At 70.0% G+C, this 114442-nt stretch carries 96 protein-coding genes, 3 tRNA genes, 9 pseudogenes and 1 riboswitch (1 of these 109 cut by a window edge); of the genes and pseudogenes, 56 read left to right on the top strand and 52 right to left on the bottom strand.

The window, feature by feature from the left end:
• Positions 1 to 376, top strand: the final stretch of a protein-coding gene (locus tag NLX86_RS08300; protein ID WP_254370928.1) for a CCA tRNA nucleotidyltransferase. Its footprint begins 1109 nt before the window's first position; only the last 376 of its 1485 coding nucleotides appear in the window; the start codon falls outside the window, past its left edge; its stop codon occupies positions 374 to 376.
• Between the two features lie 79 nt (positions 377 to 455).
• Here NLX86_RS08300 and NLX86_RS08295 read toward each other — a convergent pair whose 3' ends face one another.
• The 3 genes from NLX86_RS08295 to NLX86_RS08285 form a co-directional block, all read right to left on the bottom strand.
• Complete coding sequence (locus NLX86_RS08295) at positions 456 to 1718, bottom strand: MFS transporter (protein WP_254370927.1); 1263 nt, start codon at positions 1716 to 1718, stop codon at positions 456 to 458.
• A gap of 108 nt (positions 1719 to 1826) precedes the next feature.
• Positions 1827 to 2909, bottom strand: a complete 1083-nt coding sequence (locus tag NLX86_RS08290) for an inositol-3-phosphate synthase (protein ID WP_254370926.1) — start codon at positions 2907 to 2909, stop codon at positions 1827 to 1829.
• A gap of 50 nt (positions 2910 to 2959) precedes the next feature.
• Positions 2960 to 3679, bottom strand: coding sequence for a PadR family transcriptional regulator (locus NLX86_RS08285; protein ID WP_254370925.1), 720 nt, complete (start codon positions 3677 to 3679; stop codon positions 2960 to 2962).
• Between the two features lie 357 nt (positions 3680 to 4036).
• Here NLX86_RS08285 and NLX86_RS08280 point away from each other — a divergent pair, with 357 nt between their 5' ends.
• Both NLX86_RS08280 and NLX86_RS08275 read left to right on the top strand, forming a co-directional pair.
• Positions 4037 to 6706, top strand: coding sequence for a transglycosylase domain-containing protein (locus NLX86_RS08280; protein WP_254370924.1), 2670 nt, complete (start codon positions 4037 to 4039; stop codon positions 6704 to 6706).
• A gap of 92 nt (positions 6707 to 6798) precedes the next feature.
• Positions 6799 to 8262, top strand: coding sequence for a glycosyltransferase family 87 protein (locus tag NLX86_RS08275; RefSeq protein ID WP_254370923.1), 1464 nt, complete (start codon positions 6799 to 6801; stop codon positions 8260 to 8262).
• 64 nt (positions 8263 to 8326) lie between these two features.
• Here the strand turns inward: NLX86_RS08275 and NLX86_RS08270 are convergent, their stop codons facing one another.
• The 3 genes from NLX86_RS08270 to NLX86_RS08260 all read right to left on the bottom strand — a co-directional run bounded on the left by NLX86_RS08270 (position 8327) and on the right by NLX86_RS08260 (position 10985).
• Positions 8327 to 9358: an alanine racemase gene (locus NLX86_RS08270; protein WP_254370922.1), complete on the bottom strand. Its 1032-nt coding sequence runs from the start codon at positions 9356 to 9358 to the stop codon at positions 8327 to 8329.
• A 73-nt stretch (positions 9359 to 9431) separates the two neighbouring features.
• On the bottom strand, positions 9432 to 10550 hold the full coding sequence (locus NLX86_RS08265; RefSeq protein ID WP_254370921.1) for a peptidoglycan bridge formation glycyltransferase FemA/FemB family protein: 1119 nt from the start codon (positions 10548 to 10550) through the stop codon (positions 9432 to 9434).
• Between the two features lie 120 nt (positions 10551 to 10670).
• The gene (locus NLX86_RS08260) at positions 10671 to 10985 is read right to left on the bottom strand and encodes a hypothetical protein (protein ID WP_254370920.1); all 315 of its coding nucleotides are present in this window, start codon (positions 10983 to 10985) and stop codon (positions 10671 to 10673) included.
• 284 nt (positions 10986 to 11269) lie between these two features.
• Between NLX86_RS08260 and rpsF the strand changes: the two genes are divergently transcribed.
• The 4 genes from rpsF (at position 11270) to rplI (ending at position 12981) form a co-directional block, all read left to right on the top strand.
• Positions 11270 to 11560 (top strand): 30S ribosomal protein S6, encoded by a 291-nt coding sequence (gene rpsF / locus NLX86_RS08255; RefSeq protein ID WP_004950685.1) that lies wholly within the window; start codon positions 11270 to 11272, stop codon positions 11558 to 11560.
• Between the two features lie 77 nt (positions 11561 to 11637).
• Positions 11638 to 12237, top strand: coding sequence for a single-stranded DNA-binding protein (locus tag NLX86_RS08250; protein WP_254370919.1), 600 nt, complete (start codon positions 11638 to 11640; stop codon positions 12235 to 12237).
• A 42-nt stretch (positions 12238 to 12279) separates the two neighbouring features.
• Positions 12280 to 12516 (top strand): 30S ribosomal protein S18, encoded by a 237-nt coding sequence (gene rpsR, locus NLX86_RS08245; protein ID WP_003967857.1) that lies wholly within the window; start codon positions 12280 to 12282, stop codon positions 12514 to 12516.
• Positions 12517 to 12534: 18 nt separating this feature from the next.
• Positions 12535 to 12981: a 50S ribosomal protein L9 gene (rplI, locus tag NLX86_RS08240; RefSeq protein WP_254370918.1), complete on the top strand. Its 447-nt coding sequence runs from the start codon at positions 12535 to 12537 to the stop codon at positions 12979 to 12981.
• A gap of 121 nt (positions 12982 to 13102) precedes the next feature.
• Here rplI and NLX86_RS08235 read toward each other — a convergent pair whose 3' ends face one another.
• Positions 13103 to 14440: an MATE family efflux transporter gene (locus tag NLX86_RS08235; RefSeq protein ID WP_254370917.1), complete on the bottom strand. Its 1338-nt coding sequence runs from the start codon at positions 14438 to 14440 to the stop codon at positions 13103 to 13105.
• Positions 14441 to 14898: 458 nt separating this feature from the next.
• On the opposite strand from NLX86_RS08235, the gene dnaB reads away from it, so the two are divergent.
• Complete coding sequence (gene dnaB / locus NLX86_RS08230; RefSeq protein WP_254370916.1) at positions 14899 to 16377, top strand: replicative DNA helicase; 1479 nt, start codon at positions 14899 to 14901, stop codon at positions 16375 to 16377.
• A gap of 106 nt (positions 16378 to 16483) precedes the next feature.
• Here dnaB and NLX86_RS08225 read toward each other — a convergent pair whose 3' ends face one another.
• Positions 16484 to 17050, bottom strand: coding sequence for a dihydrofolate reductase family protein (locus NLX86_RS08225; RefSeq protein ID WP_254370915.1), 567 nt, complete (start codon positions 17048 to 17050; stop codon positions 16484 to 16486).
• 386 nt (positions 17051 to 17436) lie between these two features.
• On the opposite strand from NLX86_RS08225, the gene NLX86_RS08220 reads away from it, so the two are divergent.
• Positions 17437 to 18828 (top strand): IS1380 family transposase, encoded by a 1392-nt coding sequence (locus NLX86_RS08220; RefSeq protein WP_254370969.1) that lies wholly within the window; start codon positions 17437 to 17439, stop codon positions 18826 to 18828.
• Between the two features lie 263 nt (positions 18829 to 19091).
• On the opposite strand, the gene NLX86_RS08215 is transcribed toward NLX86_RS08220, so the two are convergent.
• Positions 19092 to 20066, bottom strand: a complete 975-nt coding sequence (locus NLX86_RS08215) for a YafY family protein (protein WP_254370914.1) — start codon at positions 20064 to 20066, stop codon at positions 19092 to 19094.
• Positions 20067 to 20202: 136 nt separating this feature from the next.
• Here NLX86_RS08215 and NLX86_RS08210 point away from each other — a divergent pair, with 136 nt between their 5' ends.
• The 5 genes from NLX86_RS08210 to NLX86_RS08190 all read left to right on the top strand — a co-directional run bounded on the left by NLX86_RS08210 (position 20203) and on the right by NLX86_RS08190 (position 23168).
• On the top strand, positions 20203 to 20598 hold the full coding sequence (locus NLX86_RS08210; protein ID WP_175255905.1) for a RidA family protein: 396 nt from the start codon (positions 20203 to 20205) through the stop codon (positions 20596 to 20598).
• 80 nt (positions 20599 to 20678) lie between these two features.
• A complete protein-coding gene (locus NLX86_RS08205) occupies positions 20679 to 21155 on the top strand; it encodes a DUF488 domain-containing protein (protein WP_254370913.1) in 477 nt (158 codons plus the stop codon).
• On the top strand, positions 21155 to 21526 hold the full coding sequence (locus tag NLX86_RS08200) for a DUF4186 domain-containing protein (protein ID WP_254370968.1): 372 nt from the start codon (positions 21155 to 21157) through the stop codon (positions 21524 to 21526). The genes NLX86_RS08205 and NLX86_RS08200 overlap by 1 nt, the downstream gene beginning before the upstream one ends.
• Positions 21527 to 21833: 307 nt before the next feature.
• Positions 21834 to 22642, top strand: a protein-coding gene (locus NLX86_RS08195) for an IS5 family transposase (protein WP_374213847.1) whose coding sequence is annotated in 2 segments (ribosomal slippage) — positions 21834 to 22179 and positions 22179 to 22642 — 810 coding nt in all. Because the reading frame shifts where the segments join, the coding sequence is not laid out codon by codon here.
• Positions 22643 to 22934: 292 nt separating this feature from the next.
• Positions 22935 to 23168, top strand: a complete 234-nt coding sequence (locus NLX86_RS08190; RefSeq protein WP_254370911.1) for a hypothetical protein — start codon at positions 22935 to 22937, stop codon at positions 23166 to 23168.
• Between the two features lie 416 nt (positions 23169 to 23584).
• Here the strand turns inward: NLX86_RS08190 and NLX86_RS08185 are convergent.
• The 3 pseudogenes from NLX86_RS08185 to NLX86_RS08175 form a co-directional block, all read right to left on the bottom strand.
• A pseudogene (locus NLX86_RS08185) lies at positions 23585 to 23741 on the bottom strand (glycosyltransferase); the annotation flags it as partial.
• A gap of 6 nt (positions 23742 to 23747) precedes the next feature.
• Positions 23748 to 25893, bottom strand: a pseudogene (gene helR, locus NLX86_RS08180) (RNA polymerase recycling motor ATPase HelR).
• 190 nt (positions 25894 to 26083) lie between these two features.
• Positions 26084 to 26521: pseudogene (locus NLX86_RS08175) on the bottom strand (glycosyltransferase); the annotation flags it as partial.
• 283 nt (positions 26522 to 26804) lie between these two features.
• On the opposite strand from NLX86_RS08175, the gene NLX86_RS08170 reads away from it, so the two are divergent.
• Positions 26805 to 28187 carry a serine hydrolase gene (locus NLX86_RS08170; RefSeq protein ID WP_254370910.1) on the top strand — a complete coding sequence of 461 codons (1383 nt, stop codon included), beginning with the start codon at positions 26805 to 26807 and terminating at the stop codon, positions 28185 to 28187.
• A 63-nt stretch (positions 28188 to 28250) separates the two neighbouring features.
• Here NLX86_RS08170 and NLX86_RS08165 read toward each other — a convergent pair whose 3' ends face one another.
• The 5 genes and pseudogenes from NLX86_RS08165 to NLX86_RS08145 form a co-directional block, all read right to left on the bottom strand.
• On the bottom strand, positions 28251 to 29288 hold the full coding sequence (locus NLX86_RS08165; protein WP_254370909.1) for a restriction endonuclease: 1038 nt from the start codon (positions 29286 to 29288) through the stop codon (positions 28251 to 28253).
• A 146-nt stretch (positions 29289 to 29434) separates the two neighbouring features.
• Positions 29435 to 29798 (bottom strand): annotated as a pseudogene (locus tag NLX86_RS08160) (DNA glycosylase AlkZ-like family protein); the annotation flags it as partial.
• A 34-nt stretch (positions 29799 to 29832) separates the two neighbouring features.
• Entirely contained in the window at positions 29833 to 30057 is a 225-nt protein-coding gene (locus NLX86_RS08155) for a hypothetical protein (protein WP_254370908.1), read from the bottom strand.
• A gap of 45 nt (positions 30058 to 30102) precedes the next feature.
• Positions 30103 to 30564, bottom strand: a complete 462-nt coding sequence (locus tag NLX86_RS08150; protein ID WP_254370907.1) for a GNAT family N-acetyltransferase — start codon at positions 30562 to 30564, stop codon at positions 30103 to 30105.
• Positions 30565 to 30599: 35 nt separating this feature from the next.
• The gene (locus NLX86_RS08145) at positions 30600 to 31079 is read right to left on the bottom strand and encodes a MarR family winged helix-turn-helix transcriptional regulator (protein WP_254370967.1); all 480 of its coding nucleotides are present in this window, start codon (positions 31077 to 31079) and stop codon (positions 30600 to 30602) included.
• Positions 31080 to 31748: 669 nt separating this feature from the next.
• Here NLX86_RS08145 and NLX86_RS08140 point away from each other — a divergent pair.
• Complete coding sequence (locus NLX86_RS08140; protein WP_254370906.1) at positions 31749 to 33170, top strand: globin domain-containing protein; 1422 nt, start codon at positions 31749 to 31751, stop codon at positions 33168 to 33170.
• A 36-nt stretch (positions 33171 to 33206) separates the two neighbouring features.
• Here NLX86_RS08140 and NLX86_RS08135 read toward each other — a convergent pair whose 3' ends face one another.
• The 4 genes from NLX86_RS08135 to NLX86_RS08120 form a co-directional block, all read right to left on the bottom strand.
• Positions 33207 to 33686 (bottom strand): NUDIX domain-containing protein, encoded by a 480-nt coding sequence (locus NLX86_RS08135; RefSeq protein WP_254370905.1) that lies wholly within the window; start codon positions 33684 to 33686, stop codon positions 33207 to 33209.
• Positions 33687 to 33748: 62 nt separating this feature from the next.
• Entirely contained in the window at positions 33749 to 34645 is an 897-nt protein-coding gene (locus NLX86_RS08130) for a LysR family transcriptional regulator (RefSeq protein ID WP_254370904.1), read from the bottom strand.
• 205 nt (positions 34646 to 34850) lie between these two features.
• Positions 34851 to 36035 carry a cystathionine gamma-lyase gene (locus NLX86_RS08125; RefSeq protein ID WP_254370903.1) on the bottom strand — a complete coding sequence of 395 codons (1185 nt, stop codon included), beginning with the start codon at positions 36033 to 36035 and terminating at the stop codon, positions 34851 to 34853.
• A 4-nt stretch (positions 36036 to 36039) separates the two neighbouring features.
• Positions 36040 to 36420, bottom strand: a complete 381-nt coding sequence (locus NLX86_RS08120; protein ID WP_254370902.1) for a phage holin family protein — start codon at positions 36418 to 36420, stop codon at positions 36040 to 36042.
• Between the two features lie 103 nt (positions 36421 to 36523).
• Between NLX86_RS08120 and NLX86_RS08115 the strand changes: the two genes are divergently transcribed.
• The 3 genes and pseudogenes from NLX86_RS08115 (at position 36524) to NLX86_RS08105 (ending at position 37969) form a co-directional block, all read left to right on the top strand.
• Positions 36524 to 36841 carry a cupin domain-containing protein gene (locus NLX86_RS08115; RefSeq protein ID WP_254370901.1) on the top strand — a complete coding sequence of 106 codons (318 nt, stop codon included), beginning with the start codon at positions 36524 to 36526 and terminating at the stop codon, positions 36839 to 36841.
• A 123-nt stretch (positions 36842 to 36964) separates the two neighbouring features.
• Positions 36965 to 37183: a DUF5326 family protein gene (locus NLX86_RS08110; RefSeq protein ID WP_254370900.1), complete on the top strand. Its 219-nt coding sequence runs from the start codon at positions 36965 to 36967 to the stop codon at positions 37181 to 37183.
• A gap of 296 nt (positions 37184 to 37479) precedes the next feature.
• Positions 37480 to 37969: pseudogene (locus NLX86_RS08105) on the top strand (SsgA family sporulation/cell division regulator).
• 17 nt (positions 37970 to 37986) lie between these two features.
• Here the strand turns inward: NLX86_RS08105 and NLX86_RS08100 are convergent.
• Positions 37987 to 39345 carry a YibE/F family protein gene (locus NLX86_RS08100; protein ID WP_254370899.1) on the bottom strand — a complete coding sequence of 453 codons (1359 nt, stop codon included), beginning with the start codon at positions 39343 to 39345 and terminating at the stop codon, positions 37987 to 37989.
• Between the two features lie 73 nt (positions 39346 to 39418).
• Positions 39419 to 39532: riboswitch (TPP riboswitch) on the top strand.
• On the opposite strand from NLX86_RS08100, the gene thiC reads away from it, so the two are divergent.
• Positions 39525 to 41291: a phosphomethylpyrimidine synthase ThiC gene (gene thiC / locus NLX86_RS08095; protein WP_254370898.1), complete on the top strand. Its 1767-nt coding sequence runs from the start codon at positions 39525 to 39527 to the stop codon at positions 41289 to 41291. It overlaps the preceding riboswitch by 8 nt.
• A 177-nt stretch (positions 41292 to 41468) precedes the next feature.
• Positions 41469 to 42296, top strand: coding sequence for a hypothetical protein (locus NLX86_RS34365; RefSeq protein ID WP_302061062.1), 828 nt, complete (start codon positions 41469 to 41471; stop codon positions 42294 to 42296).
• 76 nt (positions 42297 to 42372) lie between these two features.
• On the opposite strand, the gene NLX86_RS08085 is transcribed toward NLX86_RS34365, so the two are convergent.
• The 3 genes from NLX86_RS08085 to NLX86_RS08075 form a co-directional block, all read right to left on the bottom strand.
• Positions 42373 to 43215, bottom strand: a complete 843-nt coding sequence (locus NLX86_RS08085; RefSeq protein WP_254370897.1) for a hypothetical protein — start codon at positions 43213 to 43215, stop codon at positions 42373 to 42375.
• Between the two features lie 182 nt (positions 43216 to 43397).
• Entirely contained in the window at positions 43398 to 44549 is a 1152-nt protein-coding gene (locus tag NLX86_RS08080; protein ID WP_254370966.1) for a metallophosphoesterase, read from the bottom strand.
• 167 nt (positions 44550 to 44716) lie between these two features.
• Complete coding sequence (locus tag NLX86_RS08075) at positions 44717 to 45829, bottom strand: LacI family DNA-binding transcriptional regulator (protein WP_254370896.1); 1113 nt, start codon at positions 45827 to 45829, stop codon at positions 44717 to 44719.
• Between the two features lie 352 nt (positions 45830 to 46181).
• On the opposite strand from NLX86_RS08075, the gene hisC reads away from it, so the two are divergent.
• Complete coding sequence (gene hisC, locus NLX86_RS08070; protein ID WP_254370895.1) at positions 46182 to 47261, top strand: histidinol-phosphate transaminase; 1080 nt, start codon at positions 46182 to 46184, stop codon at positions 47259 to 47261.
• Between the two features lie 14 nt (positions 47262 to 47275).
• On the opposite strand, the gene NLX86_RS08065 is transcribed toward hisC, so the two are convergent.
• Positions 47276 to 47647, bottom strand: coding sequence for a cyclophilin-like fold protein (locus NLX86_RS08065; protein WP_254370894.1), 372 nt, complete (start codon positions 47645 to 47647; stop codon positions 47276 to 47278).
• A 188-nt stretch (positions 47648 to 47835) separates the two neighbouring features.
• On the opposite strand from NLX86_RS08065, the gene NLX86_RS08060 reads away from it, so the two are divergent.
• The 4 genes and pseudogenes from NLX86_RS08060 to NLX86_RS08045 all read left to right on the top strand — a co-directional run.
• On the top strand, positions 47836 to 49344 hold the full coding sequence (locus NLX86_RS08060; protein ID WP_254370893.1) for a cytochrome ubiquinol oxidase subunit I: 1509 nt from the start codon (positions 47836 to 47838) through the stop codon (positions 49342 to 49344).
• Between the two features lie 19 nt (positions 49345 to 49363).
• Entirely contained in the window at positions 49364 to 50365 is a 1002-nt protein-coding gene (gene cydB, locus NLX86_RS08055) for a cytochrome d ubiquinol oxidase subunit II (RefSeq protein WP_254370892.1), read from the top strand.
• A 15-nt stretch (positions 50366 to 50380) separates the two neighbouring features.
• Positions 50381 to 53896, top strand: coding sequence for a thiol reductant ABC exporter subunit CydD (gene cydD, locus NLX86_RS08050; RefSeq protein WP_254370891.1), 3516 nt, complete (start codon positions 50381 to 50383; stop codon positions 53894 to 53896).
• Between the two features lie 159 nt (positions 53897 to 54055).
• Positions 54056 to 54547, top strand: a pseudogene (locus NLX86_RS08045) (M23 family metallopeptidase); the annotation flags it as partial.
• Here the strand turns inward: NLX86_RS08045 and NLX86_RS08040 are convergent.
• The gene (locus NLX86_RS08040) at positions 54544 to 55398 is read right to left on the bottom strand and encodes an HAD hydrolase family protein (RefSeq protein ID WP_254370890.1); all 855 of its coding nucleotides are present in this window, start codon (positions 55396 to 55398) and stop codon (positions 54544 to 54546) included. The pseudogene NLX86_RS08045 and the gene NLX86_RS08040 overlap by 4 nt on opposite strands.
• Before the next feature lie 289 nt (positions 55399 to 55687).
• Between NLX86_RS08040 and NLX86_RS08035 the strand changes: the two genes are divergently transcribed.
• The 6 genes and pseudogenes from NLX86_RS08035 to NLX86_RS08010 all read left to right on the top strand — a co-directional run bounded on the left by NLX86_RS08035 (position 55688) and on the right by NLX86_RS08010 (position 63851).
• Positions 55688 to 55945: a hypothetical protein gene (locus NLX86_RS08035; protein WP_254370889.1), complete on the top strand. Its 258-nt coding sequence runs from the start codon at positions 55688 to 55690 to the stop codon at positions 55943 to 55945.
• A pseudogene (locus tag NLX86_RS08030) lies at positions 55908 to 56264 on the top strand (HSP90 family protein); the annotation flags it as partial. The gene NLX86_RS08035 and the pseudogene NLX86_RS08030, both read left to right, overlap by 38 nt.
• A gap of 3056 nt (positions 56265 to 59320) precedes the next feature.
• Entirely contained in the window at positions 59321 to 60232 is a 912-nt protein-coding gene (locus NLX86_RS08025; RefSeq protein ID WP_374213850.1) for an LLM class flavin-dependent oxidoreductase, read from the top strand.
• 286 nt (positions 60233 to 60518) lie between these two features.
• A pseudogene (locus NLX86_RS08020) lies at positions 60519 to 61522 on the top strand (glycosyltransferase family 2 protein).
• On the top strand, positions 61519 to 62916 hold the full coding sequence (locus tag NLX86_RS08015) for an alpha-2,8-polysialyltransferase family protein (protein WP_254370888.1): 1398 nt from the start codon (positions 61519 to 61521) through the stop codon (positions 62914 to 62916). The pseudogene NLX86_RS08020 and the gene NLX86_RS08015 overlap by 4 nt, the downstream one beginning before the upstream one ends.
• Positions 62913 to 63851 carry a class I SAM-dependent methyltransferase gene (locus tag NLX86_RS08010; RefSeq protein ID WP_254370887.1) on the top strand — a complete coding sequence of 313 codons (939 nt, stop codon included), beginning with the start codon at positions 62913 to 62915 and terminating at the stop codon, positions 63849 to 63851. Before NLX86_RS08015 ends, NLX86_RS08010 begins: the two co-directional genes overlap by 4 nt.
• Positions 63852 to 63934: 83 nt before the next feature.
• Here NLX86_RS08010 and NLX86_RS08005 read toward each other — a convergent pair whose 3' ends face one another.
• A complete protein-coding gene (locus tag NLX86_RS08005) occupies positions 63935 to 65899 on the bottom strand; it encodes a YncE family protein (RefSeq protein ID WP_254370886.1) in 1965 nt (654 codons plus the stop codon).
• A gap of 162 nt (positions 65900 to 66061) precedes the next feature.
• Positions 66062 to 66604: an RNA 2'-phosphotransferase gene (locus tag NLX86_RS08000; protein ID WP_254370885.1), complete on the bottom strand. Its 543-nt coding sequence runs from the start codon at positions 66602 to 66604 to the stop codon at positions 66062 to 66064.
• 118 nt (positions 66605 to 66722) lie between these two features.
• Here NLX86_RS08000 and NLX86_RS07995 point away from each other — a divergent pair, with 118 nt between their 5' ends.
• Positions 66723 to 67463, top strand: a complete 741-nt coding sequence (locus tag NLX86_RS07995; protein ID WP_254370884.1) for an aquaporin — start codon at positions 66723 to 66725, stop codon at positions 67461 to 67463.
• Positions 67464 to 67485: 22 nt separating this feature from the next.
• Here the strand turns inward: NLX86_RS07995 and NLX86_RS07990 are convergent, their stop codons facing one another.
• Genes NLX86_RS07990 through NLX86_RS07975 form a run of 4 tightly spaced genes read right to left on the bottom strand, consistent with a single transcriptional unit; the run spans position 67486 to position 72032 of the window.
• Positions 67486 to 68457, bottom strand: a complete 972-nt coding sequence (locus NLX86_RS07990) for a MerR family transcriptional regulator (protein ID WP_254370883.1) — start codon at positions 68455 to 68457, stop codon at positions 67486 to 67488.
• A 19-nt stretch (positions 68458 to 68476) separates the two neighbouring features.
• On the bottom strand, positions 68477 to 69418 hold the full coding sequence (locus tag NLX86_RS07985; RefSeq protein ID WP_254370882.1) for a metal-dependent hydrolase: 942 nt from the start codon (positions 69416 to 69418) through the stop codon (positions 68477 to 68479).
• Entirely contained in the window at positions 69415 to 71190 is a 1776-nt protein-coding gene (locus NLX86_RS07980; protein WP_254370881.1) for an SDR family oxidoreductase, read from the bottom strand. Before NLX86_RS07980 ends, NLX86_RS07985 begins: the two co-directional genes overlap by 4 nt.
• The gene (locus NLX86_RS07975; protein ID WP_254370880.1) at positions 71187 to 72032 is read right to left on the bottom strand and encodes a M24 family metallopeptidase; all 846 of its coding nucleotides are present in this window, start codon (positions 72030 to 72032) and stop codon (positions 71187 to 71189) included. The genes NLX86_RS07980 and NLX86_RS07975 overlap by 4 nt, the downstream gene beginning before the upstream one ends.
• Positions 72033 to 72261: 229 nt before the next feature.
• Here NLX86_RS07975 and NLX86_RS07970 point away from each other — a divergent pair, with 229 nt between their 5' ends.
• From NLX86_RS07970 to NLX86_RS07955, 4 genes are all read left to right on the top strand, one after another.
• Positions 72262 to 73242, top strand: a complete 981-nt coding sequence (locus NLX86_RS07970; protein WP_254370964.1) for an ABC transporter ATP-binding protein — start codon at positions 72262 to 72264, stop codon at positions 73240 to 73242.
• On the top strand, positions 73239 to 74123 hold the full coding sequence (locus NLX86_RS07965) for an ABC transporter permease (RefSeq protein ID WP_254370879.1): 885 nt from the start codon (positions 73239 to 73241) through the stop codon (positions 74121 to 74123). The genes NLX86_RS07970 and NLX86_RS07965 overlap by 4 nt, the downstream gene beginning before the upstream one ends.
• The gene (locus NLX86_RS07960) at positions 74120 to 75031 is read left to right on the top strand and encodes an ABC transporter ATP-binding protein (RefSeq protein ID WP_254370878.1); all 912 of its coding nucleotides are present in this window, start codon (positions 74120 to 74122) and stop codon (positions 75029 to 75031) included. Before NLX86_RS07965 ends, NLX86_RS07960 begins: the two co-directional genes overlap by 4 nt.
• A gap of 225 nt (positions 75032 to 75256) precedes the next feature.
• The gene (locus NLX86_RS07955) at positions 75257 to 75976 is read left to right on the top strand and encodes an ABC transporter permease subunit (protein ID WP_254370877.1); all 720 of its coding nucleotides are present in this window, start codon (positions 75257 to 75259) and stop codon (positions 75974 to 75976) included.
• Here NLX86_RS07955 and NLX86_RS07950 read toward each other — a convergent pair.
• From NLX86_RS07950 to NLX86_RS07905, 10 genes are all read right to left on the bottom strand, one after another.
• Positions 75954 to 76325 (bottom strand): DUF488 domain-containing protein, encoded by a 372-nt coding sequence (locus NLX86_RS07950; RefSeq protein WP_254370876.1) that lies wholly within the window; start codon positions 76323 to 76325, stop codon positions 75954 to 75956. The genes NLX86_RS07955 and NLX86_RS07950 overlap by 23 nt on opposite strands.
• Positions 76326 to 76789: 464 nt before the next feature.
• Complete coding sequence (locus NLX86_RS07945; protein ID WP_254370875.1) at positions 76790 to 77632, bottom strand: HAD family hydrolase; 843 nt, start codon at positions 77630 to 77632, stop codon at positions 76790 to 76792.
• Positions 77629 to 78906: a serine--tRNA ligase gene (gene serS / locus NLX86_RS07940; protein ID WP_254370874.1), complete on the bottom strand. Its 1278-nt coding sequence runs from the start codon at positions 78904 to 78906 to the stop codon at positions 77629 to 77631. Before serS ends, NLX86_RS07945 begins: the two co-directional genes overlap by 4 nt.
• Positions 78907 to 79328: 422 nt before the next feature.
• Complete coding sequence (gene pheA / locus NLX86_RS07935; RefSeq protein WP_254370873.1) at positions 79329 to 80261, bottom strand: prephenate dehydratase; 933 nt, start codon at positions 80259 to 80261, stop codon at positions 79329 to 79331.
• 121 nt (positions 80262 to 80382) lie between these two features.
• Positions 80383 to 81636 (bottom strand): iron uptake transporter deferrochelatase/peroxidase subunit, encoded by a 1254-nt coding sequence (efeB, locus tag NLX86_RS07930; protein WP_254370872.1) that lies wholly within the window; start codon positions 81634 to 81636, stop codon positions 80383 to 80385.
• A gap of 5 nt (positions 81637 to 81641) precedes the next feature.
• The gene (locus tag NLX86_RS07925; protein WP_254370871.1) at positions 81642 to 83615 is read right to left on the bottom strand and encodes a copper resistance CopC/CopD family protein; all 1974 of its coding nucleotides are present in this window, start codon (positions 83613 to 83615) and stop codon (positions 81642 to 81644) included.
• A gap of 14 nt (positions 83616 to 83629) precedes the next feature.
• Positions 83630 to 84088, bottom strand: coding sequence for a copper chaperone PCu(A)C (locus tag NLX86_RS07920; protein WP_254370870.1), 459 nt, complete (start codon positions 84086 to 84088; stop codon positions 83630 to 83632).
• Positions 84085 to 84738 carry an SCO family protein gene (locus tag NLX86_RS07915; protein WP_254370869.1) on the bottom strand — a complete coding sequence of 218 codons (654 nt, stop codon included), beginning with the start codon at positions 84736 to 84738 and terminating at the stop codon, positions 84085 to 84087. The genes NLX86_RS07920 and NLX86_RS07915 overlap by 4 nt, the downstream gene beginning before the upstream one ends.
• A gap of 35 nt (positions 84739 to 84773) precedes the next feature.
• A complete protein-coding gene (locus NLX86_RS07910) occupies positions 84774 to 85535 on the bottom strand; it encodes a YcnI family protein (protein ID WP_254370868.1) in 762 nt (253 codons plus the stop codon).
• A gap of 91 nt (positions 85536 to 85626) precedes the next feature.
• Positions 85627 to 86481 (bottom strand): hypothetical protein, encoded by an 855-nt coding sequence (locus NLX86_RS07905; RefSeq protein WP_254370867.1) that lies wholly within the window; start codon positions 86479 to 86481, stop codon positions 85627 to 85629.
• Positions 86482 to 86718: 237 nt separating this feature from the next.
• On the opposite strand from NLX86_RS07905, the gene NLX86_RS07900 reads away from it, so the two are divergent.
• Entirely contained in the window at positions 86719 to 87171 is a 453-nt protein-coding gene (locus NLX86_RS07900; protein WP_254370866.1) for an ATP-binding protein, read from the top strand.
• A gap of 32 nt (positions 87172 to 87203) precedes the next feature.
• On the opposite strand, the gene NLX86_RS07895 is transcribed toward NLX86_RS07900, so the two are convergent.
• Both NLX86_RS07895 and NLX86_RS07890 read right to left on the bottom strand, forming a co-directional pair.
• On the bottom strand, positions 87204 to 88685 hold the full coding sequence (locus NLX86_RS07895; protein WP_254370865.1) for an aminopeptidase P family protein: 1482 nt from the start codon (positions 88683 to 88685) through the stop codon (positions 87204 to 87206).
• A 78-nt stretch (positions 88686 to 88763) separates the two neighbouring features.
• On the bottom strand, positions 88764 to 90254 hold the full coding sequence (locus NLX86_RS07890; protein WP_254370864.1) for a PP2C family protein-serine/threonine phosphatase: 1491 nt from the start codon (positions 90252 to 90254) through the stop codon (positions 88764 to 88766).
• A gap of 535 nt (positions 90255 to 90789) precedes the next feature.
• Between NLX86_RS07890 and NLX86_RS07885 the strand changes: the two genes are divergently transcribed.
• Both NLX86_RS07885 and NLX86_RS07880 read left to right on the top strand, forming a co-directional pair.
• Positions 90790 to 91464 carry a bifunctional DNA primase/polymerase gene (locus tag NLX86_RS07885; protein ID WP_254370863.1) on the top strand — a complete coding sequence of 225 codons (675 nt, stop codon included), beginning with the start codon at positions 90790 to 90792 and terminating at the stop codon, positions 91462 to 91464.
• 124 nt (positions 91465 to 91588) lie between these two features.
• A complete protein-coding gene (locus NLX86_RS07880; RefSeq protein ID WP_308409556.1) occupies positions 91589 to 92176 on the top strand; it encodes a hypothetical protein in 588 nt (195 codons plus the stop codon).
• Between the two features lie 181 nt (positions 92177 to 92357).
• On the opposite strand, the gene NLX86_RS07875 is transcribed toward NLX86_RS07880, so the two are convergent.
• From NLX86_RS07875 to NLX86_RS07865, 3 genes are all read right to left on the bottom strand, one after another.
• Complete coding sequence (locus NLX86_RS07875; RefSeq protein WP_254370862.1) at positions 92358 to 93344, bottom strand: DUF5926 family protein; 987 nt, start codon at positions 93342 to 93344, stop codon at positions 92358 to 92360.
• A gap of 219 nt (positions 93345 to 93563) precedes the next feature.
• Positions 93564 to 94166, bottom strand: coding sequence for an ATP-binding protein (locus tag NLX86_RS07870; protein WP_254370861.1), 603 nt, complete (start codon positions 94164 to 94166; stop codon positions 93564 to 93566).
• Between the two features lie 53 nt (positions 94167 to 94219).
• The gene (locus tag NLX86_RS07865) at positions 94220 to 95023 is read right to left on the bottom strand and encodes a glycerophosphodiester phosphodiesterase (protein WP_254370860.1); all 804 of its coding nucleotides are present in this window, start codon (positions 95021 to 95023) and stop codon (positions 94220 to 94222) included.
• Between the two features lie 207 nt (positions 95024 to 95230).
• On the opposite strand from NLX86_RS07865, the gene NLX86_RS07860 reads away from it, so the two are divergent.
• The 3 genes from NLX86_RS07860 to NLX86_RS07850 all read left to right on the top strand — a co-directional run bounded on the left by NLX86_RS07860 (position 95231) and on the right by NLX86_RS07850 (position 97274).
• On the top strand, positions 95231 to 96682 hold the full coding sequence (locus NLX86_RS07860) for a S1C family serine protease (protein ID WP_254370859.1): 1452 nt from the start codon (positions 95231 to 95233) through the stop codon (positions 96680 to 96682).
• Positions 96683 to 96724: 42 nt separating this feature from the next.
• Positions 96725 to 96809, top strand: a tRNA-Ser gene (locus NLX86_RS07855).
• Between the two features lie 81 nt (positions 96810 to 96890).
• Positions 96891 to 97274, top strand: coding sequence for a hypothetical protein (locus NLX86_RS07850; protein ID WP_254370858.1), 384 nt, complete (start codon positions 96891 to 96893; stop codon positions 97272 to 97274).
• A gap of 10 nt (positions 97275 to 97284) precedes the next feature.
• On the opposite strand, the gene NLX86_RS07845 is transcribed toward NLX86_RS07850, so the two are convergent.
• Positions 97285 to 98091 (bottom strand): MBL fold metallo-hydrolase, encoded by an 807-nt coding sequence (locus NLX86_RS07845; RefSeq protein WP_254370857.1) that lies wholly within the window; start codon positions 98089 to 98091, stop codon positions 97285 to 97287.
• A gap of 281 nt (positions 98092 to 98372) precedes the next feature.
• On the opposite strand from NLX86_RS07845, the gene NLX86_RS07840 reads away from it, so the two are divergent.
• Positions 98373 to 98714, top strand: coding sequence for a DUF6344 domain-containing protein (locus NLX86_RS07840; RefSeq protein ID WP_254370856.1), 342 nt, complete (start codon positions 98373 to 98375; stop codon positions 98712 to 98714).
• Positions 98715 to 98792: 78 nt separating this feature from the next.
• Here the strand turns inward: NLX86_RS07840 and NLX86_RS07835 are convergent, their stop codons facing one another.
• A complete protein-coding gene (locus tag NLX86_RS07835) occupies positions 98793 to 99680 on the bottom strand; it encodes a bifunctional DNA primase/polymerase (protein WP_254370855.1) in 888 nt (295 codons plus the stop codon).
• A gap of 336 nt (positions 99681 to 100016) precedes the next feature.
• Here NLX86_RS07835 and NLX86_RS07830 point away from each other — a divergent pair, with 336 nt between their 5' ends.
• The 8 genes and pseudogenes from NLX86_RS07830 (at position 100017) to NLX86_RS07795 (ending at position 107448) form a co-directional block, all read left to right on the top strand.
• Complete coding sequence (locus NLX86_RS07830; protein ID WP_254370854.1) at positions 100017 to 100331, top strand: hypothetical protein; 315 nt, start codon at positions 100017 to 100019, stop codon at positions 100329 to 100331.
• A gap of 163 nt (positions 100332 to 100494) precedes the next feature.
• Positions 100495 to 101223: pseudogene (locus NLX86_RS07825) on the top strand (acyl-CoA dehydrogenase family protein); the annotation flags it as partial.
• 40 nt (positions 101224 to 101263) lie between these two features.
• Positions 101264 to 102196, top strand: a complete 933-nt coding sequence (locus tag NLX86_RS07820) for a bifunctional MaoC family dehydratase N-terminal/OB-fold nucleic acid binding domain-containing protein (RefSeq protein WP_374213846.1) — start codon at positions 101264 to 101266, stop codon at positions 102194 to 102196.
• A gap of 1 nt (position 102197) precedes the next feature.
• Entirely contained in the window at positions 102198 to 103286 is a 1089-nt protein-coding gene (locus NLX86_RS07815; RefSeq protein WP_254370852.1) for an acyl-CoA dehydrogenase family protein, read from the top strand.
• Complete coding sequence (locus NLX86_RS07810; protein WP_254370851.1) at positions 103273 to 103680, top strand: MaoC family dehydratase; 408 nt, start codon at positions 103273 to 103275, stop codon at positions 103678 to 103680. The genes NLX86_RS07815 and NLX86_RS07810 overlap by 14 nt, the downstream gene beginning before the upstream one ends.
• Positions 103677 to 104843, top strand: coding sequence for a lipid-transfer protein (locus tag NLX86_RS07805; protein ID WP_254370850.1), 1167 nt, complete (start codon positions 103677 to 103679; stop codon positions 104841 to 104843). The genes NLX86_RS07810 and NLX86_RS07805 overlap by 4 nt, the downstream gene beginning before the upstream one ends.
• A gap of 267 nt (positions 104844 to 105110) precedes the next feature.
• Entirely contained in the window at positions 105111 to 105656 is a 546-nt protein-coding gene (locus NLX86_RS07800) for a SigE family RNA polymerase sigma factor (protein ID WP_254370849.1), read from the top strand.
• A gap of 142 nt (positions 105657 to 105798) precedes the next feature.
• Positions 105799 to 107448, top strand: a complete 1650-nt coding sequence (locus NLX86_RS07795) for a long-chain fatty acid--CoA ligase (RefSeq protein WP_254370848.1) — start codon at positions 105799 to 105801, stop codon at positions 107446 to 107448.
• A gap of 159 nt (positions 107449 to 107607) precedes the next feature.
• On the opposite strand, the gene NLX86_RS07790 is transcribed toward NLX86_RS07795, so the two are convergent.
• Positions 107608 to 111768 carry a PAS domain-containing protein gene (locus tag NLX86_RS07790; RefSeq protein WP_254370847.1) on the bottom strand — a complete coding sequence of 1387 codons (4161 nt, stop codon included), beginning with the start codon at positions 111766 to 111768 and terminating at the stop codon, positions 107608 to 107610.
• Positions 111769 to 111936: 168 nt separating this feature from the next.
• Positions 111937 to 112380 (bottom strand): SSI family serine proteinase inhibitor, encoded by a 444-nt coding sequence (locus NLX86_RS07785; RefSeq protein WP_254370846.1) that lies wholly within the window; start codon positions 112378 to 112380, stop codon positions 111937 to 111939.
• Between the two features lie 195 nt (positions 112381 to 112575).
• Between NLX86_RS07785 and NLX86_RS07780 the strand changes: the two genes are divergently transcribed.
• The 4 genes from NLX86_RS07780 to NLX86_RS07765 all read left to right on the top strand — a co-directional run bounded on the left by NLX86_RS07780 (position 112576) and on the right by NLX86_RS07765 (position 114369).
• A tRNA-Ser gene (locus NLX86_RS07780) sits at positions 112576 to 112666 on the top strand.
• A gap of 218 nt (positions 112667 to 112884) precedes the next feature.
• Positions 112885 to 112957 (top strand) — tRNA-Arg (locus tag NLX86_RS07775).
• A 64-nt stretch (positions 112958 to 113021) separates the two neighbouring features.
• Complete coding sequence (locus NLX86_RS07770; RefSeq protein WP_254370845.1) at positions 113022 to 113492, top strand: hypothetical protein; 471 nt, start codon at positions 113022 to 113024, stop codon at positions 113490 to 113492.
• On the top strand, positions 113485 to 114369 hold the full coding sequence (locus NLX86_RS07765) for a DUF2797 domain-containing protein (protein WP_254370844.1): 885 nt from the start codon (positions 113485 to 113487) through the stop codon (positions 114367 to 114369). The genes NLX86_RS07770 and NLX86_RS07765 overlap by 8 nt, the downstream gene beginning before the upstream one ends.
• The last annotated feature ends 73 nt before the right edge of the window (positions 114370 to 114442 follow it).

Here is a 114442-nt window from a genome sequence, read left to right as displayed (position 1 = left end):
CCACGGCTACGGGACCGGGGAGTGGACCGACTCCGCCGTCCGACGCTACGTACGTGATGCGGGCCCCCTGCTGGAGCGCCTGCACAAGCTGACCCGCTCGGACTGCACGACACGCAATAAGCGCAAGGCGAGCGCCCTGTCCCGCGCCTACGACGGCCTTGAGGAGCGCATTGCGCAGCTCCAGGAGCAGGAGGAGCTGGACGCGATCCGCCCGGACCTCGACGGCAACGAGATCATGGAGGTCCTCGGAGTCGGCCCCGGCCCGGTGATCGGCAAGGCTTACAAGTTCCTGCTGGAGCTCCGTCTGGAGAACGGCCCCATGGAACGAGACGCGGCGATCACGTCACTCAAGGAGTGGTGGGCCGCACAGGCCTGAGCCATGTTTCACGTGAAACATGGCGCGGACCGAGGGGCGATGTTTCACGTGAAACATCGCCCCTTTCCGCTGTCCCGCCCTATCGCTTCACTGGGCGCGCCATCGCCGCGGCCACCACGGCGTAGAGCACGGCGACCGATACGACCAGGGGAGCCGACCGGCCATCCGCCGGCAGCATCAGCGCAGCCACCCCGGCGGCGCCGACGAATGCCACGTTGAACAGCATGTCGTAGATCGAGAAGACCCGCCCGCGGAAGGCATCGTCCACCGAGGACTGCACCACCGTGTCCGTGGCGATCTTCGCTCCCTGGGTGATCAGCCCGAGGACGAAAGCCGCGATCATTATGGGCACCGGCGTGAACGGCAGACCGAGGGCCGGTTCCAGTACGGCAGCCGAAGCGGCGCAGGCCGCGATCCACCCGTACTCGCCCAACCGGCTCACCGCCCACGGTGTCACCACCGCCGCCGCGAAGAAGCCCGCCCCCGAAAGGGCGAGGGCCAAGCCGAGCAGGGCCAGGCCGTCCGACTCCCGCTCCGTCCATGCGTAGCGGGACAGCATCAGCACCATCACGGTCAGCGACCCGTAGCAGAACCGCAGGAGGGTCATGGCGGCCAGCGCCCGGGCCGCCGTCCGCCGCTCCGCCAGATGGCGCAGTCCTCCGGCCAGTCCACGAGCAGTCATGGCCACGGCTTCGGTCACGCTGGGACGGACGGCATCGGGTTCGAGATCCGGCCCCAGCAGGCCCGGGGCGATACGCAGGGAGGCAAGCGCCGCAGAGAGATAGAGGCACGCGCCCAGCACGACGACGGCCGCGTCGGAGTCGGCGCCCAGCAGCCGCACGGCGAACGCGAGCCCCCCGCCGGCGGTCGCCGCAAGTGTGCCTGCGGTCGGGGAGACCGAATTGGCCATCACCAGCCGGTCGGCATCGACGACGCGCGGCAAAGAGGCCGACAGGCCCGCCAGGACGAAGCGATTGACGGCGGTGACGGACAGCGCCGAGACATAGAACAGCCAGTCAGAGACGGAGGCGAGGATCAGCAGCGCCGTCACGCACGCCAGGGCCGCCCGCAGCAGATTCCCGTAGAGAAAGACCTGCCGGCGCCGCCAGCGGTCCAGCAGCACGCCGGCGAACGGGCCGACCACCGAGTACGGCAGAAGCAGCACGGCCATGGCCGAGGCGATGGCAGCGGGCGATGTCTGCCTCTCCGGGGAGAACACGACGTACGTGGCAAGGGCCACCTGGTACACGCCGTCTGCCGACTGGGAGAGCAGTCGTACCGCGAGCAGGCGGCGGAAATTTCTCAGGCGCAGGAGTACGCGCAGATCACGTACGACAGGCATGTGCGCAAGGGTCACATACGAGGAGGGTCCCCGGGCACATTGCCCGGGGACCCTCCTCGGCACGCTCGCGGAAGCGCCCTGTCGTACCGGCGCGCCGCGCTGTGTGTATTAGCGCTCTACTTCCCCAGCGATGAACTTCTCGACGTTCTCACGCGCCTCGTCGTCGAAGTACTGGACCGGCGGGGACTTCATGAAGTACGAGGACGCCGAGAGGATCGGGCCGCCGATACCGCGGTCCTTGGCGATCTTCGCGGCGCGCAGCGCGTCGATGATGACACCCGCGGAGTTCGGGGAGTCCCAGACCTCGAGCTTGTACTCCAGGTTCAGCGGGACATCACCGAACGCGCGGCCCTCAAGACGCACGTACGCCCACTTGCGGTCGTCCAGCCACGCCACGTAGTCCGACGGGCCGATGTGGACGTTGTTCTCGCCCATGTCGCGGTCGGGGATCTGCGAGGTGACGGCCTGGGTCTTCGAGATCTTCTTGGACTCGAGGCGGTCGCGCTCGAGCATGTTCTTGAAGTCCATGTTGCCGCCGACGTTCAGCTGCATGGTGCGCTCGAGGAGCACACCGCGGTCCTCGAAGAGCTTCGCCATCACACGGTGCGTGATGGTGGCGCCCACCTGGGACTTGATGTCGTCACCGACGATCGGCACGCCGGCCTCGGTGAACTTGTCCGCCCACTCCTTCGTGCCGGCGATGAAGACCGGAAGAGCGTTGACGAATGCGACCTTGGCGTCGATGGCGCACTGTGCGTAGAACTTCGCCGCGTCCTCGGAACCGACGGGCAGGTAGCAGACCAGAACGTCGACGTCGCGGTCCTTGAGGACCTGGACGACGTCGACCGGCGCCTCCGCGGACTCCTCGATGGTCTGGCGGTAGTACTTGCCCAGGCCGTCGAGCGTGTGGCCACGCTGGACGGTGACGCCGTTGCTGGGCACGTCGCAGATCTTGATGGTGTTGTTCTCGCTGGCCCCGATGGCGTCCGAGAGGTCGAGGCCGACCTTCTTCGCATCGACGTCGAAGGCGGCCACGAACTCGACGTCCCGCACGTGGTAGTCGCCGAACTGGACGTGCATGAGCCCCGGCACCTTGGCCGCCGGGTCGGCGTCCTTGTAGTACTCGACGCCCTGCACCAGCGAGGCGGCGCAGTTGCCCACGCCGACGATGGCTACGCGAACCGAACCCATTGGCGGTTGCTCCCTGTGTGTACTCGACGAAGCCCTGCGGGTGCAGAGCCTCACTTGGCGGTGTCGTCGGACGGATCCGGCGGGGTTGGGGATCCGGGGAGTGTCCCCCCGGAGGCCACCGCACCCCCGTGCCGGGGCAGACCGCCCGTCTCTCCTGATGTGTTGTCCTGCTGGGCAGAGCCGGCGCCGCTGCCGGGTCGTCGCTGATCCCGGCCGGCCCGCTCGCTCTCGATGAGCTCGTTCAGCCAGCGCACTTCGCGCTCCACGGACTCCATGCCGTGCCGCTGCAGCTCAAGCGTGTAGTCGTCGAGGCGCTCACGGGTACGGGCCAGGGAGGCGCGCATCTTCTCAAGACGCTCCTCGAGCCGGCTCCGGCGGCCCTCGAGCACCCTCATCCGCACCTCCCGCTCGGTCTGCCCGAAGAAGGCGAAGCGGGCGGCGAAATGCTCGTCCTCCCAGGCGTCCGGGCCGGTGTGCGAGAGCAGCTCCTCGAAGTGCTCTTTGCCTTCGGCCGTCAGCCGATAGACGATCTTGGCGCGCCGCCCTGCAAGGGATGCGGCGAGCGCATCCTCCGGCGCACTGCCCGGTTCCTCGATCAACCAGCCGTTGGCGACCAGCGTCTTGAGGCAGGGGTAGAGCGTCCCGTAACTGAACGCGCGGAACACTCCCAGCGAGGTGTTCAGCCGTTTACGCAGCTCATAGCCGTGCATCGGGGACTCACGCAGCAGACCGAGTACGGCGAATTCGAGGATGCCGGAGCGTCTGCTCACTCTTCGCCTCCTCCGTCGTCCTGGCCCCGTATGCCGAGCTGATGTATCGACTCGATACATCCAGACGATAGAACGGGTGGCCTCCTGCGACAAGAGAGACCACCGTGACCGGCATCACATCATCAATTCGTGGCAGGCAAGTTGCCTGATTTGGGGTGAACTTCGGCACTGGATGGGTTTTGACCGTGCGTAGTCTGTGCGGCATGCAGACCACCGGGAACCATGTGACGCCGGGGGGCGTCCCCGCCCTGGGGGCAGTGCGGACGAGCCCGTTCCAGGACTGGTCCGCACTTCGGGGGGACCGGAATTCAACTGCCGCTTCCAGGCGATCGCGCCTGCCCGAGGAGTAGTCGTTCGATGAGCGAGCACCGTCGCAAACCGCCGCAGCCGCAGGGCGGCGGACGTGCCGCGGCCAGGCAAGCCGCGCAGCAGCCGCCTTCTGGCCGCCGCGGGGCGACCGGCCGGGACGTCCCCGCCGGATCGCCCTCTGGCTCTTACGAGCCGGAGCGCCCCTACGGCGGCCGCGCCGAGGCCCGGCGCGCTGCCCAGCGAAGCACCGGCGGCCGCAGACGCGCCCCCGAAGGCGGTGGCGGTCACGGCGGCCATGGCGGCGGAGGCCGCCGCGGCGGTGGCGGCCAGGAAAGCGGCCACGGCCGCGGCAACCCCCGCCCGAAGAAGCGATTCATCGACTACCCGCGCTCTGACAAGTACGGGTGGGGCCGCTGGGTCCCGTCGTGGCGGCTGGTCGGCGGCACATGCCTTGGTTTCTTCGCGCTCCTGATGGCGGGTACCGGCATCGCACTGGCGATGGTCGGGAAGCCGGACCCACAGAAGGCCGCCCAGGCGCAGAACAACGTCTTCTACTGGGACGACGACACCCAGATGGCCGCGACAGGCGGCGACCAAAATCGCCAGATCGTGCCCATTCACAAGATCCCGCAGACGATGCAGGACGCGGTGATCGCCGCGGAGAACGCCTCCTTCGAAACGGACAAGGGCGTCGACCCCATGGGCATCGGCCGGGCCGTCTTCAACATGGCCATGGGCGGCTCCACACAGGGCGGATCGACGATCACCCAGCAGTACGTGAAGAACACGTACCTCGAGCAGGACCAGACGATGAAGCGCAAGATCACCGAGCTCTTCATCTCGATAAAGCTCGGTGCCACCGAGGAGAAGGACGTCATCCTCGCCGGCTATCTGAACACCGCCTACTACGGCCGCGACGCCTACGGAATCCAGGCAGCGGCCCAGGCGTACTTCAAGACGGACAGCGAAGACCTCAACCCGTCCCAGAGCGCGTTCCTCGCCGCCTTGCTCAAGGGCCCCAACCTCTACAACCCGGACGGCGGCATCGGCCCCGGCGCCACTGCCGAGGAGAACACGAAGCGCGCCAAACTACGCTGGGCATGGGTCCTCGACCGTGAGGTCGAGGTCGGACGTATGGATCGGGCGGAACGGGCCAAGCACACGGTCTTCCCGAAGCTCGTCGACTCCGCGCAGGCCAGGTCACTGGCCGGCCAGACGGGCTATCTCGTCGAGACCGCCAAGAAGTACGTCATGAACAAGACGGGCAAGACGCCCGAGGAACTCGACCGCGGCGGCTACCGGATCTACACCACCTTCAACCAGAAGAGGGTCAACGCGCTCAGCGCATCGGTCGAGAAGACCCGCAAGGAATTCCTCGACGAGAAGAAGCGCCCCGACAAGGACAAGCACGTCCAGTTCGGCGCCGCCTCCGTCGACCCCGAGACTGGCAAGATCGTCGCGCTCTACGGCGGCAAGGGCTGGGACCAGAACCACTTCACCAACAACGCCGACACCTCCGGCGTCCCCGTAGGCTCCACCTGGAAGCCGTACGTACTCGCCGCAGCGATGGAGTACGGCACCCCGAACTCCGGCGGCGACGGGCTTTCACCGGACAGCAAGTACAACGGCAATGACCTCGCCGTCATCACCCGCAACGGCCAGCCCCTCATGAACAACAAGGGCCAGCCGTTCAGGCAGAAGAACGAAAGCCCGACGCCCTACGGGTACGTCACCCTCACCGAGGCGATGGAGAAGTCCATCAACACCCCCTTCGCCCAGCTCGGCATGGACGTCGGCCTGGACAAGGTACGCAGCGTCGCGAAGGCCACCGGCATCCGCGAGGAGTCGATGGACCCCAACGACAACGCCTCCTTCTCTCTCGGTACCTCCACCCCCAGCGCCATCCGTATGGCCGACTCGTACGCGACCTTCGCCAACTCCGGCACCCACTACGAGCCGTACTCCGTCACCAAGGTCGTCAAGGACGGCAAGGAGCTGGACGGATTCAAGGCACCCGAGGAGGAGTCGGCGATGGACAACACCGTCGCCGACAACATCACCAAGGTCCTCGAGAACGTCGTCCAGAACGGCACCGGAAAGAAGGCCAAGGAGCTGGGGCGCCCGGCGGCCGGCAAGACCGGCACCACCGACAAGAACAAGTCGGCCTGGTTCGTCGGCTACACCCCGCAGCTCTCGACCGCCGTCACCCTGTTCCGCACGGACCCGGAGGACAAGAAGCTCCTCTCCATGAACGGCACAGGCGGCGTACCGTCCATCCACGGTGGTGACATCCCCGCCGAGGTGTGGACCAACTACATGAAGGAAGCGCTGAAGGGCCAGCCCGTCAAGGACTTCCCCGAGGCCGAGGACATCGGGTCGAAGGCCGACGCGGACGGCGCCCCGACCCCCACTCCGACGCCGTCCGGCACCCCCTCCGAGGAGCCGGACGACAAGCCGTCCGAGTCGGTGCCTCCGCCGTCTCCGTCGAACAGCCCCGGGCCGACCGAGTCCTGCGGCCCCTTCGACTGGGACTGTGAGGAAACCGGCGGCACCGACGCCGGCACCACCACCGGCACCGACGCGGGAACCACAACCGGGACCACCGGCGGAGCATCGCCCTCACCCTCCACGCCCACCGGAGGCAACGGCAACGGAAACGGCGGCAACGGAAACGGCAACAGCAGCACCGGCGGCTTCTTCGGCGGACCGGGCGGCTAGCCACCGGCAACAACGGAACACGGCACGAGGGCCGTCGCGGCAGCCGCGACGGCCCTCGCGCCATGCCCAGGCCCGTACGGCAGGATGAGCCCATGACGAGCGTGCACGAGGACCGACCCGTACTGCCCACACAGCAGGACGACGTGGCCGCGGCCGGCAGCGAGCTGATCGGCGGACCGACCGGCCGCTACGCGGCGCTCGGCAGAGGCCCGCTGACCCCCGTCCGCGTCATCGTCCTGGTCGCCCTCGGCATGTTCGCCCTCGGCATGGCACAGAAAGCGCCCTGCTACGACTGGGCCTGGTTCAAAGGGGCAACGTCCCAGTACACCCATGCCTGCTACTCCGACATCCCACACCTCTACGTCGGGCGCGGATTCGCCGACAACCTCCTGCCCTACTTCGACCGGCTGCCCGGCGACATGCAGTACCTCGAATACCCCGTACTGACCGGCCTGTTCATGGAGGCGGCCTCCTGGCTCACCCCGCAGGGCGGCTCCATGGAACACCGCGAACAGGTCTACTGGATGGTCAACGCGGGCATGCTGATGGTCTGCGCCGCCGTCATCGCCGTCTGCGTGGCCCGCACCCACCGCCGACGCCCCTGGGACGCACTGCTCGTCGCCCTCGCCCCGGCCTTCGCCCTCACCGCCACCATCAACTGGGACCTCCTCGCGGTCTCCCTGACCGCGGCGGCGATGCTCATGTGGTCGCGCGCCAGGCCCCTCGCGTTCGGCATCCTCATCGGCCTCGCGACCGCGGCCAAGCTCTACCCCGCACTGCTCCTCGGGCCGCTGTTCGTCCTGTGCTGGCGCGCCGGGAAGTGGCGCGAACTCGCAGCCGCCGCACTCGGCGCCACCGGCGCCTGGCTGGCCGTCAACCTGCCCGTCATGTACTTCGCCCCCGAGGGCTGGAAGAAGTTCTACACCTTCAGCCAGGAACGCCCCGTCGACTTCGGCTCCCTCTGGCTGATCATCTCCCAGCGCACCGGCAACCCCCTCGACAACGCCAACACCTACGCCACCCTCCTCACCCTCATCCTGTGCGCAGGCATCGGCGCACTCGCCCTCACCGCACCGCGCCGGCCCCGCTTCGCACAGCTGGCCTTCCTGGTCGTCGCCGTCTTCATCCTCACCAACAAGGTCTACTCACCGCAGTACGTGCTGTGGCTCATCCCCCTCGCAGCCCTCGCCCGGCCACGCTGGCGGGACTTCCTGATCTGGCAGGCCTGCGAAGTCATGTACTTCCTCGGCATCTGGATGTACCTGGCGTACACCGGCAGCGGAGACAAACACCAGGGCCTCCCCACCGAGGGCTACCAACTCGCCATCGCCGTCCACCTGCTGGGAACCCTGTACCTGTGCGCCGTCGTCGTACGGGACGTACTCATGCCGGAACGGGACGTCGTACGCACCGACGGCTCCGACGACCCCTCCGGCGGCGTCCTCGACGGCGCACCCGACGTCTTCGTCCTCGGCGAGGCCGCCCGCCCAGCACGGCACGCCGCCCACCTCCAGGCCCATCCCCGGGTCGAATGGGGCACGACCGTACGCGAATAGCGAACGGGGCCCGGGCCGCACCAGAACGGTGCGGCCCGGGCCCCTCTTCACGCCCGCATGACGATCAGCGGTCGACCACCCGGTCGAACTGCGTCGTCGTATGCCGCAGATGAGCCACCAGCTCCTCGCCCACCTTCGGCTCCGGCGCATCCGCCGGCACGAACAGAATCGACACCTGCATGTGCGGCGGCTCCGCGAACCAGCGCTGCTTGCCCGCCCACACGAACGGCGACAGATTCCGGTTCACCGTCGCCAGACCCGCACGCGCCACACCCTTGGCACGCGGCATGACCCCGTGCAGCGCCTTCGGAGCCTCCAGGCCCACCCCGTGCGACGTACCGCCCGCCACCACGACCAGCCAGCCGTCCGAAGCCACCTTCTGCTGCCGGTAGCCGAAACGGTCCCCCTTGGAGACCCGCGTCACATCAAGCACCGCGCCCCGGTACTCCGTCGCATCATGGTCACCCAGCCACAGCCGCGTACCGATCCGAGCCCGGAACCGCGTCTGCGGGAACTGCTGCTGCAGCCGCCCCAGCTCCTGCGCCCGCAGATGACTCACGAACATCGTGTGCAACGGCAGCCGGGCCGCACGCAGCCGGTCCATCCACCCGATGACCTCCTCCACCGCGTCGGAGCCGTCCGTACGGTCCAGCGGCAGATGCAGGGCGAAACCCTCCAGCCGTACATCCTCGATCGCGGCGTGCAACTGCCCCAGCTCATGCTCGGCGATACCGTGCCGCTTCATCGAACTCATGCACTCGATGACGACACGTGCGCCCACCAGGCCGTGAACACCGTCCACCGACGAAACCGAACGGATCACCCGGTCCGGCAACGGCACCGGCTCCTCACCCCGCCGGAACGGCGTCAGAACCAGCAGATCACCGCTGAACCAGTCCTTGATACGGGCGGCCTCGTACGTCGTCCCCACCGCCAGAACGTCGGAGCCGAACCGCGTCGCCTCCTCCGCCAGCCGCTCATGACCGAAGCCGTAGCCGTTGCCCTTGCAGACCGGCACTATCCCCGGGAACTGTTCGATCACATGCTTCTGGTGCGCCCGCCAGCGCGCGGTGTCGACGTAGAGCGTGAGCGCCATGGCCGGTCCGGAACCTTTCTCGTGGCTGCGGTGTATCAGAGGTATGAACGGTAGCTACGGGGAGTCAACCGGATCAGCGGCGGGACATGTAGATGTCGAGCGCCTTGTGAAGCAGCTTGTTCAGCGGGAAGTCCCACTCACCTACGTACTCCACCGCCTCACCACCCGTGCCGACCTTGAACTGGATCAGGCCGAACAGGTGATCGGTCTCGTCGAGCGAGTCACTGATGCCGCGCAGGTCATACACGCTCGCGCCCAACGCGTACGCATCACGCAGCATCCGCCACTGCATCGCGTTCGACGGCCGCACCTCGCGCTTGTGGTTCGCCGACGCCCCGTACGAGTACCAGACATGGTGGCCTACCGTCAGCATCGTCGCAGCCGCCAGCGGCTCGCCGTCATGCTTCGCGATGTACAGGCGCATCCGGTTCGGATCCTCGGAGTTCAGGGCCGTCCACTGGCGCTGGAAGTAGCTCAGCGGCCGCGGCCGGAACCGGTCGCGCTCCGCCGTGACCTCGTACAACTGCTGCCACACCGGCAGATCGTCGTAACCGCCCTGGACGACCTCGACGCCGGCCTTCTCCGCCTTCTTGATGTTGCGCCGCCACAGCTGGTTGAAGCCCTTCAGGACGTCATCCAGCGAACGGTTCGCCAGCGGCACCTGGAAGACGTACCGCGGCTGCACATCACCGAACCCGGCCCCGCCGTCCTCGCCCTGCTGCCAGCCCATCCTGCGCAGCTTGTCCGAAACCTCGAACGCCCGCGGCTCAATGTGCGAGGCCTCGACATCCCGCAGACGCTTCACATCCGGATCCTGGATCCCCGACTTGATCGCCGCCGCGTTCCAGCGCCGGATCACCACCGGCGGACCCATCTTCACCGTGAACGCACCCTGCTGCTTCAAATGCGCCAGCATCGGCTGCAGCCACTCGTCAAGATTCGGCGCGTACCAGTTGATGACCGGCCCCTCCGGCAAGTACGCCAAATAGCGCTTCACCTTGGGCAGCTGGCGGTACAACACCAGGGCCACACCGACCAGTTCACCGGACTTGTCGAACCAGCCAAGGTTCTCCGAGCGCCATTCGTTCTTCACGTCGGCCCATGCCGGGACCTGACAGTGGCTAGCCGAGGACAGGCTCTGGATAAAAGCCAGATGCTGCTCTCGGCTGATGGTCCTCAAGGACAGGCTCATGCGGGGCGCTCCTCCGGCGGACTTCGCTGGGTATGGCGCGAAGCCTACTGCGACAAGGGCGCAACCCCACTGGGGGACGGCCCACCGACCGCCGGCCCCCGAACCGCCGCCCGGAACCCGCTACCCGAGCACCCCGCCGAAAAGGCCACCGTGAGCCATACCGAGGAAGAAGCCCACCGCGGACGCCCCAAGGCCCACTATCAGCGCGAAGCGCTCACGCGTCGTCACCGAGATGAACTGCCCGTACGCACCCGTGAGGATCCCGATCAGCCCCGCCCACGAACTCAGCAGATGGAGGTTGTGGAACATCGCAGTGACGAAAGCCACCGCACCCAGCACCACCGTCACCGCCACCAGGGTGTCCTGGAGCGGATGAGGTTTGCCGTCGGTCGCGAGCAGAGAAACGGAGGAGTTTCGTCGCATTGCCTGTGCCATGAGGCACCTCCTGGCCGGAAACGGGGCGGTGCACCGGGGCCTCCGCACGAGACGGAGGACATAGCACCGCGCACACCCGCTGTGTACAGATTGTGTCCCCTGGCCGCCGGATTTCAACCGGAAGGCGGTGAGCAGGTAGTCTGTACGGTCTGCACCGGTGTCTGCCCAGGTCACACCCAGTCCCCCCGGGATTGTCAGTGGCGGCGGATACCGTTGCTTACGCATCACGACCCTCCTGCCACGGAACGACCGTGGCCGCTGAGTCCAAAGGAGGTGGGTTCCACATGCGTCACTACGAGGTGATGGTCATCCTCGACCCCGATCTCGAGGAGCGCGCTGTCTCCCCGCTGATCGAGAACTTCCTCTCCGTAGTCCGTGAGGGCAACGGAAAGGTTGAGAAGGTCGACACCTGGGGCCGTCGTCGTCTCGCTTACGAGATCAAGAAGAAGCCCGAGGGCATCTACTCGGTCATCGACCTGCAGGCCGAGCCTGCGGTCGTCAAGGAGCTCGACCGCCAGATGAACCTGAACGAGTCGGTCCTCCGGACCAAGGTCCTCCGTCCCGAGACCCACTGAGCCCCACAGCTCAGAGGTAATCGGGTTCGAGTAGCAGCACAAGCAGCCAGCAGCAATCCCCGCCGAGAGGTTCACCCATGGCAGGCGAGACCGTCATCACGGTCGTCGGCAATCTCGTCGACGACCCCGAGCTGCGCTTCACCCCGTCCGGTGCGGCAGTCGCGAAGTTCCGTGTCGCGTCCACTCCCCGCATCTTCGACAAGCAGACCAATGAGTGGAAGGACGGCGAAGGCCTGTTCCTGACCTGCTCGGTCTGGCGTCAGGCGGCGGAGAACGTCGCGGAGTCGCTCCAGCGAGGCATGCGCGTCGTCGTGCAGGGCCGGCTGAAGCAGCGGTCCTACGAGGACCGTGACGGCGTCAAGCGCACGGTCTACGAGCTGGACGTCGAGGAAGTCGGCCCCAGCCTCAAGAACGCCACGGCCAAGGTGACCAAGACCACCGGTCGAGGCGGCCAGGGCGGATACGGCGGCGGTGGTGGCGGCCAACAAGGCGGCGGCAACTGGGGCGGAGCCCCCAGCGGCGGCCAGCAGAGCGGCGGCGGTGCACCCGCCGACGACCCCTGGGCCACCAGCGCCCCGGCCGGCGGCGGCCAGCAGCAGGGCGGGGGCAGCTGGGGCGGAAGCTCCGGCGGCTCCGGCGGCTCCGGCGGCGGCTACTCGGACGAGCCGCCCTTCTAGGGCAGCCCGTACCCCACTTCTTGATCACACAGGAGAAACACCATGGCGAAGCCGCCTGTGCGCAAGCCTAAGAAGAAGGTCTGCGCATTCTGCAAGGACAAGACCCAGTACGTGGACTACAAGGACACGAACATGCTGCGGAAGTTCATTTCCGACCGCGGCAAGATCCGTGCCCGCCGCGTCACCGGCAACTGCACGCAGCACCAGCGTGACGTCGCCACGGCTGTCAAGAACAGCCGTGAGATGGCGCTGCTGCCCTACACGTCCACCGCGCGATAAGGGAAGGGTGACCGAAACATGAAGATCATCCTCACCCACGAGGTGTCCGGCCTCGGCACCGCCGGCGACGTCGTAGACGTCAAGGACGGCTACGCTCGCAACTACCTGGTCCCGCGCGGTTTCGCGATCCGCTGGACCAAGGGTGGCGAGAAGGACGTCGAGCAGATCCGGCGTGCCCGCAAGATCCACGAGATCGCGACCATCGAGCAGGCCAACGAGATCAAGGCCAAGCTCGAAGGCGTGAAGGTCCGCCTGGCCACCCGCTCGGGTGACGCCGGCCGCCTCTTCGGTTCCGTCACCCCGGCCGACGTCGCCTCGGCGATCAAGGCCGCCGGTGGCCCCGAGGTCGACAAGCGCCGCATCGAACTGGGCGCCCCGATCAAGACCCTGGGCTCGCACCAGATCTCCGTGCGCCTGCACGCCGAGGTTGCCGCGAAGCTTGGCATCGAGGTCGTCGCCGCGTAAGCGCTGCACTCCCAAACAGAGCGCAGGAAGGGCCGCACCCCCAAGGGGTGCGGCCCTTCGCCGTCTCACGTGAAACAACCCGAACCGGATGTTTCACGTGAAACGCACCCGCAATCCACACTCAGTGCGTCGCACCCGTCACCACCCAACGACCCGACCGCACACGCACCTGAAGCGTCACCATACGAACCACCATCATCAACGTCATCGCCCACCACAACGCCGTCAGCCCGCCCCCCAGCACCGGAACCAACAGCGCCACCGGCGCGAACACAACCAACGTCACCAACATCGCCCACGCCAGATACGGACCGTCCCCCGCACCCATCAACACCCCGTCCAGCACAAACACAATCCCCGACACCGGCTGGGAAACAGCCACCACCAGCAACGCCGGCAACAGCACGTCCCGCACCGCCGGATCACCCGTGAACAAGGGAATGAACAGCGGCCGCGACACCACCACCAGCACACCCAGCACCACACCCGCCGCCACACCCCACTGCACCATGCGACGGCACGCCTCCCGCGCACCCGCAGCGTCACCCGCCCCCAGATAACGGCCGATGATCGCCTGCCCCGCAATCGCGATCGCGTCCAGCGCGAAAGCCAGCAGACTCCACAGCGCCAGAATCACCTGATGCGCGGCAACCTCGGCATCACCCAGCCGGGCGGCCACCGCCGTCGCAATCATCAACACGGCCCGCAGCGACAACGTACGCACCAACAACGGCGCCCCGGCCTGAGCACAGGCCCTGATACCCGCTGCATCGGGCCGCAGCGAAGCACCGTGCACACGCGCACCCCGCACCACCACCACCAGATACACCGCGGCCATCGCGCACTGAGCCATCACCGTGCCCCAGGCGGAACCGGCGATCCCGAGACCCGCGCCGTACACAAGACCCACATTCAGCGCTGCGTTGGCGGCGAACCCGCCCACAGCCACATACAGAGGAGTCCTCGTGTCCTGCAGACCACGAAGCACACCCGTGGCAGCCAGCACGACCAGCATCGCCGGAATCCCCAGCGCGGAGATCCGCAGATACGTGACCGCATACGGAGCCGCTGTATCGGAGGCTCCGAGCAACCCGATCAGCCAAGGTGCCGTCGGCAGCACCACCGCCACCACCACCGCACCGAGCAGCAGCGCAAGCCAAACACCGTCCATCCCCTGCCGGATGGCGGCCTGGAGGTCACCCGCACCCACCCGCCTGGCCACGGCAGCCGTGGTCGCGTAGGCGAGGAACACGAAGACACTGACAGCGGTCATCAGCAGCGCCGCCGCGATGCCGAGACCGGCGAGTTGAGGAGTCCCCAGATGACCCACGACGGCACTGTCGACCATCACGAACAGCGGCTCGGCGACGAGCGCGCCGAAGGCAGGAACGGCGAGAGCGATGATCTCGCGGTCGTGGCGTCGGCGGACAGCCTTCGGTGTCGCGGGGGCCTGTGTCATGGGTGCAATCTAATCTTCCACAGGTAAGAGATGCAATCCACTATTGATCCTTACCTTGGCGCTGACCGGGGGCTCTCTCCTGCGCCGTTTGCGGCGATCTTGGCCCGGGCGCAAAAGTTTTTCTCCCCCACAGTCAGTGGACGGCGAAACCCCAGGTCAGACGGGTGCGGGTGGAGGCGGTATGAGTTTGTCCACAGTGCTGTCCCCCGGTCCGTGCACAGGTTCCGTGGAGTTACCCACAAGCAATGCAGTCTCGTCCACATGGCCTGTGGATAACCAGATTGGCTGACGGTGCCTGCGGGCCTACCGTTGTCCGGCGCCTGCCTCCTGTTTTGGCTCCCGTTACCTGCCGCACTCGACGCGCCGGAAGCGGAATCGGGCGCCTCAAATGTCAGAGCTGTGCCGTAGGAAAGAGTGGCACGGCGAGGTCCGCGCGGCGGACGGGAGGAGGTGGCCCGGTGAGCATTCCCGAGCCCATGGACGACCCCTGGACCGACGCTGGTCCGGGCGATCGTCTGCCCGTCTCCCGCCCGCGCCGCGGTGAAGGCACGCGCCGCGAGGACCAGCACGAGCGGGGCCGGGACGGTGGGGCGTGGGAGGGCGGCGGGGCCGCGTTCGAGCGCGTACCGCCGCAGGATCTGGATGCGGAGCAGTCCGTCCTGGGCGGCATGCTGCTGTCGAAGGACGCCATCGCGGATGTTGTCGAGGTCCTCAAGGGCAATGACTTCTACCGGCCCGCCCATGAGACGGTTTTCCAGGCGATTCTCGACCTGTACGCGAAGGGCGAGCCGGCCGACCCGATCACAGTGGGCGCGGAGCTCACCAAGCGCGGCGAGATCACGAGAGTCGGCGGCGCTTCGTATCTGCACACGTTGGTGCAGTCGGTGCCGACCGCGGCGAATGCGGAGTACTACGCGGAGATCGTCCATGAGCGGGCGGTGCTGCGGCGGCTGGTCGAGGCCGGTACGAAGATCACGCAGATGGGATACGCGGCGGACGGGGACGTCGACGAGATCGTCAACTCCGCGCAGGCCGAGATCTATGCGGTGACCGAGCAGCGGACGTCCGAGGACTACCTGCCGCTGGGCGACATCATGGAGGGCGCTCTCGACGAGATCGAGGCGATCGGTTCACGCAGCGGTCAGATGTCGGGTGTGCCGACGGGTTTCACGGATCTGGATTCGCTGACGAACGGTCTGCATCCGGGCCAGATGATCGTCATTGCGGCGCGTCCGGCGATGGGTAAGTCGACGCTGGCCCTGGACTTCGCGCGCGCCTGTTCGATCAAGGCCAATCTGCCGAGCGTGATCTTCTCGCTTGAGATGGGGCGTAATGAGATCGCGATGCGGCTCTTGTCGGCTGAGGCGCGGGTGGCGCTGCACCACATGCGGTCGGGTTCGATGACGGACGAGGACTGGACGCGACTGGCGCGGCGGATGCCGGATGTGTCGGCGGCGCCGCTCTATATCGATGATTCGCCGAACCTGTCGATGATGGAGATCAGGGCGAAGTGCCGTCGGCTGAAGCAGCGCAGTGATCTGCAGTTGGTGGTGATCGACTATCTGCAGCTGATGCAGTCGGGTGGTGCGAGGCGCCCTGAGAGCCGGCAGCAGGAGGTCTCGGACATGTCGCGAAACCTGAAGCTGCTCGCGAAGGAACTCGAGGTTCCGGTGATCGCGCTGTCGCAGCTGAACCGTGGGCCGGAGCAGCGTACGGACAAGAAGCCGATGGTGTCGGACCTGCGTGAGTCGGGTTCGATCGAGCAGGACGCCGACATGGTGATCCTGTTGCACCGTGAGGATGCGTACGAGAAGGAGTCGCCGCGCGCGGGTGAGGCGGATCTGATCGTGGCGAAACACCGTAATGGTCCGACGGCGACGATCACCGTGGCGTTCCAGGGCCACTATTCGCGTTTTGTGGACATGGCTCAGACCTGAGCCCGGATCCTGTAGGGTCTCGCGGCTGATGTCGTAATCTCACGGGCCGTGTCGTACCGATGTCGTATACGACATCACCGTGAGACTAGCGCGTGGGTGCTGCTGCTCAGCGCCTCGTCTCGTACCTGGTCAGGACCACGCCGCCGGGAAACGTCCGCGTCTCCACCAGGTTCAGGTTCACCCAGCTGTCCAGCGCGGTGAAGAACGGCGTGCCGCTGCCCACCAGGACCGGATAGGCGGCGATCGCGTACTCGTCGATCAGCCCGGCGCGCATGGCCGCCCCGGCGAGCGTTGCGCCGCCGATGTTCATTGGGCCGCCGTCCCCGGCCTTGAGCCGGGTGATCTCGGCGATCGCGTCGCCGGTGACCAGGCGGGTGTTCCAGTCGACCTTGTCGATCGTCGAGGAGAACACCACCTTCGGCGTGTCCCGCCAGTTCCGCGCGAACTCGATCTCCGCCGGGGTGGCGTTGGGCTGCTGGTCGCCGGTTGGCCAGTAGGAGCTCATCGTCTCCCACAGCTTGCGCCCATACAGCGACAGGCCACTCGCCTGCTCGTGGTCGAGCCACCACTGGAACAGCTCGTCGCTCGGCGGTCCGCTCCAGCCGATGTCGTCGCCGGCCGCGGCGATGTAGCCGTCCAGGGTCAGGTTCATGCCGTAGATCAGTTTCCGCATGGCGCAGCCTTCCGTCCGTGGGTGTCCGGCGTATAGACCAGCGCGGCGCGGGAAACTCATCGGTGCGCGATCTGGGCTCGCCGGTAGTCCTCGTGCTCGGGGCTCAGCGTGGTGTACTCGGCCGACTCGGGCAAGCCGCCTGATCTCGACCTCGCCCTCGCGAGGAAATGCCACGGATTTGAGACTGATCATGGGTGACAAGGCCGTGAGACAGCCAAGAACGCCCAGGTCACGCAAGATCGACATGTCACGAGCGGCGAGACCCTACAGATCCACCGGTTGTTTTCCGGCGGTGACGTTGCCGGGAACGAGGAAGTGCCCTGTGACCTGCGATGATGGGAGTTCTCTAGGCTTCCAGCATGCACGACCACGAGGGCACTTCCGAGATGCAATCTTCCCATGCCGCGGCGAAGGTCTCCGCACGGTTCGGGGATCCGAATCTGGTCGCGTACGGCGGGCTCGCGCCGCTGGTGCGCCTGGGCGAGCGGTGTGGGCTGCCGGGCCTGATCGGCGAGCTGGTAAGGCTGCCGGCCTCGAAGAACGGCACCGGTTCCTTCCCGGCCGCCAAGTCGATGGCGCTGATCGCCGGTATGGCGGCGGGCGCGGACAGCATCGACGACATGGACCGGCTGCGGCACGGTGCGATGAGCCGCCTGTTCGCCGGGGTGCGGGCGCCCTCGACGCTGGGCAGCTTCCTGCGTTCCTTCACCCACGGGCACGTGAAGCAGCTGGCCGCCGTCGCCCGCCGGTTCCTGCCCCGGCTGGCCGCTCACACCCCGCTGCTGCCTGGTGCGGGAACGGTTGCCTACCTGGACCTGGACGACACCATCAAACCGGTCCACGGCTACGCCAAGCAGGGCGTGGGCTACGGATACAACAAGGTCAAGGGCCTGAACGCGCTTATCGCGACCCTGTCCACGCCGCTGGCCGCCCCGGTGATCGCCGCAACGCGGCTGCGCAAGGGCAGCGTGAACTCGGTCCGCGGAGCCGGGTCGTTCGCCGCCGAGGCGATCCGCACCGCCCGCGCATCCGGCGCTTCGGGGATGCTGATCGTGCCGGCGGACTCGGCCTACTGCGCCGCCGAGGTGATCGCCGCCTGCCGGGCGCTGGGCGCCCGCTTCTCGGTCACGGTGCGGATGAACGCCTCCGTCAAGCAGGCCATCGCCGCCATCGACGAGACGGCCTGGACGCCGATCAAGTACCCCAAGGCGGTGTGGGACAGCGAGGAGGAACGCTGGATATCGGATGCCGAGATCGCTGAGATCGAATACACCGCTTTCACCTCGAAACCGAAGAAGCAGCAGGTCACCGCCCGTCTCGTCGTGCGTCGTGTGAAACGGCTCAACCCGGCGGCGGTACCCGAGGGCCAGGGCGAGCTGTTCACCACCTGGCGCTACCACGCCGCGTTCACCGACTCGGCGCTGCCGCTCATCGACGCCGAGCGTGACCACCGGCGGCACGCGATCGTGGAACAAGTGATCTGCGAGCTGAAGAACGGACCGTTCGCGCACGCCCCCTCGGGCAGCTTCCAGGCGAACGCGGCCTGGCTCGCGATGGCCGCCCTCGCCTTCAACCTGACCCGCGCCTGCGGGACGCTCGCCGGCACCTTCCACGCCCGCGCGACGGGCGCGACCATCCGCGATCACCTGATCAACGCGCTTGCCCGGCTGGCCCGTTCGGCCCGGCGGCTCACCCTGCACCTGCCCGAACGCCGGCCCTGGCACGACGCCTTCGAGGCCCTGTTCACCACCGTGCACACCCCGCCCCAACCGGCCTGACCTGCCCGAATCCGACCGGCCTGCCAGGGCCCGAGAGCTGTGAACATGTGGAAGAGCTGGGCAGACCAGCGGCCACCCCATGCCCGCTGCCAGACGCATCGCCCCGATCATCGAAAACGATCACTCACGAAGTCGGCCGGTGGATCCGGGCTGAGACGAGGCGACGAACCAAAGGTCAGCGCTTTGCCAGGGGACATCCGAAACGCGAACTACACAACTCATTCCGAAACGATCAGTTAGCCAAATGAGATGGCTTCTCACTCTCAGGATGAGTCTCCGTAGCGGGTGGCAATCGCGGCGGCGCGGTTGCGTAGGGAGGTGCGCAACGACTGCGGGGCCAGGGCTTCCGCGTCCGGGCTGAGCTGCCACAGCGCCCATTCGGCGTGTCGTGAATCTTGGAAGGTCACCTCCAGCCGCAGCCAGCCGTCTGCGTCGGGTTCTTCTGCGCGGACGGCCAGCGCGGTATCCAGCAGGTCCTCCCGCCGCGCCGGGTTCACCCGTACCCGCACGGTGATGTGGTCGCCGCCGGAGAGAAACTGCGCGGAGCGTTCCCGCCAGATCCGGTCCAGATCGACCCGGTTTGGTCGCTGTGCAGTTTCGGGGAGTTCCTCGGCGGCCAACACCCGCGACAGCCGGTAGGTGCGGTCCACGCCAGATCTCGTGGCCAGCAAGTAGCCCCGGTCGCGTACGGTGACCAGGCCGATCGGGTCCACCGTGCGCCACTGTGGTGTCTGGCCTGTGGCCGCGTAGTGGATGCGCAGCTTGCGTCCGGCGAGCACCGCGCGCCGGACCTCGATCATTGTTGTGTCGGGTACCTCCTCAGTGACCAGCCGACGTGAGAGCAGGTCGGTCTCCGGGTCGACGAGAAATCGCTGGGCCGCGTCGCTCGCGGTGGCCCGGTGGCTTTCGGGCAGCGCGTCGACCACCTTCCGCATGGCCGAAGCGAGCGCCGAGCCGAGGCCCAATACCCGCTCGCCGCGCCCCGATCCGGCGGTCAGCAAGGCAAGGGCCTCGTCGTGGTTCAGACCGGTGAGCTCGGTCCGGAAACCGGGCGACAACGCGAAACCGCCGTGCCGGCCGCGTTCGGCGTAGACCGGGACGCCGGCCGCGGACAGCGCCTCGATGTCGCGCAGCACGGTGCGGGTGGATACCTCCAGCTCGCGGGCCAGCGTGTCCGCAGTCAGCCGACCGCGCTGACGCAGCAGCAGCACCAGCGAGACCAACCGGTCGGCGCGCATACGAGAACTTTATCGGAATACATGACTAAGGATGTCGTGATTTGTTGCGAGGCTCGTTAACACGACGTCGAAGCCGGCGGCTACCGAGCCGATGGACGTACGTACTCCCAATGAATCGAATGGAGCTGACGTGGCAATGGAACGAACGGCGGTCAACCCGGTGACGTGGTCGGTGGAGATGGGATTTAACCAGGGTGAGGTCGTCTCCGGGCACACCCGGACCCTGTACATCTCGGGGCAGACCGCGATGAGCGGCGACGGCAAGCCCCAGCATGACGGTGACATGGCGGCGCAGTTGGCGCTGAGTATCGACAACCTGGAGGCCGTGCTCGGCGAGGCCGGCATGTCTCTCGCGAACCTCGTCCGGCTCAACGTCTACACGACCGACGTCGATCTGCTTTTCCAGCACTACGGCGTGCTGGCGGCGCGGTTGGGCGCCGCCGGGGTGGCGCCGACCACCACGATGCTCGGGGTGACGCGGCTGGCGATCCCCGGACAGATGGTCGAGCTTGAGGGGACCGCCGTCGCGTGATGCGACCTCGCCGCCTCTGCTACCGGTGCCGGTTGAACCGGCACGAGTAGCAGGCAGATGGGTGATTTCCGGTGCTCAGAATGGTGACAATCGGCGTCTATGGCCTCCACGGCGAGTCGTTCCTGCAACGACTGCGGCACGCAGACGTCCGCCTGCTGCTCGACGTACGTCAGCGCCGCGGTGTCCGCGGACCCGAGTACGCCTGGGCGAACTCACTCCGGCTGCGGGCGGCTCTCGCCCATGCCCGGATCGCCTACGAGCACCATCTCGAGCTCGCCCCAACCACCGAGCTACGCCAGCTCCAGTACGCCGAGGACGATCGCCAAGGGGTCGGCAAGCGCTCGCGCCGCGAGCTCGCTACCGAGTACACGCGCCGCTGCACCGCCGAAATCCTCGACAGCGCCGACCTCACGCCGGTCGTGTCGGCGCTGTCGAGTGGTGGGGTCGCAGCGCTGTTCTGTGTCGAGCGCGACCCAGAGGCTTGCCACCGCTCGTTGATCGCCCAGCGATTGGCCGAGCAACACCGCGTCACGATCGATCATCTGCGCCCGTGGTGATGGACGAGTTGGATGCCAGGCTGCACCGGATCGGGCAGCACCACTTCCGCGCAAAGTTTCGGCTACGTGGCCGGGACCGTGCGGTGGTCGACCTGCGCGGCATCACAACCGTGCGCAGACACGCCGAGGAGTTGGTCGAGCGCAGGCTGGCCCCGGCCGAACCGCGCAACGACGGCCGTCAGACGCCCTACCGCGGGCATCCCGTGTTCGTCGCGCAGCACGCCACCGCGACGTGCTGCCGCACCTGCCTGGAGCGCTGGCACGGCATCCCCGCCGGGCGTGCGCTCGACGACGCCGAGCAAGGCTACGTCGTGGAAGCGGTCTGCCGATGGATCGTAGGGCAGTACGCTCCCCACCGCCCGCCGCCGTGACCGGATCGAGGCGCCGCTACGGGGCCAACTTCGGGCTTTCGCTGAGATTGATCTTGTAGGCGACACGCGGTATCCAGGTGCGCGAATGTGCCTGCTCAAGGCTCTGTGCCCATGTTGGCGTCCACGCACCACGATCAGTGCGGTCAGCCCGCGCTGTAGTCAGGTAGGCGAGGAGAAATGTCGGTGGTGCCGCATAGGTCGCAACCACGTCTCGCGAACGCCGCGGGGCGCTACTAACTGATCATTTCGGAATGAGTTGGGTGCAGGGGGCTTGGCGGTTGAGGTTGCCGACGGCAGAGTTCTGCGGGTGTCGGATGATCTTGTGCCTGATGAGCTGTGGGAACGTGTCGCTCCGCTGCTGCCGCCCCGTCTACCGCGGCGCCGGCGATACCCGGGGCGGTTGCCGGTGGACGACCGGGCTGCCCTGCGGGGGATCGTCTACGTCTTGCGCAAGGGTGTGAGCTGGGCAGATGTGCCGACGGAGCGTGTCGGCTGCAGCGGAGTGACGGCATGGTGGCGCCTGCGGGACTGGACTGAAGCAGGCGTCTGGCCCCGCCTGCACGCGGCCCTTCTGACGGAGCTGCGGCGGGCCGGCCTTGTGGACCTGGACGACGCGGCGGTCGACGGCTCACACGTGAGGGCCTTGAAAGGGAGGCTCACACCGGACCTTCGCCGGTTGACCGCGCCCGGCCCGGCTCCAAGCACCACCTGATCACCGACCGGCACGGAACGCCTCTCGCCGTCTTGCTGACCAGCGGCAACCGTCACGATGTCACCCAGCTCATGCCGCTGCTGGACGCCATACCCCGCATTCGCGGCCGCCGGAGCAGGCCACGCCACCGGCCCGGGCGGCTGTTCGCCGACCGCGGATACGGCTACGACAAGTACCGTCGGCTTCTACGTGCACGGGGCATCACACCGAAGATCGCCCGCAAAGGCACAGCCCACGGCTCCGGCCTGGGGAAGACCCGGTGGGTCGTCGAGCGGACCTTCGCCTGGCTCCACCAGTTCAAGCGACTGCGGATCCGCTACGAGATACGAGCCGACCTCCACCTGGGGCTCCTCCAACTCGCCTGCAGCATCATCTGCTTGCGACGCCTCCGCACCTCATTCTGAAACGATCAGTTAGCCGTCCGCGGGGCGGCAGTGGGTGGTGAGGCGAAACAGGGCGAGGGTGAGTCAGCGGTCGGCGCGCCGGTAAATCCGATCGCAGTCAAGTAGACGAGCCGCGCCCCATCCCCCGCAGCCGGCATGGGACAAGATCGTGAGACGAATCGCCCCTGTCCCCTAATAAGACAGTGCAAGAACGCCCAGGTCATCAATTGGGAATAGGCATTCCGAGTTGGAGCCTAAAGCGGCTGTGGGATCCCGAATCCCGTGTCGGAATCCGCGCCGCGATGAACGGCGGATGGCCCTGCGGCTCTCCCGCGAACAGCGAGCCGTCGAGATCCCCGAAGATGCCACCACCGTGGACACTCTGCCGTCGGTCGCCCACGTGCTGTCCCGGCCGGCACAGACCGAGCCCCCGACAGCCGAAGCCGTCCCAAAAGTGGAAGAAGGCGATGACGACGGGGACAGCCTCGAAGAGCTGGACGAGGAAATCGACTTCTACGCAACGGCCTTGAAGGACATCGATGACTGACCGGAAGCTTTCCGAGGATAGTCTCCACGCCAAACTGGACCACCTGACCCTGTCCCGCAAGAAGGCCTCCGACGCCTGGTGGATGGTCCGTCGCGGCCCCGCCCCGACCACCTCACACGCCGTCAGCTGTCCCTTCTGGGCATAAGGCCAGCGCCGACTACGACCGGCGCCGGCGCAAGTGGCACGCGAACCTCGGGCTGCTGCGAACCCCGCAGATGGACGCCCTACACGAGGACCTGTGGGACATCGTCGACAGCAACGAGCAGGACGGCGACAAGGTCAAAGGCAGCATCGCCATTGACGCCTTCCCCGGCCTGGGCAAGACCACGGCCGCCCTCGCCTTCGCTGAACGGCTCCACCGACGTGTGACCGAGGAGGAGGGCGAGCACACCGACCAGGGGCACGAGCGGTGCGTGGGAGACGAGTGCGCGGCGGCCCTGCGCGCGGATCGCCTCGATGGCCACCCGGGCGATGTCCTTCGGGACGCTCCCGCTGTCGAAGCCCACGTACACCGGTGGTGCACCGGCGTCCCAGGAACGACACCAACTCGGCCGGGGGTGGGCGTTCGTCCGGCCGACGTCAGGAGCTCGTGAGGATGACGAGTTGCTGGGTCGCTCGGGTCATCGCGACATAGCGGTCGACCGCTCCTTCGACCCTTGCCGAACGCCTCTGGGTCGATGAGGACGACCATGTCGAACTCGAGCCCCTTCGACAGCTCCGGGGTCAGCGACCGGACGCGGGACGTCGTCCGGAATGTGGGATCGCCGATGACGCAGGCGATCCCGTCGGCATGTGCGGCAAGCCAGGTGTCGAGGATCGAGCTCAGATCCGAAGCAGATCCGTGTACGACGGGGACGTCGCTGCTGCGGATGGAGGTCGGCACGTTGGCGTCCGGGAGCACGGCCCGGATGACCGGCTCGGCTTCCGCCATGATTTCTTCCGGCGTCCGGTAGTTGATGCTCAGGGAGGCCAGGTTGATCCGGTCGAGCCCGATCCGCTCGAGCCGCTCCTGCCACGACTCCGTGAACCCGTGCCTGGCCTGGGCACGATCCCCGACGATGGTGAAGCTCCGGGACGGGCACCGGAGCAGCAGCATTTGCCACTCTGCGTCGGTCAGTTCCTGTGCCTCGTCCACGACGATGTGCGCGAACGGGCCAGCGAGCAGGTCCGGTTCGGTGCTGGGCGGTGCGGTCTCGTCGACCAGGGTGTCCCTTATGTCCTGTCCGCGCAGCATCGTCACCGCACCTTCACCGTCGTCATCGGCCTCAAGCAGGGCGTCGACGACCTTGGCCACGTGCTCGCGTTCGGCGGCGACAGCGGCGTTGTGCCGACGCTTACGTCGCGACGCCTCCGGGTCGCCGAGCCGCTGCCGTGCTGCGTCCAGGAGCGGCAGGTCGGACACCGTCCAGGCCTGGGCGTCCCCGCGCTGCAGCTGCGACACGTCATCGGGGCTGAGCCAGGGAGCGCACTTCCGCAGGTAGGCGGGTACCGACCACAGGTCTCCGACGAGGTCAGCCGCTTCGATCAGCGGCCACGCGCGGTTGAAGGTCGTGAGCAGTTCCCTGTTCTGCAGCAGCGACTTGCGGAGCAGGCCGCCCGAGGCGTCGTCGTCGTGCTTGTCCACCAGGATTGTGAGCAGCTCCTCCCAGATCTGGTCGCGCGCCTCGTTGTGCGGAGTACCGGGTTCTGCTGCTTCGAACGCCACGGCCCAATCGTCGGCGCTCAGCCAGATGTCGGACCAGTGGGCCGTGATCGTCATCCCCTTGGTGGGCGGCTCCTCGTAGAACCTGACGGCCGTCTCGATCGCCTTCACCAGGTTCGCGGACGACTTCAGGAGGGCCACATTCGGGTCGGGCTCGATCGCTGCTGCGGCTCCCTCGGCGACGAGGTCCCGAAGGGTGCAGGTCTGCACGCCCTCCTCTCCGAGGCTGGGGAGGACGTCGGCGACGTAGGCCAGGTAGGGCTGGTGCGGACCGACGAACAGCACGCCGCCCCGACGGTGACCGAGGCGAGGGTCGGAGTAGAGGAGGTAGGCAGAGCGGTGCAGAGCGACGACGGTCTTCCCCGTACCCGGACCGCCGTCGACGACGAGAGCGCCGCGGGATCCCGCGCGGATGACGGCGTCCTGGTCGGCCTGGATTGTGGCGAGCACGTCTCGTATCCGGGTCGACCGGTTGCTGCCCAGGCTGGCGATGAAGGCGGACTGGTCGTCGAGCGCGGCGTGCCCGACAAACCCGTCCGAGGTGAACACCTCGTCCCAGTAGTCGCTGATCCGGCCGCGGGTCCAGCGATACCTGCGGCGGCTTGCCAGACCCATCGGGTTGGCGTGGGTGGCTCCGAAGAATGGCTCGGCCGCGGGGGAGCGCCAGTCGAGCAGCAGCCGACGACCCGCGCTGTCCGTGAGGCCAAGTCGTCCGACGTACATGGGCTCGGGGTTGTCTGCGCTGACCATGTGTCCGAGGCACAGGTCCAAACCGAAGCGACGCAGTGCGCGCAGGCGAGCGGTCAGCCGGTGGATCTCCATGTCCCGGTCCATCGCCTGCTGGCCTATGCCGCCGGGCGCCTTGCGCTCGGCATCGAGGCGGTCGGACAGGTCGGCGATCGACTGCCCGAGGCACTCCGCGATGGCCGCGAAGTGCTGCTCATCGCCGGCGATCAGCGTCGGGTCGGCCTTGGGGGAGAGGTGGTCGGGAAGATCAAACGCGCTGGTAGTCAGGGGGTTCACGTCATCAGCTCCGATCTGAGGTCGCTTGCAGCCATTGCGCGCAGCAAGGCGTCTGGACCGGCGTGACGAACCTGGTGGCCATGACGAGCAACGCTCCGCCTGACGGGGACCCCGTGGCCGTTGTCGGTTCAGGTCGCCAGGGTTTGTAGGTTCTCGTGTTCTGGGTCCTGGCTCGATGATCCCGTGTGGTTCACGCGGACATTGGCGGCCTTTCTCGGCTGATCGCGTCGAGCAGTAGCGTCGCTGCCACCGTCGTCCCGTCGGTGCGGATCGTGCCGGCCACGGCGGTCGCTCGTGCGCGGGTCTCGGGGGTCAGGGCCGTCTTGAGCGCGGCTGACAGGGACTCGGTGGTCGGAGTCGGACCGTCGTGTGCCGTGCCGATGCCCAGGTCGGCCACCCGGCCCGCCCAGTACGGCTGGTCCACGAACTGGGGTACCACCACCTGGGGCGCGCCGGCCCGGGTGGCCGTCGTCGTCGTGCCCGCGCCGCCGTGGTGCACGACGGCGGCCACCCGGCCGAACAGTGCCTGATGGTTGACCTCGCCGACGACGAAGCAGTCGTTCCCGTCGTCGATCAGGGCCAGGTCGGCCCAGCCGTGCGAGGCGAGTACGCGGCGGCCCTGCGCGCGGCTCGAACGTCGTCGAGAGCGCCGCCCTTCTCATGGAGTTCATCGCCGCGCCGCACGAGCGCTGGGCAGAGCCCGCCAAACGCATGCACGACACCGAGATGCGGGCGACGACACCTCTTAAGAAAACGACAAGTGCCACGGGATTACGGCACCGACACGGTGCTGGAACGGCACGTGAAACCACAGGTCACAGAATCTGACGCTGATTCAGGTTAGGGAAACCTACAGCGGCGCAGTGGCGAAATGGTTCGACTGCGGGGCCCTGCGGAGATAGAGGTGTGTCATGACATCTGCGCTTGAAGAGCTTCTTCCCGGTACGCGCCGGGCTTTGTTGCACCGCATCGCCACCGCTCAGGCGGAGGGCCGGGCTCCGTCGGTCGTCGCGGCGGTGGTGCGTGGTGGACGGACCGTCTGGACGGGTTCGCGTACCTCGGTGGAGGGGCACGGGCCGGACGCGAATGTGCAGTACCGCATCGGGTCGATCACCAAGACCTTCACGGCTGTGCTGGTGCTGCGGCTGCGTGACGAGGGGCTGCTGAGCCTGGGGGATCCGCTGGAGAAGCATCTGCCGGGCACGGGGGTGGGGGAGGTGACCATCGGTCAGTTGCTGGGGCACACCGCCGGGCTGGCGGCGGAGACGCCCGGGCCGTGGTGGGAGCGGACGTCCGGCGCGCTGCGGCCGGAGCTGGGCGATGTGCTGGGTGAGCGGCCGGTTCTTCATCCGGCAGGGGGCAAGTTCCACTACTCCAATCCCGGTTACACGCTGCTCGGTTCGCTGGTCGAGGCGCTGCGCGGGGCGCCGTGGGAGGAGGTGCTGCGGCGCGAGGTGCTGGAGCCGCTCGGTCTGCGGCGTACGACGGCGCAGCCGGAGGCTCCTCATGCCGGTGGGTGGGCGGTGCATCCGTGGGCGGATGTGATGCTGCCCGAGCCTTTGGAGGATCTGGGGCTGATGTCGCCGGCCGGGCAGCTGTGGTCCACGGCGGGTGATCTGGCGCGGTTCGCGGTGTTCCTGGCCGGGGGTGACGAGCGGGTGCTTGGCGCGGAGTCGGTGCGGGAGATGCGTACGCCGTCGGGGCCGCCGGAGTCGGGTGCGATGGAGGCGGTATACGGGCTGGGCTTGCAGGTTTCGGGCGTCGGGGGCAGGACGCTGGTGGGGCACAGTGGTTCGCTGCCGGGGTTCGTGGCGGGGCTGTGGGTGAGCGAGGCGGACGATGTGGCGGCGGTGACGCTGGCCAACTGCACGTCGGGGCTGCCGGCGTCGGCGGTGGCGGCTGATCTCGTACGGATCGTGGCGGAGGCGGAGCCGCGTATTCCGGAGTCATGGCGGCCGATGCCCGAAGTGGACAAGGGACTGCTGGAGTTGACCGGCGCCTGGTACTGGGGGACTGCGGCGTACGGATTGCGGCTGTCCGCGGACGGGGGGCTGGAGCTGGGACCGCTGGTGGGCGGCGGCGGCCGGAGTGCACGGTTCCGGGCGAGCGGCGACGGTTCCTGGACCGGCCTCGACGGCTATTACGCGGGCGAGACGCTGCGGGCGGTTCGGGGCGAGGATGGCGCCGTGAGCCATCTCGACCTGGGGTCGTTCGCGTTTACGCGGGAGCCGTACGAGAAGGGGGCGCCGGTCCCTGGTGGTGTCGATCCGCAGGGGTGGCGGGGTTCGCGCTAGAGTGCCGCCGGGCCCGAAGCCGCAACTTGGATTTGCGACTTCGGGCCCTATGCGTGCGGTTGCCTATCGCAGGACTTGCAGCTTTGTACCGCTGTTCCAGGCTTCCAGTAGGCCGCGGTGTACGGCGGTCACGTCGTGGCGCGTGGCCAGCAGCAGTGCATCGCGGGTGAAGGGGCAGGTGGCGACCAGCAGGGCGATGTCGGCCTTGTAGTCGAGCTTGGCCATGCCGATGAACTGCTGGACGTCGCCGCTGGTGATGGTGCCGCTCGGATTGCGCGACTTGCACTGGACGACGACCCGGCGGCCGTCGGGTGTGTACGCGACGATGTCGGCGCCGGTGTCGCCGTGGCCGCCGGTGACGGCGACCCGGTCGCAGCCGTCGCGGCGGCAGAGCCAGGCGATGTGCTGCTCGAACTGACGCGGGTTCATGGCATCGAGGGCGGCCATGGACCCGGCGGCCTCACGCTCGCGCAGGACGCGCTGGAGGCGGGTGATCTCTTCTTCGTGCGCCTCGAGCTGGGTGCGCTGATCGCTGTCGTTCTGGATGGCGATGTTGAGGAGGGGGACGACGGTCCGGCTGATGGTCGTGCGGACGATCTCCTCGACGTGGTGGACGGTAGCGGTGCCGGCGTGCTGGGCCATGTACTCGGCGATGCGCTCGTCGAGCCACTCGGCGAGCCTGTGGACAAAGTTGTCCACAGGCTCGGAGCGGCGGTTCTCCTCGACGTCGAGAAGATGGGTACGCACCTGACGTGCGACGATGCTGTCGCGGAGGAGCATGGCGACGTTGAGGACCGTCCTCCGAGTGAAGAGCGCAGCGTTTCTTGCGCGACTGCCCACGGAACTGACCGCCTTCAAGACAGTCAGTTCTTCACCGGTTGCGAGCCGGTATCCGTTGGACTCCAGCTCCTCTCGGTGGTCGGTCACCATGTTGTGGATCACTGCTTCAGCGACCTCGAAGTATGTGGCGACCATCTGGGTCGTCACATGCAGCCCATCCGGCAGCAGTGACAGTGCCTTGACTTTGTCGAGCACTTCGGTTCGTGCCACCACGCTCTCGCGCAGCGTCCGGGATTCGAGCAATGCGCCTTCTTGCATCATGTGTTGCCTCCTCGGCCCGTAGGCCTGGACAGGGGGGCGGGCTTCGGACATACGCCCTGCCCCGGTGCCAGGGGCAACGAGGTAAATCCGACAAAGATACGGTTTGTTGTAGAGATTCCGTATTTTTCTGCGAAGCTGTCCGAGTGCTACCTCGCGACCAGCTCCCGCTCCAGAGGTGTCCGGAACCGTGGGGTGATCCGGGCTTCGCCCACCCACTCCGCCAGGCGAGCCGCCTCCGCTTCGATCGCCGCGGTGGCGTCGCTGCCCGGGTCGGTCAGCAGCTGCCAGACCACCTCGCCGTCTGCGCGCTGGGCCCAGCCGCCCACGATCTGGCCGTTCCACCACACCGTGGGGCCGATATTGCCCGGCGCGGTCGAAGAGTGTGCCGCGGTGCTCCGGGGGGAGGTGGAAGCCGCGGTCGGCCCAGTCCATGGCGCTGGGGTCGAGGCCGGGCAGGAGGGCTGCCCAGGGTTCGACGGCGGGTTCGGGTTCGGTGTCGCCCGGGGCGACGGCGCATGGACAGGAGCCGTACGACGGTGACGTCTTACAGGGCGTGTTCGACGGCGGCAATGTCCGTTTCGGCCAGGCGGGCGCGGGCGGAGAGGAAGACCGTGGCGGCGTCGGTGGCGTGAAGGGCGACGACGGCGTCGGCGGCCACGGCGAGGGTGGTGGCGTGGGTGGAGGGTGCGAGGAGGTGGCGGCGGCCGAGGCGGATGCGGCGCTCTGCGGTGCTGATCCGGGGCCGGGGCCGGGGGCGGAGGCTGCTCATCGCCGGATCGTAGGGCGCCCGCTTGGTCATGGCCGTGCTCCGGTCTCAGAGCTGGAGCTTGAAGCCCAGGTGTGAGGCGGTGAAGCCGAGCCGCTCGTAGAAGCGGTGGGCGTCGGTGCGGGTGGTGTCGGAGGTCAGTTGCACCATCTGGCAGTCCTGGCGGCCGGATGCGTCGATGGCCCATTCGATGAGCTGGGTGCCGAGACCGCTGCCGCGTTCGTCGGCGTGGATGCGTACGCCTTCGATGACCGCGCGGGTCGAGGCGCGGCGCGACAGGCCGGGAATGACGGTGAGTTGGAGTGTTCCGACGACGCGGTGGGCGCGGACGGCGACGACGATGTGCTGGTTGGGGTCGCCGTGCAGTCGTTCCAGTGCGCGTTGGTACGGGGCGAGGTCGTCCGGCGACTCGCGCGTCGCGCCCAGCGGGTCGTCGGCCAGCATCGCGACGATGGCGGGGAGGTCGGCGGCGGCCGCGGGCCGTATCTCCAGGGTGTCGGGTTCGCTCATGATCCGCAGACTATCGACCGTGCGGGCGGGGTGCGCTAGGCGGTGGGTGTGGGGGCCTTCATGGTTTCGACGGCGGTGACCAGGGGGGCGAGGTCGGGGTCCTTGGCGGCTTCGTCGAGGGCCTGGCGCAGGGCGGTGTCGTTGGTGGGGCGGGCCTGGGCGAGGAGTGTGAGGCCGGCTTCGGTGACGTCGGTGTAGATGCCGCGCCGGTCGGTGTCGCAGAGGTAGCGGCTGAGGAGGCCGCGATCTTCGAGGCGGGAGACCAGGCGGGTGGTGGCGCTCTGGCTGAGTACGACGGAGTCGGCGACCTGGTGCATGCGCATGTGGCCGCCGGGGCCGTTGTGCTGTCGGCTGAGGACGTCGAGGAGCGAGTATTCGCGGACGCTGAGGTCGTGGCGCGTCTGGAGGGCGCGTTCGATGTGGGCCTCGATCCTGCCGTGGACCAGGGAGAGGGCGCACCAGCCCTGGGGGAGGGCGGTGAGTGTGCTGTCCGTGGCGGTCCGGTGGCGGGCCAGTCCCCAAGGTGTGCTGAGTGAGAGCACCAGCCCGGTGAGCAGAGCGAGCAGGGCGACGGGAATGATCAGCCAGTCTCCGAAGATCTTCATGGCGCCGTAGGCGGCGTCCACGGTCGCGGCCGATCTGGTGGTGTAGGCGGTGATGCCGAGCACGAGCAGGCCGATGGTGAGGCCCAGCCAGCTGACGGACACGGCGACGTGGACGACGAGGAGCGCCCGGCGTGCGGGGCGACGGAGACGTTTCACGTGAAACACCGTGCCGCGCGCCGTGGCTCCGGTCGTCTGCCGACGGGAGTAACTGCACGTACTAGCCTCGGCGTACATGGCGACCCTGCATCTCGCTGGTAGAGATGGTTCGTCACGCGCCGCATCGGTCCGCCGGAGTACGCGGAGCGGGTGCACGCGCTCTGGGCAGGACTTACGCCGGCTCCTGTGCAGGCTGCCTTCGATCGCGGACCGGCTGTGCGCGGAACGCCTTGCGCAGTCGTCCAGGCACGGGGGGTAGCGAGCCTAACGGGCGGGCGAGCCGGATACCCGAACTTCCCGCTATTTGTCCGAGGCATTGTTCGATCCTGGCATGCTGCGACGACGGGAACTGCGGCCAAGATCATTCGAGTGTGAGGCCGAGTAGCGCGCAGACCGACCAAATGTCTTGAAGCGAGGCACAGGATGGACGCTCTGCCCACCACGCCGGCAGGCAACAGCATGTCCGGCGAGGGCAGCGGGGACGGAAGCGGCTGGTTCACGCCGCATATACGGCCGGCCGCGAACGGCCCGGACTCCGCCTCAGCCCCAGGCTCAGGCCATGACCGGATACCGGGCCGGAACGGGTTGCCGCTCCGGCCCGTTGCCTCGATCCGCCCGGTGCGCTCGGCGCAGGCGCGGTCGGCGGCAGCGCCGGACTCCCGCCCCGAACCGCCGGCCCCGGCCGAGCCGCCCACGGCCGCGCCGGACGGGCCGGCCGCGTCGCCCGACGCGATCCTCGTCCGGCGCACGCTCGCAGAGATCGCCCCCGTTGCCGACAAGGTGACCTCGTACTTCTACGCTCTGGTCTTCATCGGCCACCCCGAACTGCGAGCGCTGTTCCCCGCCGCGATGGACACCCAGCGGGACCGCCTGCTCAAGGCCCTGCTCACCGCCGCGGAGAACATCGACAACCCCGACATCCTGGTCCCGTATCTCCAGAACCTGGGCCGGGGCCACCGTAAGTACGGCACTCAGGCCGAGCACTATCCGGCGGTCGGTGAGGCGCTGATCGGGGCGCTGGCCCGGTACGCCACCCGTACCTGGGACGCGGAGGCCGAGGCGGCGTGGGTGCGGGCGTACACGGCGATCTCGCAGATCATGATCGATGCTGCGGCGGAGAACGAACGCCAGGCGCCGGCCTGGTGGCATGCCGAGGTCGTCTCGCACGACCTGCGCACCCCGGACATCGCCGTCGTCACCGTCCGGCCCGACCAGCCGTACCCCTTCCTCGCAGGCCAGTACACCAGCCTGGAGACTCCCTGGTGGCCGCGGATCTGGCGGCACTACTCCTTCGCCTCGGCGCCCCGCGCCGACGGTCTGCTCTCCTTCCATGTCAAGGCGGTTCCGGCGGGCTGGGTGTCCAACGCCCTGGTGCATCACGCCCGGCCCGGCGATGTGGTCCGGCTGGGCCCGCCCGCCGGCTCGATGGTCGTCGACCACACCACGGACAACGGAATGCTGTGTCTCGGGGGCGGCACGGGCATCGCGCCCATCAAGGCGCTGATCGAGGATGTCGCCGACCACGGCGAACGACGTCCGGTGGAGGTCTTCTACGGGGCGCGCAGCGACCACGACCTGTACGACATCGACACGATGCTCCGGCTGCAACAGTCGCATTCCTGGCTGTCGGTACGACCCGTGGTGTCCGACAGCCCGTCCAGGGGCCTGACCGGTCAGCTGCCGGAGGCCGTGGGCGAGTACGGCCCGTGGAACTCGTATGACGCGTACATCTCGGGGCCGCCCGGCATGATCCGCAGTGGGGTGGACGCATTGAAGAGAATCGGCATACCGGACGAGCGGATACGGCACGACTCGGTCGAGGAGCTGGTCGCGGCCGGCGACTGACGCCCGTGCCGCAGGCCGCAGCGTCGCGGGGCCGGGCTAGCCGAGGTCGGGCGCGTGCATCGCGCGCACTCCCTCGATGTTGCCGTCGAGGTAGTGCCGCAGGGACAGCGGTACGAGATGGACGGCGGCGATGCCGACCCGGCTGAACGGCACGCGGACGATCTCGTACTCGCCGCACGGCTCGTCGACCTCGGGCCCGTGCCGCTGCGAGATGTCCATCGACTCGAGCCGACAGACGAAGAAGTGCTGCACCTTGACGCCCGTGACCCCGCCGTCGGCGATGTGCTCGACGGTGTCGACGAAGCAGGGCACCACGTCGGTGATTTTGGCGCCGAGTTCCTCGTCCACTTCGCGGTGCAGGGCGTCGATGACGGTGGCGTCCTCCGGTTCGACTCCGCCGCCGGGGGTGAGCCAGTAAGGATCCACGCCGGGCTTGGTGCGCTTGATCAGGACGAGGTCGTCGCCGTCGAGCAGGATGGCGCGTGCGGTGCGCTTGACCACGGGCCGTTCGGTCATGGGAAGAGAGTGGCCCACGATACCGGTTCTGAAACTCCCGGCCGTGTGCGTGTTGTCGGACGTCACCAGCCGACGGCAGCGCGCAGCAGACATTCGTGCGCCCGCGCGAGGTGCGGCAGGGCGAGTGTGCCGGTGCGCACCACCAGGAAGTACGTGCGTAGCGGGGGTACGGGCGGGTCGAGCAGTGCCACCACTTCGCCGCTGTCCAGGGCGCTCTCGCAGAGATAGCGGGGCAGTACGGCCATCCCGGCACCGGCCGCGGTGCACTGCAGGACGGCCCGCAGATCGGGGGCGATGACGGTGGCCGCTGCTGTCGGCCGGCTGTCGAAGACGGCGGTCCAGTAGCGGGAGACGAGGGGCAGGGACTCGTGAACCTCGACGACGGGCAGCTGGTCCAGTACGGCGGGCCCGGTGCGGCGCAGCAGTCCGGGAACTATGCGTGAGGCCCAGCGGGGGGCGGCGACCAGGACGTGTTCCTCGTCGCAGAGCGGAGTGGCGGTGAGCAGTCCGCCGCGGGGCCGGGCCGTGGTGATGGCGAGGTCGTGGTGGCCGGCGGCGAGGCCCTCCATGGTCTCCGTGGCATCGCCGAGGAGGGCGGCGCGCAGCGCGAGGCCTTGGGTGATGAGCGGGGTGAGGGCGGGCAGGGCGCGCAGGGAGGTGAATTCCGGCGGTCCGGCGAGGTGGAGGGTTCGTACGGCCGATTCCTCGTCGAGTCCGGCTTCGGTGATTTCCACCAGGGCGTCCAGGTGCGGGGCGGCCTTGTGGGCGAGTTCGTCTCCGATGCTGGTGGGGGTCACGCCGCGGGCCTGGCGCAGGAAGAGCGGGCGGCCCAGCTGGCGTTCCAGGGCGCGGATCTGGGAGGTGACCGCGGGCTGGGAGAGTCCGAGGAGGGTCGCGGCGCGCGTGAAGGAGCCGGCCCGGTGCACGGTGACGAACGTGCGCAGCAGGGCAAGATCCATGGCAGCAGCCCCTCTCGGTTCGTTGCCCCCGGCGAGTTCCCAACTATAAATAAGTCGATAGGTCTCTGTCGCTACGGTGATTGGACACTGACGCAGAGTCAACTAGCCTTGTCCGCGTGGTTCTTCGCGCGTGGAACCTGGGCGGTCCGAGCCATGAGGGGGGAGGCTCGGACCGCCCGTATTGCGTAGCCGTGGCGTAACCGGGTCAGCCCCGGGCGGCCTCGTCGAGCCCGCGCAGCACATCCGCGACCAGGTCGGGGGTGTCCTCGGCGCCGGCCGAGAAGCGGATGAAGCCCTCCGCCACGGCGTCGCCGCCCCAGCGTCCGCGCCGCTCGGCGGTGGACCGTACGCCGCCGAAGCTCGTCGCGTCGTCGACCAGTCGCAGGGCCGCCAGGAAGCGCTCGGCGTGGGCGCGGTCGGGGAGGGTGAAGGACACGACGCAGCCGTAGCTGCGCATCTGGGCCGAGGCGGTCTGGTGCGCGGGGTCACCGGGCAGCCCGGGATGGCGCAGGCCGGACACCTCGGGGCGTGCGGCCAGGGCCTCGGCGAGTGCGAGGGCGTTGGCGCTCTGCCGGGCGGCGCGCAACTGGAGGGTGGCCAGGGAACGGTGCGCCAGCCAGGCTTCCATCGGCCCCGGGATCGCTCCGACGATCTTGCGCCAGCGCCGTACACGTGCTGCGAGTTCCGCGTCGCGGCAGGTCACGTAGCCGAGCAGGAGGTCGCCGTGGCCGGTCAGGCCCTTGGTGCCGCTGGCCACGGAGAAGTCCGCGCCCAGTTCCAGGGGCCGCTGCCCGAGCGGGGTGGCGAGGGTGTTGTCCACGGCGACCAGCGCGCCGGCCGCGTGTGCCGCGTCGGCCAGCCGCCGTACGTCGCACACGTCGAGCCCCGGGTTCGACGGCGTCTCGAGCCACAGCAGCCGGGCGCCGTCCAGCAGAGCCAGCTGCGCGTCGCCGGCCGTGGGCGCGGTGCGCACCTCGACCCCGTACGCCTCCAGTTGCTCGCGCAGCAGTGGCAGCGCCTGGTATCCGTCGTCGGGCAGGACCACCACGTCGCCGGCCTTGGCGTGGGAGAGCAGGACGGCCGAGATCGCCGCCATGCCGGACGCGAAGACGACCGTCTCGGCACCGCGGGGCTCGCCGGGCGCCTCCAGTTCCGCGATGGCCCGCTCCAGATGGGTCCAGGTGGGGTTCTCGTCGCGGCCGTAGGTGTACGGGCCGGTGGGTTCGCCGGGCAGGTGGAAGTGCGCGGCGAAGACCGGTCCGGGCAGGGTGGGTTCGTTCTTGACGGGCTCGGGCAGCCCGGCCCGTACCGCTCGCGTGCCGTCCCCGATGCCGACCTCGTCGCCGCCCCCTTCGCCGACCCCGTCCCCGGTGTCGTTCCCGATGTTCATCGGTTCAGTCCCTGTCGTCAGGCAGGAGGACATTCAACGCCCAGGACACGACGCTGATGATCAGGCCGCCGAGCACGGCGGTCCAGAAGCCCTCGACGTGGAAGCCGAGGTCCAGCTTGTCCGCGAGCCAGGATGTCAGCAGCAGCATGAGGGCGTTGATCACGAGGGTGATCAGGCCGAGCGTGAGGATGAACAGAGGCAGGGTCAGCAGCTTCACGACCGGCTTGACGACGAAGTTGACCAGGCCGAAGAGCAGCGCCACGAGGACCAGGGTGAGGGCCTTGCGGCCGGTGTCCTCACCGGTCAGCGTTATGTCCTGGAGCAGCCAGATGGCCACCGCCAGGGCCGCCGCGTTGGCGATCGTCTTGACTACGAAATTCATCATGTGTCTGATCGTGGCAGACGTGATCGGCGCTGCACACCGGCGGAACCGTGAAATCGAACTGAGCAGTCAAACCGTGGAAACAAGCGCAAGGGGCGGACGGGCGATGAAGGCATTCCGGCTGGACGAACTGGAGGCGGAACGGGCCGCCAACGACGGTGCGTATCTGCAGTTCCTGCGGGAGCGGAACATGTCCCTCGGCCTGTACGCGCTGGACGCCGGCCAGAGTGACCCGCAGCAGCCGCACCGGCAGGACGAGGTGTACTTCGTCGTCAGCGGGCGCGCCTCGATCACGGTGGGGATGGAGACGACGCAGGTCGGGCGGGGCAGCGTCGTGTACGTTCCGGCCGGCGTGCCGCACAAGTTCCACCACATCAGCGAGGATCTGCGGGTGATGGTCGTCTTCTCTCCGCCTGAGAGCTGACCTACGGGCCCGGGTCTCCTAGGGGGGACATCAGGGGAGACCAAGGGCCTGCAGGGCCCCGTCCGGCACCGCTTCGCCCCTAGCATCAAAGGCACAGACACCGCCAGGAAAGAGGTAGGGACGATGGCCGTACGGGAGATGTTCGCGGGGATGCCGTGGTGGGTGAAGTGGATCGCGGTGCCGGTCATCGCTCTCGTCGTGTTCGGCGGCCTCATCACGAGCCTGCTCACCTTGGTGTTCGGACTGCTCTTCAAGGTCCTGGTGTTCGTGGCGCTCGTCGCGGGACTCGTCTTCGTCGTACGGAAGTTCATGTCGACCTCGACCTCCCGCAGCGACTGGTGACGTGACGGGAAGGACGTGACGGGACGGGGTACGCCGTGACGCGGCCTCCGCAGGCTGGTTAACCCGGCTGAGGGAACGTGCCGTCGTAACCCCGCTCGTGCCGGGGGCGGGCCGCGCGATTGGTCTGTGCAGTGGAAAGGCTGCGGAACGAAGTAGGCGCGCTGTTGAACTCGCTCGCGTTCTCTATCAGTATCTGAGAACTCACTCCTTGTGATCCCTCGTGCTTCCACCACGATTGGGCAATAGGGGCCAGCGGTGATCATTCCTGGCCACTTTCCACTACAGCGGGGTTGGCAATGCGCGAGTCGGTGCAGGCAGAGGTCATGATGAGCTTCCTCGTCTCGGAGGAGCTCTCGTTCCGGATCCCGGTGGGACTGCGGTACGAGGCGAGTGACCCGTACGCGGTACGGCTGACCTTCCACCTGCCCGGCGGCGCCACGGTGACCTGGGCATTCGGCCGCGAGCTGCTCCTCGGCGGCGTCAACAGGCCGTGCGGCGAAGGCGATGTACGCATCGCGCCGGCCGGGAGTCGGGCCGGCCTTCCTCCCTGACCTCCCCGACGTACACATCCGGCTCCAGGTCGGCCCGGACCGGGCCCTGTTCCGCGCGGGCGCCGCACCACTGATCGCCTTCCTCGACCGTACCGACCGGCTCGTACCGGTGGGGCAGGAGCGGGCGCTCGGGGGCTTCGAGGGCCACCTCGACGACGCGCTGGTGCGGATCCTCGCCGAGGATGCCGAAAACGCCGAGGACGCCGAAGCCGCCGAGGAGCAGAACGCGGGCTGATCGCCCGCGCCCGCCGTTCAGCCCTTGCGGCGCCGGCCCCTGCCCCCGCGCCTCGGCGGCGTCTCCGGTGCCGCCGAGGCTCCCGCAGCTCCCGCAGCTCCCGTGGGACGGTCGGCGGAGACCACGAGCGCCGCGAGCGCCGTCGTCACCGGCACCGAGGCCACCAGACCGATCGAGCCGATAAGGGTCCGAACGATCTCCTCCGCCACCAGCTCGCTGTTGGCGACCGTCCCCACACTGCTCTGCGCGATCGAGAAGAGCAGCAGCAGCGGCAGCGCCGCACCCGCGTAAGCCAGTACAAGCGTGTTGACGACCGACGCGATGTGGTCCCGGCCGATCCGGATGCCGGCCCGGTACAGGGCGCGCGGGCCCATCGTCGGGTCGGCCTGGCGCAGTTCCCACACCGCCGAGGTCTGCGTGACCGTCACATCGTCCAGTACGCCGAGCGAACCGATGATGACGCTCGCCAGCAGCAGGCCGCTCATGTCGATGTCCGGATAGAGGCCGTGGATCAGCCCGGTGTTGTCGTCCGTGTTGCCGGTGAGGCTGGCCCAGCCGATGAAGACCGAACCGAGCAGCCCGATCAGCAGAAGCGAGATCAGGGTGCCGATGACGGCGACGGACGTACGGGCGGACAGTCCGTGGCACATGTAGAGCGAGGCCAGCATGATCGTGCTCGCTCCGACCACCGCGACGAGCAGCGGATTCGAGCCCTGAAGGATCGCGGGCAGGATGAAGAGCGTCAGGACGGCGAAGCTCACCGCGAGTGCGATCAGCGCCATCACTCCGCGCAGCCGGCCGACCGCCACCACCACGAGCGCGAAGATCCCCGCCAGCAGCGCCATCGGGAGCTTCCGGTTCACATCGGTCACCGAATACTGCAGGTCGCGGGGCGCGTCCGGCGCGTACGCCACCACCACGCCCTGCCCCTTGCTCAACTGCCGCGGCGCGTCCGGCTGGATGATCTCGACGAACGTGCGGCCCTTGTCCTCGCCGGTCGTCACCTCGATCGTCGCCCGCGTGCACTCCCCCTTCTGCGCCTGCTGCGCCTCCCGCCCCTCGGGTGTCGACGGGTCGCCGGTCGGCGGCACCTGCGAGGCGTTCACGTCCTTGCAGTCGACCTTCTCCACCTTCGTGACCGCGCCCTGCTGCGTCTGCCGGTCGAAACCGACACCGGTGCGCTCGTGCGCGGGCGCACCGCCCGGCCAGAGCACCACCAGACCGACGAGGACCGCGGTGGCGAAGGGGATCAGCACCGCGGCGATGACCTTGCGCAGGTGCTGGGAGACGGGAGCGGCGGGACCGTGGCCGTGGCCGTGGGAGTGGCCGTGCGCGTGGCCCTGGGGCTCGGCGGGAGGCGGGGGCAAGGAGGTCACCGACCGATCATCGCAAGAACTTCAGGGGGGTCCACTGTTCAGCACGCCAGAGATGACGCTAGCGTGGGGGCACCTTTGCACACGCGGGAGCTCGGAGCACCGGGCTGAGAGGGCGCTGACGTAGCTGCGCCGACCGCCGAACCTGTTACCGGGTAATGCCGGCGTAGGGAGTAGGTCTCATGACCATTCAGGATGCACGCACGCCTGCCGCCGAGTCGGCGGAGCGCAAGCCGGGCTGGCACAAGGGATACGTCATGGGCTCGCGCCCCGACCTCCGCGTGCCGGTACGTCAGGTGCACCTCACCAACGGCAAGGACGTGACGCTGTACGACACGTCCGGTCCGTACACCGACCCCACCGTCGAAACCGACGTCCGGCGCGGCCTGCCGCCGCTGCGGGAGAACTGGATCATCGGCCGCGGTGACACCGAGGAGTACGCGGGCCGCCCGGTCCGTCCCGAGGACGACGGCATCAAGCACACCTCGCCGCGCGGCGGGCTGCGCAACCTCGACGCGGTCTTCCCCGGCCGCCCGCGCCAGCCGCGCCGGGGCCGCGACGGGCAGGCGGTGACGCAGCTCGCGTACGCCCGCCGGGCCGAGATCACTCCGGAGATGGAGTACGTCGCGATCCGCGAGAACGTTTCTCCCGAGGTCGTACGTGAGGAGATCGCGGCCGGCCGGGCCGTCCTGCCGGCCAACGTGAACCACCCGGAGATCGAGCCGATGATCATCGGCAAGCAGTTCCTGGTGAAGGTCAACGCCAACATCGGCAACTCGGCGGTCACCTCCTCCATCGAGGAGGAGGTGGACAAGATGACGTGGGCCACCAAGTGGGGCGCGGACACGGTCATGGACCTGTCCACCGGCCGCAACATCCACACCACCCGCGAGTGGGTCCTGCGCAACTCCCCCGTGCCCATCGGCACCGTGCCCCTCTACCAGGCGCTGGAGAAGGTCGACGGCAAGGCCGAGGAGCTGACCTGGGAGATCTACAAGGACACGGTCATCGAGCAGGCCGAGCAGGGCGTCGACTACATGACGGTCCACGCCGGTGTGCTCCTGCGGTACGTGCCGCTGACCGCGCGCCGCAAGACCGGCATCGTCTCGCGCGGTGGCTCGATCATGGCGGCCTGGTGTCTGGCGCACCACAAGGAATCGTTCCTGTACGAGAACTTCGAGGAGCTCTGCGAGATCCTCGCCGCGTACGACGTGACGTACTCCCTCGGCGACGGCCTGCGCCCCGGATCGATCGCCGACGCAAACGACGAGGCGCAGTTCGCGGAGCTGCGCACGCTCGGCGAGCTCAACACCATCGCCAAGCGCCACAACGTCCAGACGATGATCGAAGGCCCGGGCCACGTCCCGATGCACAAGATCAAGGAGAACATCGACCTCCAGCAGGAGATCTGCGAGGAGGCCCCGTTCTACACGCTGGGCCCGCTGACGACGGACGTGGCTCCGGCGTACGACCACATCACCTCGGGCATCGGTGCGGCGATGATCGCCTGGTGGGGTACGGCGATGCTCTGCTACGTCACGCCCAAGGAGCACCTGGGCCTGCCGGACCGGGACGACGTGAAGACCGGCGTCATCACGTACAAGATCGCGGCACACGCGGCGGACCTGGCCAAGGGCCACCCGGGCGCGCAGGAGTGGGACGACGCGCTGTCCGACGCGCGGTTCGAGTTCCGGTGGGAGGACCAGTTCAACCTGGCTCTCGACCCGGACACGGCTCGCGAGTTCCACGACGCGACGCTGCCCGCCGAGCCGGCGAAGACCGCGCACTTCTGCTCGATGTGCGGCCCGAAGTTCTGCTCGATGAAGATCTCGCAGGACATCCGGCGTCAGCACGGAGGTACGCAGGAGGAGATCGAGAGCGGGATGGCGGAGAAGTCGAAGGAGTTCGCGGCGAGCGGCAGCCGCGTGTACCTGCCGCTTGCGGACTGATGTGACGCACGGCGGTGCCCCTGGACCGATCGACCACGGGGCACCGCCGTGCTTCAACCGGGTCTATCGCTTTGCGCCCGCCTGCCTCGACTTGGCAGCCGGAACTCCGGTGGCCGGTGCGAGAAGTGGAGCGAGGCGCCGTACAGCGAACTCACGGTTGGCGAGCGTCTGCCTGCGATGGGCATCCGGGAGGGTCGGACATCGCCAGAAGTCGCGGGGGACAAGGACGAGTGCAAGGACGATCACCATAAGCCGAAGAAGCCGGACAGCCTGAAGTCCTACATGCAGTGGCTGGACTACGGCTACGGCGAGGACTACGGCTACGGCGACGACAAGTGCAAGAAGGGTGCGACCGGTCCGACCGGTCCGACCGGGCCTCCCGGTCAAGACGGCGAAGACGGCGAAGACGGTGCCACCGGACCGACCGGCCCTCCCGGAGCGACAGGGGCAACGGGGGCGACCGGGCCTGGCGGCGGTGAGCGCGGCCCGACCGGACCGACCGGTCCTCCCGGCGCGGACGGCGACGATGGTGCGACGGGTGCCACGGGTGCCACCGGCCCGGCGGTGTGCAACGACATCGACGCCATCAGGCGACAGGCCAGCCGCGAGCAGGAAGCCGCGCTCGTCAACGGGATCACGTACGTGGGTATCCGGGGTCTCCAGAGCGAAATCACCCCGTTCGTCTGGACGGACCTCACCGATCCGGAGACCCATCCTGGCTGCCCCGACAACGCGTGTTCCGTCTCCATTGCCGAGCACAACAACCTGGTCTCGGTCGAGGTGCCGACCACGGACGGGGATGTGTTTGAGACCCGGTGCGAGGTCGATGGGTCAGGCGGTGGGGACCCCAATTTCGTACTCGACTGCGTCGGCACGCCGACCGACGACATCGGCCCCTGGTTCCAGCTGACGTCCCCCGGGGACAGTCTGCTGTCCAAGTCCAGGTTAAAGAGCCTGCACGCCATGACCCACGAGCACGGCGTGCAGGTCAACAAGCAGTCCTGACCCCGTCGGGAACCCGCTAGGCACTGTGCCGTGTCCGGTTCGATCCGGGCACGGCACACGTGCGTTCGTACGTCGACTACTCCGGCTGGTGTTCCGGGCCGCCGAAGTCGGGGCTGGTGAAGTCCGGGCTGCTGTAGCTCGGGCGCCCCGCCGACGGGCCGCCGTCCGGGCCCGGGCTGGTGAAGTCCGGGCGGCTGTAGCCCAGGTTGGGGATACGGCCCACCGGGCGGCGTGGGGTGGACGCGGCCGGGTCGGAGCCGGGGTCCGCCAGGGCGTCGCGCAGGAACGGCAGGATGCCGCGCTCGAGCAGGGCGTGGCGCCAGGCTTCCCGGGCGCGGGAGACCTCGTCGGGCAGTTCGTCCGCCTCGTCCGCCACCACCTCCGTCGCGCTGTTGCGCAGCGCGGTGAGCAGCAGGCCGACGGCGGCGACGAGGATGGCCGCCGCGGTGAGGCCGCCGAAGAGCCAGCCCGTGGTGATCATGGTGTCCGCGAACGCCGGCTCGGGGGTGAGCAGTTTGAGGATGTAACCCACGAGCAGGAAGATCAACGCGGCGGTGCCGGCGAGGACGGGCGCGAGGACGGCGACGATCGCGCTGAGTCCGGCGCCGGGGGTTCCGTCCGCCGTACCGGAGCCCGCACTCGTACCTGTACCCGTGTCGGGGGCTGATCCGCCGCGGAGCCCGGTCGGTTCGCGGAGCTCCTCGCGGACCTTTACGAAGTGTTCGTACTCGGCGGCGGCCGCCGTGGTGAGTAGCGCGCTTGCGTTCAGCGCCATCGTGCGCAGCTGTTCGGCGTTGAGCCGCTCGCCGATGGCGGACAGATCAGGACGGTCGTGCGCGGTGCGCAGCGCCTCGTCGAGGATCCGTTCGAATTCCGGACGGTCCTCGGTCAGCAGGTGCGGAGCGCTGGTCATGTGCATCCCCCGATGCTCCGTCGGGCCGGTTTGCCCGCGTAGACCGGGCAGTCGGCGGAAACGGAGGAGAGCCTGCTACGGATAAGCCGATGGTAGAACGCTTACGGCACGCGGTGACAGGGCCTTTCCGTAAATTGGCCGCACGAGCTGGGCCGATCTACCCGAATCGGCCTCTACCCCGTGAAGCGTCAATTACTCAAAGGGAGTTGTACGACAAGGAGTTTGCCCGCCATGGTCACTCCGCCGTCCATCGCGATGGCGAGCCCGTCGGCGTACACATGCGGCCCTTCGACGCCCGGAGTTCCGCCGTCCTCGCCGTCCTCCGAGCCGACTTCGCCGAGGAGATACGGGATCGGGCTGTGGCCGTGGACGATGCGCTGCCCGCCATACGTGCCGAGCAGGTCCCGGACCGCCTGGGGACCCGAGTCGTCGCGGAACGCGAAGCGCTTGGTGAACTTACGGAAGAGGTCCCAGCACTCGTTGGCGTCGTTGCGGTTGAGGACGTCGTGGACGGTGTCGTTGACGGCCTCGATGGAGTCGCCGTAGTCGAGGTAGGCGGTCGTGTCGGAGTGCATCAGCAGGTGTCCGTCCTCCTCGATGACCGCGTCGAGGCGGGCCATCCACTGGAGGTGGACGTCCTGGAGGCGCTCCATGTCGGTGCGCTGGCCGCCGTTGAGCAGCCAGGCGGCCTGGAAGGTGGCGGTGCCGGCGCCGGAGTTGACCGGGGTGTCGCCGAAGCGCTTGGCGCCGATCAGGAGCAGTTCGTGGTTGCCCATCAGGGCCTTGCAGTAGCCGCCGGCGGCCGCGGCCTCGGCGGACAGCCGCATGACGAGGTCGATGACGCCGATGCCGTCGGGACCGCGGTCGGTGAAGTCGCCGAGGAACCAGAGCCGGGCGGTGCCGGCGGACCAGTGGCCGGCGGCGTCGATGAGGCCCTGGGCGTGGAGTTCGGTCACGAGTTCGTCGAGGTAGCCGTGGACGTCACCGACGACGTACAGCGGCCCCGGGCCGTCTTCGGCGGCGGGCGCGCCGGACGGGTCCAGGGCGGAGTCCGGGTTCTGGTCCGCCTGGACCTCGACCTGGACGGTGTCACCTGGGCCGCCGCGGCCGATGACCGGGAGATCGCGCTGCGTCGGGGTGTAGCCGTCGGGTTCCTCGGCGGCGTACGGAACCTGTTCGGCGGCGTACGGAACAACCTGTTCAGCGGCGTACGCAGCCTGCTCGGCGACGTACGGAACGGGCTCGTGCACGGGCGCCGGAGCAACGCGGAAGTCCCGCAATGTCGCCGTCCGCACCACGGGTCCCTGACCGGCCCCCTGAGTCATCGACCCCTCCACCACCGTCGCGCCGCCGTACACCGTCGGACCTTCCTGGTCGTGGGGGTCCGCGGTGTCGTGCGCCCATCATAGGAATGCGCCTCGTGCTGTGTGACGCACCAGGGGTGGTGAATCGGAACAGGCAACGAGGTTCGCCGGCTGTTTCTCCCGAAATGGGTGGGATCGAGGGGTCAGTCCTGGGACGGTGAGCGCGGCGCGCTGACCGTGGTGCGGGGCGGGCGGCGTTGCGACGACGTACGGATGATGAGTTCGGTCGGTATTACCTGCTCGATGGGCCGGCCGGCGTCGATGCCCTCGATGGCGTCGATGAGGAGCTGGACGACGGCGGTACCGATGCGGCGCGGTTTGAGCGAAAGGGTGGTGATGGGCGGTTCGGTGTTGGCGTACACGGTGGACTCGCTGCAGCAGACCAGCAGCAGGTCGTCGGGGACGCGCAGGCCGTACCGCCGGGCGGCGGCGAGCAGGTCGGTGCCGTTGGGGTCGAAGAGCCCGTACACGGCGTCGGGCCGGTCGGGCCGGGCCAGCAGCCGGTCGGCGGCGACGGCGCCGGCGCACGGGTCGTGGGCGGGGTAGGACTCGTACACCGGGTCCTGTCCCACGCGGTCGCACCAGTTGAGGTATGCGGTGGTGGAGAGCCGGGTGTATGTGTCGGTGGTGGTGCCGGTGAGCAGGCCGATCCGGCGGGCGCCGGCGTCGGCGAGGTGGTCGAGCAGGCCGAGTACTGCGGCCTCGTGATCGTTGTCGACCCAGGCGGTGACGGGGAGAGAGCCCGCCGGGCGTCCGTCGGAGACAACGGGTAAGCCCTGTCGTACCAGCTCGGAGACGACCGGGTCGTGGTCGGAGGGGTCGATGACGACGGTGCCGTCGAGCGCGACGTTCGACCAGACGTCGTGCCGGGAGGTGGCGGGGAGGATGACGAGGGCATAGCCGCGGGCGAGCGCGGCGGAGGTGGCGGCTCTGGCCATCTCGGCGAAGTACGCGAACTCGGTGAAGGTGAAAGGTTCATCCCCGTAGGTCGTCACGGTCAGGCCGATGAGGCCCGACTTTCCGGTACGGAGCGTGCGGGCCGCTGCGGATGGGCGGTAGCCCAGCCGGTCTGCGACCTCGCGGACGTGGCGGCGGGTGGCGTCCGGGAGCCGGCCCTTGCCGTTGAGCGCGTCGGAGACGGTCGTGATGGAGACACCGGCTGCGGCGGCCACGTCCCTGATGCCCGCCCGCCCTTGCCGGCTGCCCCGCCGGGGTGTGTCCGTCCGGCTCACCTGGTGCTTCCCTGCTGCTGTCATGGCGAGCCGATAGTAGGGCTCTGGCGGGTGGTTGGTCCGCGTGCATATGCACCCGTTGGCAGGCACGTTTCTGCAAGGTTCGCCACCCCCAACTTCCTTTGAAATCAAGGCAGTTGGGGGATTTGGGAGAGATCTGGTACTCATCGACCGGCACGGGCCTGCCAAGGAGCCGATGTCTCGAAGCGGTCTCAACTCACCTTGACGAGGGACGCGCGCCACGGCGCAAGCCACCGGCGCGCGACGATAAAGGGGCGCTCCCCCCCTTTCTCTTCGCCGCCCATTCGCAGCGGAGCGGAATCCTCATAAGGTGAGGAGTATTGAGTTGCACGGGAACGGTCGAGGAGGACCTGCGGTGAGCGAGAAGAGTCCCAAGCTGCGCGCCGAGCTGGACGGCATCCCCACGTACAAGCCGGGCCGGCCTGCCGCGGCCGGGGGTCCGGTGGCGTACAAGCTGTCCTCGAACGAGAACCCGTACCCGCCGCTGCCCGGTGTGCTGGAGAGCGCGATCGCCGCTGCCGGGAATTTCAACCGCTACCCGGACATGGCCTGTACGGGCCTGATGAACGAGCTGGCCGAGCGGTTCGGGGTGCCCGTTTCGCACCTGGCGACCGGTACCGGCTCGGTCGGGGTCGCGCAGTCGTTGCTGCAGTCGACGTCGGGTCCGGGCGATGAGGTCATCTACGCCTGGCGGTCGTTCGAGGCGTACCCGATCATTACGCAGATCTCCGGCGCGAAGGCGGTGCCGGTTCCGCTGACGGCCGGCGACGTGCACGACCTGGACGCGATGGCGGACGCGATCACCGACCGGACGCGGCTGATCTTCGTGTGCAACCCGAACAACCCGACCGGCACGGTGGTGCGCAGGGCCGAGCTGGAGCGCTTCCTCGACCGGGTGCCGTCCGATGTGCTGGTGGTCCTGGACGAGGCGTACCGGGAGTTCATCCGGGACGCTGACGTGCCGGACGGCATCGAGATCTACCGCGACCGGCCGAATGTGGCTGTGCTGCGCACGTTCTCCAAGGCGTACGGGCTGGCCGGCCTGCGGGTCGGCTTCGCCGTCGCGCATGAGCCGGTCGCGGCCGCGCTGCGCAAGACCGCCGTTCCCTTCGGTGTCAGCCAGCTCGCCCAGGACGCGGCCGTGGCTTCGCTGCAAGCCGAGGACGAACTGCTCGGGCGGGTCGGCTCGCTGGTCTGTGAGCGCAACCGGGTCTACGAGACGCTGGTCAAGCAGGGCTGGACCCTGCCCGAGACGCAGGCGAACTTTGTCTGGCTGCGGCTGGGGGAGCGTACGACCGACTTCGCCGCGGCCTGCGAGCGGGCCGGTGTGGTGGTCCGGCCGTTCGCGGGTGAGGGCCTGCGGGTCACGATCGGTGAGACCGAGGCCAATGACCTGTTCCTGCACACGGCCGAGGCATTCCGCCGGGAGCTGTAGGTCTTTCTGCCGGCTTACGGCACGAGTTCCACCCGGATCGGGTCGCCCTCGCGGACGGTTGCCAGCACGCGCGGGTCGCCGTCGATCCGGCCGAGGAGATTGCACGGGCTCGCGAGGCGGCACTCCCCGCCTCGCGAGATCGGTGTGGGCCCGTAGGGCAGGGCCAGCGCGTCGCCGTCGGTCCAGAACGCCACCGTGCCCGGATCCACCACCTGCTGTGCGTCCGGTTCGAGGGCGGCGGTCAGGCGGGTGTCGAAGTAGACCTCCTCGCCCCAGGTGTGGGCGGAGGAGGAGAGCGGCAGGGCTTCGGTGAGGGTCTTGCTCGTCGGGGTCTCGTCGAGGGTGGCCGTCAGCTGTCCGGCGGGCCAGGAGATGCGGATCTTCATGCGTCGAATTCAACAATATGTTGAAGAAATCCGGAAGAGTCACCCCCGGTAGAAGGTACGGATTTCGCATGAGCCATAATGCTTGTGAATGTGAACGCGTTCACAAGCGTGCCCTGGTTTCTCCGGCAATGTCAGGGGTCGACCGGGCAGACTGCGGCTGTGACAACGGTGAAGTAAGGAGAGACGACGTGGACCTCGCTCTTGCGCCAGAGACTCTCGCGCGCTGGCAGTTCGGTATCACCACCGTCTACCACTTCCTCTTCGTACCTCTGACGATCTCTCTCGCCGCGCTCACCGCCGGCCTGCAGACCGCCTGGGTGCGGACGGAGAACGACAAGTACCTCAGGGCCACGAAGTTCTGGGGAAAGCTCTTCCTGATCAACATCGCCATGGGTGTGGTCACCGGCATCGTGCAGGAATTCCAGTTCGGCATGAACTGGTCGGACTACTCGCGCTTCGTCGGTGACATCTTCGGTGCCCCGCTGGCGTTCGAGGCGCTGATCGCCTTCTTCTTCGAGTCCACCTTCATCGGACTGTGGATCTTCGGCTGGGACAAGCTGCCGAAGAAGATCCACCTCGCCTGTATGTGGATGGTGTCGATCGGCACCGTTCTCTCCGCCTACTTCATCCTGGCCGCCAACTCCTGGATGCAGCACCCGGTCGGCTACCGGATCAACGAGGAGCGCGGGCGGGCCGAGCTCACCGACTTCTGGCTCGTGCTCACCCAGAACACGGCGCTCACCCAGTTCTTCCACACCATGACGGCCGCCTTCCTCGTCGGCGGCGCGTTCATGGCCGGCATCTCCGCCTTCCACCTCGCCCGCAGAAAGCACATCCCGGTGATGCGGATGTCGCTGCGCGTCGGGCTGGTGACCGTCGTGCTCGCCGGAGCGCTCACCGCCGTCAGCGGCGACCTGCTCGGCAAGGTCATGTTCAAGCAGCAGCCGATGAAGATGGCCGCCGCCGAGGCGCTCTGGGACGGCGAAGCGCCCGCACCCTTCTCGATCTTCGCGTACGGGGATGTCGACGCCGGCCACAACAAGGTCGCCATAGAGATCCCCGGACTGCTGTCCTTCCTCGCCAACGACGACTTCACCTCCTACGTCCCCGGCATCAACGACGTCAACAAGGCTGAGCAGGAAGCCTTTGGGCCCGGCGACTACCGGCCCAACATCCCGGTCGCCTACTGGGGCTTCCGCTGGATGATCGGCTTCGGCATGGCGTCCTTCGGCATCGGGCTGCTCGGCCTCTGGCTCACCCGCAGGAAGTTCCTTCTGCCGCCGGGCCTGCGCACCGGCGACGACGAAGCGCCGCGTCTGGTGCTCTTCAGGAACAAGGCCCTCAGCCCCAGGTTCACCAAGTGGTACTGGATCGTGGCGCTCTGGACGATGGCCTTCCCGCTGATCGCCAACTCCTGGGGCTGGATCTTCACCGAGATGGGCCGCCAGCCCTGGGTGGTCTACGGCGTGCTGCGCACCCGCGACGCGGTCTCCCCCGGTGTCTCCCAGGGCGAGGTGATCATCTCGATGACGGTGTTCACCCTCCTCTACGCGGTGCTCGCCGTGATCGAGGTCAGGCTGCTTCTGAAGTACGTCAAGGCCGGACCGCCGGAGCTCACGGAGTCCGATCTCAACCCGCCCACCCGGATCGGCGGCGACGACAAAGACGCCGACCGGCCCATGGCCTTCTCGTACTGAGCCGCTGAGGAGCTGAGGTATGGAACTCCACGACGTCTGGTTCGTGCTCATCGCCGTCCTATGGACCGGCTACTTCTTCCTCGAGGGCTTCGACTTCGGGGTCGGGGTACTGACCAAGCTGCTGGCCCGCGACCGTAAGGAGCGGCGGGTCCTGATCAACACCATCGGGCCCGTCTGGGACGGCAACGAGGTGTGGCTGCTCACCGCAGGCGGTGCGACCTTTGCTGCCTTCCCCGAGTGGTACGCCACCCTGTTCTCCGGCTTCTACCTGCCGCTGCTGCTGATCCTGGTCTGTCTGATCGTGCGCGGTGTCGCCTTCGAGTACCGGGCGAAGCGGCCCGAGGAGAAGTGGCAGACCAACTGGGAGCACGCGATCTTCTGGACCTCGTTGCTGCCCGCCCTGCTGTGGGGTGTCGCCTTCGGCAACATCGTGCGCGGCGTGAAGATCGACGCGGAGATGGAGTACGTCGGCAGCCTCGGGGACCTGGTCAACGTCTACTCGGTCCTCGGCGGACTGGTCACGCTGACGCTCTTCACCTTCCACGGTGCGGTGTTCACCGCGCTGAAGACGGTGGGGGACATCCGGGACCGGTCCCGGCGGCTCGCGACCTCACTGGGTCTGGTGACGGCCGTGCTGGCGCTCGTCTTCCTGGTCTGGACCCAGGTCTCCCGCGGCGACGGCAAGAGCTTCGTCGCGGTGATCGTGGCGGTTCTGGCCCTGGTGGCGGCGCTGGGGTTCAACATGGTGGGGCGAGAAGGCTGGGCGTTCGCCCTGTCCGGGGTCACCATCGCGGCCGTGGTCGCGATGCTGTTCCTGACGCTGTTCCCGAACGTCATGCCGTCCTCGCTGAACGAGGAGTGGAACCTCACGGTCGCCAACGCCTCCTCCAGCCCGTACACCTTGAAGATCATGACCTGGTGCGCGGCGGTCGCGACGCCGATCGTTCTCCTCTACCAGGGGTGGACCTACTGGGTGTTCCGCAAGCGGATCGGTACGCAGCACATCGCCGATGCGCACTAGTGGGGGATGTTTCACGTGAAACCGATCGACCCGCGCCTGCTCCGCTACGCCCGGTCCACCCGTCACTTCCTGGTGGCCGTGGTGGTCCTGGGACTTGCCGGAGCGGGCCTGGTCGTGGCCCAGGCCATGCTTGTCGCCGAGGTTGTGGTGGGCGCGTTCCAGCGGGGGCTGGACGGTGCCGAGTTGCGGACGCCGCTGCTGCTGCTCGCGTCCGTGGCACTGGGGCGCGGGCTGGTGGCCTGGCTCACCGAACTCGCCGCCCACCGGGCGAGTGCGGCGGTGAAGTCCGAGCTGCGGGGTCGGCTGCTGGAGCGGGCCACTGAACTGGGCCCCGGCTGGCTCAGTGGACAGCGCACCGGATCGCTCGCCGCGCTGGCGACCCGTGGGGTCGACGCCCTCGACGACTACTTCGCGCGCTATCTGCCCCAGCTCGGGCTCGCCGTCGTGGTGCCGGTCGCGGTACTCGCCAGGATCGTCACCGAGGACTGGGTCTCGGCCGCCGTCATCGTGGTCACCCTGCCGCTGATTCCGCTCTTCATGATCCTCATCGGATGGGCGACCCAGGCGCGGATGGAACGCCAGTGGCGGCTGCTGTCCCGGCTGTCCGGGCATTTCCTGGACGTCGTCGCGGGGCTGCCCACGCTGAAGGTCTTCGGCCGGGCCAAGGCTCAGGCCGAGTCGATCCGCGCCATCACCGACGACTACCGGCGGGCGACCCTGCGGACGCTGCGTATCGCCTTCCTGTCGTCGTTCGCACTGGAACTGCTGTCCACCCTCTCTGTCGCCCTCGTCGCGGTCGGCATCGGTATGCGGCTGGTTCACGGCGAACTCGACCTCTACACCGGTCTGGTGATCCTTGTGCTGGCTCCGGAGGCGTATCTGCCGCTGCGGCAGGTCGGGGCTCAGTACCACGCGGCTGCCGAGGGCCTTTCGGCGGCGGAGGAGATCTTCTCCGTCCTGGAGACCGAACCGCTGCGGGTGGCGGGGACCGCCGCCGTCCCGGCGGGCGCGCTGCGCGTCGAGGACGTCATGGTCCGCCACCCCGGGCGCACCGAACCCTCGCTTCCGGCGGTCTCGTTGACGGTCGAACCGGGCGAGACAGTGGCGATCGTCGGCCCGAGCGGGGCCGGCAAGTCCACGCTGCTGAGCGTGCTGCTCGGCTTCGCGCCTCCCACGGAGGGGCGCGTGGTGGTCGGGGACACCGACCTCGCGTCGGTCTCTCCCGAGCGGTGGCGGGAGCAGATCGCCTGGCTGCCGCAGCGGCCCCATCTGTTCGCGGGCACGATCGCGGAGAACGTACGGCTGGCGCGCCCGGACGCCGACGATGCGGCGGTCGGGGCGGCGCTGCGGGAGGCGGGTGCGTACGGCTTCGTCGAGGCACTCCCCCACGGCGCGCACACGTCGCTGGGCGAGGGTGGTTCGGGCCTGTCCGCCGGCCAGCGCCAACGGCTGGCCCTGGCCCGGGCGTTCCTGGCCGACCGGCCGCTACTGCTGCTCGACGAACCGACGGCGAACCTCGACGGCGAGACGGAGGCGGCTGTCGTCGAGGCGGTACGCAGACTCTCCGCAGGCCGTACGGTCCTGCTGGTCGTCCACCGGCCGGCGCTGCTGGCGGTGGCCGACCGCGTGGTGCGGCTGGCTCCCCCTCTCGCCCCCGCGGAGGGGCATGGCGGGGACACGGCTCTGCGTACGGCAGACGGGGCTTCCGTCGTCGCTGCCGCGGAAACGCTACTCGAAGAGGACAGTCCGCACACCGGAGGCGACGGCCGTACGTCGCGGGATCCGCTTGGGCGGGTGCGACGGGACGCCGGGGCTCTGCGGGGGCGGTTCGGGCTCGCGCTGCTGCTGGGCAGCCTCGCGCTGGGATCGGCCGTGGGGCTCATGGCCGTCTCCGGATGGCTGATCTCGCGCGCCTCCGAGCAGCCGCCCGTGCTCTATCTGATGGTGGCCGTGACGGCGACCCGCGCGTTCGGCATCGGCCGGGCCGTGTTCCGCTACGCCGAGCGCCTGGTCTCGCACGATGCGGTGCTCCGGATGCTGGCCGGTCTGCGGGTGAGCGTGTACCGGCGCCTGGAGCGGATCGCCCCGGCCGGACTGCGGAAGACCCGGCGCGGGGACCTGCTGTCCCGGCTCGTCTCCGATGTGGACGCGTTGCAGGACTACTGGCTGCGGTGGCTGCTGCCGGTCGGGACGGCCGTGCTGGTGGGTGCCGGCTCGGCCGGGTTCACCGCGTGGCTGCTTCCCGAGGCGGGGGCCGTGCTCGCGGCCGGACTGCTCTTCGCGGGCGTGGGGGTGCCCGCGCTCAGCGGTGTGTGCGCCCGGCGGGCGGAGCGTCAGCTCGCCCCCGCACGGGGCATGTTGGCCACCCGCATCGTGGATCTGCTGTCCGGTACGGCCGAGTTGACGGTCGCAGGGGCACTTCAGGGGCGCAAGGTGCAGGCGCGGGAGACGGACTCCGTGCTCACCCGCATCGCCTCGCGCGGCGCCGCTGCGACCGCGCTGGGCGGCGGGCTGTCCGCGCTCGCCTGCGGACTGACCGTAGTGTGCGCGGCGCTCGTCGGGGTGCTCGCCGTGCACGACGGGCGGCTTCCCGGAGTGCAACTCGCGGTGGTTGTGCTGACGCCGCTGGCGGCCTTCGAGGCGGTCAGCGGCCTGCCGCTCGCCGTCCAGTACCGGCAGCGCGTGAAGCGCAGTGCCGAGCGGGTGTACGAGGTGCTGGACGCGCCGGTGCCGGTGACTGAGCCGCGGGTACCGGCCCGGAGCCCCGAGTCGCCCTTCCCGCTGACGGTGAGCGGGCTGTCCGCCCGGTACGCGGAGCAGGAGCGCGATGCGCTCACCGGCTTCGATCTGACCCTGGAGGCGGGGCGGCGGGTGGCCGTCGTCGGTACCTCCGGTTCCGGCAAGACGACGCTCGCCCAGGTGCTGCTCCGGTTCCTGGACGCGCGGGAGGGCTCGTACACCCTCGGCGGGAGGGACGCGTACGCGCTGCAGGGCGACTCGGTGCGCAGGTTCGTCGGCCTCTGCGCGCAGGACGCGCACCTGTTCGACAGCTCCGTCCGGGAGAACCTGCGTATGGCCCGCACCGGGGCGACGGAGGAGGAGCTGCGCGCGGCCCTTGGCGCGGCCCGGCTGCTGGAGTGGGCCGACGGGCTGCCCGATGGGCTCGACACCCTGGTCGGCGAGCACGGGGAGCGGATCTCCGGCGGCCAGCGCCAGCGGCTCGCCCTGGCCCGTGCGCTGCTGGCCGACTTCCCCGTGCTCGTACTGGACGAGCCGGCCGAACACCTCGACCTGGAGACGGCGGACGCCGTGACTGCGGATCTGCTCACCGCGACCGAGGGGCGTACGACGCTGCTCATCACCCACCGGCTGCAGGGGCTGGAGGCGGTCGACGAGGTGATCGTGCTGGACCGGGGCCGGATCGTGCAGCGCGGTCCCTACGCGGACCTGGCGGCGGCCGAGGGGCCGCTGCGCCGGATGCTGGAGCGTGAGAGGAGTGGCGCGACCGCCATCCGGGAGGTACCGGTATAGGCCAGACAGCCGCATCAAGGCAGTTGATACGACAAAGCGGGCCCGAGGTGGGCAACGATCCGTTGCATGCGACGTGGACCCCTCGGCCTGCCCCTCGTACCGGTGCTGTGCGTGTGCGTCGGGCTCCTGGTCTCGGCCGGCACGACCGGAGGGACCGACGGGTCCGGCAGTGGTTCCGAGGCGGCCGGCCCGTGCCCCGCGGCGGTGCGGCTGAACCAGTCCGGCGGGTGGGGCGGCGGGCGGAGCTGGGTCCCGCCCGTGGAGGCGTACAAGCTGTCCGCGTCCTTCGGCAGCGTCGGATCACGCTGGTCCAACGGGCACACCGGGCAGGACTTCGCCGTCCCGTTCGGCGCGCCCGTACGGTCGGTGGGCGACGGGCGGGTGGTGCGGGTGTCGTGCGGCGGCGCCTTCGGCACCGAGATCGTGGTCGCGCACCGCAACGGCTTCTACTCGCAGTACGCGCATCTGGCCTCGGTCGCCGTCGGCGAGGGTGAGCGGCTGCGCACCGGCCAGTGGATCGGGCGGGCGGGCGCCACGGGCAACTCGACCGGGCCGCACCTCCACTTCGAGATGCGGCGCACGCCCGACCACGGGTCGGCGGTCGACCCGGCGCGCTGGCTGCGCGAGCACGGGGCGGACCTGCGGATCTAGGTGGTGGCGTGGCGGCGTTCGGCGAGGATGCGCTCGATGACGATGGCGACGCCGTCCTCGTTGTTCGCCACGGTACGTCCGGAGGCGGCGGCCACCACGTCCGGATGGGCATTGCCCATCGCGTACGACATCCCGGCCCAGCTCAGCATTTCCAGGTCGTTGGGCATGTCTCCGAAGGCCACGACCTCCTCGGGCGCGATGCCGCGCTCGGCGCAGCAGAGTTCGAGGGTGCTGGCCTTGGAGACGCCGAGCCCGCTGATCTCCAGCAGGGCGGTGGGGCTGGAGCGGGTGATGGACCCGAGGTCTCCCGCCGCCGTGCGGGCGAGGGCGAGGAAGTCGTCCGGAGCGAGCTCGGGGTGGTGGGCGAGCAGCTTGAGCACCGGCGCTCCGGCGCCCTCCGGCTCCTCGTGCAGCAGCTTCTCGGCGATGGCGACGGTGGCGCCGGGGTCCAGGTAGAAGGGCGGGTAGGACGGCTCGTAGTGGATGCCGGTGGTCAGTTCGACCGCGAATGAGGTTCCGGGCGCGGCGGCGCGCAGCGCGTGCACGACAGCGAGGGCGCGGGCCCGCTCCAGGGGGCGGACCTCGATGATCCGGCCGCCGGCGTGCAGATCGACGACGGCTGCGCCGTTGGCGCAGATCGCCAGGCCGTGGCCGTGCACATGGGCGCTGACGACGTCCATCCAGCGAGCGGGGCGCCCGGTGACGAAGAAGACCTCGATCCCTGCCTCCTCGGCGGCTGCGAGGGCGGCGATCGTACGGTCCGAGACCGATTTGTCGTCGCGCAGCAGGGTGCCGTCAAGATCGGTGGCGATCAGCCGGGGGCCAGTGGGGTTCTTGGGAGCTGAGGTCACAGATCCATCTTCGCGCACCGGGGTGCACGAGCGTGCGCGAGGGCACACATCTCCAGGAGGGCGAAGCGGTCCGCGCGGCGAATCCCGCTGGGCATTGTCAGTACCGGATCCTACGATGAACATCAACTTCCGACTCCTGGGCGTACGGGCGTTCGTGCTGCACGTCATGGCCAGGGCCGGGCCCTATCGCGATTCGTGAGGGGGGGACCCCGCGATCGCCCGACCCGCGCGTGCGGCCCGTGAATGGCCGCACCGGCGCACCCCTGTGCCCATGAATCCCAGGAATCCTGTGAACTCCGTACCTTCCGCATCCGAAGCCACCGCCAGCACCTTCCAGGTGGATCTGCGCGGCCTGGTCGACCTGCTCTCCCACCACCTCTACTCCAGCCCCCGCGTCTACATCCGCGAGCTCCTGCAGAACGCGGTCGACGCCACCACGGCGCGGCTGGCCCTCGACCCGGACGCTCCGGTACGCATCCGGCTGGCCGCCGACGGCTCCACCGTCACAGCCGGTCACCGTGCCCGCGCTGCACCTCGACGACCGTGAGGCACGGCACGAGCGCGACCGCGCGGCCGTCGAGGAGAACGCGGACGAGCTGTGGAGCGACATCCTCGGCGCACTGCGCGGCGCGGCGCCGCGGGCGCGGCTGGTCCTCAACCACAACAACCCGCTGGTGCGCCGGGTGGCCGGGATCGCCGATCCCGAACTGGCAGGCACCGCGGTCGAGTCGCTCTACGGGCAGGCGCTTCTGATGGCGCAGCGGCCGCTGCGCCCGGCCGACGCGTCGCTCATCAACAGGGCGTTCCTCGGCCTTCTGGAATGGGCCACCCACACCACCACGACGGACCCGGAGGAGCAGAAGTGACCGCCCCCACGCCGCAGGGCGTCCAACAGGCCATCTGGGAAAACCTCAATGCTCCCAACGGTCTCCTGCGCAACGCCCGTGCCGAGGAGTTGGTCGCCGCCGCGGAACAGACCGGCGACCGCAATCTGATCCGGGAGGCGCTCTTCGCCCTCATCAAGGCGTACGAGTACAGCACCGAGCGGGGCAAGCTCACTGTGCCGTTCGCCCGGCTCATGCAGGAGTGGGACCGGGATCCGTCCGCCTTCGACGGCCACGACACCTACCGCTTCCACTGGTACTTCAAATGGGTCACCTCCGGCATGCTGACCTTGCCGCAGATACCGATCGCCTCCATGGAGCGCTGGCTCGTCGAGATGGAGCGCCGCTACCGCATCGCGGGCTTCAGCGAACGGGCGGTGCGCCAGGCCGAGTATCACCTGGCCGAGGACACCGGGGACGATGAGCGCGCCACCCGGGCGTTCGCCGCCTGGACCGCGGCCGAGCGCGACCGGATGGCCAACTGCCATGCCTGCGAGACCAATGACCAGGGCCACTACTGGTCGCGGCAGGGCCAGTACGCCAAGGCGCTTGAAACATGGAAGCCGGTCCTGGACGGGCGGCTCACCTGTGCCGAGGAGCCGCACCGCACCCTGGCCAAGGCGCTGATCCCGCTGGTGCGGACCGGCAGGGCCGACGAGGCCCGAGCCCATCATCTGCGTGGCTACCGCATGGCCCGAGGCAACGACAGCCTGTTGCCGACCGTCGGCCTGCACATCGAGTTCTGCGCGCTGACCGGCAACGAAGGCCGCGGTCTCGAACTCCTCGCCGAGCACGCCACCCACCTCGCGCACGACGGCGACCCGTCGGCGCGGCTGGGCCTGCTCACCGGCGTCCTCGTGCTGATGGGCCGGCTGGCCGCGCTCGGCCACGGTGACCGGCCCGCCCTCACATACGGCGGCAGCGCGCGTACGGTCGCGGAGCTGCGCGACCTGCTCGACGCCGAGGCGCACGCCATCGCGGCCGCGTTCGACGCTCGCAACGGCAGCAAGGTCATCTCCGGCCGGTTCGCCGACCGGCTGGCCGCCGAGCCGTTGCTCGCCGAACTCCCCCTGGGCGTACGCGCCGTGCGGTTCTCGCCGATCGCGGAGGCTGCCGCCGAGTCCTCCGCCGCCGCGTCGGCGGAGCGGGACGCCGATGTGCCGGCCCTGGCCGCCGAGGCCCGTCGGCTGCGCGAGCGCGGCCACCCGGGTGCGGACGCTGCCTGGGACCGGCTGCGCTCCGCGCTCGCAGGGCACGATGACCAGCCGGACGCCCGGCTCGCCGCAGAGCTGCAGGAGAACCAAGCCCTGCGCGCCGCGCGGGCCGGAGCCGAAGACGCCCGCGAGCAGTTGGAGCGGGTGGCAGCGGCCCACCGGGAAACGGGCGACCACGGCCGGGCCGCGCTGAACACCGTGCGCATCGTCTACGCCGCCGCGCAGTCCGGCGCGGATCCGGCGGAGATACGGGACCTGCTCGATGCGGCGGAGCGCGCCGCCGAGGCGCTCTCCCCCGACGAGCCGAGCCGCCGGCGCGTCGCGACCGCGGCCCTGGCCCGGATCCGGCTGATCTCCTACCTGGACCACCACGCCCACGGCCACGACGAGGGCTCCGGCAATGAGCGCACGGCGGCAGCGCTGGACGCCTTCATCGCCGACGCCTCCACCGCTCTGCCCGCGGCCCGGCTCGGTGACCTGGTCGCCGACGCCGAGGCGATGGCCGCGCAGTACGCCTGGCAGGCGCACGACTGGGAGCGCGCCGAGACGCTGCTCGTCTCGGCGGCCGCGCACAGCCTGGATGCCGGGCACACCTGGGACGCCGTCGAACCGCTGACCAGGCTGGCCCGGCTGCGGCTGATGCTCGGCCGAGCCGGGGACGCCGAGGAGCCCGCCCGCGACGCGGTCACCCACAGCGCCGAGATCGTCGACGCGGGCGAGCTGGGTTCGGTCCGGCTGGCCCTGGCCGAGGCGCTCTACCAGCAGGACGGCAAGGAGGCCGAGGCGGCCACGTACGCCCTCGAAGCCGCGCACTGGTTCGACGCCGCGGACGACAGTTCTGGTGCCGGGGCGTATGCCCGCCTGGTGCTGGCGCAGGCGTATCTCGAGACCGGCCGGAACGCCGAGGCGGCCGAGGTTCTGGAGTCCGCGCTGCCCGATCTGCTGGAGCACGGCGAGGAGCGGGCCGTGCAGGCCCGCGATGTGCTGGCCCGCAGTCTGCGGGAACTCGGCGACCCGCGGGCGGCCGCAGAGCAGTATCTGCTCGCGGCGGAGACGACCCGGGACTGGGAGCAGCCGCACGCGCAGGCCAGGCTGGCGGCACTGGCCGGGGAGTGCCTCGCGGCGGCGGGCCTGCGGGACCAGGCCGGACAGGCGTACGGGCGGTCGATCGAGTTGTGGCGGCAGGCGGGGGAGCCCGTCCCGCTGGTACGGGCGCTGCGCGCGCTGGCCTGGCTGCGGGTGGACCAGGACGAGCCGGACCCGCTGAAGGCGGTCGCCGCCGCGCGGGACCTGATGGACCAGGCACTGCAGGTCCTGGGGGCCGAGGAGCCGCAGGACCCGCAGCTGCGGCTGGAGTGGGGCCGCACCTGCTCCCAGCTGGCGGAGCTGCTGACCGACCAGCTCTACGACGACGATGACGAGTACGACGACGGGGACGGGGACGGGAACGACAAGACCGACGGTCCGGATGAGGGGGAGGTCGCCCGGATCCGCCAAGAGGCGCTGGAACTCTTGGAGCAGGCCGCGACGGCGTTCGCCGAGTGCGGTGCGCAGGCGCTGCAGGAGCGTGGGCAGACCGTCTTCCGTGCAGCCTGGACGGAGAAGGACCTCGGCCGCCGCGAGGAGGGTGCCCAAAGGCCGTGCGCTGATCGACGAGCTGCGTGGCCAGGACGCCGACGAGGCGCGGGATCTGCTGGCCCGTCTCGAACGGAACCTGAAGCACCTCACCTGACCCACCCCGGCCAGGCCGCCGCCCCACCGATCACAGGCGCGGTGGCGGCCTGGCCGGAAGGCGGTGGGCCGGGAGTCGCGGCGGGGCATCGTATGGTCGTACATATGCGCCTGAGTACCGTGATCCTTCCCGTACGCCGCTGGAACGAGGGTGGCCGCGACCAGTGGCAGCGAGCCGAGCAGCTCGGCTTCCACACCGCGTACACCTACGACCACCTGTCGTGGCGGACCTTCCGCGACGGACCGTGGTTCGGCGCCGTCCCGACGCTGACCGCGGCGGCCGCGGCCACCGACCGGCTGCGTCTGGGCACCCTGGTCACCTCGCCGAACTTCCGGCACCCGGTGACCCTCGCCAAGGACCTGATCACCCTGGACGACGTCTCGGGCGGGCGCATCACCCTCGGCATCGGCGCCGGCGGCAACGGCTTCGACGCGACGACGCTGTTGAAGAGCGGCCAGGAGCCATGGACCCCGCGTGAGCGGGCCGACCACTTCGCGGAGTTTGTGCCGCTGCTCGACCGGCTGCTCACCGAGCCCGTGGTCACACATGAGGGCACCCGCTACTCGGCAGCCGAGGCCCGCAACATCCCGGGCTGCGTACAGCGCCCACGCCTGCCCTTCGCCGTCGCCGCGACCGGGCCCCGCGGGCTCAAGCTGGCCGCACGGCACGGCCAGGCCTGGGTGACCACCGGCGACCCCAGGCTCTTCGAGACCGGCACGCCGGAGCAGTCGCTGGAGGCCATCCGCGGCCAGATCGGGAAGCTGGGTGCGGCCTGTGCGGAGATCGGCCGGGAGGCGAACGAGCTCGACAAGATCCTGCTCACCGGTTTCACCCCGGACCGTCCGCTGGACTCCTTCGACGCCTTCGTCGACTTCGCGGGCCGCCACTTCGCCCTCGGCATCACCGAGATCGTCATCCACGCCCCGATCCCGGACTCCGATTTCGCGGCCGATGTGAAGGTCTTCGAGCGCATCGCGATGGAGGGCCTCGCCCAGCTCGGGTAAGGGGCCTGACATTCCCCAGGAGCACCGTCGACCCGCCGTCAACCTCGTGACGTGCCCGGGTTCCCCCGCCCGGGTGGACGGCTCGGTGCGCGCGACCGGCCGCCGGCTGCCCGTTCCAGTACGCCTGTATTACGGGATCCGGCCCGTCGCGCGGCGCCCTGGCGAGGGTACGGTGGACGGGCCGTGAACGCCGGTCAACGGCATAGGTGCTGGGCAGATGATCAGCGCGCGAACTTCGCGCCGAGGGCCTTGGGGTGACCGCCGGGAACTCCTAGCGTCGTTTCACGTGAAACTGTCCGTCGTCGTTCCCTTCCACAACGTCCAGGACTACGCCGCCGAGACCCTGCAGAGCTTGGTCCACAACACCCGCCCCGGCTACGAGTTCATCCTCGTCGACGACTGCTCGACCGACCGGACGCCCCGGATCATCGAGCACTTCGCCGAGCTGCTGCCCGGCGGTGTCGTCATCCGGCACCCGCATAACCGCGGTCTCGCCGACGCGCGCAACACCGGTCTCGACGCCGCCCGCGGCCGCTATCTCACCTTCCTCGACGGTGACGACTGGCTGGCGCCGGGGCACCTCGACCGGCTCGTCGCCGCCATCGAGCGGCACGGCTGCGAGTTCGTCCGCACCGACCACGTGCGCAGGTCACCGGACGCAGACGGGTGCTGCACCGGGCCCCTGAACCGCGACGCGACCAGGTCCTCGATCCACGAGGCTCGATCCTGCCGCACGACCGGCAGACGATGGCCGACTACCCGTACGCCTGGGCAGGCATCTACGACCGGGCGCTGCTGGACCGCGGGGTGCTGCGTTTCGACGCCGGGCTGCGGATGACCGAGGACCGGCCCTGGATCTGGCGGCTGCACCGGCAGGCCCGGTCGTACGCCGTCGTCCCGCTCGACGGCATCCGCTACCGGCGCGGGGTGGCCGCCTCACTCACCCAGGCGGGAGACGAACGGCGGCTGGACTTCTTCCGCGCCTTCGACCTGCTGCTCGACCAGCTCGCCCTGGACCCGGAGCGCGATCAGCTGCTGCCGAAGGCCGTCCGGACGTACTGCTCGATCATGGCGGCCCAGCTGCTGCACGCCGGCCGCTACCAGCCGACGGTCGCCCGGCGGCTGCCCGCCCTGGCCCGCGCGCGGCTCGACCGGATGGACCCGGCCGTCCTCGACCAAGTGCTGCCGGAACTCCCGCCCGAGCGGGCCGCGGCGCTCGATGCGCTGTACGGGCTGCGCGGGCTGATGACCTGGCTGCGGCCGGTGAGCAGGAAGGTCCTCGCCGTATGACCCACCGCAGCGGGACCCTGCATCAGATCTTCGCCGCCTCCACCGGATACGGCTCGGCCACCCTCGCCGCGGCCCTCGACGCCGGAATGTTCGGTCCCGGCGACCGGGAGCACCGCATGCTGCTCGTCACGAACAACGCCCCCAACCCCGAGATCACCCCGGCGCTCGACCGGATGCCCGGCTTCGACCGGATCCGCGCCCGCTTCGACGCGGTCGTCCACTGGAACGAGGTGATCCATCCGCACCACCCGGCCGCCTGGAATCCGCGTCCACAGGACACGACCGCCTGGCAACGGCTGCTCCGCCAGTCCTGGCACCTGGGGGACGAGCCGGTCGAACTCGTCCTGGAATCCATCCAGGCCGCCCCGGCCCTGGCGCTCGCCGCCGTCTTCGCCGACAGCCCCCTGCACATCTACGCGGACGGCCTGATGAGCTACGGGCCCACCCGCGATCGCCTCCCGCACGCCGTCCACGGCCGGATCCGCCGACTCCTGCACCCCGACGTCGTGACCGGGCTGCGGCCCCTGCTGCTCTCCGAGTACGCGGTGGCGGCCGAGACCGTGCCGGCCGGAGCGATGCAGCGGGTCTTCGCCGAACTGGAAGACTGCGCGCCACCGTTGGCGGGCGAGGAGCTGACGGCCCAGGAGCCGGCCGGCCAGGACCGGGAGGGCCCTGTCCTGGTCCTCGGCCAGTACCTCGCCGCGGCCGGTGTCCTGTCCGCGGACGAGGAGCGGGAGCTGCACGTACGGATGCTGCACGCGGCTGCCCGGGCCGGGCACCGCACCGCGGTGTTCAAACCCCATCCGTCAGCCCTCCCGCTGGACGAGGAGCCCCTGCTGCTCGCGGCGGAAGCGGCCGGGATGCGGCTCGTCGTCTGCGACACCCCGGTCCTCGCGGAGACGCTCGTCCAGCGGCTGCGCCCGGCGCTGGTCACCGGCTGCTTCTCCACCGCGCTGCTCACCGCCGCCGTCCACTACGGCGTGCCCGTGGCGGCCGTCGGTACCGATCTGCTGCTGGAGCGCCTGTCCCCGTACGAGAACGGCAACCGCATCCCCGTCACCCTCGTCCGCGCCCTGCTGCCCGACCTGGAGCGGGACGGCTACGACGGCAAACCTCTCGACCTGTCGCCCGCCGTCGTGAACGGGCGGATCGCACCGCTCCTGACAGCCGTCGGCCACTGCATGCAGCCCGAAGGCTGTGCCCATCTCCGCGAGGAGGCCGAGCACTTCCTCGCCGCGCACTGCGAAGGGCCGGGCCGCCCGCTCGGCCCGGAGACCGCCCGCTATTTCAAACGCCGCAGACTGCGCGCGCTCGGGCTGCCGGGGGCTCCCGGGCCGGCCACGCCCGCGGCCCGGCTGCGTACCGCCGTACACCGAATCAGGAGAACACGATGACCGACGTCCCCTTGCGCCCCTTGCGCGCCCTGCCCGCGCGGCGCCTGTTCCAGCCCGTGATCTCCCGGATCGACCGGCGCATAGACAAGCGACTGCGGGCGGCCGACCGCGAGATCGATAGCCTGCGCAAGGAACTGCGGGAAACGCGGGAGCAGATGTCCGCGCACCATGTGCGGCCGCACTCCTACGACATGCTGTACGGGCGCGAGGGCCGGCTGAACGACCGGATGCCCAGCAAGCAGATGATCACCGAGCTGGCGGCCCGGATCGCCGAGGTGACGGGGCGCCGGAGTGCGTACACGGAGACCGTCCAGGCTTTCCGTACCCTCGTGGAGCTGGAATCGCGCGGTGTCGGGCGGATCGCCGGCTCCACGTCGAACATCCTGGGGAAGCTGACCACCACCCCGCTGCTGGGACCGCCGAACGGCGAGATTCTCGAAATCGGCACGCTGTACGGCCTGTTCGCGGGCGGAATGGCGCGCCAGCTGCTGCGGCGCGGGCTCGCCTACCGGCTGACGATCGTGGACCCGATCGCACCGGTGCAGCTGCAGCCGGGCGTGGAGATCAGCCGTGATCCGTCCGGGACGCCGATCACGGAGGAGGTCGTACGCGCCAACCTCGCCTACGCGGGGGTGGATCCGGAGCGGCTGCGGCTGCACCGCGGCTTCTCCGAGGACCCGTCGGTGCGGGAGGCGCTGTCGGACCGGCGGTACGGAGTGATCGTGGTCGACGGCGACCACTCCGAGGAGGGCGTGGCCAGGGACCTGGAGTGGGTCGAGCAGATCGCGGCGACGGGCGCGATCGTGGTGCTGGACGACTACGGGGACGGCAGGTGGCCCGGTGTGCAGGAGGCCGCCGACGCCCATCTGGCCGGGCGCACCCGCCTGAAGATGGTGGGCAGGGTCTCCACCAGCGCGTTCCTGCGCGCGGGCTGAGCACGATGAAACGCGAGGGGGCCTCGGCGGACATCCGCCGAGGCCCACTCGCAGCCGGTTCGACCGGCCCGTGGAACTTGGAACTAGCGCGTGAAGGTGAAGTAGACCCACGAGCCGTGGGTCGTCGCGTTGACGGCGTCCCCGGACTTCTTCACGTACGAGGAACGCATCCGCAGCCGGAAGCCCGTGTCGTGCGGTCCCTGCAGCTCGACCGCGCTGCGGCCCGCCGTACTCAGCTCGAAGCACTGGGAGCCGGCGTCGTGCCACTTGCCGGCGCTGTACACCTCGAGGCTGAACGTCTGGCAGCGGCCCTTGTGGGCCGTCATGGTGGTCGTGAACAGCGGGTTGGTGTTCTTGCGGAAGTAGTACTGCGTAACGCCCGAGACCTTGGCCGTCTTGTAGTGACGCGTGACCCCGACGGCGACCTTGACGTGCGTACCGACCTTGCTGGCCACCGCCTTCGGCGCCGTGCGGGCGTCACCCCGGAACGACGCGGTGAACGTGGTGTTCTTCGTCAGCGTGTACGGGAACGAGAGGTTGCCGCTGCGGTCCACCGTGCCGGTCTTGACGGCCTTCTTCGTGCCCTCGGCCGGCTGGGCGTAGATGACGAGCGTGCGGCTCTTGTACGTCGCGCCGAGGTGCGCCGTGAACGTCGCCTTGCTGCCGTACTTGTAGTTCTTGCCGTTCCCGGTCAGCGTCAGCGTCGTCGCGGTACGCGACACCTCGACGCTGTCCGCGCCGGTGGCCGCCGCGTGCTCCGCGTCGCCCGCGTACCGCACGGTGTAGGTGACCTTGCCGCCTGCCGGCGGCACGTCGGTGAACGAGAACGTGCCGCCCGCCGCGACCGGCTTGGAGCCGAGCGACTTGCCCGCCGGGGTCTCGAGGTCCGTGCGCGTCACCTGGACGGCGCCGCCGGCCGGGAAGGCCACCTGCGAGGAGAGCTTGCCGGTGACCGTGAGCTTCTTGGCGCGCGGGGCCGCCGACGGGGCGTTCACGGTGACCTGGCTGGCCGACTTGGTCGGGTCCTCCAGCACGTGAAGCGAGAATCCGTTGTTCACCGGAGCGACGACCGCGAACAGCCGGCTCCGGTCCGGGGCCCACGCGAGGCCCGCGCCCTGGAGCTCAGGGATGCTCGCGTTGGGGTTGGTGCGCGGGAAGTCGTACGTACGGACCGGCTTGCCGGCACCGGCCTTGTAGACGTAGATGTCGTCCGAGTACCAGCCCGAGATGCCCGCCGCGACCGCGCCGTCCGGGGCGATGTCCACCGCGTTCGGGTAGGAGTCGGAAGCGTAGCGGCCGTCCTCGACGAGGTCGGAGGTCCGCAGTACCTGGTGGTAGTACGGGGATCCGCTCGCGACGACGACATGCGTGCCGTCGGGGCTGAGCGCGAGGTCGCGCATGCTGCCGCCGGCGCTGCTGTCGGTGCGCGCCGTGCGCTCGGCGGTGCCCGACGAGACGTCGTACACCGCGAGCTGCTGCGGGCTCTGCCACTCGATACCCGCGGCCAGCACGCCCGGGGCGCCGGGCGCGGAGGCCAGCATCGGAGTGCCGAAGAAGGTGTTGAGCTTGTCCTGCCCGAGGGTGACGACCGGCTCGGGAGCGGACAGGTCGATCGAACCGATATTGCTCGAGTAGCCGAACCAGAGCTTCCCGCCGGCCAGCGCCGGATGCTCGGGAGCGGTCCCGGTCCCGGTGCCGTAGCGGGCGCTCTCCTTGAGGGTGGCGGTGTCGATCGCGACGATCGCGTCAGCCTTCTTGACCGCTGCGTACACGGTGGCCGAGTCGGCGGAGAGTTCCAGGCCGGTCGCGCCGGGCAGGGAGTCGATCCGTCCGACGACCGCGCCGCTGTAGTCGGTCACGACGACGCTGCCGCGGGTCGGGTCGCTGATGAAGACACGCTGGTGGAGGCCGTCCACCGCCATGTCGGCGTACGAGGAGATCGGCAGGGTCTTGCTGCTGTCGGCCGCTGCCGGTGCCGCGCCCGCACCGATCAGAGAAACCGAGCCGAGCATGACGGCCAGGGCCGTCGTGGTGGAGATGCTGCGCATGCGCAAGGTACTCATACCCCCCGGGCAGAATGAGATGGCCGCCGAGCGCGGCCGGAATGAACAAGCCCCGGGACGCCTGTTGTTGATGGGTCCTCCGAGACAGATGTTACCGAAGCGTACGGTACCCCTCGGACACCGCGCACTGGGATATGGCGCTGCCGGTCAGCCAGGGAAGCGCAGGTACTCCGGCGGTACGGCATCGGCGAGCCAGACGCCGTTGGCGCTCACCCGGAAGACGTGTCCCGCCCGGTGCATCGCACCGGCGTCGACACTGAGGACGACCGGGCGGCCGCGCCGGGCACCCACCCGGGTCGCGGTCTCGCGGTCCGGCGAGAGATGGACGTGGTGGCGGTTCATCGGACGCAGGCCCTCGGCGCGGATGGCGTCCAGGCTGCCGGCGACGGTGCCGTGGTAGAGGTACGCGGGTGGCTCGGCCGGGGGCAGATCGAGATCGATCTCGACGGTGTGGCCCTGGCTGGCCCTGATGCGGCTGCCGACGACGGCGAAGCGCTGCTTGTCGTTGGCGGCGACGACGTGGTCCAGCTCGGCCCGGGTGAAGGGGAAGCCGTGCGCGGCGGCCGCCCGGATCAGGACGTCGATCTCCACCCAGCCGCTGGGGTCGAGCGTGAGACCGATGCGTTGCGGCTGGTGCCGCAGATGCTTCGAGAGGTACTTCGACACCTTCACGGTGCGTCTTTCATCCATGCCGTCAGGGTGCCCGCGCGGGGCGCACTCCGGCACCCGTTTTTGCGCCCTGGCGCCTCTATCATAATTCCAAGATACGGAATACATTTTCCATTAATCGTGAGACCAGGGGGAGACCATGCATACCAGTGCGTCCTTGCAGCGCAGGGCGGCCGCCGAACTCGTCGGCACCGCCGCCCTGGTGACCGTCGTGGTCGGTTCCGGCATCCAGGCGGCCGGGCTCAGCCCTGACGCCGGCGTCCGGCTGCTGGCAAACTCGCTCGCCTCGGCGATCGGGCTCGGCCTGCTGATCGTCCTCTTCGGCCCGCTCTCCGGCGCCCACCTCAACCCGGTGGTCACGCTCACCGCCTGGTGGTCCCGCCGCCACGGCGGCGAAGGCCCCGCCGGACGGGAGGCCGCGGTGTACGTGACCGTACAGCTCGCCGGCGCCGTTTGCGGGGCGCTGCTGGCCGACGCCATGTTCGGCAGGACGCCGGGCGCCTGGTCCACCCAGGCCCGGTCGGGCGGCCATCTGCTGCTCGGGGAGGCGATCGCCACCGCCGGGCTCGTCCTGGTCATCCACGGCCTGAACCGCATCGGCAGGGCCCGGCTGACGTCGGTCGCGGTCGCCGCGTACATCGCAGCCGCGATCTGGTTCACCTCGTCGGGATCGTTCGCCAACCCGGCCGCGACCGTCGGCCGCGCGTTCACCGACTCCTTCACCGGTATCGCACCCGGGTCGCTGCCCGGCTTCATCGTGGCCCAGCTGGCCGGGGCGATCCTCGGACTGGTGCTGGCGGCGCTGATCTACGGCCCGGTGCGCCCAAGAGTGAGTGGACCGGTGGCGAGCATCAACACCGCCTACCAAGCGGTGAGTTGAAGTAATCCACAGTCAACTGGACTTATCCACAGCCACTTTGACGGCACTCGTCCTGCTTGCCCCCCGCTACCGCCGATGAGCTGTGGGTAACTTTGGCCAGGGCATTCATGGTGCGGGCCTGCAGCTCCCGTTCCGTGGCCGCGCGGATGAACGCCGCCACCTGGTCCGGGCCCACCAGCTCCTGCACGGCGCGCACCGTATCCGTCGGGAGGGTCACCGCAGCCGGGCCCGGCTCGGCGGGCGGCGGGCCCGCCGCTCCGAGGTGGCTCTGCAGATGGCGGGTGGCGAACAGCTGCATCGCGCGAGCCAGTTCCGCGTCGACGGTCTGCTGGGCCAGCGGGCGCAGCCGCCGTACCAGCGCGGCCGCCTCGGTGGCTTCGGCATCCGTCGGCGGACGGTGGCCGAGGTAGCGGGCGAAGACGTGCTCCGTCGTGAACTTCAGGAACCGCGAGGCGATGTGCTCGACCTGACCGCGCAGCTCGCGCAGATGACCGGAGATCGCCGGCAGCGGCACACCCGCCGCATGCAGCTCGGCCGCCACCGCCAGCTCCTGGGGGCTGGGCACCAGGAACTCGTCCGCACGCCCCGGAACGCGCTCCAGCACACCGAGGTCGACGGCCTCGTCCACCGCGGCGTCGTCGGGCTTGCCGCCGAACTTCTCGTCCAGCTCGGCGCGCGAGATCCGGGCCGCCACCTCGTCGGTCCAGGGCCCCTGCACCTCGGCGACCAGCCCGAGCACGCCGCCGAGCCCCCGTCCGGCGTCCCATGCCTCCAGGAGCTCCTTGATGGAGGCGAGGGTGTAGCCGCGGTCGAGGAGATCGGAGATCTGGCGCAGCCGCGCCAGGTGGGTGTCCCGGTACACGTTGGACCGGCCGCGCCGCTCCGGCCTGGGCAGCAACCCGCGGTCCTGGTAGGCGCGGATGGTCCGGACCGTGGCACCGCTGTGATGTGACAGGTCCTCGATCCGGTACTCGGCGACTCCTTGCTCGGACAAGCCCACTCCCTACAACGCGCTACGACAAGGCCGCACGGCCGATCGCTCCCGCCGCCGCACGGGCCGCCGGCGAGACCGCCAGATACTCGACGGCCCTGCGCAGCGAGCCCTCCTGCGAGGGATGGTACGACCGCCGGAAGTAGCGGGGTATCGCCGAACCGAGCTCACGCCACATGGGCAGCAGGCCCTTGGCCACCGCCCTGTTGTGCTCCCGCAGCGAGTAGCGCAGCCGGCCGGCGAGCTGCGGGTCGTGCCGGATCAGGTACGAGGCACCCCAGCACCAGAGCCACAGGAGCACCGGGGCGACCACGACCATGCCTTCGATCCGGCGGGCGTAGCGCGGCAGTCCCGTACCGCCGCAGTGCTGGTACATGTCGAAGGCGACGGCCCGGTGCTCGACCTCCTCCGCGCCGTGCCAGCGCAGCAGGTCGAGCATGACCTCGTCGGCGCCCGCGTGGTCGAGCCCTTCGGCGTGCAGCACCCAGTTCCCCAGGACCGCTGTGAACTGCTCGATCGCGGCAATCAGCGAGAGCCGGAACCGCAGCCACTCCCGGGCGGGTATCGGGACGCCGAACGGCGGCTTCTCACCGAGGAGTTTCTCGAAGAGGAAGTCGACGTGCCGCGTGTACGCCTCGGTGTCCAGCCGCTGGTCGGCCAGGCGGTCCAGTACAAAGGCGTGCTGGACGCTGTGCGTGGCCTCCTGGCCCATGAAGCCCTTGACGTCTTTGCGCAGCGCAGGGTCGGCGACGAGCGGGAGGCCCTCCTTGAACACCTTGACGAACCACCGCTCGCCCGCCGGCAGCAACAGGTGCAGCACGTTGATGACATGGGTGGCGATGGGCTCGTCCGGTATCCAGTGCAGCGGCGTCTCATGCCAGTCGAACTCGACCCTGCGCGGAACGATGCTGTAGTGCTCCCCGGACTGGTGCTCCCCGGACTGGTGGTGCCGCTCGGCGCTCACAGCCGCGGCTCCACGCGCGCGATCGCCCTCAGGGTCCTGGGCGCGAAGCGGGACAGGAAATGGGCGCCGCGGGCCTCCGGCGTCACCGGCACCACCGCCTGGTTCTTCACGACAGCGCGCAATACAGCGTCCGCGACCTTCTCCGGCGGGTAGTTGCGCAGCCCGTACAGCCGGCTCGACTTCTTCTGGCGGCGCTTCTCCTCCGCCTCGTCGACTCCGGCGAAGCGGGCGGTGGCCGTGATGTTGGTGTTGACGAAGCCGGGGCAGATCGCCGAGACACCGATGGACTGTCCGGCCAGCTCGGCGCGCAGGCACTCGCTGAGCATCAGCACCGCCGCCTTTGACGCGCTGTACGCGGGCAGCGCCTTCGACGGCTGATACGCGGCCGCCGAAGCGGTGTTGACGATATGGCCGCCCTGGCCGCGCTCGGCCATCTGCTTGCCGAAGATCCGGCAGCCGTGGATGACACCCCACAGATTGACGTCGAGGACCTTCTTCCAGTCCTCGCTGGTGGTCTCGAAGAACGATCCGGACAGCCCGATCCCGGCGTTGTTGACCAGGACGTCCACGATTCCGTACTCGGTGGCGACCTTCTCGGCGAGCTTCTCCATCGCCTGTTCGTCGCTGACGTCGACGGTCTCGGCCCACGCGTCGGGCGAGCCGATCAGCCGGGCCATGTCCGCCGTCCGGGCCGCCCCCTCCGCGTCCCGGTCCACGGCCACCACCCGCGCCCCCGCCTCGGCGAACGCGAAGGCCGTGGCGCGCCCGATACCGCTGGCGGCGCCCGTCACCAGGACCAGCTGCCCGCCGAAGCGCTCGGCGTACGGGCCGGTCGCCGCGGTGTCCTTGGCGGGCACCCCGTCCTCGTTGGCCCGCACGAACTCGCTGATCCAGCCGGCCACCTGGTCGGGCCGGGTGCGCGGCACCCAGTGCTTGGCCGGCAGCGACCGCCGCACCAGCTGGGGGGCCCACTGCTCCAGCTCGTCGTAGAGCCGCTCCGAGAGGAAGATGTCGCCGGTCGGTGTGATCAGCTGGACGGGCGCGTGCGCGTACGCGTCCGCGCGCGGCCTGAGCAGCCTGGCGCGGACGTTGTCCCGGTACAGCCAGGCGCCGTGCGCCGCGTCGGTGGGCAGCGAGGGCGTCGGATAGTCGCCGTCGGGCACCTGCTCCACCCGCTGAAGGATCTTCGGCCACTGCTTGCCGAGCGACCCCCGCCAGGCGAGTTCCGGCAGTACGGGCGTGTGCAGCAGGTAGACGTACCAGGACTTGGCGCCCTGGCCGAGCAGCTGGCCCACCTTGCGCGGAGTGGGCCGGGACATCCGCTTCTTTATCCAGTGCCCGAAGTGGTCGAGCGAGGGGCCGGACACCGACGTGAAGGAGGCGATCCGCCCCTCGGTGCGCCGGACCGTGACGAACTCCCAGGACTGCACCGAGCCCCAGTCGTGCCCGACCAGGTGGACCGGCCGGTCCGGGCTCACCGCGTCGATCACGGCCAGGAAGTCGTCGGTCAGCTTCTCCAGGGTGAAGCCGCCGCGCAGCGGGGTGGGCGCGGTCGACCGGCCGTGCCCGCGCACGTCGTACAGCACGACGTGGAAGTGCCGGGCCAGCCGCTCGGCGACCTCGCTCCACACCTCCTTGCTGTCCGGGTAGCCGTGCACGAGCACCACGGTCGGCCGCGAGTCGTCCTTCGACGGCGCGGTCCCCAGCTCGGCGACGCACAACTCGACGCCGCCCGTACGGACCCAGCGCTCACGCGCCCCCTTGAGACTCACGAGATCTCCTCCGCCCAGCGCCGCACGTGCGGCAGGTCGTCGTCCAGCCAGAACGCGCTCTGCTCGGGGTCCCGGGAGTCGGTGACGACCAGGATCTCCTCGAACTTCGCGCCCGTACCCCGGAATCCGAGATGCGGCTCCACCGCCCACAGACCGGGCCGGGGCGGATGGTCGGAGAATTTGTACGGGCTCCACAGCGGCGACCAGCCCTCGCGGTGCCCGTGCAGCGCGTCGCTCGCCAGCCCCTTCAGCGCCTGCGTGCCGAACCCGAAGACCTGGGGCGACCAGCGGCGCTCCTTGACCCGGTCGACCTTGTGGGCGATGACCCCGAAGGGATACGCGCGGTGCCGGTTGGCATACCCCTGGCGGATCATCAGGCGCTCGACGTTCTCGTAGATCTCCCGCAGCGAGCGGCGCTCGCGGACCTCGCGCAGGATCAGCTCGCGGTGCGCCTTGAGGTCGGCGAGGAGCTTGTCGTGCACGGGATTGAGGCCGAGGCAGCCCGAGTAGCCGACGTCTGCCACGTAGCCCTTGTAGACCGGGGCCATGTCCAGGATGAACGGCATCCCCGGCTCGAGCTCGCGGTTTGTCGGGAAGAACTGCAGCGGTATCCGGAAGCCGGTGAAGGCCGTACGGTCCCCGAACCAGGCGAACGGCAGATGGAACCAGTCCCGCACCCCCCGCTCACGCAGCCAGTCGCGCTGCATCCGCGCCGCCCCGCGCTCGGTGACACCGGGTTTGAGCTGGGCCGCGACCGCTTCCGCGCAGGCGTACGCGAGACTCTGCACTTCTCTGAAGCCGCGCAGTTCCGCGTCCAGAGAGGTGTCCACTGCTGACGTCATGCCAACCCGTCCGTCCCCTGTCGGTACCCGTCCGTAACTTGACACTGATGAATGTGACAATGCCCGGCGGCTACGTCAAGGGGCCCGCACGGACCTGTGGACAACTTCGAAGGCTGTTGTCCCTTCGTCGCATCTCCCCTACGGGTCCGTACGACTCGAGAGTGACTCCGATCCCACCGCCAGGTCTGACGACTCCTGTGTGCTGCGCCACTACCTTCGAGCTGTGACTGTGATCGCGACCGAAAGCCTGAGCAAGCGGTTCCCCCGGGTGACCGCGCTTGACCGGCTCTCCTTGGACATCGGACCCGGTGTGACCGGCCTGGTGGGCGCCAACGGAGCCGGCAAGTCCACGTTGATCAAGATCCTGCTGGGTCTGTCCCCCGCCACCGAGGGCCGGGCCGCCGTGCTCGGACTCGACGTCGCCACCAGCGGCGGCGCCATTCGCGAGCGGGTCGGCTACATGCCCGAGCACGACTGCCTGCCACCGGACGTCTCGGCCACCGAGTTCGTCGTCCACATGGCGCGCATGTCCGGACTCCCGCCGTCCGCGGCGCGCGAACGCACTGCGGACATCCTGCGCCACGTCGGACTGTACGAGGAGCGCTACCGGCCCATCGGCGGCTACTCGACCGGCATGAAGCAGCGCGTGAAGCTCGCGCAGGCACTCGTCCACGACCCGCAGCTGGTCCTCCTCGACGAGCCGACGAACGGCCTCGACCCCGTCGGCCGCGACGAGATGCTCGGCCTCATCCGCCGCATCCACACCGACTTCGGCATCTCGGTCCTGGTCACCTCGCACCTCCTCGGTGAGCTGGAGCGCACCTGCGACCACGTAGTCGTCATCGACGGCGGCTCGCTGCTGCGCTCCAGCTCCACCAGCGACTTCACCCAGACCACGACCACGCTCGCCGTCGAGGTCACCGACTCCGACACCCACCCCGACGGGACGCGCGCCCTGCGCGAAGCCCTCGGCGCCGCCGGCGTCACACTGCACGGCAGCGAGGAGCAGGGCCTGCCGGGCGCCGGCCACATCCTGCTCGTCGAAGCCACTGGCGAGGACACGTACGACCTCGTCCGGGACGCCGTCGCCGACCTCGGCCTCGGTCTCGTACGGATGGAGCAGCGCCGCCACCACATCGCGGAGGTCTTCCGCGCGGACGCGGCCCGGCCGGCCGATTCCGCCCCGGCCATGGAGGTACAGGCGCGATGAGCACCGAGACCACCCAGATCCACAACATCGGCTACCGGAACTACGACGGACCGCGCCTGGGCCGCGCCTACGCCCGCCGCTCGCTCTTCTCGCAGTCGCTGCGCGGCGCGTACGGACTCGGCGGTTCCGCCAAGTCCAAGGTCCTGCCGATGATCCTCTTCGCGGTGATGGTCCTGCCGGCCGCCATCATCGTCGCTGTTGCCGTCGCCAACCCGGTGGCCACCGACCTGCCGATCAAGCACACCGCGTACGCGATCTACCTCCAGGCCGTCATCGGGCTCTACCTCGCGGCACAGGCACCGCAGTCCGTCTCCCGCGACCTGCGCTTCAAGAGCGTCCCGCTGTACTTCTCGCGCCCCATCGAGCGTATCGACTACGTACTCGCCAAGTTCGCGGCGATGGCCTCGGCCCTCCTCATCCTCACCGCCGCGCCGCTCGTCGTCCTGTATGTGGGCGCGCTGCTCGCCGAATTCGACTTCGCGGACCAGACGAAGGGGTTCGCACAGGGACTGGTCTCCGTGCTGCTGCTCTCCGTCTTCTTCGCCGGGCTCGGCCTGGTGCTGGCCGCGCTGACGCCGCGCCGCGGCTTCGGTGTCGCCGCCGTTGTCGCCGTACTGACCATCTCCTACGGAGCGGTCTCCACCGTCCAGGCGATCGCCTACGAAACGGGCTCGCCCGGCGCGATCGAATGGCTCGGCCTCTTCTCGCCGGTCACCCTCATCGACGGCGTACAGACCGCCTTCCTCGGCGCGACCTCCGCCTTCCCGGGCGGGGACGGACCCTCGGCCGCGACCGGCATCGTCTATCTGCTGGCCGTCGTCGCGCTCGTCCTCGGCTCGTACGCCGTCCTCATGCGCCGCTACCGGAAGGTCGGGCTGTGACCACCATCAACATCGACCACACCTCGCGCTGGTTCGGCAACGTGGTCGCCGTCAACGACGTGACCATGACGATCGGCCCCGGCGTGACCGGGCTGCTCGGCCCCAACGGCGCAGGCAAGTCCACCCTCATCAACATGATGGGCGGCTTCCTCGCCCCCTCCACCGGCACCGTCACGCTCGACGGCCGGGCGATCTGGCGCGACGAATCGGTCTACCAGCAGATCGGCATCGTGCCCGAGCGGGAGTCCATGTACGACTTCCTCACCGGCCGCGAGTTCGTCGTCGCCAACGCCGAACTGCACGGCCTGGACGAGCGTGCCGCGCAAAGGGCCCTGGCCACCGTCGAGATGGAGTACGCGCAGGACCGCAAGATCTCCACCTACAGCAAGGGCATGCGGCAGCGCGTGAAGATGGCCTCGGCCCTCGTCCACGAACCGTCCGTGCTGCTGCTCGACGAACCGTTCAACGGCATGGACCCGCGTCAGCGCATGCAGCTGATGGACCTTCTGCGGCGGATGGGCGACGAGGGCCGCACCGTCCTCTTCTCGTCCCACATCCTCGAAGAGGTCGAACAGCTCGCCTCGCACATCGAGGTGATCGTGGCCGGGCGGCACGCCGCCTCCGGCGACTTCCGCAAGATCCGCCGGCTCATGACCGACCGCCCCCACCGCTATCTCGTACGGTCGTCCGACGACCGCGCGCTCGCCGCCGCGCTGATCGCCGACCCGTCCACCGCCGGAATCGAGGTCGACCTCACCGAAGGCGCCCTGCGCATCCAGGCGGTCGACTTCGGCCGGTTCACCGAACTGCTGCCGCGGGTCGCCCGCGCGCACGGCATCCGGCTGCTGACGGTCTCGCCCTCCGACGAGTCCCTCGAGTCGGTCTTCTCCTACCTCGTAGCGGCCTAAGGGGGTGCGATGTCGGGTGGGGCGGCGTCGCGTGCCGATGGCTGTCGCCTGGCTGCGTTGTCCTCAGTCGCTGCAGCTCCTCCCCCAGCTACCTCCCCCAGCTACCTCTGGGGGTGCCCCCAGAGGTGCCCCCAGCGTCTCCTTCGTCCGCCTTGCCAGACTCCGCCCTCGCCCCGCTCCTTCTTCCGCCCCACCCGACATCGCACCCCCTTGGAGCTGACAGCGATGTACAACCCCACGGTTGCCCGGCTCACCTACCGGGCGCTCCTCGGCCGCCGCCGCGCACTGATTCTCTTCGCGCTGCCGGCCCTGCTGCTGCTCATCGCCGCGGCGGTACGGATGTTCACCGGCGCGGACGACCAGGTCGCCGCCGATGTACTGGGCGGATTCGCCCTGGCCACGATGGTGCCGCTGATCGGTGTCATCGCCGGCACCGGCGCGATCGGCCCGGAGATCGACGACGGCTCGATCGTCTACCTGCTCGCCAAGCCGGTGAAACGGCCGACGATCATCTTCACCAAACTGATCGTCGCGATCGCCGTGACGATGGCCTTCTCCGCCATCCCCACCTTCATCGCGGGCCTGATCCTCAACGGCAACGGACAGCAGATCGCCATCGCCTACACGGTCGCGGCGCTGGTCGCCTCGATCGCGTACAGTGCGCTGTTCCTGCTCCTCGGTACGGTCAGCCGGCACGCGGTGGTCTTCGGCCTCGTCTACGCCCTGGTGTGGGAGTCCCTCTTCGGCAGCCTGGTGCCGGGCGCCAGGACGCTCAGCGTCCAGCAGTGGGCGCTCGCCCTCGCCGAACGGATCGGCGCCGAAGGAGCCATCGCCTCCGACGTCGGACTGCCCGCCGCCGCCATCCTGCTGGCGGCGGTCACCGCCGGCGCCACCTGGTACGCGGGCCAGAAGCTGCGCCGCCTCACCCTCGCCGGCGACGAGTGACCAGGCGGTCCGCCAGGATGGCCGCGTGGCTGCGCTCCGGGTCCTTGGACGCGGTGAGCAGGGTGAGCCGCCCGGTACGGGCCAGCTCGCGCAGGCCGTCCACGGCGGCCGCCGCGTCCGGGGCGTCGAGTTCCGCCTCGTAGCGCCGGCGGAACTCCGCATACGTGTCCCCGGACTGGCCGTGATACCAGCGGCGCAGTTCGGTGGACGGCGTGAGGGCCTTGGGCCATTCGTCGACGCGGGCCGCGTCCTTGGACAGGCCGCGCGGCCAGAGCCGGTCGGCCAGGACGCGCGTACCGTCGTCGTCCGCCGGGGCCTCGTAGACCCGGCGGACCCGGATATCGCTCATGGGCCCAGCGTGCCACCTGCGGCGTGCTCGTACACCCCACGGCCGGCCGCCCGCGTCCCGGAAATTGAGTGGCGGCCAACCTCCGTACCCGGCACAGTGGTTGAGGCAGACAAGCCCACTGGACCGGGGAGGAGCACGGCGATGACCGAGATCAGTACGAGTCCGTCGAGTTCCCCTCAGGGCAGCCAGCGGCAGGCACCGGAGTAGCCAACCACTCCGCGCAGCCGCCCGTGGACTGCCCGGGGGCGGCCGCTTCGAGCGCGCATTCGCGCGGGCCGCCCCCTCCCGGAGGATTGGCCGAGTGGTAAGGCAGCGGCTTGCACTGTGCTCAATCAAGAGCAGCGTAGTCGGGGCCGGAAACCCCGCGCGTGTTCGATCCGCGCTCCTCCGCACAGCAGAGAGCAGAAAGCCCTGCGACGGGGACCAGCCGTCCCGCCCGCAGGGGCTCCTGGCGGGAGCCGGCCTCAAGCGGCCAGCAACTGCTCCAGCACCACCGCGATGCCTTCGTCCTCGTTCGACGCGGTGACCTCCTGCGCCACGGCCTTCAGTTCCTCGTGCGCGTTGGCCATCGCCACTCCGTGCCCCGCCCACGCGAACATCGGGATGTCGTTCGGCATGTCACCGAAGGCGATCGTGTCCGCGGCCCGCAGTCCCAGCCGCCGCGCCGCCAGCGAGAGCCCGGTGGACTTGCTCAGCCCCAGCGGCAGGATCTCCACCACGCCCGGACCGGCCATCACCACGTCCACCAGGCTGCCCACGAGCGAGCGGGCGACCCGCGCGAGCGCGTCGTCGTCGAGGCCGGGGTGCTGGATGTAGACCTTGTTCAGCGGCGCCGACCACATCTCGGCCGGGTCGTCGCAGAGCACCACCGGAAGCGGCCCGTCCTGCACCCGGTAGCCGGATCCGACCAGCACCTCGCCGTCCAGTCCGTCCCGGCTCGCGGCCAGCGCCAGCGGGCCGACCTCCGCCTCGATCTTGGCAAGGGCCAGCCCCGCCAGCTGCCGGTCCAGGGTCACGGACGTCAGCAGCCGGTGCTCGCCCGCGTGGTAGACCTGCGCCCCCTGACCGCAGACGGCCAGCCCCTCGTACCCCAGGTCGTCCAGGATGTGCCGGGTCCACGGCACCGCCCGGCCGGTGACGACGATATGCGCGGCGCCCGCCGCCGTGGCGGCGGCGAGCGCGTCACGCGTGCGCTGCGAGACGGTCTCGTCGCCACGCAGCAGCGTGCCGTCCAGGTCGGTCGCGACGAGCCGGTACGGGAAGGGAGGCGGGAAGGGAGACGGGTGAGGAGCGGGAGCCGAGCTCACTTGGGGACCGGCTCCAGCAGCTCACGGCCGCCCAGGTACGGACGGAGCACCTCGGGCACCCGCACCGAGCCGTCCGCCAGCTGGTGGTTCTCCAGGATCGCCACGATCGTGCGCGGTACGGCGCACAGCGTGCCGTTCAGCGTCGCGAGCGGCTGCACCTTCTTGCCGTCGCGCATACGCACCGAGAGCCGGCGCGCCTGGAACTCGTCGCAGTTCGAAGCGGAGGTCAGCTCGCGGTACTTGCCCTGGGTCGGGATCCACGCCTCGCAGTCGAACTTCCGCGAGGCCGAGGCACCCAGGTCACCCGTCGCCACGTCGACCACCTGGAACGGCAGCTCCAGGCCGGTCAGCCACTGCTTCTCCCACTCCAGGAGCCGCTTGTGCTCGGCCTCGGCGTCCTCCGGTGCGACGTACGAGAACATCTCGACCTTGTCGAACTGGTGGACGCGGAAGATGCCGCGGGTGTCCTTGCCGTACGTACCGGCCTCGCGGCGGAAGCACGGCGAGAAGCCGGCGTACCGCAGCGGCAGCTTGCCGGCCTCGATGATCTCGTCCATGTGGTACGCCGCGAGAGGTACCTCGGAGGTGCCGACCAGGTAGTAGTCGTCCTTCTCCAGGTGGTAGACGTTCTCGGCGGCCTGGCCGAGGAAGCCCGTCCCCTCCATGGCGCGCGGGCGCACCAGGGCGGGCGTCAGCATCGGGATGAAGCCGGCCTCGGTGGCCTGCGCGATGGCGGCGTTGACCAGCGCCAGTTCCAGCAGCGCGCCGACGCCCGTCAGGTAGTAGAAGCGCGAGCCGGAGACTTTGGCGCCGCGCTCGACGTCGATGGCGCCCAGCGCCTCGCCCAGCTCCAGGTGGTCCTTGGGCTCGAAGCCCTCGGCCCCGAAGTCACGGATGGTGCCGTGCGTCTCGAGGACGACGAAGTCCTCCTCGCCGCCGACCGGGACGTCGGGGTGGACGACGTTGCCGAGCAGGAGCAGCAGGCGCCTGGCCTCCTCGGCGGCCTCGTCCTGTTCGGCGTCGGCGGCCTTCACGGCGGCGGAGAGCTCGCCGGTGCGCTTGAGCAGCTCGGCCTTCTCGTCGCCGGTGGCCTTGGGGATGAGCTTGCCGAGCGACTTCTGTTCGGAGCGGAGCTCGTCGAAGCGGACGGCGGAAGACCTGCGCCGCTCATCGGCGGAGAGCAGTGCGTCGACGAGCGCGACGTCCTCTCCACGGGCGCGCTGGGAGGCGCGCACACGGTCGGGGTCCTCACGGAGCAGGCGAAGGTCAATCACCCCCCCAGGCTACCGGTGCGTGCTTCCTGCCCTCGACCCGATATTCCATTACGTGGCACTTTGCCCGAATTGCCGGAATTCAGAGAGCTCTCATTGTCCACAGGGATTCAGTATCCATAAAGTTATCCACAGGCTGTGTGGGTGATCTGTGGACAGTGGAAGAGATCATTCCGAAAGGTGCATGCAGCGCGAAGGATTCCCCGCCCAAACCCCGCCCACGCACTCATTCGGGTGGGAATGACTCGCTCCAAAGAGTTGATCAATGAAATAGGGCTGACGAGAGGCGACATGGCCTCCTGTGGACGCAACCGCGGTCTCTGAGGTCTCTGAGCAGATTTGTCGACCATGCCGGATTCCGTTGTCGACTTGTCCCCAGGTCGAGAAGGGCCCCTGTGGATAACTAATTCCGCAGACGACGAAAACTACGCCCGGCCGTCGAGGCAGCGCGTCAGCCAGTCCGACGCCGCCGTGAACTCGCGGTCCGAGGTCCCGCGGCGCAGCGCCCGGACATCCTCGGTGGCCACTCCCGCCCGCGGATAGGACCCGAGGAACCGCACCTGGGGGCAGATCCGCTTGAGCCCCATCAGGGCCTCGCCCACCCGCCGGTCCGCGATATGGCCCTCGGCGTCGACGGCGAAGCAGTAGTTGCCGATACCGGCACCGGTCGGCCGCGACTGGATCAGCATCAGGTTGACCCCGCGCACCGCGAACTCCTGGAGCAGCTCCAGCAGCGCACCCGGATGGTCGTCGCCCAGCCAGATGACGACGGACGTCTTGTCGGCGCCGGTCGGGGCGGACGGCCGGGCGGGCCGGCCCACCAGGACGAAGCGGGTCTCGGCGTTCTCCGCGTCGTGGATCTCGGTGACCAGCGGGACGAGTCCGTACGTCGCCGCCGCGAACTCGCCCGCGAAGGCGGCGTCGAACCGGCCTTCCTGGACGAGCCGTGCGCCGTCCGCGTTCGAGGCGGCCGACTCCCACAGGGCGTGCGGCAGGTTCGCCGCCAGCCAGTTTCGCACCTGCGGCTGGGCGACCGGATGCCCGGTCACCGTCTTCACGTCGGACAGCTTCGTGCCCGGCCGCACCAGCAGCGCGAAGGCGATCGGCAGCAGCACCTCGCGGTAGATCATCAGCGGTTCGCCGGAGGCGAGTTCGTCGAGGGTGGCCGTGACCCCGCCCTCGACGGAGTTCTCGATCGGTACGAGCGCGGCCGCGGCCTCCCCGTTGCGTACCGCGTCCAGCGCGGCGGGCACCGACACCATCGGGATGAGTTCCCGGGTGGCGGCTTCGGGGAGCGTGCGCAGGGCGGCCTCGGTGAAGGTGCCCTCCGGGCCCAGATACGTGAAGCGGGTGGACATACGGTCACCCTAGTGACTCCTCCCTCTCGATGAAACGAGAGGGCTTCTCACTTGACCTTGAGAGGCCTCATGACGGCCAAGCCCTGACCGCTCCCTGAGGGGAGGCCAGAACTCCACCAGCTCACGACTCCAGCAGCCGCTGCCCCACGTACTCGCCCGGCCGCGCCCCGCCGGGCACGGCGAACAGCCCGCTCGCCTCGTGGCGGATGAACGGTGACAGCGCGTCGCCCCGGTCGAGCTTGCGCTGTACGGGCACGAACCCCTTCAGCGGGTCGGCCTGCCAGCAGACGAAGAGCAGGCCGGCGTCCGGCACCCCGTCCGGGCCGATGCCGTCGTGGTACGAGAAGGGGCGCCGCAGCATGGCCGCGCCGCCGTTCTGTTCGGGCGCGGAGATCCGGGCGTGGGCGTTGGAGGGGATGACGAGTGTCCCGCCGGGGCCGGTTTTGTCGAGGTCCATTTCGGTGGTTTCGCTGCCGCCCGAAAGAGGGGCGCCGTTCGATTTCTTCCGGCCTATGACCTGTTCCTGCTCGGCGAGGGGGAGCTTCTCCCAGTCGTCGAGGAGCATGCGGATGCGGCGTACGACCGCGTACGAGCCGCCGGCCATCCATGCGTACTGCGGGTCGCCGTCCGCCGGTACGAAGATCCGCCGGCCGAAGTCGTGGTCGGAGGGCTTGGGGTTGCCGGTGCCGTCGATCTGGCCCATCAGGTTGCGGGCGGTCATCGGCCGGGCGGTGGCGCCGGGCGAACGGTTGAAGCCGTTCATCTGCCAGCGCACCCTGGCCGCGTCGCCCGCTTCCTTCTGGAGTGCGCGCAGTGCGTGGAAGGCGACGAGGCCGTCGTTCGCGCCGATCTGTATCCACAGGTCGCCGTTGCTGCTTTTGGGGTCGAGGTGGTCGGAGGAGAAGTCGGGCAGCGGGTCGAGTTGGGTGGGCCGCCGGCCGGTGAGGCCGGTGCGGTCGAAGAGGGTGCGGCCGAAGCCGAAGGTGACGGTCAGGGAGGAGGGCCCGGCGTCCAGGGCGATGCCGGTGTCCTGGCCGAGGGGGCCGACGGTCTCGCCGGCCATCAGCCGCTGCGCGGCGGCCGACCAGCGGCGCAGCAGTGCGGTGGCCTCCTTGCGGCCGGCGCCCGGTGCGAGGTCGAAGGCGACGAGGTGTCCCTTGGACTGCATGGGGGTGGTGATGCCGGCCTGGTGCTCGCCGTGGAAGGCGGCGGAGGTGGAGCCGAGGGTGGTCAGTCCTTCAGCGGCGGGCGCGGGGTCGGAGGCGGCAGCGGCGTGGCCGAGTGCGCCGCCGGCCGCGCCCAGCGCGAGGCCGGTCGCGCCCGCGGCGCCGACGGTGCCGAGCAGCCGCCGTCTGGTGATGTCGTTGTCGGTCACGCCGGTCAGCCGATCTTCACGTTCTTCTTGACGGTCACTTGGTCGATGTCGGAGGAGCGCACGGTCACTTCGATCTTCCAGTCGCCCGGCAGGGGGATCTGGACGCCGCTCGCGGTCCAGTGGCCGGTCGCCAGGCGGTCGGGGGTGACGGGGAGGGGGCCGATCCGCTTGGACTCCAGGGTGAAGGCGACCTTCACCTCGGGGACGTCGAGCGGTTTGCCGTTCGGGCGGTCGAGCCAGAGGTGCATGTCGTTGCCGCCGGTGCGGCCCGGGTCGAGTTCGAGCCGGGCGGTGCCCTTGCCGTCCGCGCCGCCGGTGTCGAAGGGGATGCTGATCTTCACGGGCCGGTCGGGTACGGCGGTGGTTGCCTGCCCGCCGGCGCGGCCGGGTTCGGTGCTGGTCAGTACGCTCGTCACGGCCAGCAGCACCACGGCGACGGCCGCCTCCGCCAGCACCGAGCGGCGCAGTCCGGTCCGCTCGGCGTCGGCGTTGCGGATCCGCTTCTCGCGGGTGGTGGTGAGGGCGGCCTGCTGGCGGGCGAGTTGGGCGGCGCGTTCGGGGTCGTCGGGGACGGTGACGGGGACGGTGACGGGTGCAGGCTCCTCGGCCTGTTCCTCGGCCTGTTCGTCGGCCCGTTCCTCTGCCGGTTCTTCGACCGGTTCCTCAGCGGGCTCCTCGGCTGCGGCCTGCGCGGCGGGCGCCGTCGGCACTGTGAGCCGGGCGGTCCACCTCCGGGAGATCCATGCGACGCCGACGAGCAGGGCGACCAGGGCCACCTTGACCAGCAGCAGCTGCCCGTACGACGTATCGGTCAGCGCGGACCAGGAGCCGACCTGCCGCCAGGACTGGTAGAGGCCGGTCGCGGCGAGCACGAGGACGCTGCCGAAGGCGACCCGGGAGAACCGCTGCACGGCGTCGCGCTCAATGCCGGGCGGCGCCTGGTGGAGGGCGACGAGCAGCGCCGCCAGCCCGCCGAGCCAGGCGGCGACGGCGAGCAGGTGCAGGACGTCGACGGGCATGGCGATGGCGGGCTGGATGCCGGTCGAGGCGTGTTCGGACAGCGCCCAGGTGGCGGCGATGCCGGCGGCGACGACGGTGCCGCCGATGGCGAGTCCGAAGGCGAGGTCCTTGTTCTCGTTCGCCGCCTCTTCCCCGCCGGGTTCGTCAGGGGCGGTCTCGCGCTTGGCGAACGCCCCGAAGAGTACGGCGACGAACAGCGCGGCGGCGCCGAGCAGCAGCAGCCGCGAGACCAGGGCGGCGCCGGTCTTGGTGTCGAGTACGGCCTTGAGCCCGGTCAGGTCGAAGACGTCGGCGAGTTCGCCGGAGCCGGTGTACGGGTTGCGCAGCAGCAGCATGGCCAGGGTGGCGGCGGTCAGTGTCACCCAGCCCTGTACGACGAGGCGTTGCAGGGCCCGGACGCCTGCGCCGCGCTGCCAGCAGGCGAGGACGAAGGCCGCGCCGCCGGCGAGCAGGATGAACCCGGCGTACGCGGCATAGCGCGCGATGTCGTAGAGGCCGCCGACCAGGCCGCCGCCGGCCTTCTGTTCGGGCAGGTCGACGGTGGTCTGGGAGGGGGCGCCGATGGAGAAGGTGAAGGCGCCGGAGATGGGATGGCTGTCGGCGGACACGGCCTGCCAGGCCACGGTGTACGTGCCGTTGGGCAGCCCGGAGTGCAGGGCGACGCCGTACTTGATGAGGCTGCCGCTGCACAGGTCGCGCAGTTCGCCGGTGTCGACGCGTTTCGCGCTGGGGTCCATCACGCGGATCGAGTCGTCGCCCATGGCGACCTGTTCGGAGAAGGTGAGGGTGACGTCCTGGGGTGCGCCCGCGACCACCGCCCCGTCCTTCGGGTTGCTTCCGGTCAGCGCGGCGTGCGCCGAGGCGGGGGTGGCGCCGGCGAGCAGGGTGCCCAGGAGGGCGGCGGTGACGAGCAGCAGCCGCGCGAGTGCGGCTCCGAAGCGGGGGGCGGTGGTCGGCATGTTGTGTCAGCCCCTCAGTGCTTCTGCGGGTTGTGGGTGGTCTCCTTCACGGGAAGTTCGACCTTGAGGGGGCCGGACTTCTCGAAGTGCAGTTCCACGGACACCTTTTCGCCCTGCTTCGGCTTCTGCTTGAGCTTCAGGAACATGATGTGGCTTCCGCCGCGCTCAAGATTGAGTTCGCCGTCGGCGGGGATGTCGAAGGATTCGACCTCCTGCATCTTCTGGTTCTTGGTTTCGTGGATCTGGACCTCGCCGGCGATGTCGCTGGTGACCGAGGTGAGTTTGTCCGCGGTGCCGCCGCTGTTCTTGACGGTGAGGAAGCCGGCCGCCATGTCGTCCATGACGGGCTCGGGCATGAACGCGCCGCTGACCTTCAGTTCGGGCTCGGCGCCGTCGCCGCTTCCGGAGCAGCCCGCGAGCGCCAGCGACGCGCTGAGCGCTATGGCGGCGGCGAGGGTGGTGCGGCGGTTCACGGGTTCTCTCCCTTGACGATCTTCGGCAGATCCTTGGCGTAGTCGTCGGACGTGGTGTCCTCGCCGTACAGGACGTACCCCTCGTCGCTCTTCGGGGAGAAGGCGATGACCTGCGCCCCGTGCATGGAGACGACGCCGCCGTCCTTCTCCTTCTTCGCGGGGTCGATGCCGATGCCGAGGGTGCGGGCGCCGGCCTGGATGGTGGCGAAGTCGCCGGTGAGGCCGACGAAGGACGGGTCCTGGGCCCCCAGCCACGAGCCGAGTGAGGCGGGAGTGTCGCGCTCGGGGTCGGTGGTGACGAAGACGACGCGGAGGCTGTCCTGGTCGGCCTTGGGGAGCACCTTCCTGGCGATGGCGATGTTGCTCATGGTGAGCGGGCAGACGTCGGGGCAGTTGGTGTAGCCGAAGTAGATCAGCGTCGGCTTGCCCTTGGTCTGCTCGCGGAGGTCGTACTTCTTGCCGGTGGTGTCGGTGAGGACGAGGTCCGGCTTCTCGAAGGGCCGGTCGAGCACGGTCGCGGCCTTCGTCTTCGCCTGCGCCGACACGTCGGCGACGGGGTTGTGGCTGTGGTCGTCGCTGCCGCCGCAGGCGGACAGGGTGAGTGCGGCCGCGGCGACGAGGGCAGCGGCGAGCACGCTCTTCTTGCGCATGGGGATGTGTCCCGGGTGGTGAGGGGAGGGGCGGGTCAGGACGTGCGGCGGCGGCCGGCGAATACACCGAAGGCCACGCCTGCGGCTCCGACGGCGATGCCCACGCCCGCGAGGACGCGGGCGGTGGTGTCACTGCTGTCGGAGGCGGCGGCGGTCTTCTGGTGGTCGTCGCCCTTGTCGTCCTGGTGGCCCGCGGACTTGTCGTCGGACGTGCCGTCGTCCTTGCCCTCGTCCTTGCCGCCGGTGGCGCCGCCGTGGTGGCCCTCGCCGGTGGGCTCGGTCAGCTTCAGTACGGGGGCCGGGTTCTGCGGCTCCTCGGCGCCCTCCTTGGGCTCCTCGATCCAGCGCACGACCTCGTTGTTGTCGTACGTCTGGAGGGCCTTGAAGACCAGCTGGTCGGCGTCCTCGGGGAGCTGGCCGACGGAGAGCGGGAACTGCTGGAACTGTCCGGGCGCGATCTTGCCGCCGGTCCAGGTGACCTTGGAGACGGCTTCCTTGATCTCCTTGCCGTGGACCTTGAGCGGCTTGGCGAGCTTGGCCTTGGTGACCTCGACCTGCCAGCCGGGCACGGGCTGCGGCATCACGGACGCGAGCGGGTGGTCGGTCGGGAAGCTGACCTCGAGCTTGTTGGTCGAGGCGTTGTCGCGCTCGTTGGGGACCTTGAAGTTGATGGTGGCGTAGCCGCCCTTCTCGGCCTCGCCGGGCTGCACGCTGACGTGCGCGAAGGCAGGGCCCGAGAGGAGCAGGACGGCGGCCGCGGCGACGACGCCGGCGGCGGAGAGACGTGAGACGTTCATGGTGGAAACACTCCACAGGAGTTGAGGAACGGTGGGTTGGCGCGCGGATGTGCGCGCATGCGCGACACCACTCCCGCTGGAGAGTGCCGCGTCAGGCCGCGCGTACGAGTTCGAGAACGCGTACGGGGGCGGGCGCCGGCGGCCCGCGCCTGGTCACCGTGTGCTGGAGTGCGGCGCCGCCCGCGTGGAGGGGGGCGGCCAGTGGGGTACGCGGGGCGCGCGAGCCCCGTACGGGCGCCCCCGGAAGCCCGGTGCGCAGGGCGCGTACGAGGGAGAGGGCGGCGCGCAGCGCCCGTACGAGCGCCCCGGCGGCGAACTCGCCGACCCCGTGGGCGGACAGCCGTAGCAGCCGGGTCAGCGCGGCGTCCCCGCGGCTGAGCAGCCAGCCGGTGGCCAGCGCGGCCAGCAGGTGTCCGAGCAGCATGGGCAGGGAAGGCAGCAGTCCCGTGGCGGGCTGGGCGGCGTCCGCGAGGCTCGCGGCGGCGCCGGTGTGCTGGTGCGCGGCGTGGCCCGCCGCCTGGCCGGCGGCCGGGTCGAGGCCCGCGGCGGTGAGGACCTGCCGGGCCTCGGCGGGACTCAGCGGTACGGCGTTGCCTCCGCACAGCAGCTTGGCGGCGAGTGCGGCCACCGAGGTGTCGGGGGAGACGGGCCGTCCGGCGGGGGCGGCGTGCTGGCCGAGGCCGAACAGGGCGTGCAGGACGAGCTGTCCGCCGGCCAGTGCGCCGGAGATGGCCGGCAGTGAACGTGCCTGCCCGGCCAGCGGCGCCGTACCGGCGAACACGGCGAGGAAGCCGGCGCCCAGCGCCCACCAGGGGACGGTGGCGCAGGAGGCGAGCGCATGCCCGCCGGCGGACAGCACGACAAGGACCGCGGTGAACACCGCGGCCCTCAGCAGCCGCAGACCGGCTCCGGCGTGCGCGACCGGTGTCGCGCCAGGGGTAGGCATGGCCGGGACATCATCGCACTGCCTTCCGGTCCGCCATACGGCAGGTCCGGAACCTCCCGTCCGTCCCAGTACGCCGCACATCGGCCGTGCATATGCCCGCACATACGCCGCACATACACCGGCGTAAGGGGCGCGCGCGTCCGCCGAATGAGCGGTATCACAGGCGCGGGGTGCTTACCGACCGCTATGAGCGGCAATACGTATCGGTATGTCGAGCCGCAGCCAGGAGGCTGGAGCATGAGCATCTGGTGGTCTCTCCACTTGCGGCGCGAGGCCGCGAGCGTTCCGCTCGCCCGAAGGCTTCTCCTCGGGACCATGGAGACCGCGGGGGTCGATCCGGACATCTCCTACGATCTGTCGGTCGCGCTCAGCGAAGCGTGTGCGAACGCGGTCGAGCACGGAGGGGACGACGGGTCCGGCGCATCCTCGGGGGCATACCGGGTCACCGCCTATCTCGACGGCGAGAAATGCCGTATCGAGGTCACCGACTCGGGGCCGGGTTTTCCGGCACGCCGGGGCCCTCGCACCGCTGTCCGTCCGTCGGCCATGGCTGAGCACGGCCGTGGCCTGTGCCTCATCGAAGAGCTTGCCGATCACGTCCGTTTCAGAAACAGGCCGGGGAGCGGTGCGGTGGTGAGCTTCGACAAGATCCTCAAATGGCGCGAGGACGCGCTGCTCAGAGTGTCCTGAGCGACGCGCCCTCGCGGCGGGTGCTGAGCTGATCAGGCCTGGCCGGCCCGCTTGGTGGCCGCCATCCATGCCTCGACGTCGTCGGCCTGCCGGGGCAGGGCCGCGGACATGTTCCGGTTGCCGTCCTCGGTGACCACGACGTCGTCCTCGATGCGGACGCCGATGCCCCGGTACTCCTCGGGCACGGTCAGGTCGTCGGCCTGGAAGTACAGGCCGGGCTCGACGGTGAGGCACATTCCGGGCTCGAGCGTTCCGTCGACGTACGCCTCGGTGCGCGCGGCGGCGCAGTCGTGGACGTCCATGCCGAGCATGTGGCCGGTGCCGTGCAGGGTCCAGCGGCGCTGCAGGCCCAGCTCCAGGACGCGCTCGACGGGGCCCTCGACGAGGCCCCATTCGACGAGCTTCTCGGCGAGCACGCGCTGCGAGGCGTCGTGGAAGTCGCGGTACTTGGCGCCGGGCCTGACGGCCGCGATGCCGGCTTCCTGGGACTCGTACACCGCGTCGTAGATCTTGCGCTGCAGCGGCGTGAAGGTGCCGTTGACCGGCAGGGTGCGGGTGACGTCGGCGGTGTAGAGCGTGTGGGTCTCCACGCCGGCGTCGAGCAGCAGCAGCTCGCCGGAGCGGACGTCGCCGTCGTTGCGCACCCAGTGGAGGGTGGTGGCGTGCGGGCCGGCGGCGCAGATGGAGCCGTAGCCGATGTCGTTGCCCTCGACGCGGGCGCGCAGGAAGAAGGTGCCCTCGATGTAGCGCTCGCTGGTGGCCTCGGCCTTGTCGAGGATCTTGACGACGTCCTCGAAGCCGCGGACGGTCGAGTCGACCGCCTTCTGCAGCTCGCCGATCTCGAATTCGTCCTTCACGGCGCGGGCCTCGGAGAGGTAGACGCGCAGTTCCTCGTCGCGCTCGGCGGTGACCTTGTCGGTCAGTGCGGCCTCGATGCCGGCGTCGTGGCCGCGCACGCCCCGGACCGGGCCGGTGGCCTCGGTCAGGACCGCGGGCAGCTCGCGCACGTCCATGGCGGGGATGCCGAGCAGCTGCTCGGCCTCGGTGAGGGAGTGCCGGCGGCCGACCCACAGTTCGCCCTGGCCGTCGAGCCAGAACTCGCCGTTTTCGCGGTTGGAGCGGGGCAGCAGGTAGACCGTCGCGTCGTGCCCGCCGTCAGCTTCCGGACGGGGCTCCAGGACCAGGACGCCGTCCTCGGTCTGGTCGCCGGTGAGGTAGGCGTACTCGGTGGAGGCGCGGAAGGGGTACTCGGTGTCGTTCGAGCGGGTCTTCAGGTTGCCTGCGGGGATCACCAGGCGCTCGCCGGGGAAGCGCGTGGAGAGCGCGGCGCGGCGGGCGGCGGTGTGCCGTGCCTGCGCGACGGGCTCCAGGCCGCGAAGCTCGGTGTCGGCCCAGCCGGACTGCATGTTCTCGGCAAGCTCGTCGGAGACGCCCGGGTACAGGCCGTTCTTCCGCTGCTTGATGGGTGCCTCTTCAGCTGCTTCCGGGGTCTCCGGGATGAGCTCGTCAGCCACGTCTTCTCCTCGATACGACACTGGACCGTCTTCTCATCGTATGTGTGAGCGGAAGACGGCCCGGCGTCATGTGAGGAATCAGTCAAAACGGGCAGCGAGCAGCACGATGTCCTCGGCCGAGTCGACCGCGTCGAGACCGTCCGGGAGCACGGTCCGCAGCACATGGTCCGCGATCGACCCAGGATCGTCCCGGATGCTCTTCGGCACGCTTGCCGCGGCTGCGTGCAGCCGCGCGAAGGCCCGGTCCATGGGATCGCCGGTGCGGTGCAGCAGTCCGTCGGTGTAGAGCAGCACCGTTTCTCCGGGCGCGGTCTCGACCTCCACGCTGGGCGCCTCCCAGCAGGAGAGCATCCCCAGCGGCGCGGACAGCGAGGTCTCCACGAACTCCGTCCGCCGCTCACCGATGAGCAGCGGCGGGGTGTGGCCCGCCCCGGCCAGCACGATCTTGCGGCGGGCGGGTTCGCAGTACGCGAAGAGCGCGGTCGCCGAGCGGGCCGGCTCGGTCAGCCGCAGCAGCAGTTCGAGGTCGGAGAGTACGGCGACCGGGTCCTCGCCCTCCATCACGGCATAAGCGCGCAGGGACGCCCGCAGCCGGCCCATCGCGGCGACCGCGCTGGGCCCGGAGCCGGTGACCGAGCCGACGGCGAGTCCGAGCGCGCCCTCGGGCAGCGGCAGGGCGTCGTACCAGTCGCCGCCGCCGCGCGGGCCGGTGCGGTGCCGGGCGGCGAGCTGTACGCCGGCGACCCGGGGGAGGCGGCTGGGCAGCAGTTCCTCGGCGACGGTGGCGACCTGGGCGCGGGCCCGTTCCAGCTCCAGGGTGCGGGCGAGGTGCTCGGTCGCGTACCGGGCGTAGAGGCCGACGAGGTGGCGCTGGCGCTCGACCGGCTCGGCCGGTTCGTCGTAGAGCCACACGGCCGCGCCGAGGCGGCCCGCCGTCTCGCCGGCCAGCGGTACGGCGTAGCTGGCGGCGTAGCCGAGCCGGGCCGCGACCTCGCGGTGGCGCGGGTCGAGCCCTTCCTCGCCGAGCAGGTCGGGGTGTGCGCCCTCGCCGTCCGGCAGGCCGTCCAGGATGCGGCCGTACGAGGTGGCGCTGCGCGGCACGGTCTCGATGTGGCCGAGGTCGGCGTGGGCGAGCCCGAGGCCGATGGTGGTGCTGGGGCCGAGTCCGTCGGCCGGTTCGAGGACGACCAGGCCGCGGCGCGCCCCGACGAGGGCGGCCCCGGCGCTCAGCAGCTCCTTCAGCGACTCTTCGAGGCCGCTGGTGCGGGCCAGCCGTTCGGTGAGTTCGTGCAGCGTGGTGAGGTCGGAGACCCAGCCGGCCAGCCGGTCCTGGATGAGCGCGCCCGGGGCGGGCGGGTCGTTCCGGTCCGCGGGGATGGGCGCGACAGTGTGCGCGGGCGTGGGGAGGGCCGGGTCGATTCCAGCCACTTTCGGCAGATGGGGGGCGCTCATGGCAGTCGCCTTTCCGCCGGGTGCGTTCTGCTCAATAGCATCGCAAACCCCCATGTCATTCTGCGCCGCTATCAATGCATCCACATCTACACGCAGATGTGAGTCGATGTCCAGCATTGCCCAGCTGGGATTCCTGGTGTCCGTGAGGCGATATCGGCGCATCCGGCGGATGCGCCGAACTTGGCTGAAAAATGCACCAGGTGAGGACCTTTTGCGGTCGACTGAGGGCGTTCGACAAGGGGGAACCTCCCAGGACGAAGTCCCGGGAGGAGCGTCATATCGAACATGCGGGGTACGTAATCGGTGATGGCCAGGGGCAGTTGGGACGCCCCGGAACCTGGCGGCAGGCCCCGGCGTCCTTACCGGAGTGGGCCGCGCCTCATCCCCGAGTGGCGGGACCAGCTATCCCCGGACAGAGTCCGGTGTACACGGAGCAGTAAGCGCCACGCGCACGCCACCCCCCGCCAGGTGTTTGATGGACACAGTCCAGGTTCGACCTCGCTCGACGCTCGGCTCTCGACCGAGGAGTCGCCCGTGCCGCAGGCCGGCCGGGCGTTCGCAAGCGATGACGCGGAACTTTGTACGTGTAGTGAAGTGATGCACACACGGTGTGATGTGGCCCTCGGCGTTCAACGGAAAGGAACGAGCGCTCATGCGCGAGATCCTCGGAAGGCGACGCAGGCTCCTGTTCCGGCGAAATGGGAAGCCTGCCCTACTCGGTGCGGCGCTGACCTGCGCGACTGAATGGAAGTGGCCCGTTTTCCCGGGTGTGGGAACGGCGCCGGCGGGTGGCCGCGGCCGCCGCTGTGCCTGTCCCGATCCCGAGTGCGCGGTCCCCGGAGCGCACCCCTTCGACCCTGGTCTGCTGGCGGCCTCCACCGACAGGCGCATGGTGCGCTGGTGGTGGACGAACCGCCCGACCGCACCGGTACTGCTGGCCACCGGTGGCCGCGCGCCCTGCGCGGTGAGCCTGCCCGCCGTCGCGGGGGCTCGCGCTCTGGTCGAGCTCGACCGGATGGGGATGCGGCTCGGCCCCGTCGTCGCGACGCCCACCCGCTGGTCGCTGCTGGTGGCTCCGTACTCGCTGGAGCAGCTCGGCGAACTGCTGCACGCCAAGGACTGGGTGCCCAGTTCGCTGCGTTTCCACGGTGAGGGCGGCTATCTGCTGCTGCCGCCGTCCGAGTCGGGCACCGGCCAGGTGCGCTGGGAACGGGCTCCGCTGCCCGGTTCCGCGCGGCCGTGGCTGCCGGATGTCGTCGCGGTCGTCGATGCGCTGGTCGAGGCGAGCACCAGCGCGCCGGACGGCGGAAGCCGGCTCGCGTACTGAACTGCGGTCACTCGTACGGGTGTGTGCGGGGGGCAGTTCCCGGGGAAATGGGCGCGCGGTTCGTCGGATGTCATTGGTCCGTCGCTATCTTCGGCGCACCGTCCCATTTTCCGGCCGTTGACAGGTGGAACGCGCCATGAACCTCCGCATGATCGGGCTCGCGGCCGCCATGGTGTTCACCGCTCTGCTGCCCCTGGCCGGCGCCTCGGCGGGCCCGGAGGAGTCGGCGGACGGCAAGGGGCCCGTACGAAGCCCCGTACGAAGCCCCGTGCAAACCAAGGAGCCCGCACAGGAGGCGTCGCCCGATTCCAGCCTTCTGTCCGGAATTGAGCTTTCTGGTACGAAAGAAAGCGAAATGCCGCAAACATCCGCTCAATGCGGTCCGGAACTCTCCTCGCCGACAGGCGTGGAGGCGCAGACCTGTGTACTGACCGCTCCGGAGAACAACACCTGGGCGCGCACGTATTACCGCAATGCCACCGGCATGGAACTGCGGGCCATTCTGACCCTGATGGGACCGGACGGCCGTACCGTACAGATCAACTGCGCCGTGCGCGCGGAGGGCGAGCCGGATACGTGCGAGACGCCGCGCGAGCCGGTGAAGGGGAGGCCGGACGTGTACACGGCAGTAGCGGAATTTGCCGCCCCGAATGCGGGTGACCCGCTGTTGCTGCGCTCGGGCAGTAACCCGGCACCGCCTGCGGGCAGTTGATTCGGAGAACGCAGACGCCCGGTCGCTGGCGACGGGGGATGCACCAGCGACCGGGCTACTAGAACGGTAACAAGAGATCGGCAGTTCGCAAATTCGATCTCAGGCATTCGGACATCGAATTACCGGCCATTACCAGGAGTTGTGATCGGAGTCACCGGACTGGCTGGTCGGTCGGTGCCCGTCAGCTCAGCGTCACCTGGCGGTTGGTGAGCCCGCCGCGCGCCCGCCGCTCCTCCGCGGTCAGCGGGGCGTCCGCGGCGAGTGCCAGCGCCAGCCGCTCCGCGAACTCCGCGGCCGGCTGCTCCACGTCCTTCGCGCCGACCCCGGTCGGCAGGTCCCAGACCGGGACCATCAGCCCGTGTGCGCGGAACGAGCCGACCAGGCGAGTGCCTTCGCCGAGGCTCGACGTCCCGGCGGCGTGCAGCCGGGCGAGGGCGTCCAGCAGCTGCTCCTCGGGGTGCGGCATGACCCAGCGCAGGTGGTTCTTCTCCGGCGTCTCGCACCAGTACGCGGCATCGACGCCGGAGAGCCGGACCGTGGGGATGGCGGCCTCGTTCGCGCGCTCCAGAGAGGCGGCAACCTCGGGCGTGGCGTTCTCCGAGTCCGGAATCCAGAATTCGAAGCCGCTGTGCACGACCGGCTCGAAAGCAGCCTCCGGGTCGAGCAGGTCCTGCAGTCGCGGACCGGCGGCCGCGACGCGCTGGGCCGTGATGGGGGTGCTGGGCTTCGCGACCAGAGCGCGCTGGAGGGTGTCCGCCAGATCGCGGCTCAGGTCGCTGGAGGACGTGTCGTTCTGCAGGCCCAGCAGTACGGAACCGTCGTCGCGGCGCAGCGCGGGCCAGGCCATCGGCAGTACGGTCGCCAGTGTCACGGACGGAACGCCTTCGGGGAGCCCGTCCTTCAGCGTCAGCGTGATCGTCGCGGCGGGCACCAGCTCGCGCAGCGCGACCCAGTCGCACTCGCCCGGCAGCCCCTCGAACGGGCGCTGGACCAGCTCGGTCACCGCGTGTGCGGCGGCCCGGCCGTGACAGGCCTTGTAGCGGCGGCCCGAACCGCACGGGCACGGCTCGCGGGCCCCCACCACCGGGTAGTTCTCATCAGCGCCTCCGGCGCGGGCCCCTGTGGCGAGCTGCGGCTGCTTGGCCTTGGTCTGGCGCTTCTTGGCCATCGTGGGTGTCTCCCGAGTGCGGCTGTACTGACGGGCGCGAGCCTAGGGGATGTCCGGCCGATCAGGCGGGCTCACGCCGCCCGGCCCGCGCGTCTGCCGCGCTGGCCGAATCCATCCATGGCTCCCCGTGGGTCCGTATGTGGCTCCGGCCACAGCTCCGCACATGGCTCCGCTACGGCCGGATCCGCGCGCCTCGCCGCCGCACCGGCCCCCGGCTCGTCACTCCAACTCCTCCATGGACGCGGCGAACTCGAGCGCCGGCGGCGCCGCAACGCGCGTAGCGAAGTCGTCGTGCCGATGCCCCTCGCTGACGATCACCCACACGGTGACCTCGCCGGCGGCGCCGTCCCGTACGCCCCAGTCCTGCGCCAGCGCACTGATGATGTTCAGCCCGCGGCCGCCGCGTGCGGTGACCGAGGGCGTGGCCGGAACAGGGCGGGTGGGCCCGCCTCCGTCCGTCACTTCGACCGTCAGCCGGCCCGCTTGGTCGACGCGCCACGCGGCGCGGATGTCGCCTTCGCCGACCTCCCGTTCGCCCAGTGGCCTGCCGTGCCGGCAGGCATTGCTGAGCAGTTCGGAAAGGATCAGAACGGCATCGTCGACGACCGATTCGGGCACCCTGCTGATACGCAACTGCTCGCGCATCCGGTGCCTCGCCTCACCCACGCCCGCAGGACCATGGGGTACGGCCATGCTCGACGACGTGGGCACTTCTTGTGCCACCACCAACGCCACCCCCGGAACCTCCTTAGCCCCACGCCACGGTGTGAATGCCCCAATGGACTGGACCGGAAACCGGCCAAGCGGAGGGCAGTGACGCACTCGTAACGATCGAATACGGACCGGATGCGCCGGGGCACACCCCGTAACAGACGCTATGGGCGGCCAAGTTGGGACAGGACCTGCCTGGGGCGGTTCGTGATGATCGCCTCGATGCCGAGATCGACACACAGCTGCACGTCCTCCGGCTCGTTGACCGTCCAGACGTGCACCGAGTTGCCGGCGCGCTGCAGCCGCTCGACGAAGCCGGGGTGGTTGCGGACGATACGGATGCCCGGTCCGGCGATCCGTACCCCGGCGGGCAGCCGTCCGTCGCGCATCCGCGGCGAGATGAACTGCATCAGATAGACGGTGGGGATGTCCGGCGCGCCGGCGTGCACCCGGTGCAGCGAGCGCGCCGAGAAGCTCATGACCCGCACCGGAGAGGGCCCGCCGGCGGGCGGGGCGTCGAGGCCGAACCGCTTGAGGAGGTGGATCAGCCGCTCCTCCACCTGGCCCGCCCAGCGGGTGGGGTGCTTGGTCTCGATGGCCAGCTCGACCGGGCGGTCGGCGTCGGCGACCAGTTCGAGCAGCCGCTCCAGGGTGAGTACGGCGGTCCGCTCGCGGTCCGGATCCCAGTCCGGGGACTCCTCCCGGTCCTTCCACGAGCCGAAGTCGAGGGCGGCGAGGTCGGCCAGTTCGAGGGCGGAGACGGCGCCGCGGCCGTTGGAGGTGCGGTTCACCCGGCGGTCGTGGACACAGACGAGGTGCCCGTCGGCGGTGAGCCGGACGTCGCATTCGAGTGCGTCCGCGCCGTCCTCGATGGCTTTTCTGTACGCGGCAAGGGTGTGCTCGGGGGCGTCCTCGGAGGCGCCCCGGTGAGCGACGACTTGGATGGTCTGCTGCCGTGCGTGGGTCACCGCGTCATGGTGCCACCGTCCGGGGTCCTGTGGCGTAGGGACGTACTGGGGATGCGTCGGGATGCGCCCCAATTGCCGGAGATAAAGGATGGCAGTCGGACTCACAGGTCCGGCTTACAGTGCTCTGACGGCCTATGGGAAAGGCTGCTCTCAGACACGTGTGCAGCCGGACCGTCACTCAAGATGCCGTGGAACGAGGAGAGAGCTGTGAACACCGAGAACGAGGGCCCCGCGGTACCTGCCTCCCCCGCGGCCCCGTCCGCACCTCCTGTGCCGGTGGCCGCTCCCGCGCCCGCGCCCGAGCCCGTAGCGCAGACCGACCGGCCGACCGAGACGCAGTCCGTACCGCCGACGGGCCCGCCTGCGGCCGGCCCTCCGACCGGCCCTCCGACCGGCCCTCCGACCGGCCCTCCGACCGGCCCTCCGGCCGGCGGTGCCGCCGGGTGGCCGCCGCCTCCGCCCGCCCTCCCCTCCTACGGAGCCGGCGGCGGCGGTCCGGTCTGGGGCGCCCCCGAACCGACGCCGTCCCCCGCGGGCGGCCCGAAGCGAGCCGGCGGGCTGGTGGCCGCTGTCCTGGCCGCCGCGCTGGTCGCGGGCGGGATCGGCGGCGGAATCGGCTACTGGGCCGCCGAACGCAACGACACCGCCGGCGACTCGACCACCGTCAGCGCGCCGCAGAACCAGGCGGACCTCAAGCGGGAACCGGGCTCGGTGGCCGGCCTCGCGGCCAAGGCGCTGCCGAGCGTGGTCACCATCGACGCCGAGGGCGGCGGCGAGGGAGAGGGCGGCACCGGCACCGGCTTCGTCTACGACAAGCAGGGTCACATCCTCACCAACAACCACGTGGTGGCGTCCGCGGCCGAGGGTGGAAAGCTCTCCGTGACGTTCTCCGACGGCAAGAAGTACGACGCCGAGGTGATCGGCCGTGCCGAGGGCTACGACGTAGCCGTACTGAAGCTGAAGAACGCCTCCGGACTGACCCCGCTCCCGCTCGGCAACTCCGACCAGGTCGCGGTCGGCGACTCGACGATCGCGATCGGCGCGCCCTTCGGCCTGTCCAACACCGTCACGACAGGCATCATCAGCGCGAAGAATCGTCCCGTCGCCTCCGGGGACGGCTCGGGCGGCAAGAACTCGTACATGAGCGCCCTGCAGACCGACGCGTCCATCAACCCGGGCAACTCCGGCGGCCCGCTGCTCGACTCGCGTGGCGCGGTCATCGGCATCAACTCGGCCATCCAGTCGGCGGGCAACGGCGGCCTGGGCCCGGCGCAGTCCGGCTCGATCGGCCTCGGTTTCGCGATCCCGGTCAACCAGGCGAAGAACGTCGCCGAGCAGCTGATCAAGACCGGCAAGCCGGTCTACCCGGTGATCGGCGTCTCGGTCGACATGCAGGCCCAGGGCGAGGGCGCCAAGATCTCCGAGGAGGGCAGCGGCAGCACGGACGCGGTCACCCCGAACGGTCCGGCCGCCAAGGCCGGCCTCAAGCCGGGGGACGTCATCACCAAGCTGGACTCCACGGTGATCGACAGCGGCCCGACCCTGATCAGCGAAATCTGGACGCACAAGCCGGGCGACAAGGTGAAGCTCACCTACGAGCGCGGAGGCAAGACGACAACGGTGGACGTCACCCTGGGCCAGCGCGAGGGCGACAGCTGACCGGCTAGGCTGTCCTCGCGCCACCGGAGGTCGGTGACGCGGGGTGGGTTGCCCGAGCGGCCTAAGGGAACGGTCTTGAAAACCGTCGTGGCGCAAGTCACCGTGGGTTCAAATCCCACACCCACCGCTTGCAGTGCACTTGCGATCGGCCCCTGACCAGCCATGTTGGTCGGGGGCCGATCGCGTGCGCGGGTGCCCGGGTCTCGGCATGCGGGGGGCGGGCTGCCGGAGCACGCTGGTCCTGGAGCTGCTGGTCGACCGACCGGCAGTCGGCTGGGAAGGGCTGGTGGCGATGTTCGCGAGGCTGAGCACCTATCAGGGGTCCCCGGTGCCCGCGGAGGGCGACCTGACAGCGATATCGGAAGCGTTGGTCAAGCAGGTGCGGACGGTTTCCGGCTTCCGGGGCGTTTACTACCTGGTCGACCGGGCCTCCGGGAAGGCCAAGTCGCTGACCTTGTGGGAGGACGAGCAGGCCATGCTGGCAAGTGAGGACCTGGCCACTCGGATCCGCGAGGAAGCCGCGCAGCGGGAGGGCCAGCGGATCGTCGCGGTCGAGCGCTTCGAGGTGGTTTTCAGCCACTTGGAGCCGTGACGGGGTCCCGTCAGGTAGGGCCGCCCGGTTCGAAGCCGGCGAGCATCCGCTCGAGCGACTGCTGGTCAGGGCCGATGAAGGGATCGGCGTCGGGCGCCTTGCAGATCGTGTCGATCATCCGCGGAGTGAGGCCCACGGCGGGTGGCAGGTGGGTGCAGAGCACGATCTCGGCGTCCATGGCCCGGAGCGGCTGGACCGTCGCGAGGTATTTGTCGGTGTCGACATTCTGGACCCAGGGACTGTCCACGGTGGCCCACAGCAGTTGAGCCGCGCGCAGCTCCTCGGTGGCGACGGCCCCGGCGTCGGCGCCCGTCGCCAGGTCCGCGGTGGGCATGGGCGCGCCGAAGCAGTCCGAGCTGAAGCAGGCTCGCGTGCGGTCGTCGTAGAAGCCGACGGTGGCGGGGTTGTCGTAGAGCGGCGGCCGGAACGCCCGGAGCGTACGGTCGCCGACGTCCAGGACCTGCCCGGGGTTGACCAGGCAGACGCGGTCGAGCGGGAGCGGCCGCTCGGTGGACATGATCCCGGCGCCGACGAACGTCGTCACCACCCGGGCGTCGGGAGCTGCGGCGAGCAGGTCGAACAGTCCGCCGGTGTGGTCGCGGTCGGGGTGGGTGAGCCAGATCCAGCGCACGTCGGCGGGGTCGATGGCCGAGCCCAGGGTCTCCAGGAAGTTGCGGTCCGGGAGCCCGAGGCCGGTGTCGACGACGACAGGCTGGGCGGCGTGCAGAACGAAGGCGTTGACCGGGAGGAAGCCGATCCCGGGCACTTCGAGGCAGTCACCGAGGACGGTGACGGGTCCGAGCCTGTGCATGGTCATGGCGGGTCTCCGAGGTCGGGCTCTCGACTTGCGGCGCCTCTTCATCCAGGTTGAGCCCGTACCGCCCTTGGCGCACGCGGGCGGAGCCGGGCGGCGGCGCCGACCGGAGAGCCGGTCCCGGCACTCGGGATACTCCACCGGAGCAGGTGTGCGGCTGGGCCGAGCGGGTGGTGTTCATCGGAATATCGGCGCACCGGCGGCGTCGCTCCGGCGGATCACGAGATGCGTACACATCATGAGAAAGGTATGTAGATCGCTCCGCTCGAAAGTGAGGGACCGTCATGGCAGCGAACAAGGTCACGACGATGTGGACCGCCTTCCTCGGCGCGCTGGTCGCGCTCTTCGCCGCACTGGGCTTCGCGCGCAGGGCCGCCACCGTTCAGGTTCGGCAGCCGGTCGTCCCCGAGGCCTCGCGCAGGCGTCCGGTACGTACGCAGGGCGCGTACGTACCTGCCGCGCGGCGGTCGCTGTCACGGGGCACGGCTCTGCCTCCCACCATCAAGCAGCGCATCCGCGCCGAGGCGCACAACGCTTCGCCCTCCGCGCGCCGGCTGTCCGCCGACGGGAGCGGTGCCGGTGCCAGTGCCGATGACACGGGGGCGGCGGACCTTCAGCCCGTCTGACGTGCTCGTCTGCCGTGCTCGTCTGCCGTGCTCGTCTGCCGTGACCGTCTGCCGTGACCGTCGGGCGAGCGCCGCGGCTCAGGGCGCCGCTGTCAGGCGCGCCGCAGAGGCGATCGTGGCGCGGGCCTCGTGTTCGGAGAGACCGGTGCGGACGGCAGCCTCGGTGAGGGAGTCCGCGAGAATTTCCCCCAGACCGTTCTCGTACGCACGGCAAGCCGCCCAGAACAGCCGCGTGTTGCGCTGACCCTCGTGAGCCGCCAGCACGAACTGCACCAGACCGTGTCCATCTGGGGGCCGGCCTGCGGGGTGGTGGGAGTGGGAGTGCGGCGGGGGCGTGAGCAGGCGAAGAAGTGCGCCGGGGCACGGAGCGGGCGCGAGGTGTGAGGTGCCGGGCGCCAGCCGGTAGATGCCGTGGGTGGCGAGCGAACCCGGGCCGACCAGGTAGCCGCCGGTGCCGCGGATGTCGATGCCGGGCGCGAGCCGGCCGGCGGAGTTTGGAACGACCACGTCCGGTGGGCCGGTGAGCCAGAGATGGCGACCGCCGCTGGGGGTGAGGACCGTGACCGTCTCCGGGACGGTGAAGAGGTGGCGCAGGGCCAGATGCTGGAGTGCGGCGGTGCTCTCCGTGGCGTCGGGTCCCGCTGTGGTGTCGAGGTCGATGCCGATCAGATGGTGCGGGGGCCGGCCGCAGGCGATGCCGTAGCCGGTGGCCCAGGGAGCGGCGCGGAACAGCGCGCGGATGAGGGCGGGATTGGTGGTGGCGTCGTGCACGCCATGCCCCGGACGGCCGCATTCGCCGCGGCAGAGCACCGGCCGTGGATCTTCGCGGTACGGGGATGACCGATGCGGGGAGCGGAGCGCCGGGAGCTTGGTGCGGGACAGGGGTATGACGGGGAGCCCGCGTTCGGCGGCGGAGAGCGCGTGGGCGAGGGCGAGCGTGTGGGCATGGCGGTCGGTGGTGGCCATGGTTTTATTTTCGTACGTACGTTCGAAGAAAGGAAGGGGGGCAGGCTCGGGGAAGGCTGGGGGAGGCCTGAGGGCGATTGGCGGAGAATATGACGAAACGCTTCGCCCCTTGGGAGGGCCGGTCTGATCCGGCCATTGGGGTGTGAGCTGCGGCTTTGTCGGCGCGTCGGGGGTTTATCGGGGGTTCCTCATGCTTGCGGGGGAATCAGGGCGTCCAGGGTGGTTCGACGGGGATTCGGTGGGCAACTCTGGACTCGCGACGTCGAACACCACGACTGAGGCGGTCGGCCAACCGCCTTGGAACAAGCCGCACTTCTGGTTCCTGGAGGAATTGACATGGCAAGCATCCGCACCGCCCGCGTCCTCGCCGCTGCCGCCTCGCTGCCCCTCGCCGCCGCCCTGTTCACCGGCGTGGCACAGGCCGACAACGGTTCGTTCGCGGACAACGGATCGAACGCGAGCGTCGCGTCCATCATCGGCAGCGGCGTCGGCGGCAGCAACGGAGGCAACTCGTCCACCTCGCAGCAGGTGGCGACCGGCTCCGGTGCGTCCAACCAGAACAACACCGCCCAGGCGAACGGCTCCGGCTTCACGGAGATCGAGCAGTCCAACGAGAACATCGCGGTGAACTTCACCAGCTTCTGGTGGTAGGTACCGGCCCGCAGAGGGGCTGCATCGAGGGTGAGTGACGAGTGACTGCCTGCGCGACGGGACTCCGGTCCCGTCGCGCAGGCCGTTGTGCGTCTTGACAGCGGATGCATATCTGACGGACAGTCAGAAATCTGATTCCGTGTACGTCCGGGAGGCCGCTGCCGTGCATCTCGCTCCGACCGCACGCCAGTTGCGGCTGCGCGCGGAACTGCGCTCGTACTTCCATGAGGTCATGCCCCAGGAGCGCGTCGAGGACGCCGCGCAACAGCGGGCGCTGCTGCGGCGGATCGGCGCCGACGGCATGCTCGGACTCGGCTGGCCCGTCGAGTACGGCGGACAGGGGCGCGGCGCGGACGAACAGTTCATCTTCTTCGACGAGGCGTACCGCGCCGGCGCGCCGGTCTCGATGGTCACCCTCAACACTGTCGGCCCGACCTTGATGAAGTACGGGACGGACGAGCAGAAGGACTTCTTCCTGCCGCGCATTCTGGGCGGGGAGATCGTCTTCGCCATCGGATACAGCGAGCCCGAGGCCGGCACCGACCTCGCGTCACTGCGCACCCGGGCCGTCCGCGAAGGCGACTCCTGGCTGATCGAGGGCCAGAAGAGCTTCACCAGCAACGCCCAGAACGCCGACTGGATCTGGCTCGCCTGCCGTACGGATCCGCAGGCCCCCAAGCACCAGGGCATCTCGATCATCCTGGTGCCGACCGACGCGCCCGGCTTCTCGTGGACCCCGGTCGAGACGGTGGGCGGGCAGACGACCACGACCACTTACTACGACGCGATACGCGTGCCCGCCGGGAATCTGGTGGGCGACGAGAACGGCGGCTGGGGGCTGATCACCAACCAGCTCAACCACGAGCGGGTGGCGCTCGCGGCGATCGGCATGGGCGGCGGTGAGCGGGGCCAGCGCGGTGAGGGACAGCTCGGTGAGCGGAGACAGCGAGGTGGGGGACAGCGAGGTGAGCGTGGGCGGCGAGGAGTTCTACGAGCGGCTGAAGGCGTACGAGGGGCGGGCCGCCGCTACCTCGGGCGTGGGCAAGGACATCGTCAACGAGCCGATGATCAGGCACTGGTGCGAGGCGATGGGGGACACCAGCCCCGCCTATCCGGAGACCGCGCCGCCGACGATGCTGCAGGCCTGGACGATGGGCGGGCTGTCCGGGCACACGGACCGGTCGTCGCCGTACGACGAGCTGTTCGGCCTGCTCGACGGCGCCGGATACACCTCGGTGGTCGCGACCGACTGCGAGCAGGAGTATCTGGAGCCGCTGCGCCCGGGTGACCGGATCACCTTCGACGCGGTCATCGAGTCGGTCTCGGCGCGCAAGAGGACCAAGCTGGGGACCGGGCACTTCGTCACGACGCGGATGGATGTCCGGGCGAACGGCGCGTTGGCAGGGACGCACCGCTTCCGGATCCTCAAGTACGCGCCGGCGCGGCAGAAACCGAAGGGCAAGCGGCCGCGGCCGGTGATCAACCGGGACAACGCCGGATTCTGGGCCGGAGTCGCAGAGCACAGGCTCCTGATCCAGCGGTGCGGTCCATGCGGGACGCTCCGTTTCCCATGGCTGCCGGGGTGCAACGCGTGCGGTTCGCAGGAGTGGGACACGGTCGAGGCGAGCGGCGCCGGGACGGTCTACTCGTACGTGGTCATGCACCACCCGCCTTTCCCGGCGTTCGCACCGCCCTACGCGGTCGGGTTGATCGAGCTCGCGGAGGGCGTCCGGATGGTCAGCAATCTGATCGGGGTGCCGTACGACAAGGTGCGGATCGGGATGTCCGTACAGCTCGAATTCCTCCGCGTCGACGAGGCGGACGAGGAATGGGAGCTGCCGGTCTTCCGAGGAAACGGTGGGTGACATGGACTTCACGCCCTCCGAGGAGCAGCAGGCTGCGCAGGAGCTGGCCGCCCGGATCTTCGGCGCCCTTGCCACCCATGAGCGGCTGTCGGCCGCCGGGACCGGTACGGACGCCGAGCTGTGGAAGGCCCTGTGTGCGGCAGGGCTGACAGCCGCCGTCGAGGACATCGGGCTGGTCGGCCTGGTGCTGGTCCTGGAGGAGCAGGGCCGGACGACGGCGCAGGTGCCGCTCGCCGCGACGTGTGTGTACGGGCTGCTGGCCATCGCCGCCTACGGCACCGACGGGCAGTGCGCGCGGCTGCTGCCGGACCTGCGCGACGGCAGCGCCGTCGCCACCGGGGCGTTCCCGGCGCGGGGCGGCGCGGTGTGGGCCGACGCCGCGGGGAGGCTGACCGGCACTCTGCCCCTCGTGCCATGGCTGCGGGACGCCACCCATGTGCTGGTCCCGGACGCCGAGCGCGCACTGTGGATCGTACGGACCACGGACGACGGGGTGACGGTCGAGCCGGTGGAGACCACCGCGCCCTGGACGGCCGGCCGGCTCACACTCACCGTGGCGCCCGCCGAGCGGCTCGGCGAGGGAGAGGGCGGGTCCGGGCCCGGATCCGGATCCGGGCCCAGGTCCGGTGCGTACGCGTCCGTGCTGGCGGCCGCCCGTACCGCCTTCGCCGGGCTGCAGGCCGGGGTGTGCGCGGGCTCGCTCGCCCGGGCCGTCACGCACACCTCCACCCGTCAGCAGTTCGGGCGTCCGCTCTCCACCAACCAGGGGGTCCTGCTGCGGGCCGCCGACGCGTACATGGACACCGAGGCGATACGCGTGACGGCGTACGAAGCCGCCTGGCGGCTGGACGCGGGGCTGGACGCGGCAGCCGCGGCGCTGACCGCCGGCTGGTGGGCGTCCGAGGCCGGAACCCGCGTGGTGCACGCCGGGCAGCATCTGCACGGCGGCACCGGGGCCGACCTCGACCACCCTGTCCACCGGCACTTCCTGTGGGGGCGGCAGTTGGACGCATACCTCGGAACCGGTCCAGAACTCCTCGCCGAACTCGGTCAGTTGCTTGCAAAGGAGCCAGCGCATGAGAGCCGGTGACACGCTCCCGCCGCTCACCGTTCCCATCACCCGCACCCTGATCGTGGCGGGGGCGGTCGCCTCGCGGGACTACCAGGATGTGCACCACGACACGGAGGCGGCCAGGGAGAAGGGCTCCCCGGACATCTTCATGAACATCCTGACCACCAACGGCCTTGTCGGCCGGTACATCTCCGACCACTTCGGGCCGCGGGCCATGCTCCGCAAGGTCGCGATCCGGCTCGGCGCACCCAACTACCCGGGCGACACCATGGTGCTGACCGGCACCATAAGCTCCGTCGAGCCGGACGGTACGGCCGAGGTGCGGGTCGTCGGGGCCAACGGGATCGGGCAGCACGTGACGGGCACGGTGACCGTATCCGTGCCCGCCCCCGTCGCGGAGGAGGCCGGATGAGCGTGCGCACCGCGGACTCGCTGGGCGGCCGGGCAGCCATCGCCGGCATCGGGGCGACCGTGTTCTCCAAGGAATCCGGGCGCAGTGAGCTGGCGCTCGCCGTCGAGGCCGTCCAGGCCGCGCTGGCCGACGCCGGCCTCACGCCCGCCGACGTCGACGGCATGGTCACGTTCACCATGGACACCAGCCCCGAGATCACCGTCGCCCAGGCGGCCGGGATCGGGGAGCTGTCCTTCTTCTCCCGCATCCACTACGGCGGCGGGGCAGCCTGCGCGACCGTGCAGCAGGCAGCCCTCGCCGTGGCGAGCGGTGTCGCCGACGTGGTCGTCTGCTACCGGGCGTTCAACGAGCGCTCGGGCAGACGCTTCGGCTCGGGCGTCCAGCACCGGGAGCCGTCCGCCGAGGGTGCGGCGATGGGCTGGTCACTGCCTTTCGGACTGCTCACCCCCGCCTCCTGGGTAGCCATGGCCGCCCAGCGCTATCTGCACACGTACAACCTGGCGCCCGAGGTCTTCGGCCACGTCGCCGTCACCGACCGCCGCCATGCCGCGCGGAACCCGGCCGCGTACTTCTACGAGAAACCCATCACCCTCGCCGACCATGCCGCCTCACGCTGGACAGCGGAGCCGCTGCGGCTGCTCGACTGCTGTCAGGAGACGGACGGAGGCCAGGCGATAGTGGTCACCGGCGTGGGGCGGGCCAGGGATCTTCCGCATCCGCCCGCCGTGATCGTGGCCGCCGCGCAGGGCGCCGGCCGCGGCCAGGAGCAGATGACCAGCTTCTACCGGGACGACCTCACCGGGCTGCCCGAGATGAGCGTGGTCGCCCGCCAGCTCTGGCGTACGTCCGGGCTTACGCCTTCGGACATCGATGTGGGCATCCTGTACGACCACTTCACTCCGTTTGTGCTGATGCAGCTGGAGGAGTTCGGGTTCTGCGCGCCGGGGGAAGGCGCCGGGTTCGTCGCGGAGGACGCGCTGCCGCTCAACACGCATGGCGGGCAGCTCGGGGAGGCGTACCTGCACGGGATGAACGGCATCGCGGAAGCGGTCCGACAGCTGCGCGGCACCTCGGTCAACCAGATACCCGGCGCGGCCCGCACTCTGGTGACGGCGGGAACCGGCGTCCCCACCTCGGGGCTGATCCTGGGCACGGACGTGTAGCCGGGACGGCACCCGGAGGCCAGACGTGCGGCACGGAGGCCAGAAATACGGCACCGAGGCCGGCTGCGCGGCACGGACGCCGGGCACGGAAGCCGGCCGCGGACGCACCCCGCCGAGGCGGTCCTCAGGGCCCGACCCCTACGCCAAGGCCCCGCGTCCTCCACCTTCAGGAGGTGGGGCCCGCACCCCTCCTACAACCTGAGGCGGACACCGCTTCGGGACCTGGGGCCGATCCGCGACGGTAGTACCCGCTCCTAGCGTGGACCCATGACCACGCCAGTCTGCACCAGCGCATCCAAGGCAGCGACGCACGCATCCGCGTACCCGTCGTTCGCCACGTACGTACGGGCCCGGGGCCCCGTGCTTCTGCGCACCGCTCGCTCGCTCACGGCGAACCCGTGCGATGCCGAAGACCTGCTGCAGACCGCGCTCACCAAGACGTACATCGCGTGGGAGCGGATCGAGGACCACCGCGCGCTCGACGGCTATGTCCGCCGTGCCCTCCTGAACACCCGCACCTCTCAGTGGCGCAAGCGCAAGGTCGACGAGTTCGCCTGCGACGAGCTCCCGGAGCCGGAGGCCGTACCGGCGCCGGATCCCGCCGAGCAGCAGGTACTGCGCGACGCGATGTGGCGCGCGGTGATGAAGCTCCCCGACCGCCAGCGCGCCATGGTCGTCCTGCGCTACTACGAGGACCTGAGCGAGGCGCAGACCGCCGAGGTGCTCGAGGTCTCCGTCGGTACGGTCAAGAGCGCGGTCTCCCGCGCCCTCGGCAAGCTCCGCGAGGACCCGGAGCTGACGCCCGTCCGCTGACCCGGCGCCGCCCGCAGCCCGGCTTTCTACTCCTGGGTAGTGACATACCACGTGGTATGTGCGCAGAATCTGCACACCACTAGCCATGGGGATCCGGGGGGCACCCCCCGGCAAAATACCGCGCGCCCACCGGGAGGACGCCGTGCTGAGCACCATGCAGGACGTACCACTGACCGTCACCCGCATCCTCAACCACGGGAGGACGATCCACGGACGGTCCCAGGTCACCACCTGGACCGGCGAGGCCGAGCCGCAGCGCCGCAGCTTCGCCGAGATCGGCGACCGCGCCACCCAGCTCGCGAACGCCCTGCGCGATGAACTCGGCGTCGTCGGCGACGAACGCGTGGCGACCTTGATGTGGAACAACTCAGAACACATCGAGGCATACTTCGCGATTCCCTCCATGGGTGCGGTCCTGCACACCCTCAACCTCCGCCTGCCCCCGGAGCAGCTGGTCTGGATCGTCAACCACGCGGCCGACCGCGTCGTCCTCGCGAACGGCAGCCTGCTGCCGCTGCTCGCCCCGCTGCTGCCGCACCTCCCGACCATCGAGCACGTGGTCGTGTCGGGCCCCGGCGACCGCTCCCTCCTCGAGGGCGCCGCGCCGCAGGTGCACGAGTACGAGGAACTGATCGCCGGCCGCCCCACCACGTTCGACTGGCCCGACCTGGACGAACGCCAGGCCGCCGCCATGTGCTACACCTCCGGCACCACCGGCGACCCCAAGGGCGTCGTCTACTCCCACCGCTCCATCTACCTGCACTCCATGCAGGTCAACATGGCCGAGTCGATGGGGCTGACGGACAAGGACACCACCCTCGTCGTCGTGCCGCAGTTCCACGTCAACGCCTGGGGCCTCCCCCACGCCACCTTCATGACCGGCATCAACATGCTGATGCCCGACCGGTTCCTGCAGCCCGGACCGCTCGCCGAGATGATCGAGCGCGAGCAGCCCGGCCACGCCGCCGCCGTCCCCACCATCTGGCAGGGCCTGCTGGCCGAGCTGGCCGCCAACCCCCGCGACATCTCCTCCATGAAGCAGGTCACCATCGGCGGCGCGGCCTGCCCGCCCTCGCTGATGGAGGCGTACGACAAGCTGGGCGTACGGCTGTGCCACGCCTGGGGCATGACCGAGACCTCCCCGCTCGGCACCATGGCCCACCCGCCGGCCGGCCTGACCGCCGAGGAGGAGTGGCCGTACCGCATCACGCAGGGCCGCTTCCCGGCCGGTGTCGAGGCCCGGCTGGTCGGCCCCGGCGGCGAGATCCTGGCCTGGGACGGCGAGTCGGCGGGCGAGCTGGAGGTGCGCGGCGCGTGGATCGCGGGCGCGTACTACGGCGGCGCGGGCGGCGAGTCGTTCCGGCCGGAGGACAAGTTCAGCGCGGACGGCTGGCTGAAGACCGGCGACGTCGGCGTGATCAGCCACGACGGCTTCCTCACCCTCACCGACCGGGCGAAGGACGTCATCAAGTCCGGTGGCGAGTGGATCTCCAGCGTCGAGCTCGAGAACGCCCTGATGGCTCACCCGGAGGTGGCCGAGGCCGCGGTCGTCGCCGTACCCGACGAGAAGTGGGGCGAGCGCCCCCTCGCGACGGTGGTCCTGAAGGAGGGTTCGACCGCCGACTACGAGTCCCTGAAGGCGTTCCTCGGCGAGTCCGTCGCGAAGTGGCAGCTGCCGGAGCGCTGGGCGATCATCCCGGCCGTACCGAAGACGAGCGTGGGCAAGTTCGACAAGAAGAAGATTCGTGAACAACACAGGTTGGGTCTGCTCGACGTGACCAAGCTCGACTGACCTCGGCTGAGCCCCGTACAGAGCCCCTGGCCCCCGCCGGGGGCTCTTGTCGTACCTGCCCCTCCCTGACCCGCAGGACGTCCAGGGGCGCCCCCCCCGAGGCTGTGAACCAGCGTCGCGCGCCACCCGTCACCCTACGTGGTCCCGCGCGGCGGCCGGCTAATTCGTCCCGATCTTGGCGAGCAGATCGACGATCCGGCCCTGGACCTCGGCGCTCGTCGAGCGCTCGGCGAGGAAGAGCACCGTCTCCCCGGAGGTGAGCCGGGGCAGTTCGCTCCGGTCGATGTCCACCGAGGTGTAGACGACCAGCGGAGTGCGGTTCAACTGGCCGTTCGCGCGCAGCCAGTCGACGATTCCGGCCCGGCGGCGGCGTACCTGCATCAGGTCCATCACCACCAGGTTCGGCCGCATCTGGGTCGCGAGCGTGACCGCGTCCGTGTCGGCGCCCGCGCGCCCGACCTGCATACCGCGGCGCTCGAGCGTGGCCGTCAGCGCGAGCGCGATCTCCTCGTGCTCCTCGATCAACAGCACGCGAGGCGGGTGCTGTTCGCTGTCCCGCGGCGCGAGTGCCTTCAGGAGTACGGCCGGGTCGGCGCCGTACGCGGCCTCGCGGGTCGCCTGCCCGAGGCCGGCCGTCACGAGCACCGGCACCTCGGCCGCCACGGCGGCCTGGCGCAGGGACTGCAGCGCGGTACGGGTGATCGGACCGGTCAGCGGATCGACGAACAGCGCGGCCGGGAAGGCGGCGATCTGCGCGTCGACCTCCTCGCGGGAGTGCACGATCACCGGGCGGTAGCCGCGGTCGCTCAGCGCCTGCTGGGTGGACACGTCGGGCGTGGGCCAAACAAGCAGTCGGCGCGGGTTGTCGAGTGGCTCCGGGGGCAGTTCGTCGTCCACCGGCTGCGGGTGCGGCCGGTTGGCCACCTCCACCGCGCCGTTGGGGCCGTCCAGCGGTTCCGGTCCCTCGGCGGCGCCCTCGTCCGGTGCTCCTATCGCGTACGCACGGCCCTCGGCAGGGGCGGACAGCCGCTGCTGCGGGCTCTGCGCCGGAGGAGGCTCGGCCGCGGGCTGGGCCGGCTGCGGGGCGGGCGGCGTGGCCTGCTGCGTGGCCTGCTGGAGTTTCCTGCGCGCGGCGGCGGGCTCCAGTTCGGCCGGCCGGCGTCCCGCCTGCTCCTCCTGCGGCGGCGCGGCGAGTTTGCGTCGTCGGCCCGACCCTCCGGAGGTCTGGTTCTGCTGCTGCGCGATCTGCTGGGCGAACGGCATGCCCTGCCCCAGCGTGCGCACGCTGATCGCGCGCCCCTGCGACGCGTCGGCGCCGGGCCCGGGGTGCACGGGGTTCTCCTCGGGCAGCGGCTGCCCGCCCGTCCGCGGCTGGGGTACGGAACCGGCCTCGGGTCCGTTCTCCGGAGCGGTACGGGCGCCGGGCACCTGACCCTGCGCCGGGTTCTGGACCCGGTCCCGCGAGGCGGGCTCCTCGGCGGCGGGAGCGGGCCACGCCTGCACTCCGGGCACAGGCCAGTTCTGCCCGGACGCGTCATGATCGGCCGACAGGTCCACGCCTTCCGGCCCCGCCGGCGCGTACGGCCCTCCGGGCACGGCGGCGGTAGCCGGTGCGGGTGCCTGCGGGGTGCCTGATGTGCCCGGGCCCGTCGGTGCCGGTGCGGGGTGCCCCCCGGTCGTAGCCGACGCCGCCGGTCCTCCCGGTGCTTCCGCGTAACCCGGGGTTTGCGACGCGCCGGGGACTCCCCCCGATGCCTGCGGGATGCCAGATGCGCGGGGGGCAGCCATGGCCGCCGACGCGCGGTGCCCCCCGGGCGGCGTACCCGGTCCTCCCGGTACTTCCGCGTAGCCCGGTGCTTGCGGGAGGGCTTCCCCGGGTGCCTGCGGGATGCCGGATGTGCCGGGCGCTGCCATGGCCGCCGACGGTGCCGACGCGGGGTGGTTTCCGGGCGTACCCGGCGCTCCCGGTACTTCCGCGTAGCCCGGTGCTTGCGGTGCGCCCAGGGTTGCCGGTGCCTGCGGCACCCCAGGTCCTGCGGGTGCGCCCGAGGTCACGTGCGGATCCTGCGCTGCCCCCGCCGACGGGTCGGCCGCGAGCGCCGCCAGGCCCTGGCCGGAGGTTCCGTCCGCGCGCGCACGTCGGCGGCCCGTCGGCACCGGATGCGGCTGCGGCGGGGTGTGGTCATCCCCGGGTACGCCGTGGACGGCGTCGTGGCGGCCCGGCAGCGAGTCATCCGCCTCCCCCGTGGTCGGGGGTGTGCGGTCGGCGTCGGCCGGCGGTAGCGCGAACGGGCCGCGCTCCGGCGCGGTGCCCAGCGCCCGGCGGGCACGCCGACCGCTCGGCTGCGCCTCTGCCTGCGCCTGCATCTGCGGCCCCGCCTCGGCCGCCGGGGGCGCGGCGGGCAGCGCGAGGGCGTTCTCGGGCGCCCCCTCGAGGCCGCGCCGGGCGCGGCGACCGGTCGGTGCGGGCACTCCCTGGGGCGGTACGGTCGCGCCGAGCTGGGGCCGCCCGTGGTCGCGCGCCCCCTCCGCGGCGGTCACCACAGCGCCCTCGTGCGGCGACGTCTGCTGCTCCGTCTGCTGCTCCGACTGCTGTTCCACCGGGCTCGGCCGGCCGCGCCTGCGGCCGGTGCCGCGCCCGCCGCCGTTGCCGCCGTCGTTGCCGCCGTCGTCCTCGCCCGTGTTCGGCGCGGGCACCTTCTGCCCGCCGTCGCTCGCCTCCGGGTTGTCCAGGAACGCGTCCACGGAGGCCCGCCGCGCCCGGCGCCCCGTCGGCCCGGCGACAGGCCCGGCGACAGGCCCGGCGACGGGCTCTGCGACCGGCTCCGGCTCCGGCTCCGGGACGGTCACCGTCCCCGCACCCGCGCCGAGCGGCACATCCAGTACGTATGCGCTGCCGGTCATGCCCGGCACCTCGTGCGTCTGCAGCACTCCACCATGGGCGCGCACGATTCCGCGCACGACCGGCTCGTGCACCGGGTCCCCCCCGGCGTACGGCCCGCGCACCTCGATCCGTACGACCTCACCTCGCTGCGCCGCCGCGACGACGATCGTCGAGTCCATGTACCCGCCGCCGTCCGCGGCCACCGGCGCCTTGCCGGTCGAGTCGACCCCGGCCACGTCCGCGATCAGATGCGCCAGCGCCGTGGCGATCCGGTCCGCGTCGACCTCGGCCTCGATCGTCGGGGCATGTACGGCGAACTGCGCGCGGCCCGGGCCGATCAGCTCGACCGCGCCCTCGACACCGGCCGCCACGACCCCGTCGAGCAGCACCTTCTTCTTGTTCAGCTTCTCCGCGCCCGAGTCGAGCCGTTGGAAACCGAGGACGTTGTCGACGAGCGTGGTCATCCGGGCGTAGCCGGCGGCCAGATGGTGCAGCAGCTGGTTCGCCTCGGGCCACAGCTGCCCGGCGTCGTCCGCCGCCAGGGTGGACAGCTCGCCCCGCAGCTCCTCCAGCGGGCCGCGCAGCGCGTCGCCGAGTACTGCCAGCAGCTGCGCGTGCCGCGCCGCCAGGGCGTCGTACGGACGCCGGTCGGTGAAGGTCAGCACGGCGCCGACCAGCTGGTCGCCGTCCCGTACCGGTGAGGTCGTCAGGTCGACGGACACCGGCTGTCCGTTCTTCGCCCACAGCACCTGCCCGCGGACCCGGTGCTTGCGCCCGGAGCGGAGCGTGTCGGCGAGCGGAGACTCCTCGAACGGGAACGGCGTGCCGTCCGGCCGGGAGTGGACCGCCAGCGGATGCAGCTCCTGGTTGCCCAGGTCGCTCGCCCGGTAGCCGAGGATCTGCGCGGCGGCCGGATTGACCAGGACGACCCGTCCCTCGGTGTCCGTACCGATGACGCCCTCGGCGGCGGCGCGCAGGATCATCTCGGTCTGGCGCTGCGAACGGGCCAGTTCGGCCTCGGTGTCCACGGTTCCCGACAGGTCGCGTACGACGAGCATCAGCAGCTCGTCGCCCGTGTAGCTGTGGGTGTCGGAGTACGCGTCCCGGCCGTCCTCCAGATTCGCACTGGTGACCTCGACCGGGAACTCGGTCCCGTCGGTGCGCCGGGCGATCATCCGGGTCGGCTTGGTGCGTCCCTGATCATCCGTATTGTCCGGGCGTCGCATCGACCCCGGAATCAGCTTCGAGTCAAAGCTGGGCAGCAGGTCGAGCAGCCCGCGCCCGACCAGGCCCGTGCCCGGCGACTCGAACGTCTCGAGGGCGATGGTGTTGGCGTTGACGACCGTGCCGTTGCAGTTGACGAGCAGCAAGGCATCGGGAAGGGCGTCAAGTATGGCTGCGAGGCGAGCAGCGCCTCGGGATGGCCTGCTGCTCACAACAACGCTTCCTCCCTGACAACTGCATCTTCCGGACAGCGGGCCCCATCTTGCTCCTCGGGCCCCGGCATGTCACTGGAGGGAGTCTAAGGGCAGCGATTGCGCACGCGACGGCGGATGAGGGGCAGCTCTCACCGAATCCGCCCGCTGGGCCCACACCGTGCCTGGTCAGGACCTCGCGCTCGGAAGCACCGGCTCCATGTCATTCCAGCGGGAGACCCCGCAGCCGTTCCTCCGGTCGAACGTGACATCGACCTGCCGGCCCCGCCAGGTGCCGGAGACGCGCGCGGTGGCGGGCCCTCCGTACATCTGGGTGCACATCTGGTCCGCCGACGCCGGGGCGAACGGGTCCTTGCCCTCCGCCGCCAGCTCCTCGAGCCGGTCGCAGGCCCGCTGCGCCTCGGGGTGCGTACCGCCCGCCGGTCCGCAGCGCAGCTCGTACGACCCGTCCGCCCGCGGGTTCCCGGTCTCGGCGACGGCCACGGTCAGCCGGTCCGGCGACTGCAGAAGCCCCAACGGCAGGGGCAGGGGCCCGGTCGCCGAGGCGGCGGACGGCACTGCGGACAGCGCGGCGAAGGAGGCGACGGCGGTGAAGGCGAGGCGGCGCAGCATTGCGGCTCCAGGTCAGCGGACGAGGGGACGCGGCGCGCCCGTACGTTTAACGCTCCACTCGCGGCGACGTTGCGCAAACGGAAGAGGCTTTGCTCTGCCGGGCGCGGGCCTAGTACCGTGGGGGTGCGATTGGTGACCGGCCGCCGGGCTGTGTCATCATCTGCACGCACCACTCGCGCTCGCGCGGGTGGGGCTGGAGGCGTCGCCTAGTCCGGTCTATGGCGCCGCACTGCTAATGCGGTTTGGGACTTCAATCCCATCGAGGGTTCAAATCCCTCCGCCTCCGCGTGTTGATCACTGAAGCCCCGGTCCTCGGACCGGGGCTTCAGTCGTCTGCGGATCAAGCCCTCCGCCCCAAGCGCCGTCCACAGGACTGCCGCAGGGTCGTTTTCGGGGTGTTTTCGCAGGTCAGCATGGGTGCGGTTAATGGATTTCGCCTCACGCCGCAGGTCATGTAATGTTGTTCCCGCAACGCCGACCAGGCAGAAAAGCCCGGGAAGCCAAGCACTCGTAGCTTAACGGATAGAGCATCTGACTACGGATCAGAAGGTTGCAGGTTCGAATCCTGCCGAGTGCACAGCCGAGAAGCCCTCCGGACATCGTCCGGGGGGCTTCTTTCGTGCTGCGCTAGGTTGCCCCGCATGATGCTGCGGAGAGTCGTGCTCGGGCTGGTGATCGCGCTGGCAAGCTTCGGGGCGGTCGGGGCGGCTGGAGTGTGGGCGTTGTCCGGTGGGCTGTACGGGTGTACGAGCGAGGACGAGGAGCTCGGGCGGACGCTGATGGGGCTGTCCGTTCTCCGGGAACATCCCGAAGGAGCGCTGCCGCAGGGCGAGCCGTCCAAGGGGTGCGATGAGGACGACCGGTTTGTGACCGCCTGGCAGACGTACCGGGCGGCGGGCTCGCGGGAGGCCGTCGAGGCCCTCTACCGGACTGCGGCGGCGGCCGACGGGTGGCGGCCGACTGCCTCGGGGCAGTGTTACGAGAAGCAGGTCGCGGGCGTCACGGCGTACTTGTCCGTCGGCTACACGGCCGACTGGGACGAGGCGGCGGCCCCTGACGAGTACGGCGTGGAAGTGATCGCCGGCTTGGGCGGGACCGACTGGTGTGAGTGAGGGATGGCAGTGCCTCGGCATGCGGTGGTCCGCCGGCGGGCCCGGGCTGGTGTGGCACCGCGCCGAACGGGGCGAGCGGGTGAGCCCGTTCGCGTACGGGACGGGGCTCGGCATCCGGGCCGAGGGGGAGCGGTCCTGCGTCGGGGTGCGGCGCGGGGGGCGGCGGACCGGGTGTCCGGTGGGCGCCGTGATCGGGGGGCGCAGCGGGAGCGCTCAGTGCGGGGAGTGTGCCCGGCTCGACCGGTCGTTCTCGGTGGCCGCCGACACGAACGCGGCTGATCCGCGCCCGTACTCCGTGTACCTGGCCTGGTTCGGGCCCGGGATGGTCAAGGTCGGGATCACCGCGGTGGAGCGGGGCCCGGTGCGGCTGCTGGAGCAGGGCGCCGTGGCGTTCAGCCGGCTGGGGCGGGGGCCGCTGATGGCGGCCCGGCGGACGGAGGAGCTGCTGCGGACGGCGCTGGGGGTGCCGGACCGGATTCCGTACGCGCAGAAGCGGTCGGTACGGGCGACCCTGCCGCCGGTGGAGGCGCGGGCGGCGGAGGTGGCGGCGCTGCATGCACGGGCGGTGGCGCTGGCGGGGTGGCCGGAGTCGCTGGAGCGCGCGGAGTGCGAAGTGGTGGACCACTCCGGGGTGTTCGGGCTGCGCGACCTGGAGCCCGTGACCGGTGTGGTCTCGGAACTGGTCGCCGGCGGGGTGGTCGCGGGCCGGCTGGTGGCGGCCGCCGGTCCCGATCTGCATCTGGCCGGCGGGCTTGTGGTGGACACCCGGCTGATGAGCGGGTGGCGGCTGGCCGGGGTGGACCCCGGGGCGCCGGTGACGGTGCCGGTGCGGCCGGTGGCCGCGGCGGGTGGTGAGACGCAGGAAGGGCTCTTCTGACCTGCCGCCCCCGGTCCCCGGCCCGGTCGCCGCGCGCGAAGGTCAAATGTTGGATCCCCTTTGGATCCCGTAC

Origin of the sequence: Streptomyces sp. A3M-1-3 (genome assembly GCF_024213665.1) — a bacterium.
Taxonomy (GTDB): domain Bacteria; phylum Actinomycetota; class Actinomycetes; order Streptomycetales; family Streptomycetaceae; genus Streptomyces.
Note: the sequence above shows the minus strand (reverse complement) of the source record. Positions and strands in the feature narration are given on the sequence as shown.

What these genes read in the sequence shown, in the direction of transcription:
- NLX86_RS07805 (WP_254370850.1), top strand. Translation starts at nt 103,677, where the DNA reads ATGAGCGTGCGCACCGCGGACTCGCTGGGCGGCCGGGCAGCCATCGCC.
- NLX86_RS07925 (WP_254370871.1), bottom strand. Translation starts at nt 83,615, where the DNA reads ATGCCGACCACCGCCCCCCGCTTCGGAGCCGCACTCGCGCGGCTGCTG.
- NLX86_RS07835 (WP_254370855.1), bottom strand. Translation starts at nt 99,680, where the DNA reads ATGGCCACCACCGACCGCCATGCCCACACGCTCGCCCTCGCCCACGCG.
- NLX86_RS08010 (WP_254370887.1), top strand. Translation starts at nt 62,913, where the DNA reads ATGACCGACGTCCCCTTGCGCCCCTTGCGCGCCCTGCCCGCGCGGCGC.
- NLX86_RS07845 (WP_254370857.1), bottom strand. Translation starts at nt 98,091, where the DNA reads ATGACCATGCACAGGCTCGGACCCGTCACCGTCCTCGGTGACTGCCTC.
- NLX86_RS08215 (WP_254370914.1), bottom strand. Translation starts at nt 20,066, where the DNA reads ATGCGCGCCGACCGGTTGGTCTCGCTGGTGCTGCTGCTGCGTCAGCGC.
- NLX86_RS08270 (WP_254370922.1), bottom strand. Translation starts at nt 9,358, where the DNA reads ATGGCGCTCACGCTCTACGTCGACACCGCGCGCTGGCGGGCGCACCAG.
- NLX86_RS07830 (WP_254370854.1), top strand. Translation starts at nt 100,017, where the DNA reads ATGGCAAGCATCCGCACCGCCCGCGTCCTCGCCGCTGCCGCCTCGCTG.
- NLX86_RS07815 (WP_254370852.1), top strand. Translation starts at nt 102,198, where the DNA reads ATGGACTTCACGCCCTCCGAGGAGCAGCAGGCTGCGCAGGAGCTGGCC.
- NLX86_RS08130 (WP_254370904.1), bottom strand. Translation starts at nt 34,645, where the DNA reads ATGGATCTTGCCCTGCTGCGCACGTTCGTCACCGTGCACCGGGCCGGC.
- NLX86_RS08075 (WP_254370896.1), bottom strand. Translation starts at nt 45,829, where the DNA reads ATGACAGCAGCAGGGAAGCACCAGGTGAGCCGGACGGACACACCCCGG.
- NLX86_RS08250 (WP_254370919.1), top strand. Translation starts at nt 11,638, where the DNA reads ATGGCAGGCGAGACCGTCATCACGGTCGTCGGCAATCTCGTCGACGAC.
- NLX86_RS08200 (WP_254370968.1), top strand. Translation starts at nt 21,155, where the DNA reads ATGGACGAGTTGGATGCCAGGCTGCACCGGATCGGGCAGCACCACTTC.
- NLX86_RS08190 (WP_254370911.1), top strand. Translation starts at nt 22,935, where the DNA reads ATGGCCCTGCGGCTCTCCCGCGAACAGCGAGCCGTCGAGATCCCCGAA.
- NLX86_RS08005 (WP_254370886.1), bottom strand. Translation starts at nt 65,899, where the DNA reads ATGCGCAGCATCTCCACCACGACGGCCCTGGCCGTCATGCTCGGCTCG.
- NLX86_RS08275 (WP_254370923.1), top strand. Translation starts at nt 6,799, where the DNA reads ATGACGAGCGTGCACGAGGACCGACCCGTACTGCCCACACAGCAGGAC.
- NLX86_RS07995 (WP_254370884.1), top strand. Translation starts at nt 66,723, where the DNA reads ATGCATACCAGTGCGTCCTTGCAGCGCAGGGCGGCCGCCGAACTCGTC.
- NLX86_RS08290 (WP_254370926.1), bottom strand. Translation starts at nt 2,909, where the DNA reads ATGGGTTCGGTTCGCGTAGCCATCGTCGGCGTGGGCAACTGCGCCGCC.
- NLX86_RS08015 (WP_254370888.1), top strand. Translation starts at nt 61,519, where the DNA reads ATGACCCACCGCAGCGGGACCCTGCATCAGATCTTCGCCGCCTCCACC.
- NLX86_RS08140 (WP_254370906.1), top strand. Translation starts at nt 31,749, where the DNA reads ATGGACGCTCTGCCCACCACGCCGGCAGGCAACAGCATGTCCGGCGAG.
- NLX86_RS08085 (WP_254370897.1), bottom strand. Translation starts at nt 43,215, where the DNA reads ATGCACATGACCAGCGCTCCGCACCTGCTGACCGAGGACCGTCCGGAA.
- NLX86_RS07885 (WP_254370863.1), top strand. Translation starts at nt 90,790, where the DNA reads ATGCGCGAGATCCTCGGAAGGCGACGCAGGCTCCTGTTCCGGCGAAAT.
- NLX86_RS08155 (WP_254370908.1), bottom strand. Translation starts at nt 30,057, where the DNA reads ATGAGCAGCCTCCGCCCCCGGCCCCGGCCCCGGATCAGCACCGCAGAG.
- NLX86_RS07800 (WP_254370849.1), top strand. Translation starts at nt 105,111, where the DNA reads ATGACCACGCCAGTCTGCACCAGCGCATCCAAGGCAGCGACGCACGCA.
- NLX86_RS07840 (WP_254370856.1), top strand. Translation starts at nt 98,373, where the DNA reads ATGGCAGCGAACAAGGTCACGACGATGTGGACCGCCTTCCTCGGCGCG.
- NLX86_RS08110 (WP_254370900.1), top strand. Translation starts at nt 36,965, where the DNA reads ATGGCCGTACGGGAGATGTTCGCGGGGATGCCGTGGTGGGTGAAGTGG.
- NLX86_RS08235 (WP_254370917.1), bottom strand. Translation starts at nt 14,440, where the DNA reads ATGACACAGGCCCCCGCGACACCGAAGGCTGTCCGCCGACGCCACGAC.
- NLX86_RS07975 (WP_254370880.1), bottom strand. Translation starts at nt 72,032, where the DNA reads ATGACGTCAGCAGTGGACACCTCTCTGGACGCGGAACTGCGCGGCTTC.
- NLX86_RS08135 (WP_254370905.1), bottom strand. Translation starts at nt 33,686, where the DNA reads ATGACCGAACGGCCCGTGGTCAAGCGCACCGCACGCGCCATCCTGCTC.
- NLX86_RS07785 (WP_254370846.1), bottom strand. Translation starts at nt 112,380, where the DNA reads ATGCTGCGCCGCCTCGCCTTCACCGCCGTCGCCTCCTTCGCCGCGCTG.
- NLX86_RS08150 (WP_254370907.1), bottom strand. Translation starts at nt 30,564, where the DNA reads ATGAGCGAACCCGACACCCTGGAGATACGGCCCGCGGCCGCCGCCGAC.
- NLX86_RS07950 (WP_254370876.1), bottom strand. Translation starts at nt 76,325, where the DNA reads ATGAGCGATATCCGGGTCCGCCGGGTCTACGAGGCCCCGGCGGACGAC.
- pheA (WP_254370873.1), bottom strand. Translation starts at nt 80,261, where the DNA reads ATGTCCACCCGCTTCACGTATCTGGGCCCGGAGGGCACCTTCACCGAG.
- NLX86_RS08265 (WP_254370921.1), bottom strand. Translation starts at nt 10,550, where the DNA reads ATGAGCCTGTCCTTGAGGACCATCAGCCGAGAGCAGCATCTGGCTTTT.
- NLX86_RS08205 (WP_254370913.1), top strand. Translation starts at nt 20,679, where the DNA reads ATGGTGACAATCGGCGTCTATGGCCTCCACGGCGAGTCGTTCCTGCAA.
- NLX86_RS08295 (WP_254370927.1), bottom strand. Translation starts at nt 1,718, where the DNA reads ATGCCTGTCGTACGTGATCTGCGCGTACTCCTGCGCCTGAGAAATTTC.
- NLX86_RS08210 (WP_175255905.1), top strand. Translation starts at nt 20,203, where the DNA reads ATGGAACGAACGGCGGTCAACCCGGTGACGTGGTCGGTGGAGATGGGA.
- NLX86_RS34365 (WP_302061062.1), top strand. Translation starts at nt 41,469, where the DNA reads ATGGGCATCCGGGAGGGTCGGACATCGCCAGAAGTCGCGGGGGACAAG.
- NLX86_RS07905 (WP_254370867.1), bottom strand. Translation starts at nt 86,481, where the DNA reads ATGCCTACCCCTGGCGCGACACCGGTCGCGCACGCCGGAGCCGGTCTG.
- NLX86_RS07810 (WP_254370851.1), top strand. Translation starts at nt 103,273, where the DNA reads ATGAGAGCCGGTGACACGCTCCCGCCGCTCACCGTTCCCATCACCCGC.
- rpsR (WP_003967857.1), top strand. Translation starts at nt 12,280, where the DNA reads ATGGCGAAGCCGCCTGTGCGCAAGCCTAAGAAGAAGGTCTGCGCATTC.
- rplI (WP_254370918.1), top strand. Translation starts at nt 12,535, where the DNA reads ATGAAGATCATCCTCACCCACGAGGTGTCCGGCCTCGGCACCGCCGGC.
- NLX86_RS07915 (WP_254370869.1), bottom strand. Translation starts at nt 84,738, where the DNA reads ATGCGCAAGAAGAGCGTGCTCGCCGCTGCCCTCGTCGCCGCGGCCGCA.
- NLX86_RS08120 (WP_254370902.1), bottom strand. Translation starts at nt 36,420, where the DNA reads ATGATGAATTTCGTAGTCAAGACGATCGCCAACGCGGCGGCCCTGGCG.
- NLX86_RS08065 (WP_254370894.1), bottom strand. Translation starts at nt 47,647, where the DNA reads ATGAAGATCCGCATCTCCTGGCCCGCCGGACAGCTGACGGCCACCCTC.
- NLX86_RS07890 (WP_254370864.1), bottom strand. Translation starts at nt 90,254, where the DNA reads ATGCTGGACATCGACTCACATCTGCGTGTAGATGTGGATGCATTGATA.
- NLX86_RS07770 (WP_254370845.1), top strand. Translation starts at nt 113,022, where the DNA reads ATGATGCTGCGGAGAGTCGTGCTCGGGCTGGTGATCGCGCTGGCAAGC.
- NLX86_RS08170 (WP_254370910.1), top strand. Translation starts at nt 26,805, where the DNA reads ATGACATCTGCGCTTGAAGAGCTTCTTCCCGGTACGCGCCGGGCTTTG.
- NLX86_RS07910 (WP_254370868.1), bottom strand. Translation starts at nt 85,535, where the DNA reads ATGAACGTCTCACGTCTCTCCGCCGCCGGCGTCGTCGCCGCGGCCGCC.
- cydB (WP_254370892.1), top strand. Translation starts at nt 49,364, where the DNA reads ATGGAACTCCACGACGTCTGGTTCGTGCTCATCGCCGTCCTATGGACC.
- NLX86_RS07965 (WP_254370879.1), top strand. Translation starts at nt 73,239, where the DNA reads ATGAGCACCGAGACCACCCAGATCCACAACATCGGCTACCGGAACTAC.
- NLX86_RS08260 (WP_254370920.1), bottom strand. Translation starts at nt 10,985, where the DNA reads ATGGCACAGGCAATGCGACGAAACTCCTCCGTTTCTCTGCTCGCGACC.
- NLX86_RS08220 (WP_254370969.1), top strand. Translation starts at nt 17,437, where the DNA reads ATGCAATCTTCCCATGCCGCGGCGAAGGTCTCCGCACGGTTCGGGGAT.
- NLX86_RS08225 (WP_254370915.1), bottom strand. Translation starts at nt 17,050, where the DNA reads ATGCGGAAACTGATCTACGGCATGAACCTGACCCTGGACGGCTACATC.
- NLX86_RS08115 (WP_254370901.1), top strand. Translation starts at nt 36,524, where the DNA reads ATGAAGGCATTCCGGCTGGACGAACTGGAGGCGGAACGGGCCGCCAAC.
- NLX86_RS08000 (WP_254370885.1), bottom strand. Translation starts at nt 66,604, where the DNA reads ATGGATGAAAGACGCACCGTGAAGGTGTCGAAGTACCTCTCGAAGCAT.
- NLX86_RS07955 (WP_254370877.1), top strand. Translation starts at nt 75,257, where the DNA reads ATGTACAACCCCACGGTTGCCCGGCTCACCTACCGGGCGCTCCTCGGC.
- NLX86_RS08280 (WP_254370924.1), top strand. Translation starts at nt 4,037, where the DNA reads ATGAGCGAGCACCGTCGCAAACCGCCGCAGCCGCAGGGCGGCGGACGT.
- thiC (WP_254370898.1), top strand. Translation starts at nt 39,525, where the DNA reads ATGACCATTCAGGATGCACGCACGCCTGCCGCCGAGTCGGCGGAGCGC.
- NLX86_RS08025 (WP_374213850.1), top strand. Translation starts at nt 59,321, where the DNA reads ATGGTCGTACATATGCGCCTGAGTACCGTGATCCTTCCCGTACGCCGC.
- NLX86_RS07875 (WP_254370862.1), bottom strand. Translation starts at nt 93,344, where the DNA reads ATGGCCAAGAAGCGCCAGACCAAGGCCAAGCAGCCGCAGCTCGCCACA.
- rpsF (WP_004950685.1), top strand. Translation starts at nt 11,270, where the DNA reads ATGCGTCACTACGAGGTGATGGTCATCCTCGACCCCGATCTCGAGGAG.
- NLX86_RS08125 (WP_254370903.1), bottom strand. Translation starts at nt 36,035, where the DNA reads ATGAACATCGGGAACGACACCGGGGACGGGGTCGGCGAAGGGGGCGGC.
- NLX86_RS07850 (WP_254370858.1), top strand. Translation starts at nt 96,891, where the DNA reads ATGCGGGGGGCGGGCTGCCGGAGCACGCTGGTCCTGGAGCTGCTGGTC.
- NLX86_RS08165 (WP_254370909.1), bottom strand. Translation starts at nt 29,288, where the DNA reads ATGATGCAAGAAGGCGCATTGCTCGAATCCCGGACGCTGCGCGAGAGC.
- NLX86_RS07900 (WP_254370866.1), top strand. Translation starts at nt 86,719, where the DNA reads ATGAGCATCTGGTGGTCTCTCCACTTGCGGCGCGAGGCCGCGAGCGTT.